This window comes from Candidatus Protochlamydia phocaeensis (assembly GCF_001545115.1).
Classification (GTDB): domain Bacteria; phylum Chlamydiota; class Chlamydiia; order Chlamydiales; family Parachlamydiaceae; genus Protochlamydia_A; species Protochlamydia_A phocaeensis.
The window spans coordinates 230,686-316,127 of sequence record NZ_FCNU01000022.1 but is presented as its reverse complement, the minus strand read 5'-3'; the positions used below and the strand labels follow the sequence as shown (position 1 = coordinate 316,127).

56 protein-coding genes, 1 rRNA gene and 1 pseudogene (1 of these 58 running past the window's edge) are annotated in these 85,442 nt (G+C 40.2%); 27 read left to right on the top strand and 31 right to left on the bottom strand.

The window, feature by feature from the left end; all coding sequences use genetic code 11:
- The first annotated feature begins 58 nt into the window (after positions 1-58).
- Positions 59-173 (top strand): 5S ribosomal RNA (gene rrf, locus BN3769_RS08715).
- A 495-nt stretch (positions 174-668) separates the two neighbouring features.
- Here rrf and BN3769_RS08710 read toward each other — a convergent pair.
- Complete coding sequence (locus BN3769_RS08710; RefSeq protein ID WP_068469628.1) at positions 669-2,096, bottom strand: leucine-rich repeat domain-containing protein; 1,428 nt, start codon at positions 2,094-2,096, stop codon at positions 669-671.
- Positions 2,097-2,337: 241 nt separating this feature from the next.
- Here BN3769_RS08710 and BN3769_RS08705 point away from each other — a divergent pair, with 241 nt between their 5' ends.
- Positions 2,338-3,384 (top strand): alpha/beta hydrolase family protein, encoded by a 1,047-nt coding sequence (locus tag BN3769_RS08705; RefSeq protein ID WP_068469626.1) that lies wholly within the window; start codon positions 2,338-2,340, stop codon positions 3,382-3,384.
- An 87-nt stretch (positions 3,385-3,471) separates the two neighbouring features.
- Here the strand turns inward: BN3769_RS08705 and BN3769_RS08700 are convergent, their stop codons facing one another.
- The 9 genes from BN3769_RS08700 to BN3769_RS08655 all read right to left on the bottom strand — a co-directional run bounded on the left by BN3769_RS08700 (position 3,472) and on the right by BN3769_RS08655 (position 18,483).
- On the bottom strand, positions 3,472-5,394 hold the full coding sequence (locus BN3769_RS08700) for a leucine-rich repeat domain-containing protein (protein WP_068469624.1): 1,923 nt from the start codon (positions 5,392-5,394) through the stop codon (positions 3,472-3,474).
- A 447-nt stretch (positions 5,395-5,841) separates the two neighbouring features.
- Positions 5,842-7,461, bottom strand: a complete 1,620-nt coding sequence (locus BN3769_RS08695; protein ID WP_068469622.1) for a leucine-rich repeat domain-containing protein — start codon at positions 7,459-7,461, stop codon at positions 5,842-5,844.
- 461 nt (positions 7,462-7,922) lie between these two features.
- Positions 7,923-8,846 (bottom strand): leucine-rich repeat domain-containing protein, encoded by a 924-nt coding sequence (locus tag BN3769_RS08690; protein WP_068469619.1) that lies wholly within the window; start codon positions 8,844-8,846, stop codon positions 7,923-7,925.
- Positions 8,847-9,323: 477 nt separating this feature from the next.
- On the bottom strand, positions 9,324-10,940 hold the full coding sequence (locus BN3769_RS08685; RefSeq protein WP_068469617.1) for a leucine-rich repeat domain-containing protein: 1,617 nt from the start codon (positions 10,938-10,940) through the stop codon (positions 9,324-9,326).
- Positions 10,941-11,285: 345 nt separating this feature from the next.
- Complete coding sequence (locus tag BN3769_RS08680) at positions 11,286-13,061, bottom strand: leucine-rich repeat domain-containing protein (protein ID WP_068469615.1); 1,776 nt, start codon at positions 13,059-13,061, stop codon at positions 11,286-11,288.
- 539 nt (positions 13,062-13,600) lie between these two features.
- Positions 13,601-15,223 carry a leucine-rich repeat domain-containing protein gene (locus BN3769_RS08675; RefSeq protein ID WP_068469613.1) on the bottom strand — a complete coding sequence of 541 codons (1,623 nt, stop codon included), beginning with the start codon at positions 15,221-15,223 and terminating at the stop codon, positions 13,601-13,603.
- Between the two features lie 87 nt (positions 15,224-15,310).
- Positions 15,311-16,228: a hypothetical protein gene (locus BN3769_RS08670; RefSeq protein WP_068469611.1), complete on the bottom strand. Its 918-nt coding sequence runs from the start codon at positions 16,226-16,228 to the stop codon at positions 15,311-15,313.
- Positions 16,229-16,895: 667 nt separating this feature from the next.
- Positions 16,896-18,128 (bottom strand): leucine-rich repeat domain-containing protein, encoded by a 1,233-nt coding sequence (locus BN3769_RS08660; protein WP_068469607.1) that lies wholly within the window; start codon positions 18,126-18,128, stop codon positions 16,896-16,898.
- Between the two features lie 163 nt (positions 18,129-18,291).
- Positions 18,292-18,483, bottom strand: coding sequence for a hypothetical protein (locus BN3769_RS08655; protein ID WP_068469605.1), 192 nt, complete (start codon positions 18,481-18,483; stop codon positions 18,292-18,294).
- Between the two features lie 205 nt (positions 18,484-18,688).
- Here BN3769_RS08655 and BN3769_RS08650 point away from each other — a divergent pair, with 205 nt between their 5' ends.
- Positions 18,689-19,942: a C45 family autoproteolytic acyltransferase/hydrolase gene (locus tag BN3769_RS08650; protein WP_068469603.1), complete on the top strand. Its 1,254-nt coding sequence runs from the start codon at positions 18,689-18,691 to the stop codon at positions 19,940-19,942.
- A gap of 85 nt (positions 19,943-20,027) precedes the next feature.
- Positions 20,028-20,252: a DUF3185 family protein gene (locus BN3769_RS08645; protein ID WP_068469601.1), complete on the top strand. Its 225-nt coding sequence runs from the start codon at positions 20,028-20,030 to the stop codon at positions 20,250-20,252.
- 215 nt (positions 20,253-20,467) lie between these two features.
- On the opposite strand, the gene BN3769_RS08640 is transcribed toward BN3769_RS08645, so the two are convergent.
- Positions 20,468-20,953 (bottom strand): SET domain-containing protein, encoded by a 486-nt coding sequence (locus BN3769_RS08640; RefSeq protein WP_068469599.1) that lies wholly within the window; start codon positions 20,951-20,953, stop codon positions 20,468-20,470.
- A gap of 917 nt (positions 20,954-21,870) precedes the next feature.
- Between BN3769_RS08640 and abc-f the strand changes: the two genes are divergently transcribed.
- Both abc-f and BN3769_RS08630 read left to right on the top strand, forming a co-directional pair.
- Positions 21,871-23,829, top strand: a complete 1,959-nt coding sequence (gene abc-f / locus BN3769_RS08635) for a ribosomal protection-like ABC-F family protein (RefSeq protein ID WP_068469598.1) — start codon at positions 21,871-21,873, stop codon at positions 23,827-23,829.
- Positions 23,811-25,040, top strand: coding sequence for a BaiN/RdsA family NAD(P)/FAD-dependent oxidoreductase (locus BN3769_RS08630; protein ID WP_068469595.1), 1,230 nt, complete (start codon positions 23,811-23,813; stop codon positions 25,038-25,040). The genes abc-f and BN3769_RS08630 overlap by 19 nt, the downstream gene beginning before the upstream one ends.
- A gap of 13 nt (positions 25,041-25,053) precedes the next feature.
- Here the strand turns inward: BN3769_RS08630 and BN3769_RS08625 are convergent, their stop codons facing one another.
- Positions 25,054-26,007: an esterase/lipase family protein gene (locus BN3769_RS08625; protein WP_068469594.1), complete on the bottom strand. Its 954-nt coding sequence runs from the start codon at positions 26,005-26,007 to the stop codon at positions 25,054-25,056.
- An 899-nt stretch (positions 26,008-26,906) separates the two neighbouring features.
- Between BN3769_RS08625 and BN3769_RS08620 the strand changes: the two genes are divergently transcribed.
- Complete coding sequence (locus BN3769_RS08620) at positions 26,907-28,289, top strand: MATE family efflux transporter (protein WP_068469592.1); 1,383 nt, start codon at positions 26,907-26,909, stop codon at positions 28,287-28,289.
- Between the two features lie 67 nt (positions 28,290-28,356).
- Here BN3769_RS08620 and BN3769_RS08615 read toward each other — a convergent pair whose 3' ends face one another.
- On the bottom strand, positions 28,357-28,701 hold the full coding sequence (locus BN3769_RS08615) for a TMEM14 family protein (RefSeq protein ID WP_068469590.1): 345 nt from the start codon (positions 28,699-28,701) through the stop codon (positions 28,357-28,359).
- A gap of 242 nt (positions 28,702-28,943) precedes the next feature.
- On the opposite strand from BN3769_RS08615, the gene BN3769_RS08610 reads away from it, so the two are divergent.
- The 3 genes from BN3769_RS08610 (at position 28,944) to BN3769_RS14740 (ending at position 31,178) form a co-directional block, all read left to right on the top strand.
- Positions 28,944-29,381, top strand: a complete 438-nt coding sequence (locus BN3769_RS08610; RefSeq protein ID WP_068469587.1) for a globin domain-containing protein — start codon at positions 28,944-28,946, stop codon at positions 29,379-29,381.
- Positions 29,382-29,386: 5 nt separating this feature from the next.
- Positions 29,387-30,307, top strand: a complete 921-nt coding sequence (locus BN3769_RS08605; protein WP_068469585.1) for an AEC family transporter — start codon at positions 29,387-29,389, stop codon at positions 30,305-30,307.
- Between the two features lie 382 nt (positions 30,308-30,689).
- Positions 30,690-31,178: a hypothetical protein gene (locus BN3769_RS14740; protein ID WP_154017866.1), complete on the top strand. Its 489-nt coding sequence runs from the start codon at positions 30,690-30,692 to the stop codon at positions 31,176-31,178.
- Between the two features lie 164 nt (positions 31,179-31,342).
- Here BN3769_RS14740 and BN3769_RS08585 read toward each other — a convergent pair whose 3' ends face one another.
- Complete coding sequence (locus BN3769_RS08585; protein ID WP_068469578.1) at positions 31,343-32,188, bottom strand: mechanosensitive ion channel family protein; 846 nt, start codon at positions 32,186-32,188, stop codon at positions 31,343-31,345.
- A 182-nt stretch (positions 32,189-32,370) separates the two neighbouring features.
- Here BN3769_RS08585 and BN3769_RS08580 point away from each other — a divergent pair, with 182 nt between their 5' ends.
- Both BN3769_RS08580 and BN3769_RS08575 read left to right on the top strand, forming a co-directional pair.
- On the top strand, positions 32,371-33,000 hold the full coding sequence (locus BN3769_RS08580) for a DUF4019 domain-containing protein (protein WP_068469576.1): 630 nt from the start codon (positions 32,371-32,373) through the stop codon (positions 32,998-33,000).
- Positions 33,001-33,304: 304 nt separating this feature from the next.
- Positions 33,305-35,563 (top strand): Tex family protein, encoded by a 2,259-nt coding sequence (locus tag BN3769_RS08575; protein WP_068469574.1) that lies wholly within the window; start codon positions 33,305-33,307, stop codon positions 35,561-35,563.
- 196 nt (positions 35,564-35,759) lie between these two features.
- Here the strand turns inward: BN3769_RS08575 and BN3769_RS08570 are convergent, their stop codons facing one another.
- Positions 35,760-37,079, bottom strand: a complete 1,320-nt coding sequence (locus BN3769_RS08570; protein WP_068469572.1) for a DUF6081 family protein — start codon at positions 37,077-37,079, stop codon at positions 35,760-35,762.
- A gap of 357 nt (positions 37,080-37,436) precedes the next feature.
- On the opposite strand from BN3769_RS08570, the gene BN3769_RS08565 reads away from it, so the two are divergent.
- A complete protein-coding gene (locus BN3769_RS08565) occupies positions 37,437-38,483 on the top strand; it encodes a Fic family protein (protein WP_068469570.1) in 1,047 nt (348 codons plus the stop codon).
- Between the two features lie 414 nt (positions 38,484-38,897).
- Positions 38,898-39,086, top strand: a complete 189-nt coding sequence (locus tag BN3769_RS08560) for a hypothetical protein (RefSeq protein ID WP_068469567.1) — start codon at positions 38,898-38,900, stop codon at positions 39,084-39,086.
- A gap of 112 nt (positions 39,087-39,198) precedes the next feature.
- Here BN3769_RS08560 and BN3769_RS08555 read toward each other — a convergent pair whose 3' ends face one another.
- Entirely contained in the window at positions 39,199-40,917 is a 1,719-nt protein-coding gene (locus tag BN3769_RS08555; RefSeq protein ID WP_068469565.1) for a hypothetical protein, read from the bottom strand.
- 201 nt (positions 40,918-41,118) lie between these two features.
- Between BN3769_RS08555 and BN3769_RS08550 the strand changes: the two genes are divergently transcribed.
- The 4 genes from BN3769_RS08550 (at position 41,119) to BN3769_RS08535 (ending at position 46,695) form a co-directional block, all read left to right on the top strand.
- The gene (locus BN3769_RS08550; protein ID WP_068469563.1) at positions 41,119-42,891 is read left to right on the top strand and encodes a protease-like activity factor CPAF; all 1,773 of its coding nucleotides are present in this window, start codon (positions 41,119-41,121) and stop codon (positions 42,889-42,891) included.
- 46 nt (positions 42,892-42,937) lie between these two features.
- Positions 42,938-44,944 carry a monovalent cation:proton antiporter family protein gene (locus BN3769_RS08545; protein ID WP_068469561.1) on the top strand — a complete coding sequence of 669 codons (2,007 nt, stop codon included), beginning with the start codon at positions 42,938-42,940 and terminating at the stop codon, positions 44,942-44,944.
- A gap of 17 nt (positions 44,945-44,961) precedes the next feature.
- Positions 44,962-45,903: a cation diffusion facilitator family transporter gene (locus tag BN3769_RS08540; RefSeq protein WP_068469559.1), complete on the top strand. Its 942-nt coding sequence runs from the start codon at positions 44,962-44,964 to the stop codon at positions 45,901-45,903.
- Between the two features lie 90 nt (positions 45,904-45,993).
- Positions 45,994-46,695: a hypothetical protein gene (locus BN3769_RS08535; protein ID WP_068469557.1), complete on the top strand. Its 702-nt coding sequence runs from the start codon at positions 45,994-45,996 to the stop codon at positions 46,693-46,695.
- Positions 46,696-46,884: 189 nt separating this feature from the next.
- On the opposite strand, the gene BN3769_RS08530 is transcribed toward BN3769_RS08535, so the two are convergent.
- Positions 46,885-47,364: a nuclear transport factor 2 family protein gene (locus BN3769_RS08530; protein ID WP_068469555.1), complete on the bottom strand. Its 480-nt coding sequence runs from the start codon at positions 47,362-47,364 to the stop codon at positions 46,885-46,887.
- 233 nt (positions 47,365-47,597) lie between these two features.
- Between BN3769_RS08530 and BN3769_RS08525 the strand changes: the two genes are divergently transcribed.
- Complete coding sequence (locus BN3769_RS08525) at positions 47,598-48,128, top strand: DUF2937 family protein (protein ID WP_068469554.1); 531 nt, start codon at positions 47,598-47,600, stop codon at positions 48,126-48,128.
- Positions 48,097-48,636, top strand: coding sequence for a DUF2878 domain-containing protein (locus tag BN3769_RS08520; protein WP_068469552.1), 540 nt, complete (start codon positions 48,097-48,099; stop codon positions 48,634-48,636). Before BN3769_RS08525 ends, BN3769_RS08520 begins: the two co-directional genes overlap by 32 nt.
- A 70-nt stretch (positions 48,637-48,706) precedes the next feature.
- Here the strand turns inward: BN3769_RS08520 and BN3769_RS08515 are convergent, their stop codons facing one another.
- The 4 genes from BN3769_RS08515 to BN3769_RS08500 form a co-directional block, all read right to left on the bottom strand.
- Positions 48,707-50,371 (bottom strand): hypothetical protein, encoded by a 1,665-nt coding sequence (locus BN3769_RS08515; protein ID WP_068469550.1) that lies wholly within the window; start codon positions 50,369-50,371, stop codon positions 48,707-48,709.
- Positions 50,372-50,657: 286 nt separating this feature from the next.
- Complete coding sequence (locus BN3769_RS08510) at positions 50,658-52,403, bottom strand: fibronectin type III domain-containing protein (RefSeq protein ID WP_068469548.1); 1,746 nt, start codon at positions 52,401-52,403, stop codon at positions 50,658-50,660.
- 90 nt (positions 52,404-52,493) lie between these two features.
- Positions 52,494-55,205, bottom strand: coding sequence for a hypothetical protein (locus tag BN3769_RS08505; RefSeq protein ID WP_154017865.1), 2,712 nt, complete (start codon positions 55,203-55,205; stop codon positions 52,494-52,496).
- 129 nt (positions 55,206-55,334) lie between these two features.
- Positions 55,335-55,520 (bottom strand): hypothetical protein, encoded by a 186-nt coding sequence (locus BN3769_RS08500; protein ID WP_068469545.1) that lies wholly within the window; start codon positions 55,518-55,520, stop codon positions 55,335-55,337.
- A 94-nt stretch (positions 55,521-55,614) separates the two neighbouring features.
- Between BN3769_RS08500 and BN3769_RS08495 the strand changes: the two genes are divergently transcribed.
- Together BN3769_RS08495 and BN3769_RS08490 are read left to right on the top strand one after the other, a co-directional pair.
- Positions 55,615-56,481, top strand: coding sequence for a c-type cytochrome (locus tag BN3769_RS08495; protein ID WP_068469543.1), 867 nt, complete (start codon positions 55,615-55,617; stop codon positions 56,479-56,481).
- A gap of 30 nt (positions 56,482-56,511) precedes the next feature.
- Positions 56,512-57,009, top strand: coding sequence for a DoxX family protein (locus BN3769_RS08490; RefSeq protein WP_068469540.1), 498 nt, complete (start codon positions 56,512-56,514; stop codon positions 57,007-57,009).
- Between the two features lie 30 nt (positions 57,010-57,039).
- Here the strand turns inward: BN3769_RS08490 and BN3769_RS08485 are convergent, their stop codons facing one another.
- The 3 genes from BN3769_RS08485 to mgtE form a co-directional block, all read right to left on the bottom strand.
- On the bottom strand, positions 57,040-58,161 hold the full coding sequence (locus BN3769_RS08485) for a hypothetical protein (protein WP_068469539.1): 1,122 nt from the start codon (positions 58,159-58,161) through the stop codon (positions 57,040-57,042).
- Positions 58,162-58,176: 15 nt separating this feature from the next.
- Positions 58,177-59,622, bottom strand: coding sequence for an MBOAT family O-acyltransferase (locus BN3769_RS08480; protein ID WP_068469536.1), 1,446 nt, complete (start codon positions 59,620-59,622; stop codon positions 58,177-58,179).
- A 205-nt stretch (positions 59,623-59,827) separates the two neighbouring features.
- A complete protein-coding gene (gene mgtE, locus BN3769_RS08475) occupies positions 59,828-61,195 on the bottom strand; it encodes a magnesium transporter (RefSeq protein ID WP_228840660.1) in 1,368 nt (455 codons plus the stop codon).
- Positions 61,196-61,338: 143 nt separating this feature from the next.
- Here mgtE and BN3769_RS08470 point away from each other — a divergent pair, with 143 nt between their 5' ends.
- Positions 61,339-63,168 carry a glycosyltransferase family 2 protein gene (locus BN3769_RS08470; RefSeq protein WP_068469532.1) on the top strand — a complete coding sequence of 610 codons (1,830 nt, stop codon included), beginning with the start codon at positions 61,339-61,341 and terminating at the stop codon, positions 63,166-63,168.
- A 224-nt stretch (positions 63,169-63,392) separates the two neighbouring features.
- Here the strand turns inward: BN3769_RS08470 and BN3769_RS08465 are convergent, their stop codons facing one another.
- The 5 genes and pseudogenes from BN3769_RS08465 to BN3769_RS08445 all read right to left on the bottom strand — a co-directional run bounded on the left by BN3769_RS08465 (position 63,393) and on the right by BN3769_RS08445 (position 70,378).
- Positions 63,393-63,782 carry a VOC family protein gene (locus BN3769_RS08465; protein ID WP_068469531.1) on the bottom strand — a complete coding sequence of 130 codons (390 nt, stop codon included), beginning with the start codon at positions 63,780-63,782 and terminating at the stop codon, positions 63,393-63,395.
- Positions 63,783-63,895: 113 nt separating this feature from the next.
- A pseudogene (mgtA, locus tag BN3769_RS08460) lies at positions 63,896-66,425 on the bottom strand (magnesium-translocating P-type ATPase).
- A gap of 234 nt (positions 66,426-66,659) precedes the next feature.
- Complete coding sequence (locus tag BN3769_RS08455) at positions 66,660-67,964, bottom strand: hypothetical protein (RefSeq protein ID WP_068469529.1); 1,305 nt, start codon at positions 67,962-67,964, stop codon at positions 66,660-66,662.
- A 37-nt stretch (positions 67,965-68,001) separates the two neighbouring features.
- Positions 68,002-68,919, bottom strand: a complete 918-nt coding sequence (locus tag BN3769_RS08450; protein WP_068469527.1) for a hypothetical protein — start codon at positions 68,917-68,919, stop codon at positions 68,002-68,004.
- Between the two features lie 115 nt (positions 68,920-69,034).
- Positions 69,035-70,378, bottom strand: a complete 1,344-nt coding sequence (locus BN3769_RS08445; protein WP_068469525.1) for a glycosyltransferase — start codon at positions 70,376-70,378, stop codon at positions 69,035-69,037.
- Between the two features lie 673 nt (positions 70,379-71,051).
- On the opposite strand from BN3769_RS08445, the gene BN3769_RS08435 reads away from it, so the two are divergent.
- Positions 71,052-74,090: a coiled-coil domain-containing protein gene (locus BN3769_RS08435; RefSeq protein WP_068469520.1), complete on the top strand. Its 3,039-nt coding sequence runs from the start codon at positions 71,052-71,054 to the stop codon at positions 74,088-74,090.
- Between the two features lie 55 nt (positions 74,091-74,145).
- Here BN3769_RS08435 and BN3769_RS08430 read toward each other — a convergent pair whose 3' ends face one another.
- On the bottom strand, positions 74,146-76,026 hold the full coding sequence (locus BN3769_RS08430) for a hypothetical protein (RefSeq protein WP_068469518.1): 1,881 nt from the start codon (positions 76,024-76,026) through the stop codon (positions 74,146-74,148).
- A gap of 229 nt (positions 76,027-76,255) precedes the next feature.
- On the opposite strand from BN3769_RS08430, the gene BN3769_RS08425 reads away from it, so the two are divergent.
- Positions 76,256-78,187 carry a gamma-glutamyl-gamma-aminobutyrate hydrolase family protein gene (locus tag BN3769_RS08425; protein WP_079989487.1) on the top strand — a complete coding sequence of 644 codons (1,932 nt, stop codon included), beginning with the start codon at positions 76,256-76,258 and terminating at the stop codon, positions 78,185-78,187.
- Between the two features lie 137 nt (positions 78,188-78,324).
- Positions 78,325-82,881 (top strand): gamma-glutamyl-gamma-aminobutyrate hydrolase family protein, encoded by a 4,557-nt coding sequence (locus BN3769_RS08420; protein ID WP_068469513.1) that lies wholly within the window; start codon positions 78,325-78,327, stop codon positions 82,879-82,881.
- Positions 82,882-82,924: 43 nt separating this feature from the next.
- Here BN3769_RS08420 and BN3769_RS08415 read toward each other — a convergent pair whose 3' ends face one another.
- Positions 82,925-84,142, bottom strand: coding sequence for an Hpt domain-containing protein (locus BN3769_RS08415; protein WP_068469511.1), 1,218 nt, complete (start codon positions 84,140-84,142; stop codon positions 82,925-82,927).
- 286 nt (positions 84,143-84,428) lie between these two features.
- On the opposite strand from BN3769_RS08415, the gene BN3769_RS08410 reads away from it, so the two are divergent.
- Positions 84,429-85,442, top strand: partial view of a PAS domain S-box protein gene (locus tag BN3769_RS08410; protein ID WP_068469509.1) — the start only. Its footprint extends 3,597 nt past the window's final position; 1,014 of the gene's 4,611 nt are visible here — the first part of the coding sequence; its start codon is at positions 84,429-84,431; the stop codon falls past the right edge of the window.

The window sequence follows — 85,442 nt, the reverse complement described above, 5'->3', positions numbered from 1 at the left end:
CAAGCGCTGATTTTTACACGTGAATTAACGAGATTTACGATTCATTTAAACTTTTTCGCTTGGTGGCATTAGAGAAAGGGAAATACCTGATCCCATCCCGAACTCAGAAGTCAAGCCTTTCATCGCCGATGGTACTGCACACAAGAGTGTGGGAGAGTAGGTCGCCGCCAAGCTTTTCTTTCATGGCCTTAAAGCATCCGCTTTAAGGCCTTTTTTTTGCCAGCAACCGATTTGCAATTTTCTTGGTTTTTAGCCTTTAAATTTTTTGATTTGCAATTTTCCTGGCCTTCCCGTTCTTGCCCCTGCAACCGCTCAGAGAAAAAGACTGGGCACTCAATTCCTTAAAAATCCCTTCTCTTTTTTCTCTGCGTTTTATGTGATAACCGAAGCGAGAGGGATACAGCTTTTCTCCCTATTTTATCTTTAAATCTGTTGCGATCAATCTCTTCGCAGCCAATTAAAAATCTGAGTTTGGAGTTTTTTTACCCTGTGGGCTGACGGGAAAGCTCATGCAGATGAAAAATGGCAAGACGGTCCCTATTTTTTAATATTGACTGCTTGCCATTTGTTCATCTTCAAGGCTTTGAGGTACTCGAAAGAGTAAAAAAATCTAAACTTAGGTTAATAATCCTCATTTAAGAGCGGTTATCCTACAGGTACTGTTAGAATTAAATCGAAATTTTAAGATGAGGAAATACGCTTTGAAGATCTTGTGGAATAGCGCATGGTAAGTTGAAAAGGTGAAGGACTTCCAATTGCGCGAGATTTAATTCTTCTAGGCTTTTAAACTGCGTAGAGGAAAGATCCAGGATTTTTAGATTAGGACAATTGATGTTAAGCTTAACAAATTCAGATGCACCAAGTGCTTGGCAGTAATTGAGAATAAGTGTTTGCAAGTTCAGTAATTTCAACTCATCCAACCTGTCAATTTTAGTGCCCCATAGACTCAGGATTTTAAGCTGCGGGCACAACACCTTGATTTTAAGAAACTCGTCTGCGAGAAGGTCTTCGCATCCTTTAAGATGTAATTCTTCTAAGTGCCTTAAATGCAATCCATCCAAGCTATCGATCCTGGTATAGGTAAGATCCAGCTTTCTCAGATTTGGACATAAATCTTGAAGTTTTAAAAATTCTTTGGCAGGAAGATCATAAGCCCCAAATAAGACTAGCTCTTCTAAGCGTACTAAATGCAATCCATCTAGACTGGTGAGCGTTGTATAGGCAAGAACAAGCTTTCTTAGATGCGGACAGAGCTCTTGAATCTTCAAAAATTCTTCAGCGGGAATCTCTTGATCTTTATATAAATTCAATTCTTCAAGCCTAGACAAGGACAAGCCACTCAAGCTAGAAATATGGGTGAATGCCAGATCAAGTTTTTTAAGATTAGGACAATTGGTTTTAAGCTTAAGAAATTGTTCTGAAGGAAGTCCTGTGCAATTTTCCAAGGTTAATTCTTCTAAAAAAAGAAGCGTTATTCCATCTAAATTATTAATAGAAGTTTTTCTGAGATTAAGTTTTTTAAGATTAGGGCACTTTTCTTTGAGTTTAAGAAATTCTTCTGCCGGAAGGTTGGAGCAATCTTCCAAAGTTAATTCTTCTAGATGAGGGAGATTTAATCCAATCAAACCAGCAATTTTCGTCTTTGAAAGATTAAGCTTTTTAAGATTGGGACACTTTTCGCTGAGTATATAAAATTCTGCAGCAGGAAGTTCCGTACATCCTTTAAGATTTAATTCTTCAAGAGCGGATAAGGGGAGTCCTTCCAAGCTTGTTAAAGATAAATCGGACAGATCAAGCGTTTTCAGCTTGGGAAAAGCTGTGACAAAGAGAGTCAAAAGTTCTGCATAACCGAGTTCAGCCTTATGAATTAACCTCACAGGAGGAAGGCTGGAGATGAAATTATTGGAAAAATAACCTAATAAGTTAGGATCTTTGTTCTTGCTTTCCAATATTTTTGAGCAAATTTGGCTGCTTGTTTGAGGATCGACTACGTATTGTTTAAGCATTTGCAGTTGCTGTTCATCTTCGGAATTTATTTTCTCGGGAAGCTGATCAATAAAAGCTGTTAAGGCTTGCTCGCGTAAAGTTGGGATCATGATTTATCCTTATTTATTATGAATTAAAAGATTAATTTTATAAGTGGAGGTGATTTTATACTTGTTTTGTGTTTTAAAACGCTTTGTTTTTAAGTAAATTTTTAATTTTATAAAAATGAATGTAAACAAAAATAAATGGGTTTAATGATTAAAATCAATGTTGACTTTTTAAGATTTTATCTATTTTATTTAAAGATTCAAAAATATATAATTACCATCCTTGATTTAACAAACGGGTTTTATGAATAGCATCGTTCCTTCTTCTATCACTTATTTGGCTCCTTTACCGTTAGGATATAAAAAGCCCGAAAAGCCAAATTATTCTTTTGCAAGTATTCCTCGCCTATTATTTGATGGTCCCATTCACAATCTTTGCAAAAAATGCCTTTTTTCTGCTTCAGATAGTCCAGAATGGGAAAATAAGAGAAAGAAATTGATCACGCAGTTTCAGGCAGAAAGAGTGCGGTTAACCTCTCCTGACGGAAGTGTATTAGATGGTATGTTTTTTCCTTCTGATAGTCAAAACGAAGAACTAGCAGAAAAAGCGTTATTATTTGCTCCAGGAGCGAATGGGTATTATGAAGACGGTTTTTCTTCATATTTAGTTTCCCTTATTAAAAATAAATTAGGGCCGATTAATATTCTCATTGTCAATTATCCTGTTCTTGCCGGTAGAGGGGATGTCAACATGGAATCCATGAAATTGACAGTTTATACAGCTTGCTGCTTTTTGACGGAAGAGAAGGGAATACTTCCGCATCATATGATTGTTTATGGCCAGTCCTTGGGTGGAATTGCAGCGACTAGAGGCGCTAAATTATTTCAAGATCAAATTTCTGGATCCGGGCTGCATCTTATTACAGAGAGATCTTTTTTGGATTTGCCAACTGTTTCCAAAGGATTTTTGGGAGGGGTATCAGGATCCTTTGCCAAAATGATATTGGAATATGATCAGTGGAAAGTCAATGACGTAGAAGAGGCGTTTAAAAGCCTTAAGGGCCATAAACTGATTGTCTATTCGGAATATGACGGAGTTGTCTTGAGCATGTATTCGATGGCTAAAAAACTCCCTCTGAATTCATTGAAAGGCAGTATAGCGGTTTTGCGCATGGAGGGAAAAAAGACCCAAGCAAAAGAGCATTGGAGAAGATTTTCTAGCAAAGAAGAAGAGGCTTTGATTCAGGAAATGGGTATGATGTTAAATTTGTCTTCTAAGAGAAAAAGAGAACATCCTCTCGTGCGCAGAATTGGCTCAGTAGCTAGTGATGTGTTGAAGATCGATAATTAGCTATGCTGATTTAGCAGGCTAGCTTGTAAGCAGCCTGCTAATTTATTTGAACTTCATGTTAATTTTAAATTGTTAACGTTTGCACATTTATGCCCACACAGCCATTTGCGGATGTTGTTGCTTAAAATAATTTAGAACAGAGGGATGGGTACCTGCTACATTAAGCTTTTTAAGATTCGGGCATTTAGTTTTAAGTTTGTAAAATTCATTTGTTGGTAGGTCTTTACAACGATCCAAATTTAACTCTTCCAGATAAGGTAAATCCAACCCATCTAAGTTGGTAATTTCATTGTCACTCAAATGCAATTTTTTAAGGTTGGGGCATTTAGTTTTAAGCTTGAGAAATTCTTCCGCTGGCAGGTTTTGGCAACCTCTTAAACTTAATTCTTCTAGATAAGGCAAATCCAAGCCATCTAAGCTGCTAATCTTATTATCACTCAAATTTAGTTTTTTAAGGTTGGGGCATTTAGTTTTAAGCTTGAGAAATTCTTCCGCTGCCAGATTTTCACAAGTAATTAAATTTAACTCTTCTAGATAAGGCAAATCTAAGCCATCTAAGCTAGCAATCTTATTATTCCATAAAGTAAGTTTATTGAGGTTGGGGCATTTAGTTTTAAACTTGAGAAATTCTTCTTTTGCTAGGTTGAAGCAAAAATTTAAATTTAATTCTTCAAGCCGAGTCAATTTCAATCCATCTAAGCTAGCAATCTGAGTATTTTCCACAGAAAGTTTTTTAAGAGAGGGGCATTGATTTTGGAGTTTGAGAAATTCTGTTGGAGACAGGGGGCAATTCACTAAATCTAACTCTTCGAGAAGCGGCAAAGCCACCCCATCTAAGCTGGCAATCTGCGTGCTAATCAAATTAAGCTTTTTGAGATGGGGATACTTATCTTTAAGCTTGAGAAATTCTTCTGCCGGTAAGTTTCGACAATGATTTAAATTTAACTCTTCGAGAAGAGGCAAATTCAGCCTTTCCAGACTCGCAATATTCGTATTTTGTAAATTAAGCTTTTTGAGATGTGGGCATTTAGCTTCGAGTTTGACAAATTCCTCTTTTGGCAGGCTGATGCAATTCACTAAATTTAACTCTTCGAGAAAAGGCAAATTCAGCCCTTCCAAGCTGGCAATTTGAGTATTTTGTAAATTAAGCTTTTTGAGATGCGAGCATTTAGCTTCGAGTTTGACAAATTCCTCTTTTGGCAGGCTGATGCAATTTCCTAAATCCAATTCTTCAAGAAGAGGCAATTCCAGCCCTTCCAAGCTGGTAAACCGAGTATTTTGTAAATTAAGCTTTTTGAGATGCGGACATTTAGCTTTAAGCTTGAGAAATTCCTCTGTTGACAGGCTGATGCAATTTCCTAAATCCAACTCTTCAAGAAGAGGCAATTCCAACCCTTCCAAGCTTGCGATATCCGTACTATTCAAATTAAGCTTTTTGAGATGGGGATATTTAGTTTTGAACTTGAAAAATTCATCTAACGGTAAGCTTCGACAACCTTTTAAATTTAACTCTTCGAGCTGAGGCAAGTCTAAATTATCTAAACTGGCAATATCCGTGCTGGTCAAATTAAGCTTTTTGAGATGGGGATATTTATCCTGAGTAAGGGGTAAGGAATTTTCCGAGAAAGATTGACATCCTTGAAAGTTTAATTCCTCTAAATTGGATAAATTCAATTCATCTAGGCTAGTGAGTTGTTGTGCGGAGAAATCAAGTGCTTTTAGGTTCGGAAAGGCTTGTAAAAGGATTTTAGTGATTTTAACGCAATCGAGAGTGCCCTTATGCAGTTTTTTTAAAGGAGGAATGTGCGAAAGGTAATTGTTGGAAAAATAGGATAATAATCGCAGGTCTTTTTTCTGCTCAATAATCTGTAAACAAATGTGGGCGCTTAGCTGAGAATCGATAAAAAAGTGCGTGAGAAAATGTAATTGCGTTTTATCTGCTGGGGTCAATTCTGTTGGAAGCTGATCAATAAAAACTCTAAGCGCCGAGTCTTGCAAACTTAATACCATGATTTATCCTTGATTTGATTATCATTCTCATTTTGATAAGGCTTTTCCTCTTGCTTACAAAGCTCCTAAGAGTAGCTTAATGCATTTAGAGATAGCCTAAATAAATAGTTTCAAAGGTTTTTTAAATTAACAATTCCATGTTAAATAAGATTTTAATGTGCAAAGTTATTTTTTTTTATTAATCTGTTGATTATTTCAAAAAAAATAATTGAGTGGGATTGAGTTTGATTAATTTATTTATAGTTTGTTAGTTCGTTGAATGAGTTTTTGTTTAAGTGTTGTAAATAAAATAAATCGTTATAGCTATCTTGAGTGTTGCTATCTAAATTATTTAGTATTAAGGGATGAAAACTCTTTACATGAAGCTTTTTAAGATTCGGTTATTTATTTCTAAGCTTGAGAAATCCTTCTGCAAGCGTTTATTACAACGGTCTAAATTTAGTTCTTTTAGATAAGACAATTCCACCTCATTAAACTGACCATATTCGCGTCATGTAAATTAAGCATTTTGAGACGGGGGCATTTATCTTGGACCTTGAGAAATTCATCTGCAGGCAAGTTTTCGCAACAGTTTAAATCTAACTCTTCGAGCTTAGGTAAATCCAACCTCTCTAAGCTGGCAATATTCGTATTTCGCAAATTCAGTTTTTTGAGATGAGGGCATTTAGCTTTGAGCTTGAGAAATTCTTCTGCTGGTAGGTTTTTACAATAGCCTACATTTAACTCTTCCAGATAAGGTAAATCCACCCCATCTAAGCAGGCAATATTTGTGCCATATAAATTAAGCTTTTTGAGATGGGGAAATTGATCTTTGAGCTTGAGAAATTCATGAGGTAGCAGGTTTTTACAATCGGTTAAATCTAACTCTTCGAGCTTAGGCAAATCCATTCCATCTAAGCTGACAATTAAATTGTAACCCAAATTCAGTTTTTTAAGATGAGGGCATTTAGTTTTAAGCTTGAGAAATTCTTCTGCTAGCAAGACTCTACAACCGATTAAATCTAACTCTTCGAGCTTAGGCAAATCCAATCCCTCTAAGCTGGCAATATTCGTACCTCGCAAATTCAGTTTTTTAAGATGAGGGCATTTAGCTTTGAGCTTGAGAAATTCATTTTGGGGCATGGTGCAATTCACTAAATCTAACTCTTCGAGCTTAGGCAAATCCAATCCCTCTAAGCTGGCAATATTCGTACCTAGCAAATTTAGTTTTTTAAGATGGGGGCATTTATCTTTGAGCTTGAGAAAATCCTCTTTTGGCAGGTTGATGCAATTTCCTAAATCCAATTCTTCAAGAAGAGGTAAATCCAGTCTTTCCAAACTGGTAAACCGAGTATTTTGTAAATTAAGCTTTTTGAGATGCGGACATTTAGCTTTAAGCTTGAGAAATTCCTCTGTTGACAGGCTGATGCAATTTCCTAAATCCAACTCTTCAAGAAGAGGCAATTCCAACCCTTCCAAGCTTGCGATATCCGTACTATTCAAATTAAGCTTTTTGAGATGGGGATATTTAGTTTTGAACTTGAAAAATTCATCTAACGGTAAGCTTCGACAACCTTTTAAATTTAACTCTTCGAGCTGAGGCAAGTCTAAATTATCTAAACTGGCAATATCCGTGCTGGTCAAATTAAGCTTTTTGAGATGGGAATATTTATCCTGAGTAAGGGGTAAGGAATTTTCCGAGAAAGATTGACATCCTTGAAAGTTTAATTCCTCTAAATTGGATAAATTCAATTCATCCAAGTTAGGGAGTTGTTGTGCGGAGAAATCAAGTGCTTTTAGGTGCGGAAAGGCTTGTAAAAGGATTTTAGTGATTTTAACGCAATCGAGAGTGCCCTTATGCAGTTTTTTTAAAGGAGGAATGTGCGAAAGGTAATTGTTGGAAAAATAGGATAATAATCGCAGGTCTTTTTTCTGCTCAATAATCTGTAAACAAATGTGGGCGCTTAGCTGAGAATCGATAAAAAAGTGCGTGAGAAAATGTAATTGCGTTTCATCTGCTGGGGTCAATTCTGTTGGAAGCTGATCAATTAAAACTCTAAGCGCCGAGTCTTGCAAACTTAATACCATGATTTATCCTTAATTTGGGTTATCATCCTCATTCTTGATAAGGCCTTTCTTCTTGCTTGCAAAGCTCCTAAGAGTAGCTTAATGCATTAGAGATAGCGCAACTAAATGGCTTTAAAGGCTTTTTTTAATTAACAATCTTTTATGATAAATAAGATTGTAAGTGGGGAGTTGTTTTATTTTTAATTAAATTGTTTTTTTTAGTTTTAATTAATTATTTCAGGAGGGGTAATTTAAATCAAGTTAGATCGGTTTGTTTATAGTTTATGAAGTTTAACGGGTTTGCTTGAGTATTGGGTCAACAAAGAGTGTTTCACTAAACGCTTGATGAAAGATATAAGAATTTTAAAGATCGTTTTAGAATAGATTCAAGGTCAGTAGCTATCTCCATGGATTTAGCAGGCAAGCTTATAGGCTGTCTACTAAGCTAGATGTGAATTTTAGGACATTAAAAATTGCTGTATTTAACGCCATATACTTGCCGTGGGAGATTTTTGCTTAAAACCTAGAGAAGAGCCAAACAAATTAAGCTTTTTGAGATAGGGATACTTAGTTTTAAGCTTGAGAAATTCCTCTTTTGGCAGGCTTGTGCAAAAGCTTAAATCTAACTCTTCGAGAAAGCATCCTATCCCATCTAAGCAAGTGATATGTGTGCCTTGCAAATTCAGTTTTTTAAGATGAGGGCATTTAGCTTGAAGTTTGAGAAATTCTTTTGGTGGCAGGTCTTGGCAAAAGCTTAAATTTAACTCTTCTAAATAAGGTAAATCCAATCCATCTAAGTCGGTAATTTTATTATCACTCACATTAAGCTTTTTGAGATGCGGGCATTTAGTTTTGAGCTTGAGAAATTCCTCTTTTGGCAGGCTGATGCAATTTCCTAAATCCAATTCTTCAAGAAGAGGTAAATCCAGTCTTTCCAAACAGGTAATATCTGTGCCATTCAAATTAAGCTTTTTGAGATGGGGATATTTATCCTGAGTAAGGTGTAAGGGATTTTCCGAGAAAGATTGACATCCTTGAAAGTTTAACTCCTCTAAATGAGATAAATTCAATTCATCCAAGTTTGGGAGTTGTTGGGCAGAGAAATCAAGTGCTTTTAGGTTCGGAAAGGCTTGTAAAAGGATTTTAGTGATTTTAACGCAATCGAGAGTGCCCTTATGCAGTTTTTTTAAAGGAGGAATGCGCGAAAGGGTGTTGTTGGAAAAATAGGGCAATAACTTGATGTCTTTTTTCTGCTCAATAATCTGTAAACAAATGTGGGTGCTTAGTTGAGAATCGATAAAAAAGTGCGCGAGGAAGTGTAATTGCGTTTCATCTTCTGCCGTCAATTCTGTTGGAAGCTGATCAATAAAAACTTTAAGTGCCGAATCTTGCAAACTTAATACCATGATTTATCCTTAATTTGGGTTATCATCCTCATTCTTGATAAAAGCCTTTCCTCTTGCTTGCAAAGCTCTTAAGAGTAGCTTGATGCATTTAGAGATAGCGTAACTAAATGGCTTCAAAGACTTTTTTTTAATTAACAATCTTGTAATTAAATAATCTTTAATTCAATTTTTTTATTTTAGTAATTATTTCAAAAAAAATAATTTAAATCAAGTTCGATCAATTTATTTATGGTGTGTTAGTTTAATGGACGAGTTTTTATTTGAGTGTTGTGAATAAAAAGAATTTCGCTAAATAAAGTGGTGATTAATGGGAGATATAAGAATTTTAATAATCGTTTAAAAACTGTAAAGGTTTTACAATTTAAAATCTAACTAAGGATGCTAATTTAGCAGGCTAGCCTATAGGCAGCCTGCTAAGTTTTTTGAATTTTATTTCATTTTTAATTTATTAATATTTAGATATTTATATCCACATAGCTATCTTTGGATGTCGTTGTCTAAATCATTTAGTATGGAGGGATGAAAATTCTTCACATCAAGCTTTTTAAGATTTGGGCATTGCTCTTGAATTTTGATAAATTCTTCTACCGATAGGCTTGTGCAATCCCCTAAATCTAACTCTTCGAGAAAGGGAAATTCCAAGCCCTTTAAGCTGGTAATTTTTATATCTCCCAAATTAAGTTTCTTAAGACTGGGACATTTAGTTTTAAGCTTGAGGAATTCATCTGCAAGCAGTTTTTTACAACGGTCTAAATTTAGTTCTTCTAGATAAGGCAATTCCAACCCATCTAAACTAGCAATCTGCGTGCCAAACAAATCAAGCTTTTTCAGATAGGGGAATTTAGCTTTGAGCTTGAGAAATTCTTCTGGTGGTAAGTTTATGCAATTTCCCAAATCTAACTCTTCAAGAAGGGGGAATGCCAATCCCTCTAAGTTGCTAATATTATTATGCCACAAATGAAGCTTTTTGAGAGTCGGGCATTTAAGCTTGAGGAATTCATCTGCAAGCAGTTTGTTACAACGGTCTAAATTTAGCTCTTTTAGATAAGGCAATTCCAACCCCTCTAAGCTAGTAATTTGAGTATTTGGCAAGTGAAGCTTTTTAAGATGGGGGAATTTATCTTTGAGCGTGAGAAATTCAACGGGTGGTAAGCGTGTACAATCCCCTAAATCTAACTCTTCGAGAAGGGGGAATTCCGCTCCCTCTAAGCTGGAAATATTATTATTCCACAAACTGAGTTTTTTGAGATTCGGGCATTTAAGTTTGAGAAATTCTTCTGCTGGCAAGTTTTTACAATAGCCTACATTTAATTCTTCAAGCTGAGTCAATTCCAATCCATCTAAGCAGGCGAGCTGAGTATTTTGTAAATTAAGTTTTTTGAGATGGGGGCATTTAGCTTTAAGCTTGAGAAATTCTTCTGCAGGTAGATTGGAACAAAAGTTTAAATTTAATTCTTCAAGCTGAGTCAATTCCAATCCATCTAAGCAGGCGAGCTGAGTATTTTGTAAATTAAGCTTTTTGAGATGGGGGCATTTAGCTTTAAGCTTGAGAAATTCTTCTGGAGGTAAGCTTTTACAATGATCTAAATTCAACTCTTCGAGCATAGGCAAATCCATTCCATCTAAGCTGGCAATATTCGAGCCATTCAAGCTAAGCTTTTTCAGATGGGGATATTTATCTTGAGTGAGGTGTAAGGGATTTTCCGAGAAAGATTGGCATCCTTGAAAGTTTAATTCCTCTAAATGAGATAAATTCAATTCATCCAAGTTAGGGAGTTGCTGGGCAGAGAAATCAAGTGCTTTTAGGTGCGGAAAGGCTTCTAAAAGGATTTTAGTGATGTCCAAGCAATTGAGAGCGCCCTTATGCAATTGTTTTAAAGGGGGAATGTGCGAAAGGGTGTTGTTGGAAAAATAGGGCAATAACTTGAGGTCTTTTTTCTGCTCAATAATCTGTAAACAAATGTGGGCGCTTAGCTGAGAATCGATAAAAAAGTGCGTGAGGAAGTGTAATTGCGTTTCATCTTCTTGGGTCAATTCTGTTGGAAGCAGATCAATAAAAACTTTAAGTGCCGAGTCTTGCAAACTTAATACCATGATTTATCCTTGTTAAAGATCGTTTAAGAGCTGTAAAGGCTTTTGCAATTTAAAACATAACGAATAACGCTAAGAAACTGCCAACGAATTTATAATAGTCTAAATTTGAGCTCTTTTTCCTTTAAGATTGTTCTTAAAAAAAGGGTTTTAGCATTATCTTCAACACTGCCTTAAGCTGCGGCACTTGCATGGCTTATTTAGTCTAGTAGGCCTTTTTTATTTATCCTATTCAAAACTGTTTAATATGCCTTTAAAAGGCGGTCCGAATGAGGAAGAAAATAATTTTAAATATAGACAATTGACAATTCGACGATAGCTTTAAGTCGTTCGAAAACAATTTGTATATTATGTCCACACAATCATCTGGGGATGTTTTTGCTTAAAAGACTCTAAAGAAGTCGCAAAATTAACCTTCTCTGTATAAAGCTTTTTAAGATTGGGACATTTGAGATAGAGAAGGGCATCCACTGATAAGTTTTGGCAACGGTTTAAAGTTAATTCTTCGAGATGGGAAAATTCCAAACTATCTAAGCTAGCAATCTGAGTACCGGCCAAATCTAGCTTTTTGAGATTTGGGCATTTAGCTTTAAGCTTGAGAAATTCTTCTGGAGGTAAGCTTTTACAATGATCTAAATTCAACTCTTCGAGCATAGGCAAATCCATTTCATCTAAGCTGGCAATACGAGTAGACCACAAGCTAAGTTTTTTGAGATTTGGGCATTTAGCTTTGAGCGTGAGAAATTCTTCTGCTGGCAGGTTGTGGCACCGGCTTAAAGTTAACTCTTCGAGTTGAGGTAAATCCAACCCATCTAAGCTGGCAATCTGCGTGCTAATCAAATTAAGCTTTTTCAGATGGGGATACTTAGTTTTAAGCTTGAGAAATTCTTCTGGGAGTAAGTTTATGCAATTTCCTAAGTCTAATTCTTCGAGCTGAGGGAAGTCCAATCCATCTAAGCTAGCAATCTTTGTGTCTTCCAAAGAAAGTTTTTTGAGATTTGGGCATTTAAGCTTGAGAAATTCTTCTGGGAGTAAGTCTGAGCAATTTCCTAAGTCTAACTCTTCGAGTTGAGGTAAATCCAACCCATCTAAGCTAGCAATAGTTGTATTATTGAAATTAAGCTTTTTGAGATGTGGGCATTGATCTTTAAGCTTGAGAAATTCATGAGGTGGCAGGTTGAGACAATAGTTTAAATTTAATTCTTCAAGTTGAGTCAACTCCACCCCATCTAAGCTGGTAATACTAGTAGACCACAAATTAAGCTTTTTGAGATTAGGATACTTATCTTTAAACTTGAGAAATTCATGAGGTGACAAGTTTTGACAATCATTTAAATTTAATTCTTCGAGAAGAGGCAATTCCAGCCCTTCCAAGCTGGCAATCTGCGTGCCAAACAAATCAAGCTTTTTGAGGTTGGGACATTGATCTTTAAGCTTGAGAAATTCCTCTACAGGCAAGCTATAGCAAAGATTTAAATTCAATTCTTCAAGTTGAGTCAATTCCAATCCATTTAAGCTAGCAATCTTAGTGTCTTCCAAAGAAAGCTTTTTGAGATGTGGGCATTGATCTTTAAGCTTGAGAAATGCTTCTGCAGGCAGGTCTCGGCACCGGCTTATATCTAACTCTTCAAGAAGAGGCAAATTCACCCCCTCTAAGCTGGTAATATCCGAGCCATTCAAGCTAAGCTTTTTAAGATGGGGATATTTATCTTGAGTGAGGTGTAAGGGATTTTCCGAGAAAGATTGACATCCTTGAAAGTTTAACTCCTCTAAATGAGATAAATTCAATTCATCCAAGTTAGGGAGTTGCTGGGCAGAGAAATCAAGTGCTTTTAGGTTCGGAAAGGCTTCTAAAAGGATTTTAGTGATGTCCAAGCAATCGAGAGCGCCCTTATGCAATTGTTTTAAAGGGGGAATGATCGAAAGGGTGTTGTTGGAAAAATAGGGCAATAACTTGAGGTCTTTTTTCTGCTCAATAATCTGTAAACAAATGTGGGTGCTTAGCTGAGAATCGATAAAAAAGTGCGTGAGGAAGTGTAATTGCGTTTCGTCTTCTGCCGTCAATTCTGTTGGAAGCAGACCTATAAAAGCGTTAAGAGATAAGTTTTGCAAACTTGCTACCATGATTTATCCTTGCTTTGGGTTATCATCCTCATTCTTGATAAGGCCTTTCCTCTTGCTTACAAGTCTCCTAAGAGTCGCTTAATGCATTTAGAAATAGCGCAACTAAATGGCTTTAAAGGCTTTTAATAAACAATCTTCTGATAAAATAAGATTTTAATATGGAAGTTGTTTTGCTTTATTAAATTCTATTGATTATTTCAAAAAAAATAATTCAGATCAAGTTGGATTAATTTGTTTATGGTTTGTTAATTTGTTGAATGATTTTTGTTTTAGTATTGTAAATAAAAATAATTTCGCTAAAGAGGGTAATGCTTAATGGGAGGTATAAGAATTTTATAGATCGTTTAAGATTTATAAAGGTTTTTGCAATTTGAAATCTAACTAATGACGCTGATTTAGGCTAGCCTATAGGCAGCCTGCTAAGTTGTTTGAATTTTATGTCGATTTTAATTTATTAATATTTATATGCTTATATTCGCATAGCTATCTTGGTGTTGCTGTCTAAATCATTTAGTATTGAGGGAGAAAAACTATTCATATCAAGGTTTTTTAAGGTTGGGGCATTTAGTTTTAAGCTTGAGAAATTCTTCTGCAGTCAGGTTTTGGCATCGGCTTATCTCTAACTCTTCAAGAAGAGGCAATTCCAATCCCTCTAAACTGGCAATCTGTGTGCCAAACAAATCAAGCTTTTTAAGATGGGGGAATTTATCTTTGAGTTTGAGAAATTCAGCGGGTGGTAAGCGTCTGCAATCCCCTAAATTTAATTCTTCGAGAAAGGGGAATTCCAGCCCCTCTAAGCTGGCAATCTGCGTGCCAAACAAATCAAGCTTTTTGAGATTCGGACATTTAAGCTTGAGAATTTCTTCTAACCAGAAGTTATCGCTTAAATTTAACTCTTCCAGATAAGGTAAATCCAATCCCTCTAAGCTGGCAATATACGTGCCGGTCAAATGAAGCTTTTTGAGATTAGGGCATTGAAGCGTGAGAAATTCTTCTGGGAGTAAGTTTATGCAATTTCCTAAGTTTAATTCTTCGAGCTGAGGGAAGTCCAATCCATCTAAGCTAGCAATTTTTGTGTTTTTCAAAGAAAGCTTTTTCAGATGGGGGAATTTGTCTTTGAGCGTGAGAAATTCAGCGGGTGGTAAGCGTCTGCAATCCCCTAAATTTAATTCTTCGAGAAAGGGGAATTCCAGCCCCTCTAAGCTGGCAATCTGCGTGCCAAACAAATCAAGCTTTTTGAGATTAGGGCATTGAAGCGTGAGAAATTCTTCTGGGAGTAAGTTTATGCAATTTCCTAAGTTTAATTCTTCGAGCTGAGGGAAGTCCAATCCATCTAAGCTAGCAATTTTTGTGTTTTTCAAAGAAAGCTTTTTCAGATGGGGGAATTTGTCTTTGAGCGTGAGAAATTCAGCGGGTGGTAAGCGTCTGCAATCCCCTAAATTTAATTCTTCGAGAAAGGGGAATTCCAGCCCCTCTAAGCTGGCAATCTGCGTGCCAAACAAATCAAGCTTTTTGAGATTAGGGTATTGAAGCGTGAGAAATTCATCTGCAAGCAGTTCGTTACAATAATCTAAATTTAATTCTTCGAGAAGAGGCAAATCCAGCCCATCTAAGCTGGCAATCAGCGTGCCATTCAAATTGAGTTTTTTAAGATGAGGGAATTTATCTTTGAGTTTAAGAAATTCTTCTGCTGGCAGTTTTCTGCAATAGCTTAAATCTAACTCTTCAAGAAGGGGGAAATCCAAATTATCTAAGTTGGCAATATCAGTATCAGAAAGATTAAGCTTTTTGAGATTGAAGCCCTTATTATGACCGGCTAAATTTAATTGACCTAAGCTTGTTAGTTTTTGTTCGGAGAAATCAAGTGCTTTTAGGTTCGGAAAGGCTTCTAAAAGGATTTTAGTGATGTCCAAGCAATCGAGAGCGCCCTTATGCAATTGTTTTAAAGGGGGAATGATCGAAAGGGTGTTGTTGGAAAAATAGGATAATAATCGCAGGTCTTTTTTCTGCTCAATAATCTGTAAACAAATGTGGGTGCTTAGCTGAGAATCGATAAAAAAGTGCGTGAGGAAGTGTAATTGCGTTTCGTCTTCTGGGGTCAATTCTGTTGGAAGCAGACCTATAAAAGCGTTAAGAGATAAGTCTTGCAAACTTGCTATCATGATTTATCCTTTTATAAATTCACAGCCCACGCTATATAAAGCTTGTATGGGTACATAGATGCCTTCCGGATAACGCAATAAATGGCTTCAAAGGCTCACTTCCTTTTTAGATCGATAATGTTCGATGGCAAACAATGCACCTTTGACAACCAGAGGAATGGCGACCATTGTGATTGCTGCAACAATCGGATGAATGTTTCCAACTTGCCATAAATGAACGAAATCGTGGCCGATGCTCGGTTTAGCCATCCAAAGAGCAGAAAGTGCATAAGTGACATGCTGAAAGACACTTGTAATGGCTGTACAAAGAAAATAGTGAGACAGTTCAGGGTGGCTGTCTTTTAAATAATGGGCTAATCCAATATGTGTCGCCGCTGCCAATATGGCTGCTCCGGGTCCGGCAGCTGTTACGAATAGGCGAGCGTTTTTTTCGCCTAAAAAGTTGCCCAGTTTTGTAAGAGGAGTAATGAAAAATCTGGTCACTCCGCCTTCTAGAGGAAAAATTTCTATTGTAGGGCGAGCCTTCTGATAGACAGCAGCAGCGGCCAAGGCATGTCCGGCTTCATGGATCAATACATCCCGATTTGTGCTATCTAAAATGCTAAAAGTAATGGGGCACATAAATTGACAAAATTTAATCCCCATTTTCACAGACTCGCGCTCTTCCTCTTGAGCGGAAGGCGATTGATTTAGTTGATGTAATTGATAAGTCAAAAGACCAGAAAAAGTGCGGAAAATCGTATTCAGCGCAACAATCGAAACAGCGACAATAATTAAAGTAGGAATAGCGGGCGTAGCGACAAATAAGCAAGTGACGCCTGTAATGGCTAGACTGATTGCTAATTCCTTTAAACTGTTTAAGGCTATAGTTGTAATAATGGACTTAATGACGTCTTGATTTGTCAAAGAAGAGGATGTCTTCTGAACTGGAGTAAAAGGAACAGAAAGACCTTTATTTTCTGGCATGAAAGGATAAGGCAATCTATCGATTAATACAGAAGTCATAAAGTGTATTATCTTTTGGTGAATTAAATTAATTAATAAATTAACTAATTTTAATTTAATTTTTAAATTAAATCAATTATTTAATTTGGAAAGCTCTTTGATAACCTTAAGGGAGTCCCTAACTCTAGACTGAACGTTTTTTGTGCAACGGTTGCACAACTCAAGCTGCTTATTTTAATGAACAAGCTATTTCAATCGGATGAATATTAATTTGATATAAAATATCCGGGTATTTCTGAGCGCTTTTTCCAAGCATAGCTCTAAAGATAAGTCTTTTAGGAGGTCTTCTCCATTTAGGATCATCATTAAAATAAAGCGGCTTATCTTGATAGACTAAAGCTATCGAAGAGCTTAACCGGATTCCATTTCCTTCTAGAAAAGACCGCACAGTTAGCCTTATAGCCCTTCTTAATATTTCCTAAGAATAAAGATACATTTGCAATTGTTTTTCGCTGGACAACTCCCAAAAACCAATGTCTAGAGCTCTGACTCTTTCAAATAATTTTTTATTGCAAAATTCTGGACGTTATAAATTTAAAAATGCTATAAAAGTAATTAGTAAGCTCATAGTTAACTCCTTTTTTAGTAGGTCTTTACAACTCTATTATAAAGGAAACTATGAGCTTTTTTCTTTTAATTTTTTTTCTAAGGGAAAACGTTCAGTCTATCAGTCTAGAGGAAGGTCTTCACAATCGCTTAAATCTAACTCTTCGAGATAGGGGAAGTTCAAGCTATCAATCTTAGTCCATGTCAAATTGAGTTTTTTGAGATTTGGAGATTTATCTTTGAGCTTGAGAAATTCTCCTGCTGGCAGGTTTTTGCACCGGCTTAAAGTTAATTCTTTGACATGGTGGAAGTTCAAGCTATCCAAGCTATCAATCTTAGTCCATGTCAAATTGAGTTTTTTGAGATTTGGACATTTATCTTTGAGCTTGAGAAATTCTCCTGCTGGCAGATCTGGCAGATTTTTAAACCAACTTAACTCTTCAAGAAGAGGCAAATCCAACCCATCTAAGCTAGCAATAGTAGAGGAACGAATAAGTTTTTTGAGATTGGGACATTTAGCTTTGAACTTGAGAGATGCATCTGCTGGCAGGTTGTAGCACCGGCTTATATCTAACTCTTCGAGATGGGGGAAGTTCAAGCTATCCAAGCTATCAATCTTAGTCCATGTCAAATTGAGTTTTTTGAGATTTGGACATTTATCTTTGAGCTTGAGAAATTCTTCTGTTGGCAGATCGTAACAACAGCTTAAATCTAACTCTTCGAGTTGAGGTAAATCCAACCCATCTAAGCCGGCAATACGAGTGCTGGCCAAATTGAGTTTTTTGAGATGGGGGAATTTATCCTTGAGTTTGAGAAATTCTTCTGCAGGCAGGTTTTGGCACCGGCTTATATCTAACTCTTCAAGAAGAGGCAAATCCAACCCATCTAAGCTGGTAATATCCGTGTCGGTCAAATGAAGCTTTTTGAGATGGGGGCATTGATCTTGAGTAAGGCGTAATGGATTTGCAGAGAAAGATTGACATCCTTGAAAGTTTAACTCCTCTAAATGAGATAAATTCAATTCATTCAGGTTAGTTATTTGCTGTTCAGAGAAATCAAGTGCTTTTAGATTCGGAAAAGCTTCTAAAAGGATTTTAGTGACTTCAACGCAATTGAAAGTGCCTTTATACAGCATTTTAAGAGGCGGAATTTTTGAAAGGTAATTGTTTTTTAAATAAGGCAATAGCCTCAAATTTTTTTTCTGTTCGAAAATCTTTAAGCAAATTTGGGTGCATATAGGGCCAATCGAGCATTGTGAAAGTTTTTCCAACTGTGGCTTATTTTCCAACGTCACTTCTCTGGAAAGTTGCTCCATCAGTACGTTAAGAGATTGTTCTCGCAAACTTAATATCATATCTCCTCTTTTTTTAAGATGGTTTTTGTTGTAATAAATTTAATTCAACTGTTGGGTGAATTGTTTTAATTTAGTTCGGTTTCTGATGTGTTTTAAAATTAATTTGTTTGATTTTTTATCAATGATGTTAAATTAACTTATAAATGCAAATCAATTAAATTTTCTATCCCTTACAGGGATTTTTTAAAGATTGTTTAAGGGCTATGACGGCTTCTTCGAGATTACTTCTCTCTTGGTCTGTCAACAATTCGTTTGCCAGGCAATTCTCTAAGCTTTGAATGGCTTTCTTAAGCTTTTTGGGCGAATCCGGTTGAGAAGGCTGTTTTTTCTTAGTTGCTTCACTTGGACTATCCATTTGACCTCATTCTTATAACAGGATTCGGATGTTTGCCTGCATTTGCATTTACAAAATTTATATCACGTCTATCTTGTAGGAAATCACTTTATTCTTTTTTTTAAGAAGATAAGTCGATATAGTATTCATTCTGTTAATTAAGTTGGTTTTTATTTAAAAATTTCCAGAATAAATTTATGGAATATTAATTTCAGAGGAACTGACCATGAAAAAATTATTTATTCTTCTTCTATTTATTTGTCAGGCCTTTTCGTTACAAGGAGCAATTCTATCCATGGAAGGAGACGGATATTTAGAAGAGAGAGAAGGACAGCGCATTTTGCATCTCAAAGGCTCTCCTTACGACATGGGTTATCAGCATGGCAGCCTGCTTAAAGCGGATGTGACAGAAAATATTCAGCGTTTTATTGACGAAAGGATTTTAACGCAGTCGATGCAAGAGCCCATTAAAAGCTTTTTAACTCGCCTTCCGAGCATTTTGCCTTACGTTCCCGCTCGTCTTTTAGAAGAGCTGCGAGGGGTGGCGGATGGGGCAGGCGTGCCTTATGAAAAGGTAATTCTTTTGAATGTTTTTCCCGAAATGTTTCATTGCACGGGATTAACGGTATCAGGACAAGCGACGCTTCAAAAGGAGCTTTATCATGTTCGCGTTTTAGATTATGGGGCTGGAAAAGGGCTTCAAAATTCGGCGGTTTTGATCGTTGCTGAACCGGAGAGAGGGATTCCTTTTCTAAATGTGTCTTATGCCGGCTTTATTGGATGCATCACAGGGATGAATGCAGAAAAAATTGCCATCGGTGAAATCGGGGGAAAGGGCTATGGCCAATGGGATGGTTTACCCATGGCGTTTCTCTTACGCACTTTGCTGGAGCGCGCCTCCTCTCTCGAGGAGATAAGAAAAATTTTAGCTGAAACGCCGCGGACATGCGAATATTTTTACGTCTTTTCCGATGGCAAAAATAGCCAATCGCTTGGTGTCTACGCTACTCCTCAGCAATTGCACTTTATAGAACCGGGCTCTTCCTATTCCTTATTTGATCTTTCTTCTGTTCTGCCAGCTCATCCCGATGTTTATAAAGTAGAAAAAGCCGTTTTTAATCAGTTATTCGTTGAGTCGTCTCTTTTTCAAACCGTTCTTTACCAAGATGCTCAAAAGGAAAAGATTTTTGGGTTGATTCATCATCAATTGCCCGATTGCGTAATTCTGACAGGTTTTACCCGTCCTTATCGCTATCCTATTTTGATCGAACGGTTGCAAGCGCGTTATGGTAGTATTCAAGTTTCGGATTTACAGGACATGATTAAGGCGCCAGTGGCGTGCCCGACAAATTTACATAACGCCATTTTTGCCCCGGGTTCATTAGAAGTGTGGATCGCCCATGCCGGACCAAATGAGGAATTGGCTTGCGATCAGCCTTACCATCACTTCTCTCTTTCGGATTTGTTAATGCAAAAGTGAAGTCTTGCTCCTCTTATTCATAGCCAGGATTGACAAGCCCTGGCTTCTCAATTAGTATGCGGCTATGAATAAAGAGGAGATAGCAATGAGTATATTTAGCTTAATCGGCTTGCTGATTTTAATAGTGGGAGTTTTTTTAATTGGATTTGGCGTTCGTGCAACGCAAACGGTGACCAATAAAGTGGTGCAAGGCTTTACCGGGCGCTATACGCGGAATACGATGTGGTATTTAATTGGAGGGGCTCTTTTAATTATTGTTGGAGGAATTCTGATTTATTCCGGTTGGCACGCTCCAATTCTCCCTCGATAATATAAAGAAGACGCTTCGATTAAATTTCTTTGATAAAACCTTTCCTCTGCGCGCGCTGTGCCTTCTTTGGTTTATTATTTTAACTAATGCTTAAGGCTTTTTTTAGCTTAATAAACCACAGACGGCACAGCGCACGCAGAGGAAGAGGTTAAATCTTTCTCATTAAATCGGTTTCGATTGAAGAATGCGCTCTAGCTAAGCTTTTAAAGCTTCCGCTAGCATGAGCAAGCATTTAATTGCTCATATTCATGCGTTGGCTGCTCATGATAAATATGGTAGCGTTTGCATAAATCATCTAACCACTCTGAATGATCGTAGGTGTGATAGTTTTCCGTTAATTCTTCTCCTTTTTTGATATCTCGCAAAGCAACGGAATATTGCCAAGAAATATCGGAAGGGAAATGGGAAGGGCCGGCTAGATTAGGCGTTTCAGAGTGGTTGACAAAGCGTCCGTTGTCTAAACAAAAGACAAGACCGTTGAGACGGGATTGATAGTAGCTATACGTTAAATAGTACTGGATCACTTGCTTTTCTGTTTTGTGATAGCTATGTAATAGCTTCTCAAATTGCTGCTGAGTAAACACCATGCAAGTTTCTGGTGTATAGTGCCAAACGATATCTCCTTGCTTGATGTCTTGGTCTGCAAAGAGACCAACCCCTGCGATGGGACTGTTTTTTACACTTGTCTTAACTAGTAACATATAAACCTCCTAACGAATGCTGTTATCTTTTTCTGTTTTAAATTTCAAAACGGAAAATCAGGTTACATAACGGCATTTATCAAATCAATTGGATTATGAAAAATATTGAGGGGATTTCAAAAGCCTTTCAGGATAAAGGGAAAAGCCACTTTTTTTTGTTTCTCTCAACCCGGAAAAAATGAAATCAAAAGAAGAAAAAGGCGTCGGTAATCCCTAATTCACATGAGGTTTATCTTGAAAGGAATTCCTAGCGTTTGCAAAACGTCTTCCTGAATATAAAGCCCCTTTAATAGAGACCTCATCCACGAGCTTTTTGCATAAGCATGATGCGATAAGTTCTCAAGAGTGTCCACTTCGGTGAATCCATCGAAGACCACAGGCCCAATTGATCTTGAAATGGTTGATAGGTTGCCGAACGGTTCCGTTTAAGCGCAAATAAGAAGCGCAGGAGAGCGGTAGCATGCAGAGAAAAATAAGGGCATGTGACAGAGCAAAAGGACCTCGGAGAAAGGGAATTATTTATTTTTTAAATCCAATTTCATGAGAACAATCTCCAATAAAATGGCGCATAAAATAAAAGTAAGGAGAGGTAAATAAGGAGATGGCATACATCAATCCTTTTGCAAAGCCTAGAGACATCCGCTGAATTGCTGAGAAATAAGGAAGGGACATTTCCTTTACTAGGTGCTTCCGTATTTTGGAGAGCAGAGCCCCGAATCCGGCCTTCTGACTCAAAGAATGTCTCTTAATCCCTTCACCCTATCTTATCAAAATAGCCTTTATAGGCCTATCTCGATTAACGAGTAATTGTCAAAGGTATTAGTTATAATTTTAATTATGGTTTTATTGCTATTTTAATTAATATAACTTAAAATATTTGGTGGAATGAACTTTCAAATTAAACTAATTTGGTCAATATGATTGCAGTTAATCAACTATCCATGCGTTTTGGAGCAAAAATCCTATTTAAGAATGTTAACTTGCAATTCAATCCTGGTAACCGGTACGGATTGGTCGGAGCGAATGGATGCGGGAAATCGACATTTATTAAAATTTTGACGGGAGAATTGACGCCCGAATCAGGCGAGCTCCACTTACCTCAGCAGCTATCAATCGGTTCTTTAAAGCAAGATCATTATTTATATGAAAATGAATTGGTCATCGATGTTGTTTTGAGGGGAAAAAAGCTCCTGTGGGAAGCATTGGAAGGGAAAAAGCTGTTGTTGCAGAAAAATGAAAATTTTTCCGATAAAGATTGTGAAGCGCTGGTCAGGTTGGAAAAAATCATTCATGACCAAGATGGATATGCGGCAGAGGCTGAAGCGGCCAAATTGCTAGAAGGCTTAGGGATTCGAGAATCTGCTCATCGTCAACCGCTCCATCTACTTTCAGGCGGATACAAATTACGCGTTCTTCTTGCGCAAGTGTTCTTTGGGCAGCCGGACATTTTGGTGTTGGACGAGCCGACCAACCACTTAGACCTCTTTTCCATCAAATGGTTGGAAAACTACTTAAAAAATTTCCCCGGCACGCTTGTGATGACTTCGCATGATCGGGATTTCCTCAATGGCGTTTGTACCCATATCGCCGATGTCGATTACGGAACGATTAAAATTTATAAGGGAAATTATGAAGGCTTTCTAGAACAAAAATTGCAAGAGCGCGAACAAAAAGAGGCTTTGCTTTCCAAGCATGATCGGCGGCGGGAAGAGCTGCAGGGATTTATCGATCGATTTAAAGCTAAGGCCAGCAAGGCGCGGCAAGCCCAGTCCAAAGCTCGCCTTGTTGAGCAGTTGGAAGAGCAAATGGACGCAATTGATCTGACGCCTAGTTCCCGGCTTTATCCGACCTTGCGTTTTGAGCCAGTGCGCGCTTCCGGAGCGACTGTTCTAACAGTTAAGCAGCTGTCTAAGTCATATGGGCCTAAAAAGGTTTTAGAAAAGGTTTCTTTTGAGATCGAGCGAGGAGACCGCTTAGCGATTATTGGACCCAATGGAATTGGCAAATCGACCTTGCTGGAAATTCTCACTAACCACAGCCAAGCCGATGAAGGGGAATTCGCCTGGGGCTTTGCTGCCCAGGTCGCTTATTTCCCTCAGGATCATGGGCGTGAAGTACAGGGAACCGTCAATTTATTGGATTGGCTAGGACGATTCGATCAAACCAAAACGCAAGAACAGCTGCGCGAGATCTTGGCGCGCGTTCTTTTCTCCGGAGATACAGTTAAGCAAGCTGTGAGCACGTTGAGCGGAGGGGAGACGGCACGTTTAATCTTAGCTAAAATGATGCTGCAAAAACCCAATGTATTGGTCTTTGACGAACCGACCAACCATTTAGACCTAGAAGCAATTGAAGAGTTGACGGAAGCCCTTCAGAATTATGACGGAACAACAGTTTTTGTCAGCCACAACCGCTATTTTGTCTCTCATATTGCCAATCGAATTCTAGAAATTACGCATCAAGGAGTGAAGGATTTCAAATGTACGTATTCCGAATACCTAGATAAGCTGGAAAAAGACCATTTGTCTTCCGATATTGCTTTGAGTCAACGTTATGCCCATGAAGAGAACAGATCCACGCCATCCGTTTCTTCTTATCAGGATCAGAAGCGCTTAAAAAGTCTAAAAGCGCAGCTGAAAAAGAAAGTCCTGCAGGCCGAAGAGGAATGCCACCAAATCGAACAGAAAATCAAAAAAATAGAGCAATTAATGGCGTCCGATGGCTTTTATCAGAAAGCTTCGCTAGACGACCAACAGCAAGCGGCCAAGCAAAAAGTCGAGCTGGAAGAGCAATTGATGGTTGCCATGGAAAAATGGGAAGAGGCAAGCCTGAGCTTGCAGCAAAGCGAAGAGGATGTATGCCAACCAAAGAATTGACCCATGTCATTGTGGGGGGCGGAGCAGCAGGCTTCTTTGGAGCCATTGCTTGTGCGCAATTTTATCCATCCCACCGCGTGATTTTAATAGAAAAAACACGCCAGCCTTTAGCTAAGGTGCGCATTTCCGGTGGCGGGCGCTGCAATGTTACCCATGGGTGCTTTGATCCTGCGCTATTGGTGAAAAATTACCCGCGAGGAGGCCCGGAATTGCGAGGGCCTTTCAGCCGTTTTCAACCCAAAGATACGATCCAATGGTTTGAGAGCCGCGGCGTGCAGCTGAAGACAGAAGAAGACGGCAGAATGTTTCCAACTACTGATAGTTCTGAAACCATTATTGCTTGCTTGCAGGCGGAGGCCCGCCGGCTGGGCGTACAAATCCGCTTGGAATGCGGCGTGCAGCAGATCGATCGCCTGGAAGAGGGGTTTCGGTTGACGCTTAGCAATGAAGAGGAATTGACATGCGACCGGATATTGATTGCGACCGGCAGCTCTTCCAAAATGTATCCTTTGTTAGAGAAGCTGGGCCATACGATTGTGCCGCTTGTCCCTTCTTTATTTACTTTCAATCTTCCTCAATCGCCCTTAACCGATCTAGCAGGTGTTTCCGTTCCCCTTGCACAAGTCAAGCTTACAAAGCTGGGATTTGAGCAGACGGGCCCTTTGCTCATCACTCATTGGGGCTTAAGCGGACCCGCTGTTCTTAAGCTGTCGGCTTGGGCAGCCCGCGAGTTGCATGCATTAGATTATCAAACGGATGTGGTTATCAACTGGCTTCCTCAATTGACCGAGGAGGCGCTTCGCCAAGCTCTATCACAACATAAACAGGCCAATCCTGCCAAACAGATAGGGTCGGAAGCGCCTGTCAATCTACCCAAACAGCTATGGAAAAGGCTCGTTCAACTCGCGGGAATTGAGCAAGAGCTTCGCTGGTCTACTTTGTCCAATAAACACACGCAAGCTCTGATCAATCAACTGCGTGCCTCAACTTTTCATATCCAAGGCAAGACAACATACAAGCAAGAATTTGTCACTTGCGGCGGAGTGGCGTTGGAAGAGGTTAACTTTAAAACCATGGAAAGCCGCCGCTGCCCGCATCTATTTTTTGCAGGAGAAGTCCTCAATATCGATGGCATTACAGGAGGATTCAATTTCCAGAATGCCTGGACAACCAGCTGGATAGCAGGGCAGTCGATGGGGATATCGGCATAATTCAATACACCCTCTAAGCTCTCAGCCAATTAAGGACATCTTGATGAGCTGCAGGAATAATCGTCTGATGGGTTTGCCCGTTGTACAATTGATAGGTATCTAAATGGCCGCTGCCTTCTTCTTGGAGAAGGGGGAGCGATCCATAGGCTTGCCATAATTTTTCATCATCGACCGTGGCACAGAAAAAATGGCGGACTGAAATGCCGGCTTGCTGCCAAGTGAGCTGCTTATTCCGCCATTGCTGTAAAAGACGCTGCGCCGAAAGACTTTCCCATTTTAGATCCTCGGCTATACGCGGATGAAGTCCCAAGAAAGGGAGCACACGCCATTTAGCGGCTTGATCAATTAAGGGCGTTCCATAATGGACGCCTGCAATTGAAACCACATTGAGACGCCGCCCTTGTAGATCCTCCGGCGTCAGCTGATTTTCTAAATAAGAGACAATCCTTCCCCCATTAGACACGCCGATTAAGTGAATAGGCTGCCCGGGAAATTTGGCGGCATAATGTCTGATCATTTCAACAAAAGGCTCCGCCGCCGTTTCCAAAGAGCAATTTCCCCTTTCCGGTACATGAGGCGCGATGCAATGAGCTTCTGGGTTGTCTTGTTGGAGGCGGTTGAGATAAGGGGCCCAGCATAATGGAGTCCCTCTTAAACCATGAATAAATAAAAAAAGCCCCGCGCTTGTTTGTGCATTCTGCCAAGGAAACTGGTCGGCGGAATAGGACCAAAAATTGTTCGTTATATGGGGGGTTAGAAGAATGACTTTACGTTTTTGATATAAGCTTAAAAAATAATAAGGATATTTCATGAGATCCATTAGCTGGGATAAGCAAGCGTGGACAATATCGATCATGCATTTCCATAAAGGACGTTGATCTTGAATGCGCATTAAAGGCAAATGCTCATGAGGAGAATAAGAAAGATAAGGTGCTTCAATGGAAGAAGAATAGCTGACTGCGTTCATTTTCAAGGTCCTTTTTGCTTGGTATTCAAATAATGATAGTCAAAATTTCAATGAATAAATTTAGAAGGAAAAGACTTGAACCTAAGTCATTAGCAATTTGAGTACAAGCTCATTTTAATTTAGATATATAACATATTTAAATGGATATATTTTCCTGCCTTCAAATTCTCTATAAGGGCTTCCCTTTCAGTCTTGCCTTGATTTACGCTTCCAGGAAAATGCAAGCAGTTTACCGTATAAGAAGCCTGATACATCTCTCCATTCTTTGCCTTATAGCGAACAGGGTAAAAGGGAGATGCGGATCCAGGTAGGCGTGTTGTTTTTTAAACGTAAGCCGAAGAAGGATATCCTTTTAAAGCTCTATCAATAATTTCAATTGTAGATTAGTGGAGGAGGGAAGAGAGAGGAACATGCATCTTTTGCAATAGGTGAAGATGCGTTTACGCGCTGCAGGCAGTGAAATTTAACAAAAGCCGAAATTGTATAGAAACAAATCGCAGAATCCAGGAAAAGAAAGGGATTTCGCCGAAGAAGAAAGAGGTATTTAGAACGGGTATATTATAAAATTTGTTAAGTAATTTCGACGTTTAGGGGTTATTAAAAGAAATGACTTAATCATTTTGGGGCTATTTTATTTAAAATCAATAGGGGTTCTTTCTTATGTCAACAAATCCATTTGACAAAGTGGGTTGACAATTTGTCAGAAATTTTTCTAAGATGGGGAAAAGTTCAAAAATACCCATCCAGCTCGAGGTGTGAAGAAGTCTTTCCACTTCTTATTTATAAAATATCAAGAAAGAGCGTTTAATCGCGAATCTCCCGCCTTCATAAGATGAAGTAGCGAAAAACAAAATTTATCTTTTTTATTATAAGCTGTCAGCGCCTACATAGAGGTGATCATGCTGCCGCAATCAACATGTATTGGTCAAAAAAAATTGACTCCTTATCCGCAAGGATCTGTAAGAGAGCTCTGGCAAATTTCCTTTCCTCTTATGATTTCCCTCATGTCCGTGAGCCTCATGCTTTTTTTGGATCGTCTATTTTTGTCTCGTTATTCTATAGATGCCCTTAATGCCTCTGCCAATGCGGGAATATTAACCCAGCTTATGCAGTTTTGGTGCTTATCGACCGTCAGCATTGCGGAAGTGTTTGTGGGGCGTTATAATGGAGCGGGCCGTTTGGAAAAGCTCGGTCAACCTGTTTGGCAGATGGTGTGGCTGTCTATTGCCAGTTTTCTCTGGTTTATTCCCATCGGCCTGTGGGCCGGTCCCTATTTCTTTCATAATGATCCCTATTATTCTTTAGAGAGTGCTTATTTTAAGTATTTAATGTGTTTTGGGCCTATGGCGGCTTTGTCAGCCGCTTTATCGGCTTTTTATATTGGAAGGGGAAAAGTTAAATTTGTGACGTGGGTGATGGGGCTTTCCAATCTCGTCAATGTTGTCTTGGATTGGATTTTGATTTTTGGGTGGGAGCCTTTTATTCCCTCTTTAGGGATTATGGGGGCCGCCCTCGCTACGGGCGTTGCTCAAACGACTCAAGTTCTTATTTTTGGATGTGATTTTTTGCGGGCTTCCAACCGATCTTTGTATGGCACAAACCGTTGGAAATTAAATAAACGGCTTTTCCGCAAATGCTTAAGCATTGGCATTCCCAATGCCATTGCGCATACTTTGGAGCTATTGGCATGGGTTTTCATTTTCCATTTAATGACTAAATTGGGATCCGACTACATCACGGTTGTCTCGGTCTCGCAAAGTATTTTTTTTCTTTTTACTTTTATGACGGAAGGCGTTTCTAAAGGGGCGACAGCCATAGCGGCTAATATGATTGGATCACAGCAGCATGAATTGGTGTGGAAACTGTTAAAGTCCGGGCTGAAACTTTATTCGATCGTCTTTCTGCTGCTAGGTATTTTCCTGGCTTGGAATCCTGATCCCTTGATCAGTTTATTTTTAGGCCAAGAGGCGGTCATTAGCCCTGCCACGAGAGAAACTTTGCATGCGGCTTGCTTTTGGGTATGGTTATTCTTTTTATTTGATGGAATTAATTGGTTGTTAATTGGTCTGCTGACGGCCGCTGGAGATACGCGTTTTATCATGAAGGTGGGGGGCGCTGGGCCTTGGCTTGTTGCTTTGCTGCCCATCTATTTCTTTGTTTTTAAATGGGGAGCGCCGGCAAATATCACATGGATGCTGATCGCTCTTTATGGCATTGCTTCGAGCATCATTTATTTGTGGCGTTTTCGAAGCGAGAAATGGAAAGTGATTGTCTTAGCCTAAAGCCATTAAAAGGGATTTAACAGGCTTTGAAGATACGAATGAAGTTCAAAGCCTTTCTTAGGCAGTTTTAAGAAATCTTCTTAGAGCACGCACACGTGACTTGTTTTCGGTTTGCAAATAAGTAAGCTAAGACTACGCCTGTTATAATAAACATCATTCCCGCTGGCATAAATTTAAAGGCCAGCGAAAAGCGATAGCCAAAAAAAGCGAGGACAAAGAACAAGACGGCTAAAGAGGCATAATAGGCCGTGGCATATCCTTTTTTGATCCCATAGCCGCATCCGGCTAAAATAATAGCGATAAGCGTTGAAGCAATTAAGGAAGGCAGACTATTGGCCGTTTGATAGCCGATGATTCCTCCAACAAGAACAATCATCGCATATATCCAAACGACATAAGATTTTTTTTGCATGGCTGTACCGGGGGTGAAAAATACAGTATACGTTTAGCATATTTCTTTGAAAGCTCTCAAGTGAATTTTATTTTTATCTTTACGGAAGATTTGCGAAGGATAAGTTCAATAATGAGGTGTAAAAGAAAAAAATACTTTTTTGAATATTGGAAAATAGGCTCAGATGATGCTCTCGATCACTAAGGACTGGACAAATTGTATGGCTTATGCTAAAGTAAGAGTCTGTTTTCACGGAAAATATCATGTCAGAAGAACAGCGGTTCTATGTTCCGCAAGGCGGCCCTCCTCAGCAGGGGATCAATCCAGATCCTCGCATTTATGCCCAAATGGGCGAAGATAACATTTATAAAATGTTAGAAGATTTTTATTTAGAGCTTGAAAAATCTTCTATTCGTTCTCTTTTTCCTCCAGATATGGTTGCAGCCTCGCAGCGCTCTGCTGCCTTTTTTGTTTATATTCTCGGAGGCCCTCCTCTCTATCAACAGCAATATGGAAGCCCTCGCATGCGCCAGCGGCATTTGTCTTTTGCTATCGATGAAAACGCCAGACAAGTCTGGCTAGAGTGTTTTAAAGCGATCCTTCGGGATGCGGATAAAAAATATCACTTTCCCATGGAATATATGGATGGCTTTTGGCGTTTCTTAGAGCAATTCTCTGCTTGGATGGTCAATACCAAATAAATACTATGCCTTTCTTTATTACGCTAAGTATAAAGCTTATCCCACTTTATTTAAACATTCTCTTGGGATATATCGCCGGCAAAAAGCTTCAGGCGAACCAAGACACGATTGCGACGTTGATGTTTTACATTATCAGTCCTCTTATTATTTTTAATGGCGTGCTCAATACGCAATTAGATATGCGAATTATGACGCTGCCCATTTTGACCTTTGTGATCTCCTGTTCCTTATGCCTCGTTTTTTATCGTTTTTCCCGCAGGATCTGGTCCGATTCTTCCAAAAATATTATGGCTTTCAGTGCGGGTTCCGGAGCGACAGGATATTTTGGCGTTCCTCTTGCCATGATGATTTTTAATCCGCAGATAGAGGGGGTGTATATCATGGCCCTTTTAGGCGTCACGCTTTATGATAACTCTCTTGGTTATTATATCAGTGCTAAAGGCAGTTATACCCCTAAAGAGTGCTTTTACAAAATTCTGCGGCTGCCGACATTATATGCTTTTATGCTTGGCCTGGCTTTCAACCTTTGCCAATTTTCAATGCCCGATATTTATCTAGAGTTTATTGGCCATATCAAAGGGGTTTATGTTGTTATGGGAATGATGATCATTGGACTTGGCTTGGCGGGGTTAACGCACTTTAAATTGGACGTTAAATTTGTTGGAATGACCTTTCTTGCCAAGTTTTTGGTTTGGCCGCTTCTCGTCTTGCTCATCATTGCCCTTGATAAGAGCTTCTTCGGTATTTATGATCCCATTATTCATCAGGTTTTGATCTTACTTTCGATTGTTCCCCTAGCGGTCAATACTGTCATTATGGCGACTTTGGTGAAATGTCATCCGGAAAAAGCGGCGGCGACTGTTTTGCTCAGCACTCTTTTCGCTCTCTTTTATGTTCCTGTCATGACAAGTTTATTTATTAAATAAAAAATTTTATAAATAGAGTTTTTAGATTCAAAATCCGGTTAAAAATAAATTCCACTCGAGATAGAGATCACAAATTGGTTTCCCACGGCTCCTGCTGTTAAAAAAAAGCAGCGGACAAAAAAGCCTGCCACTCTTTTTTCTCTTCACAGCTACGTTTTTATAAAGCAGAAGTCTAGATATCGCAGGTTCAAATAGGAATTTGTTGGCCAGTCGATAAGCCAATTCTTTTATAGAGAGGCGATTATAAATTTTGATGTTCTTCTCCGTTTTCAAAAAAAAATAATCTAAAAAAAAATTGAATTTTTGTTTGTTTCGGACTAGAGTGGGGAAGGGAACAAAGGTTTCCATTAACACTATAATTATTAATTATAAGGAGGATACCATGTCTTGTCATTGTCACGGTCAATCCGGTGGATGTGGAACACATGGTCATAGCTGCCATAGCATGCAAGGCGGAAGCTGTTCTTGCGGGTCTTGTAAAGGCAGTTGCTCTTGTCAAAGCTGTGGATGCGCAGGCGGCCACGGAAGTTGCGGATGCCAGCAGCATTCGTGCGGTGGCGGAGGATGTAAAGAACATGCTCACAAACTTCTTTGTATTGCGGATTTAGCTTGGATGGAAGTGCTTAAAGAAAAAATGAAAGAGCATATTCGTGCAAATGATCACCACATAGATGAATTGGCGAAAGTCGTTTGCGAAGTCAATCGGGAAAGATGGCAGAATAAAATGTCAGAAGAGCATTGCAGTCAATGCTACGAAGACAAATTGAAAAAAATGATCGGCGAGCAATGCCATGTAGGGAAGCAGCAAGGACAATCAGGCGGTAGCTACCAGCAAGAAAATAAAGGAAACGGAAAAAGTCCGGGATTCTAAAATCTGCTCCCCTTGTTAATGAATGCCGCTTGCTTATGAATTCAATCCTTTCCAAGGAAACTGAAATCGATCAGCAGGCTGCACATCTAAATTAAATCACCGAATGGCTATCTTCTTTTTTTCTCATTTCGGTGATTTAATTTCACATCCTTTGCAATAAGTGTTTAGCCTTTGGAAAAGCGCTCTTTCTTCAAAGAGCCTTCTAGCAAGTGCCTATAATCTGACATAAGGGCTGCGTGCTCTGCTGGATTTTTTTCTTTCACCCATACACATAACTGATAGTCAAGTTTATCTTCACTGGCATTTAGGAGATAAACCGCAGGATCCGGACGAAGGGGAGGTAAAACCGTTTGTTCTTTTTGCCGAGCTTTCTCTAAAAGATTTTTTATTGGAATGTCCGGGTTGCTGTTGGGAGCAAGAGAAAAAGGAAGGCAAAGGCAGCGATAAGGAGTGGCAGGGGTCCAAATTAAACTGAGGCGATTATTAATTAAAGCGGAATTGGGAACAAAAATCAGCGCACCCTCGGCTGTTTTTAATTGAGTTGTGCGGAAATTAATGTCTTGAATTTCCCCTTTTACGCCTCCTTCTAATTCAACAAAATCTCCAATTTGCAGCTGATTTTCAAAAAGAAGAATGATTCCGGAGAAAAAATTGTTGAAGATCGCCTGCATCCCGAACCCTAATCCAATGCCTAAGGCTCCTGCCAGTAAGGCTAAAGTAGAAAAGTCAAATCCAATTGTTGATAGAGCAAATAATACGCCTAATCCAATAATAGAGTAATAGACTAATCTCCCGAGACGGTATAAGAGCGAACGCTGCGAAGACAGGCGTTTTTCGCCAGCCGCCGTAATTAGATTTAAAGCAAACTTGGCTAACCAAATAGCAAGCAGAATAAAAATAATAAAACGTACTAAACTTAAAGGCGTTATGGAGATTTGATTATAAGTCCAAAGAGTGGAGTGAAGCCACTTAGTGGCATAGGTATAAGTCTGTTTTAAAATCGTTTCCAATGTAAGCCCCTTGTGGGTTTCTTAAGACTGCTAAATAACTGTTCTTTAACATCCCTCAAGGAAAACATATCTCAAAGACTCTTTCAAAGAGAATAAAGATTTACGCAAAAGGTCAATTCTTTCTTAAAAAAAAATCTTGTTTATGCCATGAAGAAGATAATTCCACTTAAAGAGAGGATAGAATGAATAAATATTTACATGGAATATTATGGAGTTTTGGAATTGGGTCTAATTGCTTAACGTTTTCTCTGCCTGCTGTAGAAGCAGCAGATTCGTCATCTCAATCCATTCCTAAGGTTCCCGTGACGGTCCAAACAGCCCCTAATCAGAATAAAGAAGAGAATTCTAATGAAAAGAAGCTGGCGTCAAACGGGACTGCTGTTCAAGTGGTGACAACTCCGGCTACCTCGTCCTCTAAAGAAGCGGCAAAAGAAACGGCTAAGGATGAGCAAAATCCATGGGCAGCTTGGATGATAGAGGGGGGCCAAGCGGCTAAAGATTATGTGGATGATTTAGACAAAGGGCGTTATGCCGAAGCCTGGACGAAAGGAGATCCTATATTTCAGCGCACAATTACGCAGCAAGAATGGGTAACGGCCTTGAACCTAGCAAGAAAGCGCTTAGGAAACGTTCATTCCCGTATTCTAAAAGATCAAAGGCCTGCAATGGATCCCCATGGACTCCCTAAAGGTCCTTATATGGTTGTGGAGTACGATACCTCTTTTGAGCGCGCCCCTAATTCAGGAGAGCTATTAACCTTGCGCTTGGGAACGGACGGCAAATGGCACGTCTTGACTTATCAAGTGAATTAAAAACCAATTTCAAAATTATTATTAACCTCTTTCAAGAATAAAAGGCTTCTTTAATCTTGAAAGAGGGCTATTTAATGACAAATCGCTTGATTTTCTCTTCTTTTTACTTAAAAATGATCCCTTCTTATTAATTGCGCATGCTCCGCAGCAAAGAATGTGAATTTAGCGGTCGCCTGATTGCTAAATTTTGTCATTCTGGCTTCACGTTATTAACTCGGGTTATTAATCATCCGCCCACTATGACAAAACGTTTAAGAGTAAGGGATGCGCAGGGCAAAACAGCAACAAATTAGATGAGGTAATAATGGACGAGACGCCTGGATTATTTATCGCTCAAGTCGCAAATGAATTGTCTTTGGCTAATTCCTCTGTGCAAGCTGTGATTCAACTGTTAGAAAGCGGAAATACCATTCCGTTTATTGCCCGCTATCGCAAGGAAGCCACGGGAAATTTAGATGAAGTGCAAATTAAGGCCATTCAAGAACGCTATACTTATCTGCAAGAATTAGAAGACAGGCGGCAAGTGATTTTAGCTTCCATTGAAGCACAAGGCAAATTGACTGAATCGTTGAGAGAGCAGATTTTAGCATGCACAGTGAAGACGGCTTTAGAAGACCTTTATTTGCCTTATAAGCCGAAGCGCCGTACCCGGGCAATGATTGCAAAAGAAAAGGGACTGGAGCCATTGGCCGATCTTATTTTATCTCAGCCTATGACAGGGACGCCCGAACAAGCCGCTTTGGCCTATCTTAATCCGGAAAAGGGCGTGGATGATACGGACGCAGCTTTAGCTGGAGCAAGAGATATTCTGGCAGAAAGAATTGCTGAAGATGCCGTCGTGCGTACTTGTGTACGCGACGCCTTTGCTGCAGAGGGCATTGTTGTTTCAAAAGTCCGCCCGGAAGTAAAAGGACCGACAAAATTCGAGCAGTATTATGATTTTAAAGAAAAAGTCAGGACTATTCCTTCACATCGCTATCTAGCCATCCGTAGAGGGGAGCGGGAAGACGTATTGGATTTTTCCATTGAAGTTGAAGAAGAGCCTCTTTTACGCCAAATCGGCCAATTGATGAGAGTCATCCCTTCTTCACCTTTTGCTTCTCAGCTTTTACAAGCGATTGAAGATGCCTTTAAGCGGTTGCTTTATCCTTCTGTAGAAACGGATGTCCGCCTCGATTTAAAACTTGCCTCGGATCGAGCCGCGGTAGAAATTTTTGCCAATAATTTGCGCCATCTCCTTCTCGCTTCTCCTCTAGGAGGGCGTGCTGTCATCGGAATCGATCCAGGTTTAAGAACAGGCTGCAAATGCGCAGCAGTTGATGAGACGGGAAGATACTTGAGCACGATTACCATTTATCCATCCCAAGGAGAAAATGCTCATCTTCAAGCGGAACGCGACTTATTGAAATTTATTCGAACTTTCCAGCCTTATGCCATTGGAATTGGAAACGGGACTGCCGGACGCGAGACGGAAATGTTTGTTCGGCAATTATTAAAAAAAGAAAGTTTAAATGGGATTATTATTGTTGCTGTCAATGAAGCAGGCGCCAGCGTCTATAGCGCTTCGGATATTGCTCGCGAAGAGTTTCCGGACTTGGACCTGACTATCCGAGGAGCGATATCCATTGCAAGGCGCTTGCAAGACCCATTGGCCGAGCTTGTCAAAATTGATCCCAAATCCATTGGCGTCGGACAGTACCAACATGATGTTCATCAACCTCTCTTGCTCGATCAACTCAATCACGTCGTTGAAAGCTGCGTAAACCACGTCGGCGTAGATTTAAATACGGCCAGCGCATCTTTACTGTCTTATGTTTCCGGCATCGGACCTTCTCTAGCCCAAAAAATTATCAAGCACAGGGAATCGAAAGGGGCTTTTAGCAATCGAAAACAATTGCGCGACGTGACGGGATTCGGGGCAAAAACGTTCGAGCAAGCGGCAGGATTTTTGCGTATTCGCAATGGCGAGCATCCCCTCGATGCCTCGGCCGTGCATCCGGAACGCTATGAAGTGGTCGAACAAATGGCAGCGGATTTAGGCGTTCCTCTTGTAAATTTAGTCAATAACCCTTCCCTTGCCTCTAATATTGATCTCAAACGCTATGTCAATTCAACAGTGGGTGAATTGACGCTGCAAGATATCGTTCAAGAATTAAAAAAACCGGGGCGTGATCCACGGGCAGTTTTCGAGCCCCCTTGCTTCCGTGAAGATATCTTGTCCATTCAAGACCTTAAACCAGGTTTGCAATTGGAAGGAATTGTCACAAATGTAACGGCTTTTGGAGCATTTGTAGACATTGGTGTTCATCAGGATGGGCTCATCCATCTATCCGAGCTCTCCCACCAATATATCAAGCATCCGAGCGAGGCTGTCAAAACAGGGGATAAAATTAAAGTTGAAGTTTTGCTGGTAGATTTGGATCGCAAGCGCATCGCTTTAACGGCCCGCATAGGGCAGAAGCGTTCTTCGGAAGCACAGTTAACTTCGACCAAGCCAAATACAAATAAATCCACTGGCAAACCAATAAAAAGCTTTCAAAATAATCCCTTCGCTTCCCTCTAGAAAGAATGGATTAAAGCCCTTGGCCGTAAAGGCCGGGGCTTTAAAGGAAAAACAAAAACATTATCAGACCCGGTTGAGAAGGTTTTCTTTTTTTTATTAAATATTATCAGACGTTGATAGGGTGGGATTTAAAATACGGATGTTAGAAGGGCCTCTTAAATGAACCCTAAGGCTGCATTTAAGAGGCGAGAGGCGATTAGTCTCTTGGGCAATGATTGATCGTGATGCGATAATCAAATAAACGCAAGATACCTCCTTGTCCCCACAAACGGTACTGAGAAGGGATTGTTGGAAGATACTGGGACGTTGCTACGTCGAGCGGAGCGTCGATTGTAAAAGTGGCAGGCAGTCCGATTGCTTGTGGATTGCTATAGAAAGGGGTCAGGCCTGCGCGGTATTCATTAGAGCCTAAGCGAACAAGTCCTTGGCTAAGTAAGTCAAGAACATTATTTGGCCGATAGGCGTCTAATAAGGTGAAAAGCGCTAGACCGGATTGAATAGCCACTGGGCTGAGGCTTTGGTCAAAGCCGCCGTGATCCAAAATTTTAAAGCGATCGGGATTGGTTAAAGGAATTTTTCTGCCGCTTCTAGTGTATAAGAAGGCATTTTCTTCCGTTAAGCGATGTCCGATCTGAGTAATTTGAAACACTGGTCGGCCATCTAATTTCCATGTTACAGTTCCTGCCAAGCGGTTATAGCAGGTTTGAAAGCGATGAAGATCGTTCAAACGATCTTTTCCATGGCGTTTTCCTACCGGAATCGTATAGGTATAAGCCGCATATAGTCCGAACGTGCTTTCCGCGCCAGGCAATCTTTCGACTAACGCATAAATCACGTCATTGGTCACCATCCAATCAAATGTGGTCAAAACATCAGGCGCCAAAGAAACAAATCCGATAGTTGAAAGACGGCAATCTTCATTGGGATTTGTGACCGCCAATCCAAAGGGATTGTTCTCCACATTTGTCTGTAAACCGGATCCTACCCATTCTGAGCAAAGTTCACTGCCGTCTGTTGGAGCGTCAATTAAATAGGAATAAGCCAGAAATTTGATGTGATCGAAAGGGGAGCCATCAGGCACAGGTCCTGGTGTTCCAATGGGGGGAATGGTCAAGGTATAGAACAAACCGTTAGCTGGCGTAATTTGAATGCCGGATAAGCCTAAAGGTCCTTCAACAGGCAAAACGGAACAAGAAAAGTCATTGCCGTTAAAAGAGGTAACAAAATCCGCTGTTACGCCAAGCAAGCTTCGGTCATTTAGACCAATGCGGCATTGAGATAAATTGGCTTTGAATACCAACTGTTCACATCGGTTGCGCCTTTGCCTTAAAAGAGTCTCTAGGTCCATAGAGTCTAAGGTTTCATTTAGCTCGTTTTGAATTCCTTGGCATGCAGCTTCTGTGATAGGGCTATTCTTTAGCTCTGAATCAACAAGTTCAGTAGAAGCACTCAAGCTAGTGAATAAGAATGCTCCTGCCAGCTGCATGAAAAATGAATGAAAATACTTTGAAGTCATTACGCCTCCTTTGTTGGGTTTTTTTAATTCTTTTGCTTATTTCTCGTCTTAACTAGTTCAAGAAGGGTGTTCCTTCTTAAATTTCAGAAATTTGAAAACTTGTTCGTGAGGGAGTTCCTCTTTTAAATTAGGCTTTCCAGAGCTCAGCTTAGCAAGCTGAATATAAAATTCAAAAATAATAATAAAAATTTTAAATATATCTGCTAATATTATCAGACGTTTGGGGGGATTTCTTTGTCTTTTTAGAGTTCGGGCAGTTTTCGATTGTAATCTTTGTTTTATGAATTAAAGTATTGATAAAGAAATAAGGTAACCCTAATATAAATAGGGTAAAAACAAACAGAAATTACCCTATTTATGCATTCTTTAACTCAATTCTATCTCAATCAATTACGTTTCTCTGAAGAACATTTGTCTACTTTGCGCACAATTGGAGAGTATAGGGGAAAGCAGGTGCTTTACTTTAAGCAAGCGCCCGAAATCCTTAAAAATCTTCAGCAGGTAGCTGTTATTGAATCTAGCGAGTCGTCTAATCGCTTAGAGGGAATTACGGCACCCCATAGTCGCATTGCTGATTTAGTCATCAAAAATAGTTCGCCTATTGATCGCTCAGAGCAGGAAATAGCAGGGTATAGAGACGCCTTAAATCTCATTCATCAATCAGGCGTACATATGCGTTTTTCCCTCAACGTCATTTTGCAGTTGCATTCTTGGCTTTATCGCTATCTTCCTCATCAAGGAGGACAATGGAAGTTAACGGATAATCAAATATTGGAAATCCATCCCGATGGGCGCAAGCGCATCCGCTTTACTCCCACCACGGCTTTTGAAACACCTCAGGCAATGGAGGAGTTGGTCCGCCGTTATGACGCAAGCATTCAGGCTTGGGGAAAAGAACCTTTAATTATTCTGCCTTTAACAATTTTGGATTTTCTCTGCATCCATCCTTTCAGCGATGGCAATGGACGGACTGCACGGCTTCTCACTTTGCTTCTTCTTTACCACTTCGATTATCAAGTTGGGCGTTACATTAGTCTCGAGCGCATATTTGAAGAATCTAAGGATAGTTATTATCAGACGTTGGAGCGTAGTTCGAAAGGGTGGCATGAAGGGGAGCATGATGTCATGCCTTGGATGACGTACTTTTGGGGCGTTTTATTGCGGGCTTATGGAGAGTTTGAAGCGCGAGTCGGGACGTTAAAGACTGGGCAGGGGAGTAAAAATGCGTATATTCGACAGACGGTAGAGAGCATGATCGGTCCATTTGCTATTTCAGATATTGAACGGGCTTGTCCAGCTGTTAGTCGGGATACTATTCGCCTGGTTTTAAGACAACTGCGAGATGAAAGCGTCATTATTCCGCAAGGGAAAGGAAGAGGGGCCAAATGGATAGTAAACCGATAAAATTCCCATTCGCAAGGATGAGCTGGATTTTCTTTCGTTGAAAGCTCTGCGCTAGAGGCTTTGTCATAGAGGCCTGCGCGAAGAAACCATTCACATGCAGCTACAACCGTATCCAAGACATTAAAGCATTCCAAGAATTGAAAACAGCCCTTCCTTTCCCTTCCAAATGGAAATCTTTCTATGCATTGATTATCAGACGCATGTGTGGGATTAGGTGGGATTTTATTATCAGACGTTATTTGCTGTCAAAATTTTAAGTTTATTTTTATTTTCCTGAAAAAGAAATTAATAATAAAATAACCCAAAAGGGAGGCTTATCATTCAGATATCCCATTTCTTCCCATATAAATAGTCCACTAGGCAAGTAGATATATAGATTTGCTTTTGAACCACCAATTTTATTAAATCGCTTATATGAGCATTCCAACACTTTTATTTTTTATTGCCATGTATATTTATGGTTTTTGCCTTATGATCTGGGCCATCTTTTTTGACAAGCATCCGACTAAAACGACTGTAAATGCCTCTATTTTTGGCCTTATAGTCCTGACCTGCACGCTGTTTTATTTCTTTTACGTCTTAATAACCATCGGCATTCTTTAAGAGAATTATGTGAGTTCTTTTCCTAGAAACGATAGGGGAGAGCGGACAAATTAACTCAATATTATCCGCTATAGGCGATCAGGAGTTTTTAAGAGCGCTTTTAAACTTCAATTCACCATTCCAAATCTTGCAAATTAATAATCGCTTTAAAGCGCATCTGTTCAGCCACAATCGAATCAAAGGGCAGATGGGGCTGCTGAATGAATTCTTGATAAGATAGGCTTTGATTCGATCCCATTAGTGAAGAGGTTTGCTTAACCCATAATCGCGTCGTTTTTATCATTTGAAGAGCTAAGTTGTATAGAATTTGCGCCTTACTGCTTTTGCTCTTCAAAGTAAAAGAGGAGAGAAAATAATCATAAACATAGACAAGATCTTTATTCGCTTGCTGCCTGAGTTTAATGTCTGTCTGGGATTTAGCGTGCGAGATAATCGCATTGGTCAAACATTCAATTGTATACTCTTCTAAACGTGTCTGGGGTAAATATTTCTGATATAAATTAAGTAGAACTTTCTGTTGTGCGGAATAGCCTTTTAATATGTCCCGATATAGATGAAACAAGGTCGTGGCTTTAATTTTCTCCACTGCTGCATAATAATAGTGAATATTTTGGGTTATCTTTATTCCGTGGCAGGAAAGCCAATTTTTACATGTTACAGGCCTATAACCTATTTTCTCATACCAAGAGGTTCCGCAACGCAAATAGCGCAACTTCAATTTGCGCATTTGTTTTTCTGGTAAGTCTACTTCAATTTTGGCCGCATCCCATAAATAAGATTTTTCGGGAGAGAGATAGTCTTGAAGCGGGGTGAAAAAAATATCTTTAAATTCCGTTCCGCTTAAATGACCTTCAATAGACTGAATATGAACAAGTTCTGCAATTTCCCCTTCTTTATCAATGCGGCAAACAAAAACAGGCGTTTTTAAGTCTTCATCTCGTTCATCAAAACCTTTTAGGAAGTAATACTTTTTTGTTTTAAATGCTTCGATATCTAAGCTGCTATCTGTATAATCGAAGTCGTGCTTGCTTTCTATTTCCACTAGGCTTTCGTCCAATGCATTAGAATCATATTTATCTTCTGTAAGAAAAAGGTTTAAGTAGAAAGAGTTTTTCTCCGGAAAAGAAAATTCAATCCACGTTTGCCACCATCTTTTGGGGCCTGCTTTAATTTGTAAGTTTTCTACAAATGTCATTCCTTCCTTTAGCCTCTGCATACGGTCTTCAAAATCAACCGAAGGATTGGACAGCGAATTGGTAAACTCACTAATAGATTGAACTAGTACATTTTCTGAAATATCGAGAAAATGACGTAAAGGTTTGATAATTTCCTGTTCGGCTCTTTGAGTAGAAGGAGATAGGCCAATGGGAGAGGGATAGTTAAAATAATGGATAATCCCTTCTTTGGAAATTCTAAAGCGGGCAAAAGGCATGATTTGATTTTTATATTCAGCTGTCAAATAAATAAAATCATATTTTTTTAAATAAAGACTAATAGGAAGATTGTCCTCTTTGATAATCAGGGGATCGCATTCATTTCTAACAAACTGAAAATAAAAAGCGGAAATCTCGTATATTTTTGAATCTAAAATTTGAAGGCGGGCTTGCAAAGTGTAGGAATTCCTGCAAGGATTTAACTCAGTCAGCCTTTCCTCTAATTTTAAGAGGCGCTCCTGCAAGGTCCAATCGGGGTTCTGCAAAGCTCCCAGTTCTTTTTGAAAGACGCTCTCAATCAGGCAAGGAATTTCTTGACTATTTGAGAGAAGGGAAAAAAGAGAGGAAGGGTGAAGAGAAAATAAATCTTGAGAACTAAAATGAGGAAAATAAGACATATTATTTCTTGTTTTTAATTTATTGAGTATTTATTTATATTAATTTTGTGTTGATTTTAAATAAATAAAAAACAATAAATTGTTTCGAGATTAATATTTAATCTTTCATTTTCTGGCTATCTGTAATAGAAAAATTTTTCTTTTTTTTAAATTTATGAATAATCATGATAATTGCCGCTAAATATTTATGAGGGGAGGAGTATGAAACAAATTTTAAAAAAATCTTTTTTAGCGTTTTGTTTTTGGCAGGTAATGGTAAGCGGTTTGGAAGCGGATTCTTTAGAGAATGAAAGAAAAGCGCATATGATTGCAGATCTTAAGACGATTAAGCATACCTTTGAGATTGGATATGCGCCTGCCGACTGGAAAAAAGAATATGCTAATTGGGATTTGAATCAAGAATTTGAAAAAGCCAAGCAGCTTGTCTTGGACACCTCTCCTCTAAGTGCAAAAGATTTTCAAGTGATTGTAAGAGATTTTTTAGCAAGCATGCATGACTATCATGTGGATGTCTTGTTTTACTCAACAGAGTCTGCCATGCTGCCGTTTACTGTTAAAGGCGCCAATGGTCGCTATTTTATTGATTGGATTGATAAAGCCAAGTTAAATCCTAAATTTTACACTATTCAAGCCGGTGATGAACTTCTTGAGTTTGATGGACGTCCTATTGCGGATGTGATTGCCGACTTAAAGGCGCATGGAAATAAAAAATCAAATGCACTAACCGATCAGGCCTTTGCGGAGATGACTTTGACTAATCGGCAAGGCTTTGTTGGAGATCGTGTTCCGAAGGGCTCGACCTATATAACCATCCGTTCTCTAGCAACTGGAAATTTGCATACTTACCAATTAATGTGGAAATATAATCCAGAAATAATCAAGAGTCCTTTTGATTTTATCCCCTCTTCCCATTTTGCGATGCCAAATATTAAATCGATCAAGATGCCAAAATTGGAAATGATGAGTCCTCTTCATCGGGAATATGTTAAGCGGGGGGGCAGCGAACGCGACGGGGATCTGGGCGGACGCAAGAGTTTTATTCCCCCTTTAGGACCTGTTCTATGGTCTTATGAAGAATCCAAAAAGAATGAAAAGCAGGAGGGTGGGGAAGAAGATTCGGACTTCTCTAATGTTGAAACAATATCTTGGCATGCCTATATCTATGAAAATGCGCAAAAGCAGCGCATTGGGTATATTCGCATTCCCCACTATTTGGGAGAAGAAGAAGACTTCGAACAATTTGGTAAAATCATGGAGTTTTTTCAAGAGCATACGGAAGCCTTGGTCATCGATCAAGTCTATAACATCGGCGGTTATGTCAGCTTCCTCTATGATTTAGCCTCCACGCTTTCTCCTACCCCTTTAAAAACCTCTAAACATCGACTCAAAATTACTCAAAGCGATGTCTTATCCGCTTATGTGTATTTGGGAATTATTGATAGCTATGTCTCTGCATTGGAAATGGATACCATGGGGTTAGAAGGGACTGAAATTGACTATCAAAAGCTTCTCTTTTTTAAAGAATTTTTCCAATTTACCATTGACGAATGGAGTATAGGCCGTCTTTTTACAAACCCTATTCACTTAGAAGGAGTGGACTGGATCAATCCTCATCCTCGCTATCAATATACTAAGCCTATTTTGATGCTGATCAATGAAATGGATTTTTCCGGCGGGGACTTCATGCCGGCGATTTTGCAGGACAACAAGCGGGCTACTTTATTTGGAACGCGTACGGCCGGAGCCGGGGGCTATGTTCTGCAGAGTCATTTTATAAATGATAATGGAATAGCTACTTTCTCCTATACAGGTTCACTGGCCGAAAGGGTAAATGCCCAGAAAATTGAGAATTTGGGAGTCTCTCCAGATATTGAGTATCGATTGACGGAAGAGGATTTGCAATATGGTTATCAAAGATATGTTTCTGCAGTCAATGAAGCTATTCAAAGCCTTCTGCAGCAAGCGAATCCTTAAAGTAAAAGAATAAATTAACAAGAGGCGTGGCAAGGGGTAGTCAATCATGGAACTTTTCCTTTTTAAAGATATATTAATCATCTTCGCGATATCCATTGTGGTTTTATTAATTGGCTATCGCTTGCACATTCCTCCTGTAGTCGGATTTCTCATTACGGGATTATTGGCCGGTCCCCATGGACTGGGGCTTGTAGGAGAATCCGGCGACGTGGAAATGCTGGCGCAAATTGGTATCGTCCTTTTGCTATTTGGCATAGGCATGGAGTTCTCGATCAAAAAACTTGTGCAGATCAAGCGCCTCTTTTTACTAGGCGGCTCTCTGCAGGTGGGGTTGACCGTCCTATTTAGTTTTCTTATTGCTAAAGCTGTCGGTAGGCCTTTTGGAGAAGCCGTTTTTCTGGGATTTTTGCTTTCCATGAGCAGCACGGCCATTGTTCTGCGTTTATTGGAGCAAAAAGGAGAATCTTCTAGTCCGCATGGACGGCTCTCCATTTCCGTTCTAATTTTTCAAGACATGGTTGCCATTCCGATGATTCTTTTTACCCCCATTTTAGGAGGCGGTGGAAAGCAAGAATTTGACATATCCCTATTTTGGCAATTAATCACCGGCCTCATCATTTTACTGACAGTGTTTATCAGCGCTCAGCGTCTTGTTCCACGCCTGCTATTTTTGGTTGCGCGTACGCGGAATAAAGAGCTATTTTTATTGAGCGTTTTTACTTTGTGTTTTGGAGTCGCATGGCTGACTTCTAGCATGGGGCTTTCTTTGACAATTGGCGCCTTCCTTGCCGGACTAATCATTTCGGAGTCGGAATATAGCAATGAAGCGATTAGCAATATTTTCCCTTTTCAAGCTCTTTTTATCAGCTTTTTCTTTGTTTCTATCGGAATGCTGCTTGATCTCCGTTTCGTTATTCAACAGCCTTTTACGATTATCATGCTGGCGATCGGCATTATCTGCCTAAAAGCATTTGCTGCTGCATTGACCACTTTGATTTTGGGAATGCCTATCCGCACAGCCGTTATGGCGGGAATTGCTTTAAGCCAAATTGGAGAGTTCTCGTTTGTGCTTGCAAAAACAGGCATTCCGTATGGGCTGGGAACAGAATATGAGTATCAACTTTTTCTGGCGGCATCCTTATTGACATTGGCAGTCAGTCCTGTGCTAATTAATGCTTCTCCGCGATTGGCCAATCTCATTTGCCGTCTGCCTTTGCCAGAGAGGTTATTAACTGGTTTGCAAAATAATCAAGGCGAATCAAAAGATAGCTTGCAAAATCACATTCTCATCATTGGATTCGGCATAAGCGGAAAAAACTTGGCTCGTTCCTCTAAGCTGGCGGGCATTCCTTATGCCATTCTTGAAATGAATCCGGATACGGTAAGAGAACAAAAACGCAATGGAGAGCCCATTCACTTTGGCGATGCGTCGCATCTTTCTGTTTTGGAGCATTTAAATGTTCAAGAAGCGAAAGCTATTGCCGTGCTTGTCAATGATCCGATTGCCGCTCGACAGATTGTTAAAATTGCCCGAGAGGCTAATCCTTCCATTTACATCATCGTTCGTACACGTTATGTCCAAGAGATGGCGTTGATGAATAAGCTTGGGGCTGATGAGGCGATTCCGGATGAATTCGGCTCCTCCGTTGAGATCTTTTCTCGCGTCTTGCGCCAGTATCATGTTCCGGATGAAGAAATCAATAAACTCATCTCTGATATTCGAGCAGACGGCTATGAACTGTTGCGCAATCAAAATCCTGTCTCTACCAAGCTATCGGAGATCAAGCTCAACCTATCTAATGTGGAAATTGCATCTTTTCGCTTACATGCAAGTTCGCCGCTTGTGGGCAAGCCTTTATCGGAGTCCCAGCTTCGCCAAAATTTTGGAATGACAGTCTTGTTGATCAGGCGGGATAATTCAGTTTTATCTAATCCGGGTCCGAGTATCAAATTCTGCGCTAATGATATCGTCGTCGTCGTGGGCGAAAAAGTCTCTCTTAAACAGGCGGGCGGGCTATTCGGACAGCTTGAACAAGCTGCGCCTATCACTTAAAGGAATAATCAGAAGCTATGTCTAAGTTTCCTAAGCCTGTCTCTTTGCCGACTGATGTTTATGTGACAAGGGAAAAGCGGCACAAGCAAATTGTTGATTCTGCCAAACTTGGCATCAAAATTCGCTTGGCCATTATTATTTTTGAACTTATAGGGGTTGCCCTTATTCAAAGTTCCTCTCTTTTTTTGGATGCGATTGCAAGCTTGATGGATGTCATTTCCACTCTATTTTTAGTGGTATGTGTAAAATTGGCCCAACGCCCCCCTGATCAAGACCATCCCTTTGGCCATGGCCGCTATGAGCCATTAGGCGGCCTTTTGCTAGGACTGCTGCTTGTTGTGATCGGCGGAGTCATGTTTGTGCAGCAGCTTTTTGGAACCTTCCAAGAAGGGGGCGAGAGATTTATCCATCCGCTAGCTTGGATTTTTCCCGTGGTAGCCATGGTATTATTAGAAGTCTGCTATCGGCTTGTCATGCGGACGGCAAAAAAACAACATAGCCCAGCCTTGGCGGCGGATGCCATTCATTATCGCATTGATGGCTTGACAAGCTTGTTTGCAACCATCGCTCTTGTTGTAGCCGCTTATTTTCCTTCTTGGAGTGTGGCAATTGACCATACAGGCGCTCTTTTAATCTCCGTATTTATGATCATTATCGGTCTTTTTGCCTCGCGCGAGAATTTCCACCAGTTAATGGACCGCGTGCCCGATACAGAATTTTTCGAACGCGTAAAAAAAGCCGCTTTACAAGTCAAAGGCGTACTGGGGACAGAGAAAATTCGCATTCAATTGTATGGGCCGGACGCGCATGTTGATATCGATGTAGAAGTCAACCCAAGCATGTCCGTCAATATCGCCCATCAAATCAGCCAACAGGTACGGGCGTCTATTCAAAAAGCCTGGCCGGCTGTTCGAGACGTTACTGTGCATATTGAGCCTTATTATGCAGGGGATCACTAGAACCGCTAAGCGCATAATGTAAATCCTAATTGATTAATTTTATTGAATTAGGCATGAATGAAGATCTTTTTGATAGTGGGATAGGAATGCATGACTATTCATTCGCCGTCTTTAATGGATTCTTTTAATCCAAATTTTGATCCATCGGATTTGATCCTTGAACCCCCTCGTTCATCTTCTCAAAATACTAGTCAATTAGAAGAAGATGAATCATGGGTGGTTGTGCCGTCAACTCCTCCAAAAGCAATACAAGACATACAAACCGGGCAACTCTCCGGTGCATATACTCAATACCTCGTTTCAAAAAAATGGTTGCAAACAGATAAAATCGTGCATCAAAATATCGCTCTTTTGCTGAGTAATCTTTCTCATTGTACCCAAGGTTCTTGTCAATGCGCAGCATGCAAAGAAATGTTCCAAAAGGGGTTTTCATTTTGCATGTATCTAAATGAAGAAGGATATATGCAAGCTTTAGGAGGCCAACATGTTTCCCTTCTTTGGTTTGATAAATCCAAGCAAAATGATTATGACGCTTTAATGAAATGTAAACGTTTAGAATTAAAGATTCTAGCATCTAATTGGGATCCTCAGAAAGGGGATGCTTTCTTGCCAATAGATCCTTCAATGGCTATATCGAATCAGAATGTTTTACCGCCTGATTGGAAACAGATGTACTTGAAGAGGCTTAATGACCAAGCTCGACAATGTTGGGAACGGACGAAAGAGAAAAAAATAAAAAGAGGAGCGAGTAATTATTGGCTTCAAATGTGGTACTATGAAATAACAGGATAGAAAACAATTTAAGCTTGGATAAAAAGTCTCATAAGTAGACAACCATCAGATTCAAAAGATCCCCTACTCTTTCGCTCAACACAACTCTAGCAAACTTGCCAGGCCTATAAAGAGAACTCTTTTTACAGAGTTCTCTTTTTTATTAAATCTAACAATCAATTCCATCAAGCAAAACTGCAGAGAAGGCATTTAACGAAAAGGAACGTACGAGTGGCTGACTATCCTCCAGGAATAGCCATATTTTTTCCATACAGTAATAGAAGGACCGCTTGTTAAACCGCTTCCTACGGCAACAAAATCATAGGAAAAAATTAAAGTATTTTGAAAACGAGTGGCAACTGGGTTATCGATCACAAAACTAATCAGTGTAGAATTGGCAAGGCCTGTTATCTGTTGTTCCCTGGTATAAGCGCCCGAAATATTGAGGCCTTGAAAAATGGGGGCCAGTTTTTTAGAAAATCTATCGATGTCCCGGTTTTGCACGGCTGTCCAAAATTGCGTTTCTAACAAGAAGCCTAATTCTACATCGTCATCGGAATGGTGCCGGTGAAATCCCTCGGCATTTACAGGCATATTAACACTTATAGCCGATAAAGCAAATAGGCCGGCAAAGAGGCCTAGCTTGCCAGCCCGGTTTAGTTTTTGCTTAGCTAATTTGATTAAATTCATGGTTGTCTCCTTGATAATCCATACGTTTGTCTTTAGATAAGACTGTTAAATAAAATTTAGAAATTTATCTGAAGTTTGATTTACGATAAATAAATTCTTTGAAGGGACAAGGCAGAAGCTTAAAAAAGCCAGCCTATTGCCATTTTTAGAAAATCTTCATCTCTCATATATCCTTTTAAAATCAAGTTAGATAGAATTCAGGCTCATCAAGCAATCGGATAGGAGCGGAGCGAATGAGGTTTTTGCGCTTTTTAGATGCTTTACTTGATCGGCTGTTTGTCGTTTTAGGAGCTTTTGCAGGCAGTCAAATTCCCGAGTTTATGCAGCAATATACTCAGCGTCTTGCTGGACATGTCGAAGAGCTTCGTCATCTTTTGGATGGATTGCGTCAGATAGCCCTTCATTCGAACAAAAGCTTGGAGCAATACATTCAAAAATTTTCAGCCAGCCCAGATCCAGATTTTGCGCGGCAAGGGGAGTTCATGCAGACAATGCTTCAGCGTTGGGAAGAGCTCAATCAAGCCTTATTGAACTTGGTTCAAAGCCCTATGTGGGAACGGCCTTATGTGTTTATGCGAGACCTCAATTATCCCATCGCTAAAGCAACTTTGCATGCCTTTCAGCCTGGCCTTAATTTAACGATAGAAGGATTGTGCTATACGGGAATTGGATTACTAATCGGGTTTGGTCTCTATAAAGCTCTATCAACTCTTTTTGCTTTAGGATATACGCGTGTCACCTCGCTTTTTAAACAGAACGCTTAATACCGGCCTTTTTTATTTTGCTTGGGTGCTTTGTTTGCAGGAGGCTGCTTCAGGGGGCATTTTATATGGGCTTCTGACTATTTTTCTGATTATTGTTTATCATCTTTACCGTTCGTCTTATCGCAAAGCGGATAGCTTGTTGCTCCTGTTTGTCGTACTGATCGGTCCTTTATCCGACAGCATTTATAAGCAAACAGGCTTGATCCATTATCATGCCCCTTTCCATTCTATTGCTTGGCTTCCACCTTTGTGGATTTTTTTGCTCTGGGGGTTGTTTGCCGTCAACATCAATCTTTTCTCTTGGCTGAAAAAAAAATGGGTGTTGGCGACTGTATTAGGCGCGGTAGGAGGGCCTGCCAGTTATCTTTCAGCCGAGCGTTTAGGCACCGCCAGTTTGCTTAAGCCTATGCCATTTTCTTTACTGATTATCGGAGGTGTTTGGGCTGTTTTTTTCCCAAGCTTGGTGTGGCTAAACGAGCGCTTTAAGGACTGGTTTAAAGGGAAATAAATAAAAGAGGTTTCTTAAAACCTTTAGCCGGTTCCAAGAAACCTCTTAAGCGCTTGCAAATCAGGTTTGATTAGACGTTTGTGATCGGCTTCTCTCCTGGCTGCTTATCGGTTGGTTTTTTACTGCTCGAGAACCAAGAGAAAATTCCTCCGCTACTTTTTGCCTCATCTTTTTTAGCTTCCGAAGTCTTTTCTGTAGGAGGGGAAGAAGGGAGAGGCTCATCTTTTTTAGGAAATTCCCATTCTTTTCTCTGTTCTATGCTGCTCTCGGCTTTGTCTAAATGATCCTGCATTCCTTCTAAGTGTTGATCTAAAGCGTTAATGTGAAGCGCATAGGAGGCGATCGCCTTTTCGAGTGCTTCAATGCTATCTCTAAAAATCTTATCGATATTTTCTGCCTTCTCTTCTTGCAAGCTCATTAAATTTTTGCTAGCGCTTAAAAAGAGGGCGAATCTAGCTGCATTGTCTTGCAATTTCAATTCCGTTTGTGTTTGAGCGACAATCTCTTCTTTGGCTATAACCACTTTGGATACGTACTCGGCAATCTGTTTAACAGCTCCACCGAATGGAGTGAAATCGTATTTTATATTGGTCTTCTGGTTTGCCGATGCCTCTTTGCTCTCTTCTAAACCAAAAGTTATTTTGCGTTCTTCGAGCAATTCTCCAATTCTCTTCATGCGATTTTCGATAAGACGTATTCTTTCCTCTATTTCGGCTTTCTCAAAGAGATGCGTCCCTAAAGTTTTTGTAGTAGAAAGCTTTCTTTCACGTTTGATAGATTCTTCCAGATTCTTCAACCTATCTGTAAATTCGCGCTTCGAACTCTCATATGCTTTTTTTAAGTCTTCAAATTGGGCGGCCTGGGTGGTGTAAGAATTGGCAGCCTCCTCTTGAGTCTTCTGAAACCTAGAAGAACGCGAACTGCTTTCTTTGCCTTTTTGTACTAAGAGCGTTTCTTGAATAGCTAATACCTCCTCTTTGAATTTGACCCATTTTTCCGACATGGCCTTAGCTTTTAAATAAACGGGGAATGACTCTTCAGAAAAACCAGGAGCACTCACATCGGACACTGGTGTTTTCTCATCAACGCTTAATGAAGATTGACGAGATTTCAAGCTTTTGCTTGCTTGGTCTAGACGATGATCGGGACCGAATAGATCATCTTGTCCCAAATAGCTGCGTCTAAAACGATTGTCACTGCCTTTATACAATTGAATCAGCAATTCTTTTTTGAATTCACAGTCTGCACTTGCTTTCTCACATTCGCTTCTTCTCTCTAAAATCCCAGGCTGAATTTTCTCTATAAATGCTTGATGATAAGTTGTATAAGTTGTGTCATCTTTTTCTCTTCGTCTCTTATATTTTTCAACTTTCTCAGCGGAACTAGGTAAATAAGGCTTATCTCTTAAATACTGACCGTTTTTTTGCTCCAATTCGCTGCTAAACGTACTGATGGCATCAAAATCACCCTTTAAATGTTTCTCAAAATCCTCACACGTCTTAGGTGATAAATCTTTTACTCTTTCCTTTAAATTTTGGGTCGTCAATACTTTTTCTTTTTTCTTAGACTGTTCCGTGGAGAGAACTTGCTCTACAGCAACCGTTGTTCTTCCTTCAGAGCTTTCGGGATTTCCTTTATTTTTTGCCTTTCTTGAATTGCTTGGAGGATTGCTTGGAAGATTGCCTTGAGTATTGGTGACAACACTGGCATAGCTTGCATTTGTAACGAGGCTCATGAGCACACTCCTTCTTTAGAAAAATTAATAGAACAAAACTTCTTATTGGCTGATTTGCGACTGTCGAGATGCTAAAAGAAGCCCGCAGAAAAACATCTTTCACCCATTCCCGCAAATTGTATATTTTTATTTACTAAAAAAATGCTTTTTTGTAAGCGATTTTTTTTCAAAATTAAAGAAAAATTCAACTTGGTTAAATTTAAGAAGATGCATTAAAAATATTTTTTATATTCTGTTTATAAAATAAATTCCGTGCAAATTTTTGCTTATTCTTCTTTTTCATTGTCTATGGAAGGGGTTTGCTTAAGAGAAGGCTCTGCCAATAAGTTTGCATGTCTGCTGAGAAAAAAGGAATCAGCCGCTCATACTTAATCGGTTGAAGATGGTGGTGCTCTGTATCAATGAAGGCAATCTTACCATTTCTCGTAAAAGGGATATTATCAATAAAGACCGAATCGATTAATCCTTCCTCTGTCAAAATGGTATATAAAGCATCCAGGATAGGCTTTGTTATCCATGTCTTGAAGGCCTTTTCATTTTCTTGCGGATTAAGAATATGCATATCCTCGACGATTAAGATGAAATTTTTGCGTTGATGGTTGCCATCAGCGGGAGGAGATGGATCGGCGGGAAGGGGATAAATCCACTTTTGCGGCACAACAAAATGTTTATATCCATGGCGATTGAGGCAAGCCTGAATGGACTGGGCTCCAGCAATGCGGCACAACCAATTGGCCCATTCGCAAAGAGGCGGCTGCGTATCTAAGTAAGCTTTTACAAGATAGCCTTTTAATTGATTATGTTTTCCCACCACAATGTTGGTCGGCTGGCGGAGCTTGGCCTTGCCAAATCCCGCTTTTTCAAAGGCCTGAGGCGATTGAGTGGCGCGGACTGTTTTAAAGATGCGATCGAGCTTGTCTTTCAAAGGATGGTTGATGGGCAGAAAATAAGGTTCAAGCGCTTGCCAAAGCTCTGCGGGTACAAAAGGATTAGAGGGATAGCCTGCCGGTTGTGCTTTTCCTGCTTTGCGCAGCAAGGCAAACCAATCAAGGGCAAGACTGCTTGTCGAATAGCGTGAAGGAAGCTGTTGCCGATAAAGCAAGCTTTGTTCCTCTTTGGAAGGCTGCAAAAGCGTGCGAGGCTGGACAAGACAAGCATCATAAACATGAATGAGGGGAGACGGAACGGACAGCCGTCCTTCTTCTCTAACAATAATCCGGTAAAAGGCTTGGCTTCCATCGACAACCAAAAAAGGTTCGGAAGTAATGGCAACTAAGTTGCAATTAGGCTCTTCTTCTATGACTTTCCCTTGATAGAGGGCATTGATTTGCCTATCGGTAAAAATATCGGGGATAAAGTCCTTCGCATTAGAAGCAAAAATTAAATAATCGACAGGTTCTTTTGAAGGAGCTTCCCATAAAAGCATATAGGCAGAGGGACCTTGCTTGATCAAGCAAACCTGTTCAATGGCCTGCGGTTTATAGACTTGAAAAGGATAAGGACTAGACCAGGCGCTCTGTTCTGTACGCACGCGAAAATAATAGGGTTGTCCGGGATTTAAAAACGTATAGGCTAAATTAGATAGAATAACAGACGTAGAAAAAGGAGCGATTTGATTGAGAGACGGGCAAATAGTCTCAAAGGCAGGATTGTCGGCAATTTGCCACCACATATAAGTAGGTGCGGGCCCTGAAGCATTCAGAGAGAAAACAGGAGGGCAAGCGTCAAACGGGGCCGAAAAAGAAGAGAGAGAAACCTGGCAAGCTACGTCCTCTTTCCAGCTCGTGGGAAACTCCAACTTTTGAGGCAAGGCTTCCTCTTCGTTCCTTTGCATACGAGCAAACGCTTCCCACGCATGGGTAAAGTTGTGTTCTTCTTGTATTTCTCCTGATTTGACCCGCAAAGCCAAAAAGGGATCGTCTAGGAGATCCTCAAGCGTAGCTGGAGTGCGATTGTCCAAATGAAGATAGGGAGAGGCAAATGCACAGGCGGCATACAGGCATGCCGATAAAAGAAAAGATAGCTTTTTCATTCTCATGACTTGACAAAACGGGACATATAGACAAGAAAAAGAGGCAGGCTGTAAAACCAGCCTCTTTTTGAACGCTTAGGCCTTGTTGGGCTATTTTTGAGGCTGCTGAGCCTGTTTGGGGCCACCGTTGCGAACGAGGCGTTCCAAATGTTTTTGCATATCGCTTGATAGATAGTTTCCAAGCTTATGCCAAGGAATCGGCCATCGGTGATGATCTTCTGTATCAATGAAGGCTATTTTCCCATCCTTGCAGAAAGGAATATTAAAGGCATAGACAGAATCAGAAAGCCCCACTTCATTTATCAAAATGTAGATGGCATCGAGCAACTGAGTCGTCATCTTATGCTTATATGCTTTGTCGTTCTTCTTGTTCTCTAAAATCCGCATATTTTCTGCCACTAAAATAAAATTCTTGCGCAGGTAGCGAGAGTTATTAGGGGGAGACGGATGTTCGGGAAGAGGATACAGCCATTTATTGGGAACTTTGAACATCGATTTATAGCCGTGGCTGGCAATGCTTGCCTTAACGGCGCGCGCGCCTTCAATCCGTCCGATCAATTTTTGCCAATCAGCCTTGATCATCACATCTGTATCGGGAAATGCCTTGATGAAGAAATGATTGAGCTCAGGATGGGAAGAGGCCATGATATGGCTCTTTCTACCCGGGCGGTAGCGTTTAAAACCAGCCTTTTTAAAGCTTTCCGGATCCTTGGTGACCCGTGTTGCAGAGAACATGCGGTCAAGCTTGGGCTTAATGGGGTGATTTTCCGGAAGAAAATATGCGCTGGCTTTATTCCACACGCTTTGTGTCACATGGGGATTATAAGTATAGGCTCTAATTTGGGTTAAAGCATCGATGAATGGTGTTTCAGCCCGGATCAAAGACGAATAGAATGCCAGTAAGCTATTCTCAAACGAGGCGTTATCCGGCTTAACATGCGGAAGGGCTGTCTCTGTCCAGGGATAGCTAGCTGGAATCAGCACGCGCTTGGCAACTTGATGGCCTTCTTCAGTCTCTACAATCTGCAAGACATTTCGGGGTTGAATCAAGTCCTGGTCATAAACGCGAATTAAAGAAGACGGCACAGAAAATTGGCCATGCTGTTTGGCCACAATGCGATAATATGCCAATGATCCATCTACATAGAACTTGGGCTCTTTGGTAATCGCAATGAGATTATCATTGATTTCCTCTTCGGCAACCTTCCCATCTACAAGTTCGTTTACTTGCTTATCAGAGTAAATGCTTGGAATGAAATCCAGGGAATTGGAACCAAAAATGAGATATTCAATGGAACCGTCGTTTTCTTCCGCTTCTCGTTCCCAATTAATTTCGTAGCAATTATCTTCTACTTTCTCAAATTCGACAAAACCGACAGGATCGGGCTTGTTGACAGCAAAAGCGAAGGGGGCGGACCAATCGCTCCATACCTCGTTGCCATATCCCCTTACGCGGAAATAATAGGTTTCCCCGGCATTAAAAAATGTCTCTGAAATTGCCGGAAGCGTAATTTCTGCGGAGAAGGGAACAACTTGCTCGAAATTAAAAGGCACGAACTTAAATTCTTCATCAGAAGAAATTTGCCACCAAATTTTCTCGGCAGGAGAGTCCGGATTTTGAGCCAGCAAGAAGCAAGGAGAGCTGAAATCGAATAGGCCCGTGTCATTGGCTACCTGTACAGAGGGATAGAGAAAGCCTTCTACAGTCTCATCTATTTCATACGTTAATTTGATTTGCGAGTCATTCTCTTCGCCCAATTCGATCGTATTGGCTTCCCCTGTTAAAGCAGGGAATAATCTCCAGGAGCATTTACTTGTGACAACAACGCTTCCTTCCGGACGACTGCTTGCTTCAATTGTTACACTAAACAGATGGCTATCCTGGAAAGCATAGGATGCACCTGGTTGCAAGGTCACATTTTGCTCTTTAAGCATAAGAGGAGAAGAGCTCTCATTGCGGATGCTTGCAAGAGGAAAAGGGGACGTGTATTGCCAGGCAAGGGAAAAATCCCGCTGATCGCAATGGACGTGATGGTCGACTTCGCGCTCATAATCTTTTAAAGTTGAACGCGTAGCAGGCGTATAGTAAACAAGCTTTTCTTGCGGATAAAGTGTGAATCCCTTGGCTTTAGTTTGAGCCTCTCTTTCTTGAGTGTCAACAGCTTGTTCATTTAAACAAGAGTTAATCACATCAAAATGAGCAAATTCTTCCCAGGCTTGTTGAAAATTCAGGGCTGCTGCTTTGCGCTCTGTTTTTGTGCGCAAGGCTAAAAAAGGATCGTCAATAAGTTCCTCAGTCGAGACCGCTGTTCGATTGTCCAAAGCCAGATAAAGCTTTCCCGAAGCCGGATCTAAATACGTCCAATCGTCTTGGCAGCAAAAATCATATGCCTCTTTTCCCTGGACGCCAGCTGAGCGTGTTCCAATTCCCAATTGATGGCAAAGCCGAACAAAATGAGAGGCATATTCCTCTTTAGAGCAACCGCCAATAAAATTGAGAAGGGTCAATGGATCGCTTGTTGAGGGGGTCTTTTCCTCAATCTGAATCAGGGATTGGCTCCAAATTTGATAAAGGGCGAGAAGGGGGTGTTCTTCCTTTGCAATGCATTCGGCCAACCTTTCTAATGTATAGATAGGGGCATGATTAAGGATTGGCAAGCAATCTTTAACAATTTTATCCCCTTGATTTTCAATTAAAATTTTTTGGCAATAAAAGGGGCGCTCGGATAAGGCCTTTTCCAAATTTTTTCGCAGGCCTAAAGAAGAATTCAAATGCCATTCCGTTTGCGTCATTTGATCCAAAACACACTCTAGGGACTTAGCTTCTATAGAGGATAGACCGGTCCCAACACATGAAAGAAGAAGTAATGTCTTATGAATGAATTTCACAAAATAGACCCTTACGTTAAAGGTTAATAAATAGCAGGCTGGTTACCTGGTAAATACGCGGGCAAGCCAGCTTAAGGCAATAAAAGAAATCAGAACCAGCAAAGCGCTGAGAACAGCGGCCGAAATGCTGCTGAAAAATTCCTGAGTATCGCCATAAAAGAGTAAGAAACCGAAAATAAGTACGGCCAAGGAAGCAATATATCCTGTTAGCATGAGTAATCGTCCCATTGTTTTGCTCCTAAAAAAGGGGTGATGTTAAATCTTTCTTGCCATTTTCTGCAAAAAAGTTTTAATAATTCAATCAAACCTATAAGTGAATCTCATGCGCACATATTTATCGCTTGCTTTAGCTAGCCTCTTATTTTTCACTCTTCTCTTTGCTCTGGCAAAGACAAGAAAACCGTCCGAGCCTCCTTTAGAAGGATGCTATGACAAATGCGCCTTTAAACATGAATTCGTCCTTGCTCAGGCGAATACAATATACGGCTTTAGTCTTCTTGATCCAGAACAAGCCCCCCCTGACATTCGCGACAGTGTCATGAGAGGCTACCGTCTTATCATGAACACGCCTTTTTATGCACCAAATTATGCACACGATCAGCTTTCTTGTACGAATTGCCATTTTGTCGGAGGGGATACGCTGGGGGGACGAAATAATGGCATTTCTTTAGTCGGAGTCACGACGGAATACCCAAGCTACTCAAAAAGAGATGGTAAAGTCATCACCTTGGCGGATCGCATTAATAATTGCTTTCAGCGAAGCATGAATGGAAATCCTTTGCCCAAAGATTCGCAAGAAATGCACGACATTTTGACTTATTTGCATTGGATCTCCAAAGAAGTCGAACACTTGAAGGATATTCCTTGGCTTGGCCTCCAATTTTTGAAAAGCAAGCATAATCCCGATCCTAAGAAGGGCGAAGAGCTTTATCATCACTATTGCGCCTCTTGCCATCGTCAGGATGGAGACGGGGGAGGAATGCTCATTGAAGAGGATGGCAAGACCATTCCGCCTTTGTGGGGATCTAATTCATTTAATGATGGAGCCGGCATGAATCGCTTAGACATGCTAGCGTCTTTTATTTATTGGAATATGCCCTACCAAAATTCCGTTTTAACAGAAGAGCAGGCTTTGGATATTGCCTCATTTATTCGCAAACAACCGCGCGACCATTTTGAAAAGAAGTAACAATACGAAATAGAAATAAAGGACAGGCATATGCTAGAATCGTTGACCAGAGCTTATCAATATTTGATTTTCTTTGGGAATCTGTTGAAATCGCCCATTTTGCTTCTTTGCCGCCTATACTGGGGATGGCATTTTTTATTGGCTGGATGGGAGAAATTAGAAAATATCGACTATTTTATCCAATTCCTTGGTCAATATCATTTTCCTTTCCATCACTTTTTTGCCTATCTTGTTGGATATACGGAGTTTTTAGGCGGTCTATGCCTGTTTATAGGTTTTGCTTCGCGTTTGGCCGCCATCCCATTGATCATTACTATGCTAACAGCCTATGTAACGGTCCATAAGGACGCCTTCCATGCCCTTTTATCTTCTCCAAGCCTTTTTGTAGCGGAAGCGCCTTTTAATTTTTTACTCACAGCTTTAATTGTTCTGGCTTTTGGTCCCGGACGATTTTCCATAGATTTTATATTTGAAAGATGGCTGTTTCAACGCGCACAGGCCATTCCTAAGCATCAGCATTTACGCTAGAGTTATCCCTCTTGGCGTGAGGAAAATGTCCTACAATTGGCTGATGACGGGAGGCGCTGTCTTCAGCCATCTTACGCGATCTTGCTTGATTTGTTCCAACACGGCATCGACCGTTTCATTTGTTAAAAGATAACCGAAATCCGCCGGATCCGCAGAGAATCCGATTATTTTTTGCAAAATAAGGTTTCCAACAAAAGGTCTAAAGTGGCTGCATTCATAGTAAAGGGGAGAGGCAGTCGCTTCTAACGCTTGGGTCGTCACGCAATTAAAACCTGAAAAATCCCAGATGGGATGAATCGCGCTTAGCTTTCGCTTTAATTCTTCCAAAACTGGCCATAATTCCTTGCGATATAAACTTTCCCAATAAATGGCTTTAGATGGGCAGAAAAAAACCTTAAGAGCAATGCCTTTCTCTTGGCATTGCTGGACCATTTGCTTAAATAGCTGAATTTTATTTTCGCCCAGCGAAAAGCGGTAATAGAAATCTGTATTTTCAAAGATCATTTTGACATAGGCTAAATCGCCTTTGACTAAATATTCATTGTTAGGGCTATCAATGACGGCAGGGTTATAAAGGCCATTCGGTAAAAAATAAGGCAGGGCTTGTCCGTTTAAATTTTCGCGGATCGTATCAAAACTGCTTCGCAGAGCTGTCTTACTCATTAAAATGGAGAGGCTGTTTTTCCATTCAAACGTTCCATTTTTCAAACGTGCTTCCGAAAAATCCTTTTGCGGGCGCTTATTTTTTCCAAAAGCAAAAAGATCGAGGCCAACCACAACGACTTTTAAGTGAGGCTGGTGATGAAGGGCATGCTCAAAGTAATGATAGATCTCTTCCATGCTTGCGCCTGCAAATCCGGCATTGTAGGCCTTCAATCCCGTCATACGGCTAAAATCAGCGGGATCCAATCCAGCCATCAGGCGCGAGGATCCCAAAAAGATCGCTTCCGGTTTTTGCCTTGTAATTTCCAAGGCTTGATGCAGCCTTTGCTGTTTTTCCCAAGCAATTTTAACTGTATTCCATTTATGGCGAGGAGATTGAAAATAATCAAAAGGATCAATCATCCAATTTAGGAAAGCGAGCAAGAGAATGGGAATGCCGGAAACGGCTAGAAAAAGGAAAACAAAACGACGGTAGGGATTGGATTTCACGAGCTTTTCAACCTATTAAAATTGATAATATAAAAATTCGGCCAAATCATCCAATTGCAAGAACGTCCATAAAAAAAGCAGTCCGCAAGGAATGGCCCATCTTAATGGCCTTTGCTTGAAGCGTTGCTGCCAATAATTTGAATTGGGAAGAAAAAGCACAGCTGCTCCGAGCCCAGCAAGAAGCAATAGATCATAGAAGCGGAAATTCGACTCCCGCAATTGCATAAATACAACGCCGTAAGGCTTTAAAAAAGCCAAGACAGATTCATATCCGGGCGGTAAAACGAGGCCATGCAGACCGCTCATTCCGGCTAAGATATTGAAGGCTGTTGAAAGATCGGGCGAGCGGAAAATGACCCAAGCGACGATGACGGCTAACAGCGTTAGCGTGCGTGCCAGCCAATTGGACATGGAAAGGTTAAAATGGCGCCATAAATGATTGATCACTAAAAAAGTCCCATGGCATGCGCCCCATAGGATAAATGTCCATCCAGCCCCATGCCAAATTCCTCCTAACAGCATCGTAATAAATAAGTTGCGCCATTTGACTAATTGTCCTTTGCGATTCCCTCCAAGAGAAATATATAAATAATCCCTTAAGAAGCTTGAAAGCGTGATATGCCAGCGCCGCCAAAAGTCAATTAATGAATCGGCCTGATAGGGAGAATTAAAGTTGATAGGCAGGCGCAAGTTGAATAATAATCCCAATCCCACTGCCATGTCCGAATAGCCGGAAAAATCGAAATACAGCTGCAAGGTATAGGAAAACGCGCCAAACCAGGCTTGGATGAAGGGAATATCGCCCATGGGATAGTCAAAAATGGGCTTCACAAAGCCGGATAAATGATCGGCGATCAGCACTTTCTTGCTCATCCCAATGACAAATAGAAAGCATCCCTGCGCAATATTGGACCAAGAGACGACGTACATTCTCAATTGATTAAATTGCTTGAGCATATCTTTGTGGTGCAAGATTGGGCCGGCGATGAGATGGGGAAAGATCGTGACAAAAAGGCCATAGGAAATCATGTCGCAAGGTTCTGTCTTTCCTTGATAGGCGTCGACCAGATAAGCAATCTGCGTAAAGGTGAAAAAAGAAATGCCCAACGGAAGAATGACTTCAATAAAGGAGGCTTGTCCGAGGACAGCGCTTAAGAAAAAGTTATAGTACTTAAAGTAAAATAACAAGGCTAAATCGGCTATGATGCCAAAAATGAGAAGAGCTTTTTTTTGATCCAAGCCTTGTACCCGCAACATCCAAGAGCCGCAGGCATAGTTAAAAAGGATGGATCCCAAAAGAAGGGGCAAAAAACGCACATCCCAATAGGCATAAAAAAATAAAGAGCTGATGAGGAGCCATGCGCGCGCGCCTTGTATCAATCGCAAGCGGGCAAGACTAAAAAAACCCGTTAAGACTGCCGGAAGATAGAGCAATAAAAAAGAATAAGAATTAAATAGCATAAAGGCCTAAGATGAACTGATTTTTTTAGAGAGCGGGATTGTAGCGAAAGGCAAAACTATTTGCATTAAAATTTTAATAAGGAAGTTTTCATTAAAACTCAAATTGGAATGACATAGATAAGAAAAATGTTTACCGGATTAAACAAAGCGCACATGAGTGGCAGCTGCCGAGCGCTTCCTAGAATAAATCTTAGAGTTAATGCCTCTAAAGTAAAGTGCCTTTCATGATGAAAGAGGCGATAAAGAAATAGATAATCAAGCCTGTGACGTCGACTAACGTGGCGACAAAAGGAGCCGATGAAGAAGCCGGATCGCATTTGAACTTTTTCAAAATTAACGGAAGCATCGCACCCGATAGCGTTCCCCATAGAACAACGCCTATTAAGGCAAAACAAACAGTGAAAGCCACTAGCAGCCAATGCGGACCATAAAGGGGAGTAAAGACGCTCCAAAGAGTAATTCTTAAAAAGCCAATCGCCCCAAGAAGCGACCCCAGAAAAAGACCTGAAAAAATCTCTCTTCTCATAATTTTCCACCAGTCTTTTACCGTGACTTCTCCCAGCGCTAGAGCTCGAATGATTAAGGTCGAGGCTTGAGAGCCGGAATTGCCTCCGCTTGAGATAATGAGGGGAACAAATAGGGCAAGAACCACAGCTTTGGCAATTTCATCTTGGAAATATCCCATGGCTGTTGCCGTCAGCATTTCCCCTAAAAATAAAAGAACAAGCCATCCCGCTCTTTTTTGCATAAGCTCTAAAAAGGGAACTTGCATATACGGGTCCTCAAGCGCTTCGCTTCCCCCCACTCTTTGAAAATCTTCGGTATCTTCTTCATTAATGAGATGTAAGACATCATCTATTGTGACAATGCCGAGCAAAAAACCTTGTTTGTCAATGACAGGAAGAGCAATGCGATCATTTCTCAGAAAGACTTTAATGGCCTCTTCATCGTCATCATAAGCCGACAAAGAGACAAATTTTCGATCAGAGATGTCTTTCACTTGTTTATTTAAAGGGGCAAATAAAAATTCTCTAATCCGGATATCATCGATCAGCTTTCCCTCATCATCAACAATATAAACGATGTTGATCGTTTCGCTGTCATGTCCAAATTCGCGAATATAGTCGAGGACTTTTTGAACCGTCCAATCCATCTTTACGGCGATATAATCGGTTGTCATCAACCGTCCAACGCTGTTCTCTGGATAGCCAAGCAGTTTTAAGGCTAGCGCCCGTTCTTCAATGGGAAGCAGTTTCAACAGCTCGCTTATTGAAGCTGACGGGAGTTCCTCTAAAAAGGCCGTTCGATCATCGGGAGCCATCTCTTTTAAAATGTGAGCCGCTCCTTCGGGCTTTAAGGCCTGAATAATGGCCTTTTGCGTATTAAAGGGAAGAAATTCAAATGTTCTCACGGCGATATCAGGCGGCAGCTCGTTAAACAGGCGCTTTTGCTCTTCAAAAGAAGAGCGATCGATCAAGCTAGCGACCTCTTCCGGCTGCAACGTCTTTATCCCATTTAACACATTTTGCTTAAAATCTTGATAATCAATTCTTTCTAAGTCATTGGCCGCCATATTATCCCTCATGGATTAAAAACATCATACAAATTAAAAGGAATCTCTCAAGAATTTAATCATTTAGATAAGAAGGAAAGTTTTGCAAACCCATGCTAATTTCGACTATGATAAATTCATTTAACATTAAAAATTGAAATTTTATGAAATTGATCCATCAATCTCAACGTGTCTATCAATTGCTTAAAAACTGCGTTAAGCCCGCTTTCTCTTATCTTAAGCAGGGCTATCAGGCCAGGCTCTTGAAAGCGCACTGTCTGCAATTTGCCAAACATCTTTTCCGCCATATCCACTCTTTTGGGACAGCTCTGGATAAAGACTACCGCGATTTAGGAGACTTGCGCGGGCCTCGCATGCAAAAACTAAAGAGTTTAACAGCCGGCCTGCATGCCCTTTTGCCTGCTGACAAGCATTTTTCCTATTCTATTTTAATCTGTCTTTCCTCTCAGCCCCATCCTGAGCGTTTTCGAAAATCTCTGTTATCCGCTTTAGAGCAAACAGCTCCGCACCTCGATGTTTTAATAGGCTATGGGCAAGGTCAGCCTTCAAAAGACATTGAGCACACTGTAGAGGACTGTCGTCGAGCCTTTCCAGAGCGTTTGAGAACATTCCCTTATTCCACCGTTCACCAGCATGAGATTTTAAATGCCTTGGCACAAGAAGCCAACGGGCATTATCTCTTCATCTTAGATTTTGAAGATTGGATTCGGCCGGATTTTTTATTTCGCTGCGAACAGTTGCTTAGGCTTGTCAAAGACAAGGGGTTTTCTTGCATTTATACGGACGAATATGAAATTAATGACAGCGATCATCCGATTCCCGGAAAACAAATTCAAAAACCTCATCAATTAGTCTTCCCTTATCTTTTTACAAATGTTATTCAAAAAAGCTTATTGATCCCACGCCACTTATGGGCGCTTGCGGGAGGAATTAAGCCAGTTCGCCTAGAAGACCGGTTATGGGATCTCTGTTTGCGCTTAGACCTGGCAGGGGCGTATTTCCATCATTTGCCTTTTTGCTTATATGCCCGTCGGGCTGGTCACTATTATCCGCCTGTAAAAAATCCCATTTCTTTTTTAGAGCAATTAAACGCGTACTCCAAGTCAAAAGAATTGCAATGGGACTGGACTGAAGGCTATCTGCCGGATAGTTACCGTGCGATTCCAACGCTTGCCTCTCATCCGGATGTACACGTGATTATTCCTTTTAAAAATCAAAAGGAATTAACCCTAAAGACTGTAAGGAGCCTTCTTAAACAGCGGGGCGTGCAAGTCAAAATAACGGCTGTCGATAACGCCAGCCAGGATACTTCTATTGGCGAAGAGATTCGCCAACTAGGTGGGGAAGTGCTTTTGGTTTCAGAGCCATTTAATTTTTCCAGACTTAACAATTTGGCTATCGAGCGTACGCAAGTTGCACAAGACTGCCCATATGTTCTTTTTATCAATAACGATGTCGAATTGGAACCGGATGCTTTGCACGAGATGTGCCGTTGGATTGATCAGCCTCGCATTGGCTTGGTCGGCTGTCGGCTGCATTATCCTAATGGATTATTGCAGCACGGGGGAATAGATCTCAAGCGCGATGCGCCGGCCCATCAAATGATATGGAATCACTCCGAGAAGATGGCTTCTGCCGATAGGCAGCGTTTGACAAAGATCATTCGCATCGCTGATGCCGTCACAGCCGCGTGCGCTTTAATGAAAAAGGACTTTTTTGTGGAAATCGGCGGATTCGACGAAATCTGGTATCCCATTGCTTATAGCGATACGAACTTGGCCGTCAAGATTCAAGCGAAGGGGAGGTTGTGCCTTTATACTCCTTATGCGTCAGGCGTTCACCATGAAAGCATTTCTCGGCAGTATGAAAATATCGAGGATGTTGAGATGTCTAATTGGTTGCATGAGCAGTATTTAGCTCAGCATCTGTCTGAAAAAATAACAAATGACGTCTATCAAGCATCGCAATTTTAATTTATCTTAGCAGAATAAGCAATCGGGGGGTGGAAGCAATAAGCTTTCACCCGCAAACCTGACAAATTTCCCTTTACTCATTGATTAGATGCGATTTAACGGCTAAGCATTAGAGTTTAACACCCATTTGCTTAATCGCTTCAATTCCCCCTGTATTAAATAATCTATGTTCGGAATTGATTGCTAAGGCTATTACAAATCCCATAAACCTTTATTAACTCAGGTTATTCATCCATACTGGTGCAAATTTCAATAAGCACACCATTGAGATCGCGAACATAGGCGATCGTTTGTCCCCATGGCATATCGGTAGGTGATTTAACTTTTTCTGCGCCTGCTTGAATAGCGCGAGTAAAAGAATGAGAGACGTCTGCTGTCACAAAAGCGATTTCAAAGCCGGCTGCAGGCTCTTCTTTGCGATTTATTCGAAAAGAGACGCCATTTGTTTGTCCCAAAAGCTCAGAGGCAAAAGCCAAACGTGTCTGGCCAGTCTCCAATTCCCCATATTGAAGGCTTTCATGGATAAATCGCCGCTTGATTCCAAAGGCTTTCTCGTAAAAAGTTAATGCTTCTTCAACATCTGGAACATAAATGATGGTATAACCGAATTGCATAGCTGGCCTTATTTTAATCTGAGTTTGGAGTTTATTCCAAACTCAGGTCATTTTAAAATAATCAAAATTTTTTGATCCATTCAAGTCCAAATGGGGTTAAAATTCAAGCTGAATTAAAGCCAGTAATTAAAGCGCCTAATAAACCAAACCTTGACAAGCTGGGTGAAGACGCAATAAGAAAGTAAAATAGCGATCAGCCAGTAAAAATAGTTTCCAGGAAGGGATGAGAGGCCAATGCCATGGCCGACATAAGAATAAGGAATATAGATTCCCATAGCCATTACAGCCAGCGTCGTCAACAATAAGGGCAGAGAAGCCATGCTTTGAAAGAAGGGAATTTGCCGGGTTCGGATCATATGGACGATCAATGTTTGCGATAATAAGCCTTCAACAAACCATCCGGACTGAAACAAGGCTTGCCTCTCAATTGTATTTGCGCCAAAAACAAACCACATCAAGGCAAACGTCATATAATCAAAAATGGAGCTAATCGGTCCAATAAAAAGCATGAATTTTGCGATTCCTTTGGGATCCCATTTTCGCGGCTGCAAGAGAAAGTCCCGGTCTACATTGTCTAAGGGAATGGCTGTTTGAGAAAAATCATACAATAGGTTTTGCGTCAGGAGCTGAACAGGCAACATAGGCAAGAAGGGCAGAAGTGCGCTCGCTCCCAGCACGCTGAAGATGTTGCCGAAATTCGAACTGGTTGCCATTTTGATATATTTAATAATATTGCCAAACGTGCGCCGCCCTTCTAATACGCCATCACTTAAAAACAATAAGCTTTTTTCGAGCATAATGATATCTGCCGATTCTTTGGCGATATCGACTCCAGTATCCACAGAAATGCCAATATCCGCTTCCCGAAGGGAAGGCGCATCATTGATTCCATCCCCCAAATACCCAACGGTGTGTTCATTTGATTTAAGAGCGGCGATAACCCGCGTTTTTTGGAGGGGATTCAGCTTGGCAAAAATAGTTGTTTTCTCAACGGCTTTCTTCAAGTCTTCTTCGTTCATTTTATCTATGTCTTGGCCTATTAAAGAGCCTTCAATGGGCAAATGGACCCATCTGCAAATTTTCTGTGTAACCAATTCATTGTCGCCTGTTAGGACCTTGATTTGCACGTTGTACTCTTTGAGAAGGGATAGAGCCTGCGTAGTGGAATGCTTGGGAGGATCCAGAAATGCTAAATAGCCCATAAAAATGAGGTCTTTTTCCTCATCCGCACGGTATTCTTTTTTGCCTGCGTTTGGAATCTCTTTATAGCCAATCGCAACAACGCGTAGCCCGTCTTCATTTAAATCATCTTGCAGAGCCTTCAATTTGTTTTTGATTTCTTCCGTCAAAGGAGAAAGGCTTCCATTAAGCTTGACTTGCTGACAAACGGATATCGTGTCTTCGAACGCTCCTTTGCAAATGAGCAGATGCTGATGCGAATTTTGCTCAACAATGACCGACATGCGGCGGCGATTAAAATCAAAAGGAATTTCGTCTATCTTGCGATAAGTCTGATCAAGCTGGAGATCTTTTTTCAAATTTTGATGATCCAAAATAGCAATATCTAAAAGATTTTTCAATCCTGTCTGATAGAAACTATTTAAATAACCATATTTGAGCACCTCCTCATTTTCCTCTCCCTCGGCATTCAAGTATTTTTCAAGAATAATACGGTCTTGCGTAAGGATTCCTGTTTTATCGGTGCATAAAATATCCATCGCCCCAAAATTTTGAATGGCATTCAATCGCTTGACAATCACTTTATGGCGGGACATATTAAGCGCTCCTCGCGCTAAATTAGCCGTGACGATCATGGGAACATCTCTGGCGTTAGACCGACAGCCACAGAAAGGGAAAATAGAAAGGCTTCAAACCAATTTCCTTTGGCAAATCCATTGATCAAAAAGACAATCGGAACCAGGACGCACATTTTAGAATGTTGGTTCCCATAAAGCACAAATTTGGCATTTCAAGCGGATTGGACGCCTGTTCACTCCCGCGCAGAGATTCATCTTTTTCGACAGGCAGGGACTCCCCGGTGAGCGCTCCTTGGCTGACATATAAGTCTTTTGCGGAAATTAAGCGGACATCGGCAGGAACAAGGTCGCCGGCACAAAGGTGAATTATGTCCCCAGGAACCAGAAATTTGATATCTATTTCATGTAATGACGGGTCCTTTTCTCCGTCTTTCCATCGCTTGACAGTGGCTTTTACGCTAACTAATTTCTTTAATTTATCGTCAGCAAGATTAGAGCGGTATTCCTGAATAAAACGCATAAGCACGCTCAATACCACCATGAAAGTGATGATGATCACCGCATCGCCTTCACCGAGAAACAAAGAAAGGGCGCCTAAGAAAATAAGCAATAGAACAAAGGGATTTTTTAAATTGCTCAGCAGCAAGGCATACCAAGTGGGAGGCTTTTCATGGGCAATTTCATTGTGGCCGAATTTGCGTAGCTTTTCTCTAATCGTTTTTTGATTAAGCCCCTTTTCTGATGTGTTCAATTCCTCAAGCACTTCAGGTAAAGGCTTGCGCGAATAAGCAAGCAGAGAGCTAGAAATTTGTTGGTCGGCCCTCTGCGGATTAGGCGATTTAGAGAAATGGCTGGATAAGGCTTTTTTTTTGTCTTGAAATGTCATGGTTCCTTGAACCCAAATCGATTGAAAGGGTTAGCAAAGCCGCCTTGCAAAAAAATAATAAATTTTATTTAAAATATGTATTAACAGGTAGATAGACTTTAATACAATCTAGAAGAATAAAAGAACCAACAAAACCGCTTAATCCACTAATTTTAAATACCTTAAATGCGCTTTAAAATCCCTTAGCAGGGGATTAAAGCCACTAATGACCTATATTTGAGGTTATTGTAGGTGTTAATACACCCTCTTAGCGGCCGAGATAAAGCGTTCGATGCGCGACGCGTGACTCGTGCGGTTATGAATAAGCAAAGGAGGAGCCAATAGCAGTGCTCCCACTTCTTGATTACTCAAAAGTTGTTTTTGAACTAGCCAAAGGACCATTAAAGAGGGGCCGCGGTCCATCCCTTGTTTGCAGGTTATGTTCATAGAAGCAGGATGCCATTTTTGGACAAGATGGTCTAAAATGGCTAAATAGGTCAATTCAATGAAATCTTGCCGTTCTTGCCGATTGAGGCTTGCTTGATTGCTAAAATAAAGGGAGTGAACGGCATCGAGCATCTGCCATAAGTCTTCTCTCCAGGCCTTTCGTTCGAGATGTTTCGACCAAAAAAAAGAACCTTTTTTAGCCAGCATTTGCTTGAGAAAGGCTTCCTTGAAAGAATGGCTCTCCCATTCTTCAGGATAATCAGGCTTGCTTTGCCAGTAGAAGGGGGAATTTTTATCCAAAGTAATCACAAAAGCATGCGGAACTTGCTCTTCCAAGTCTTCTATGGCATGCGAGGATGATCCTTCCATTCCCTTGCGCTTCATCAAATTGACATAGAGATGGCTAGGTTGAAGCTGAAGAAAAAGAAGAAACTCAGGGTATACGGAAGGGGATTGCCACCAAAAGAAACGCGAAGGTCGATCGCAGGGATGGCCTAAACGGATGAGCTGCGTGCTTGGCTTACTCATGAGAGAAGGAAGATTGCCTTGAAAAAATTGATCTTCGACAGGTGATTCATGTTGAAGGCTGCTAAATTGCGGATTCAGACGCAAATCTTTTTGAGCGGCTCGAAGAAAAGTAAAGATATCGTCTGTTGGAGGAGGGACAAAAACATATAAGAAGCGATGCATACCTGCTCTCAGATCTGCTTGCAGGTAAATCCAGCGGACAAGATCTTGCACCAATTGTTCTGCCTGCTTATCCTGAGCCTGAGTCTTTTTTGAAAGCATTAAAGACGCAAGATGACGCAATTGAGAAACAAAACGCTCGTGGAAAGCGCGCCGCTCTGAAGCAGTTTCTAGCGAGCTTTCTAGGTTTGTTAGCAGAAGTTGAACGCTTGAATTAAATGAGGTAGAAGGGGCTTGCTTAACTTGACTATATAGCGGATGGTGGTAGATAAAAGCTTTAAGCTGTTGAGCATAATTAGAGTAAATATCAGAAGAGAAAACGCGGCTGCATTCTTCGGTTGGATGAACCGGTGGCGTGCGAAGGAAAGCCCAGGCCCCACAAGAAAGAGCGAAAAGAAACAGAAACAGAAACCAAAAGCGCTTCATTGGCACTTTTCCTCTTTTGCGTTGAAAGAAAACATACTCAGTCTTCTTTTGAATTCATATCTATAGAACGCAATCGTTCTTCAATTTCTTGAGAGAGCTGGTCCTCATAACGAGGATAATGCCGATGCAGCCACGCTTTTACTTTTAAGGCTATTTTTCCCAGGTCTTCTTTGTAAAAAGCGGGATGCGTCATACGCTCATCCCTCACCATCTTTCCTACATCTAAATGAATGAGATGGTCGCCCACACAGCCAATGTTATGCATTACTCCATGATCGATGTCATAAATGCCTTTTTTGTATTCAGAAAGATAAAGATCGAACAATTGTTGAATGCGCTTTTGGGCCGTTGCAAGATCTCCCTGATCAAGCAGGCGAGAGAGGGCTTCGCTTAGCATATCTCCCTTTTCTTGAATAACATAACTGGTTTTTTCAAGATCAATTGACCGCGTAAAGCCCCATTTGTCAGTTAAAGATACGCGCTGTTCTATAGGCGATGGATTTAATTGTATGAAAACTAACCCGCTTTCTTGGCGATGATTTTCATAAGCAAGCTTATGGCCGCTGAAGGCTAAAAAAAGCTTTTGCTCTCTTTTAGCTTGGTGCTTTTGGCGGTAAGAATGAAATAAAGAATCAGGAAGCAAGTGCACAAATAAAGAAGGACGAAAACGCCTAAATTTGAATAACTTTAGGACATAGCGATGATCTTCGCTTACAAAAACGATCGATTGGCCACCTTCGCCCAGATAGCTAAAAGGTTGATTTAGAATCGCGTTGAGCTTGGCCTGGCTGGCATTGTCTAAAGCCGTGACTGCCCATTCAGACCGATAGGATTGCGCGGAAGTCAGGTGAACGGGGCGCAGATCGTCAGTAAGGAAAAGAAAAAGGCCTGTTAGCATAAGGCCGGTTGCCAAGGCCCCTAATAGCCAAAATCGTCTTGTCTGCTTGCTTTCCATATTTTTGCTAGTTAATACGCCCTCAAATCAGGCTATTATGGGGCTTAAGAGCCCCTAAGAGTTAATTGAAGAAGTATTATGTTTAAATAGTGGATTGAAGTAAATAATAATTAAATCACACTCCAGCCTTTTTATTGGAAACTAAAGAGAGACGTTTGGCTAGCTTATTGAATAATAATTGAAAGCTGCGTTGAAGCCCTTTTTCTTTGACTTCGGCAGTGACAAAATTAGTTAAAGTTTGAAAATCGTGGAAGCTGAAAGAGGAAGTAGGTTGAGAGGTAAACTCAGCAATCATGCGGTGAAGGGGACGAACGACTGTTTCCCAATGGAATTGAGGGGCTAATTGTTGATGGTTTGATTTGATTTGGTTAAGTTTTGCGGGATGATCGATCAAATCGACAATTGCATTTGCAAGCGCCTTTTCATCCTGGTAGGGGACAACACGCCCTAATTGGTGCTGATCGATCAATTCAGCAAACGAATCTCCGGTCGTCGCTAAAATGGGAATTTGCGCCCAGATATAATCGAGCATGCGCGTGCGAAAGGAATAGCGAGTTTCTAAATGATCAAAGTGAGTGGAAACGCCAACTGCGGCATCTAAAAGGCTGTTATGCCGCTCTTCGTAAGGCACCCATCCCATATTAAAAAAAACGCTTTTATCGATAAGCTCTAACTCTTTCGCCAATTGGATGGCATCTCGGCACATAGCCATGTCAGGCACGGTTGGATCGGGGTTTTTGATTCCCATAAAGACTAATTTGACATCTGAACGTTGCTGGCTCAAGAGCTTGATTGCCCGGATTAAGGTTAACGGATCAAACCAATTCCAAATTCCGCCTCCCCACAGCAAAATCTTATCGTCAGATTGAAAACCATATTTCTCGCGAAGACCCGGCCCATTTTTGACGGGAGAAGAGGAGGAAAGCCCAAAAGGAACGACATCAATCAGATTTCGCAAGCTATTATCGCTGTCATATAACTTGGGGTGAATGCGTTTTTGCCCTAATAAGAATCCCATCCATAAATCCCGCTGTTTTTCGCTAGCGCAAATAATGCCGTCTGCCATTTTAAAGTTAAAAATCAAATGGTTAATGGCAGAGAGCTGGCGTTTTTGCCGGATGGCAGCAGGAGAATGCTTAAAAAGTTCTAATAGCTCAAGCGGTAAAGGATCGTAGGCATCAATGATGACTTTTATTCCATAGCGCTTGGCTGCTAAAGCCATTGAAATGGTTAGCCCTTGAGCAATCATTACATGCGCAGATTTCAAGTGCTGTCTAACAGCAGGGTCATGCTTGGCAAGCAAGGAAAATCCCTGTCCGTCTATATCCGCTTGAGTAGGCGTAATGAGAATGACCTCATGCGAAGAAGATAAAGCCTTGGCAAATTCCCAGCAGCGAATAGCCGGACCTGCCATGGATTTGCCTACTACGTTGGCTGTGTAAATTAGAATCTTTGCCATAGATAACCTATTTTAAAAGAGAGGTAAAATAGTCTTCTCTTATTTTTTTGCCAATCCAATTCAGGAAAAAATAGCGTTGAATCCGGACTATTGGCTAATTGACGATACACCCTAAATTGATCATTTGAAATGGCTAATAAAATGAGAGAGGGAATATCGCTTCTCATTTTGTAATAGGCCACATTTCCATAGCCATTGAATTGATCTTTATTATATTGAACAGTGGGGTAATAGGCCAGATTTGGAAAGGGAGAATATACCGAATTTGCGGAATATTCAGTCCAAGAAGTCCAATCTTGCCCATAGACCTAATTTGCTACTATAAAATGTATTTTTTATAGATCATAAATTTTATAAATCAGTGAAATTTTAAAAAATTATAGAACAGTTCATAAACTGCTAATGGTTTAAATTGTAATCCTTAGCTTCCAACAAGCAAAAGTTTTGAATTAATTTAAGCTATTCAGATTTACTTAAGAAAGCCATTATTGTATTTACAAGCAATCAACCTTAAATGGTTGATTTTAAATCGTGTGTATGTCTAATTCAGAAGATTAAAATAAATTCTAAATTTAACAAATTAGTTTTCTTTTTACGTCTCTTTATCTTGATAACTATTAATGAGTAAGTTTACTATTGCTCAAAATCAAAAAAATAATGATTAGGTATAGATATGTCTATTTCTTCTATTAATTTAAGTCCGTTAGAAAATTTTAGTTGTACACTAAAAATGACGGAAGTCTTTGCTTCTTTAAATCAAAGCAATTATTTGGTGCTAGGAAAGATGGGGTCTCGCGTGGCTGGTGTCGTTATCCTTCCTCTTGCCTCACTGGCAGATGCTTTTATTCATGTCAGCCTATGCGGAGTTAAAATAGTCACAGGGACGCTTGTTTCTCCCTATAATTTCTTTGCGTCCAAATTTTTCCCAACTTACACCGTCTCTAGAGAATGGGAATTATCTTCCATGCTGATCCATTTGGCCCGCGTAGTGGAATGTGTCTTTACGACAGTTATTGTTCCCTTTATTTGCTTATTTGATCCCGCCCGTGCTTACCAATTTATGAGCCATCGCTATAAGGCGCAAGAAACGAGAAATCAATCGCAAGAGCAAGCGTTAACAGAAGAAATCGATCAATTACAAGAGCGGATAGAAAGATTAGAAAGCAAACTGCAAAATACGCTTAAGGAGCTTGAGCAAACAATAGCAGCTAATCAAGAAATAGAAGAGTTGCGACAAAATCGATCCGTTTTAGAAGGACGTATATCCGAGCAGACTTCAGAAATTCAGCAGAAAGAAGCTGCCCTTCAAAGTATCGAAAACCAAAAAGAGCAGTTACAGAGAGATATTGATTCAGAAAAGCGCCGCCTGATTGAGCACTATGAGTCTCGTTTAATCGAGATACAAGCAGAATGGGAAAATAGAAAGGAGAAAATTGAAGAAGGAGCCCGCATCCCCCTCCAACAGCAGATAGAGAAGTTAAGTCAACAAATCCAGTTGTTGAATGGAAAGAACGCCTCTTTAATGAAGGAATCGGAAAAGGCCAAGCAATTGAATTTCGCTATTTCCGAACTTCAGATCCAATTCGATGCTTTGCAAAAACAAATTGTAAGGGAAAACAAGGGCAATCTGCATCTGACAAAGCAATTGAGCGGGAAAGAGCTAGAGATTCTGGAATTAAAGGAAAAAATTGAAAATTCGATTCAATTGCTAAATTGCTTAGAACAGCAGATGCATGAAAATGCTGAGAGGATAAGAGCTCTCACTTCATCAAATCAAAGTCTTGTTGAAAAGCAAAAGAAGCTTGAAGATCTCCTTCAAGAACGGGAAAGTTATGCTAAGCAGAAAGAAGAAGAAGCCTTTCTTTCTAAACAAGAACTTGATGGCACGCAAAAAAATAATGAAGAATTAAGAAGGCATTTAACGGCACAGCTTGAAGGAATCAAGCAAATTAAAGAAAAACTGGAACAAACAGAAGAGGAGTTGAAGCAAGCAAAGCAGAAAGATGAGGCTTCGCAATCAGAAATTCAACTCAAAAATAGCTGCGTTTCTTCACTTGAAGAGCAAGTTAGTCAACTGACTAAAGAACTTGAGAAAAATAAAGAGGGAGTTGTGGCAGTTGTAAAAGAAATCCAAAGCTTTAAAAAGGAAGCCGAAGACCAAGCCTTACAACTCTTACAAGTCCAACAATGCTTGAGCGAGGCCGAGTCGACATTCCTTAAAAAAGAAGAGGGGTATAAACAAAGGATTGAAGAGGAAAGGAAAAAGGGACAATTAGAACTGGCTGGCCGGATTAAACTGGAAGAGCAAATAGTTACCTTAACATCTACGCAAGAAGTCTTGGAAAACTCTCTTCTTTCTCAAGAAGAAATCACCAAGATGGCCATTGAAAGAGCAGAAAAAGTGCAGCAAGAGCTTGACCGCTTGAACAAAATTGAAGAAGAGAATGCGGCTTTGCGGGAAAGAATAAGGCAGCTGGAAGAAAGTGCGGGATTATTGAAACCTTTTTCTTCTTTTACCGAGATGGGCCCTCCGGAACAAAGCACTCCTGTGAGAGACTCAGGTATGGAATCGTTCCTCGGATTTGAATCGCCTCAATTTTCGTTGACCCTAGAGACGCCTATTATTGATTCTTCAATAGATCATGAGAGGAATGGCTTCGATTTAGAAATGCTGGGCAGTCTTATAGATCTCGATTTGCTCAGCGCCAGCATCCATCAAGATAAGAAAGAAGAGGAAAGCCCCGGAAGTAAAATCATTGAAGAGGCTTCAAACCTTCTAGATGAAACAGATCAATTGCTGCCCCCTCCAGTCCTGCTAACGCCGCCCTCTGTATCACCTATTCGGCCAGTTCCTGCTCAGGCCTTGTTACATGAAATTGAAAATTTTTCTCTAGGTAAAAAGCTAAAACCTGTGATCTCTTTGCGGACGAAGCACGCGAGAATGCTGAATATGTTTGGCCCTCAGCTCTCTTATCTTTCCACTACTGTACAGGAAATTCTCGAAGGGTTTATGGCCATCAAAGAGAATCTTGATAAGGCTCCTGCTACGATTTCTACCCCGCTAAAAGAGAGCACACTGGATTCGGATGAAGAGGATGACCTCCTATCAGATCTTGATTCAGATGACGAAGACGCTAGCAAGAATAGAAGCTGGGGAGTCCCTCCCAGCATGTCAAAATCCCAACTTGGCATGTGCGAAAGCTTAATTGTTGCGCAGGGAGGATCCGTCAACGCCGATAACATTGATTATATTATTAATTACTTCACCTATTTTCATGAAAGAATTGAAGAAAGGAAAAAGGAGACTGTTCGAAAGAGGGATCACAGTATCGATGAGCATAGCGTATATATTTCCATTAAAAACAAAGAAGCGGAAGAGAAAAAGCTTGAGCTATACAAAGGAAAGCTTCTAGATAAAGTTAAGATAGGCGAGGGCTGGGATATTGAAGAAATCATGAAAGAATTTGGCCTTGTCCAGCAGAAATCGATCATCAATATTTTTGAACAGAGGAATCGCGAGCTGGTTCACGACGCCTTTAAAAATTATGAAGATTTTATTTTTAAATATAATCAATTGATTAAGACAATTCAAAACATGAAGGACGGACAGCCCATTTATGATTCGCAATTGTTCAAAAATGTTTGTACAATTTTGTGGGCAATGGGAACCGAAATGGATAAGATTAGAAGGAAAAAAGAAAAGACTCTCTAAAAAAAGCAAAGGCCAACGCCGCAAAGACGTTGGCCTTTTGACTCTTTAAGTCATTCTAAGCAAAAATCGGTGTAGAATATTTATAAATATCGCTGAATTCCGCTTTTCTTTCTTCTGAATATTTTTGCTGCTCTTCTTTTTGAGGCGGCAAAATACTCATGCTGGGCTGCCCTGTATATTGGTGGACAACGGTTGATTTCTGGTTAAGCTGCCAATTGATGAAAATAGAAGAGTGTTGAATATCCGAGGCTTCTTCATCAAATAGACTTCCTACTAGTCGCTTAAAGCCTTCTAAATTTTCTTTTTCCTCTAATTCCGCCTTAACGGAATTATCCGCTTGATTGCGTTTAATTGGAGAGCCTATATGGCCACCTAAGCTTAGGGCCAACAAATTCTTTAAAAGAGCGCCAAATTTAGTCGGAACAAACCAGACAATCTTCCCTAACACGTCAAATGCCTTTTTGACAGCTGTAGGAACACGTTTATCTATTGCAGCATTTAATTTATTCACTCTATTCTTTAAAGAATGGATCGGCTTGCCGGGTAAATCAGGCAAAGCCCTGTAAAGCATCGCATCGAGAGGCATGCGAAGATTTAAATTAACGCCTGCCATGCCTAATACGTTTGTTCCCAACTTCATGCAGTTTTGCTTTAAAATATTGAAGCGAATCGTATTTTCCCGATAGCCATTCAATTGGTCTAAAATATTCTGAGCTTGCTCGGAAGAGACCGGAATGCTTGTTGTGATCCGTCCTTCATGGGGACGAAATTCTTCATAGTCCATAATGGTGGGCTGTCCATTGATGGTCCCTAAGAATTTGTTCAATCCCGTGTTATATTTATCTTCCGTAAGGGTCGAACCAAAGCCCGTCGAATAGACATTTCCGTCTTTAGTAATGATGCGAATCCCGCAATGAACGGGAACTTGAGCATTCAGGTTTTTTAGCCACCCTTTCTCGGACATAGGTCTGGGATGAGAAAAGACTTGAATAACGGCATCTTTAGGGAAAGAGGCTTCCCGGCCTTTCTGCTCGTCTGCTTCGAAAGAACCGGCATGCTCTAATAAGCGGGCCATTTCCTGCTCGGACAACTTTGCAACGGGCTTCAAATGGATATTTTGTACCGGATAATCGGGCTGATGAGCAACTTCATGGTGATAGAAACGATCGACAGGCACTAGCCCTTCATGAAAATAGTTCCATCTTTCATTAGGATTGGCCTTGCTGGCCAAGGCCCCTTCTTTCTTATCCCAGTCAAATTCTTCTTTAATCTGCTTAACGGGAACCCATTGACCTTGCTTCTTTATTGATAAGTAAGCATGCCCTTCGGCATCTTTACTCACTTTCAGCTCATGATCGACCGGACCCGACTCTGTGGTATTTTGATAGCCGACAATCGAATAAATCAAACGGGTCTTCACTAAAAATTCTATATCTTCTGGACAGGTATGCGCTAAATCGGTGTCCAGCTTGATCCCCAATAGCTTAGCTTTTAATTGCGTTTCCTTGATAACTTGATCGACAATATGGCAAGCTTCAGAATTAGGATCCAAATGCTTTTTAAATTCTTCCAACTTTCCAAGCTGTTTTTTATTTTTTACACATTCATTAGATAAATCATTTAGTATTTGCTGATAGTCTTCTTTCTTTTCTGCTGAATTAATACATTTAAAAAGTCTATCAACAATACCAGCATTAATATGTAATTTCTTTCCTACTTTCTTATAAATTAGCTCAATATTAGATTCACTAAGATTTTTAGTAGGAGCGGCAGAAACAGCTTTTAGGATATCATAAATTTTATAGTTTTTTTTACCTGCTAAAGAATTAATAACTCTTCCCAGAAAGGATAAATGACCTTTATTGTTATCAACACAAACATTGTTTTTATTGTCAACATAAAACAAATGACTTAAAACTTCTGTTTTAATACCCATACTAAAACCTACCAAGCTTGTTTATTTAATAATTATATCATACTTTTTTATATTTAAAATTAAATAAATAGAATATTAATATATTATAAATTTTATTCTTAAAAAATATTTAATTTTTTATTAACACAATTTAAATACTTCATTTGTTATAATGTAATTATAAAATATAATATCAAATTTTAAATATAAATAGAATAAATTTTAACTTACTTATTTAAATTGGTAATTTATGGGTATTCATTCAATAGCAACGAATTTCATGCAGAGTTTGAATAAAATCGAGTATGATCAATTAAAAGCTGGCGTGCACTCTTTAAACCAAGAAGAAAAAAAATTTATTCTCCTTTGTTCAAATATTGCTAAAAATAAATTATCACCTACTCATCAGTCGACTTCTGATTTTCAGACACTTTCGGAGCGTCTCTTTAAAAAAATAGAGAAACAAAGCAAGACAGATGTAAAATCCTCTCATATCTTCAAAAAGATTTTCAAGAAAATTTTGAATTTTACAGGACTAAGAGTTAGTTCTACTAAAGTAATAGTGGCTATTAAAGGAAAACCACTTACGCAACATTCTCTTAAAAAAGTTTTAGGTGAATTAAAAAAATATAAAGAGTCTCATCCAAATGAGCAAATTAACTTTACTGATTTTTTAAAAGCACGCGGTTATTCGAATCGAATTAATCATTTAAATTTGTACATAGATAAACTCACTATAAATGAACAATTAAGCGTAAGCAAGGCTCCGGCTTGGGGAACAGATCTATTTAACAATGTTAATTTTGAAAATATTTGTTTTGAAAGCTGCAATATAGAAAGTATTTGTTTTGATAAATCTGTTTTTAAAAATTGTCAGTTTAATAATTGTAGTTTAGAAAGAGCTTCTTTTTCTAGTTGTGAATTAAAGAATGTACATTTTTACAAATCCAATTTAGAAGACAGTAGTTTTAATCACTCCACTAGTCAAGGACTCTCTTTCGATCAAAGCAAATTAAACTATGCAAGTTTTTACCAGAATACTTTATCGGCCGCTAGCTGGACATCCTGCCATATGGAGGGAGCGAATTTTTTGGGAGCTAAAGTACACGCTGGGAAGCTGATCAATTGCCAGCTAGAGAATTGCCTGTTATTTGAAGCTCAAAAAGACTTTACCATTCAAGGGAAATCCGAACCACGCGTGACCAAACCTATCATTGGTTTGCCATGGTCTAATGACAAACCTGGAATGACGGCTAATCGAGTCTATATCAACCTAAAAAAGCAAGGCTCCCTTCCAATACGCGTGCACTATAACCCGCCAAAAATTGACCTAACGGTCTTGGATACGGAAGTCAAGGCTTTAATAGAGGCGGATCTTAAAAAAAAGGATAGCCTAAGCATTCCTTCTTCCATGTTGGAAATGGTCAAAAAACATCCCGATAAGCATCCAGCCTTAAGTCTTTTAAGGGAGGAAGCCAAATTGATCTCCTCTCACGTGGACGCGCTATTGTTACCCGGCGGAAATGATATTCAACCAGAGTTTTATGGTGAAAAGGCAGAGCCTAAAACAGTAACCGATGCCGATTACCGCCGCAGCATGCTGGAATTCGGCTTGTTAGATGAAGCACGCACCCGCGGTGTTCCTGTCATGGGCATTTGCCGAGGCTCTCAAATGGCCAATATCTTTTATGGGGGCAAAATTAGGCAAGACGTAGAAGGACAGATGTTCTGCGTACAGTCTTATTCTACGGAACCGGTCAAAAAAGGGGAGGCAACCGGCCTCATTCGTTCTGTTGTCAAAGATGGATCTATAAACGGCTATAGCGCTCACCACCAAGCAAATACGAATATTCCAGACCAGCATTTTGATACGGTCATTACCTATAATGGCATACCAAAAGCATTTGAAGGTAAACGAGGCGCTCCACTGGTTAATCTCCAGTTTCATCCTGAATTTAAAGGAGATGATTCGACATTTCTGACTTTGCTCTTTGGACTACGCTTAAGTAAAACCAACGATAATTTTTTTGATACTTTTATCGACTCGGCAGACGTCTATAGAAAAAAAAGGTCTGTCAATGCGGCCATTAAGGCAGTTGCTTCCACTGAAATGAGTAAAAAGAAAAGAGTCGTTTCTACAGAGCCGAACCCAATTCGAAAGAAAAAATATAAAATAAAGTAATTAAATTATTAAATATTTAGTTTTTTAAAAAATATCTAATTTTTAACTGTCTCTTAATTAAATTTTAATGTTTTATATTTATAAAAAAAGAAAACTTATTTTATAATTATAAACAAACAATTTACCCACTGGTTATTATGAGCGATGTAAATTCTGTTTCCATTAAATCCTTTATCGATGAAATTAATGTTTATAATTTAGAATCAAACTTATCTAAATTAAACAGCTCTGATAAAGAATTTATTGCTTTATGTACAGATATTATTAAATCCAACTTTCAAAAAGTACCCAGTGGATTTACGCTTAATAATGAAGAATTCAATGCGTTAACCAAATCTATTATTTATAAATTATTGGATTTTAAAGATGGTTCAACGCATTCGAAAGTGAATGAGAAAGCCAAGGATCTTTTTAAGGGATCTATTTCCAACTCCGAAGTCTTAGCTAAAGTGAAAGAAGCGACGAGCAATACCGAGGAATTTACACACCTCTTACAAGCGCTTAAAGAATTTAAAGGAAACCATCCTGGCCAAAGAGTGGATTTTGCGGAATTCTTACATCAGCAAGGATGGCCTTCTACTGATTTGAGTAACATCAATTTCAGACAGCTGAGCCTCTTTTTGACGCCTATTTCGAAGGCTGGAACGCCTCCTTACTGGGGAACGGATTTATTTAAGAATGTGGATTTTAAAAACATTCATTTTAAAGATTGCGACTTAGAATACTTAAATTTTTCCGGCTCGACGTTTGAAGGATGTTCCTTTGAAAATTGTAATTTAAAGAACGCGGTTTTATGTGAAACAATCTTTAGGAATACGTCCTTTAATAACGCCTACTTGCAAGATGCCCTTTTTGATGGCAGCGAATTGAGGGATGTCCGTTTTGGATCCGCGCAGTTAGAATATGCCAATTTTTATGATTGCCGTTTAGAAGGCGTTGACTTTCAATCTTGCGAAATGACAGGAACGAATTTCTTTGAAGCCCAAGTGGACGAAGGGAAAAGCTGCCGTCTGACCGATTGCGATTTGACCAATTGCTTATTGTTTGAAGCCAAAAAGCATTTTGCGATTAGCGGAGGCACACCGCATATCGTGACCAAGCCTGTGGTTGTTCTGCCTTGGAATAACCATAAACCCGGTTTGATGGCTACGCGTACCAACCGTTCGCTCAAGCATGCGGATAGTATTCCTGTTAAGTTTCATTACTTTCCCTCCAAGATTGATACGACTCTCTTAGGGGATCAGGTTAAAGAACAAATGGAATATATTAAAAACCATCCCGAAGAAGAAAAATTAAGCATTCCGGAAGCGATTTTGCGAAGAACTATGGCGACTGAAGAGAGCCGCATAGATAATTCTGAAATTTATAAGCTTGTTTCCCATGCCGCCAAATTGGCTAAAGCGACAGATGCCATGATGCTGCCTGGAGGCAGCGACATTGAGCCTGAGTTTTATGGTCAGGAGAAAGCTAAGGAAACCGTTACAGATCCCGACTATCGTAGAAGCCTTTTTGAATTTGCTTTGATTAGAGAAGCTAGAGAGAAAGGCCTTCCTTTAATGGGAATTTGCCGAGGCTCTCAATTAGGCAATATTTTTTATGGCGGAACCCTGCAACAGCATATCGAAGGCCATAAATTCAAAATTCAAGCCTTTCAATTCCTACCTGTAGAAGAGGGGCAGGCGAAGGGAATTATACGAGGACTTGCCAAAAAGGGTAAATTGGAAGGGTACTCAGAGCACCATCAAGCCATCGATCAAATTGGCGAAGGCCTAGAAAAAGTTGCTGTTTTTCAGAGAAAAATAGAGACGACCCAAAACGGCAAAAAAATTGTTACCATGCAAGAGACGACTAAAGCGCTAGAAGGCAAAAAGGGAGCGCCTCTGATCTTGACTCAATTCCATCCCGAATACTTTGCAGATTCCGAGCCCAATAAAGACTCTGCCAATTTTGCTTTTTCTAGTGAAAATAAAGCTTTTATGTCCGCTTTTACCGGAGAGGCAGCGAGGCATAGACAGAAGCAGATCGTAGGAGAAGACGTTAAACAATTCGCAGCTGAAGGGAAAAAATTGCGAGTGACTCCCGCACCCACTCCTATTGAACCTCAAAAGCAGAAATCTGTTAAAGTAGAACCCGAGCCTGTTCTGACTTTTGCTCAAAAAATTCAAAATTTTGCCTCTAAAGTTTTAAATTCTATTAAATCTTTTTTCTCATCTATTTCGCAAACGTTTGCGAGCTGGGGCTCAAAAAAAGCAAAAGCGGTAAAGAGTGCTACGACGTCGCCCTCTTCTCCAATCAGTTCTGTGAATGACATAGCTGTGCCTGTTATAAAAAATACCATCGATGCGCATGCCCTCTTAGAGGGCAAAGAAGAAATTGCTCCTTCGCAATTTGCCTGGCATCTTAACTTGGGCCTATTAAGAAGCGCCTACAATGATACGAAAGATCCAAAAGTTAAAAGGCAAATTGAATTCTTGATCAATAATTATTTGGATAAATCCGCTCCCATGCGGTCAAAAGCTACAAAAGAATTGGTAAAAGATTTTGAGGGCAATTATCAAGCGCATCCGCAGTCCGACTATTTATATTATCGAACTGAATTTCTCAAAAAATTGGAATTGACCGCTCCTTTTAATAAAGATTTAGCCCTTGCAGATAAAAGTCCTTTAATCCTTACAGATACGGACGAGTTAGACCACTTATTCCCAATCAGCTTTCATGTCATGAATGAACAAGCAGGGGAAAAAGAATGGGGGCAAGCAATGGCCCAAGTGCTTGCTAAGCATTTTGATAAAAATGGCATAAAAAAGGGATTGGAAGGCACTCTGCATGGCGGAATCTTATTTGATTTAACGTCTCAGCTAGCTGCAAATATCCGCACAAATGGCTCGCAAGAAAAAGAGGAGCAATTTGTCCAGCAGTTAAATGAATTTAAAGAAAAACTCAATATGGCAATCGATGAAGCCGTTGACCGCCTAGCTGATCAATACCCCGAGTTAAGAGAGGATGAAGAGGCGAGGAATAAGGTGAAAGCCTATCTTAAAAAGAACATAACCGCTTTGTCTCGCTTGAAAGTAAATGAAAATATGGGCGGAATAAAAGTTCTTCCACTCTTCACCGATAAATTAGATGGGAAAACATTAGAGAAAGATCACGAAGAGTTTGTCGAATTTCTTAACCACACGGGAACCATTTTAGGCGCCGTCAATATGCGCAGATATGTCATGAATGCGCATGAATCTCGCCCCGATATTCATTATGCCGTACAAGGCGATAACGCGCTTTACTTTAAGAAAAAAACGGATTTGGCAGATATGGCGCTCATGAAGCGGCTTACAAAAAAGTTTGCTTCAAGCGAATTGATGAAGGAGAATCCTCATTTAGCCATTCTGGGGCAATCAACCATGCAACTAGTAAATGGGATGATGGCTCAAATCAGCGAAGATAAATGGCGCACCCTCAATGCCGATCACGCCACAAGGAAGATTATTCAGACGACTCTTTATCAGCTCAAAGAGCGCTTGGCTATGGCGGAATTCCAGATGAATGACTTTCCAAAATTTGCCCAAGAGATTGAATTGGCTCATGCGGAAATGGCGACCTTGCTTGAGCTCTTTCGTCCCTATGAAGAAAAAGATTTTCCTAAAATTTTTAAAGAGCAATTAAAGGCGATTGTTCCGGAAAATCTTCAGGCCTCTGTCCAAACCGGCGTAGGTAAAACAGCTGTCAACCTCTTTGCAGGTATGAATGCCGCTCTCTTAAAGCAGAATCCCGAGGCTGTCAGATGCTATAGTAAAGGGCTTTATTATGAACAAGCCTTTACAATGGGGCATGACTATACATTTGAAGAAATGATGAAAGATGAGACCGTTAAAGCGGTTGACTTCTATGCTTGTCAGACCAATCCAAACATTGAAATTGGTGCGACTCATCATCACTATGAAAAAGTGGACATCGCAAGCGATATCCAGCAAATTCTAGAAAAAAACAGAAAATCGGCGGCAAAAGTGCCTTTGACCGTTGCGGTTGATTGCACAATCGAATACCTCAAATCGGAAGAAGTCAAAGCCTTGCTAGCGAAATTTCAAGAAGAGATCAAAGCTGGGGAATTAAACCTTGTATTCTTCCATAGCGGGCAAAAATTTGATATGCTAGGGATGGACAATTACTACGGCTCGCCCTTTTTCATGGTCAATAACGGCTCCTCTCAGTGGACGCCATTTAATGGTTTATTAAGAAATCCGGTCCATAAGACGGATCCTCTCAGCCAGCAGTGGTTTTGCCTATCAAATCAATATGCAGCCGATACAATAGACCAGTACCGCAAACAAATTTTTGACAACACAAAAGATCTGATCAAAAAAATCCCTCAGCGTTTACAGCCTACTCAACCAGGCACTCAAAAGGTTTGGGTAAGCACGTTTGATGATAAAATTGAACCTAGCTTTATCGACATCAAGTTTGTAGGTAAGGGGCACCGCGCAAAAGCAAAAGACATGATCAAGAAGTTTTACCAAAAATGCGATGAACATGACGTTAAAGCCTTTAGAAGGCCAAGCTTTGGATTTTATCATCCCAATATCACCTTGCTGGATACCGAGTCCGATGTCACAAGCCTCCGCATTAATCCGGGCTTGAATCCTAAAGAGACCGCTGTCCTTGTTGAATATCTGGAAGAGCTTGCCAAAAGTTTATAATTAAGTTTATTCTAGCAAGGCCTGATGACAAATGAATGGATCATCAGGCCTTTTTTATTGCTGCATTAATGGCTTCTAAAACATCCCTTATATTTTCTTCCGTCAAGTTAGGCTTAAAAATATAATCAATTTCAGCTCCGATTGCTTTCATCCAATTGTCAATCGTATTTTGTTTGAGAATAATCCCAAATTGTCTTGGAGGATATTTCGCTTCTTTTCTGACCTGCTCAATGAGTTGATAACCATTTATTTTTCCTTTAGCATAGCTTTCCTCGGCAATTAAGCAGAAATAGTGAATATCTTCCGTTTTTAGCCGTTCCAAAACCTTATCTGGATTAGGTTCCACTTCCGTTTTAATAAACATTTCCATGCATTTTTTCTTAAAAAGATAAAGGATGGCGGATCCTTGAATAGCAAGAATCACGGCTTGGCTTGCTTCAGCGCTCTTTGCTGAAGATAAAAGGGGAGGCTTAACCGAAGAGGGACTGCTATCCGCGTCTAATGTTTCGCTTGTTAAGGCAGGCTTTGCGTCCTTGTCTTCTTTTGGAATCACATGCTGAAAATAAAGCCTTAAATCAATGAGGAACTGCTGAAGGTAGCAAATTAAATCCTCCGGTATTTTATCCTTTTTTTCTTGCGCCAGAAAGGCTTGAACACGTTCTTCGCATTTCCTGCAAATTCGACTCGTTTCCAAATAGCCGTAAGTCCCTGCACTTCCCGTTATTTTATGCACTTCCAAGCGCAACTCGCTTAAAGGATCAATATGCGAGGGATCATTTCGAATTGTCTTAAATAGAGCCTCTAAGCTTTGAAATTTAGGATAAAGAGATGCGCGGTATTTATTTTGAAGAGCTGGCGGCAAAGTCTTGCGAATGTCTTCGTTTTTTCCCGCGCTGTGATCCATATCAAAGTTGCTTATTAATCCGACTAGATAGGAATAAGAAGGGAAAGGAGGCAAAATATACTCTATTTTGTCGTTCTGTTTTAAGGCCTGATAATCCTCTAATTGATCAAAAACTGGCGATAAAAGAGCGATAAATAGATTTTTTTTTGATTCAGCTCGTATCCATTGAATAAAGGCTAAGTACTCTTTAGCATAGGTTTCTCGAATAATAATGCCTTGATAGTCTTCTTGTTCAATCTTTCTTTTAGCTTCTTCTTCCTGATTGACTTTATCTAACAAAATATGGGCAGACTGACAGATTTTATCTAAAGAATTAATAAGGTTGGTCGAATTATCCAGTAAAAGCAGATGTGTCATAGAAACTCTTCATTTTCTTTTTCAGATACTTTATTACCGATTGTTTAAAATTTTGCTATCTCACCAATAAAGTATCTCTTGAGTCTAGAGCGTATTTCTAAATGGCTATTGACGTTATTCGCGTATTTATCCCATGAGAAAAAGGCATAGATTAAAATGTTTATTTGAAATGCTTCCCCAAAAAAGATATATAGATTACATAGAGATATTTAGAAAGTCTTTAAGAAGCTATCTTAAAATCGCTAAGAGAGTGCGTGTTTGCAAAGGCTAACGATAAAATTCAATTATGAAATTTGACAAATATTCAAGAGTCACTCGAGCGATCGCGCTGGTAACAGGGTTTATCTCCCTGGCGATCTCGTTAATTCACTTGATCAGCTGGCATATCCATTATTATCCCGTTTTAGAGATAGGCGCTGATCTTCCTCCCATCCAATATAATACGGCCCTTTTACTGGCTTTATCTAGCCTTGCGCTTATTTATGATATTTTGATTTCGAATCACTTCTCCTTAAGCCGCTGGCTGGGATTCATAATAGGGGGCTGGGGCCTGCTAACCTTAATTGAATATGTAGGAAAAATTGATTTAGGGATCGATGAGCTCTTTTTCAAATCCTATATTGTTAGCCCATCTTATTATCCTGGACGCATGTCTCCCTTAACAGCCCTTGCCTTTATCTTTATCGGATCGGCTTTCTCATTCTTATCTCATCAGCGTATCAATCCAACTCGCAGTACACTTGCCTTTATTTTTACTATTCTTGTTTTTGCAGTTGGATTCTTTGGTCTGTTTAACTACTTCATTTCTATTCAAACCACATTAGGGATTAGCCATGCAACAGCTATGGCTCTATTGACGGGGATTACCTTAATTCTTCTTTCAATTGGAATTTTATCTAGAATCTTATATTTCAATCACATTCACCATATTGATATTTCTTACCTGTATCCTTTTTTAGTTTCTATTGGCGTTTTTCTTTTTTGTCTTTTGGAAATCTGGGGCGTTTGGCATGGCCAAGCTCAATCCCTTCACCGAGATATTAAAGAAAAAGCTCGGGAAATCCGCGCCAATCTTTCATTTGAACTGGAAGAAAAAGGATTTCTTCTTGTTAGGATGGTTAGGCGGACTGAATTAAGGCCGATTTCTATAAATTCTACTGAATGGGAACAAGATGCCCTTTTTTTAATGGAAAATGTTCACGATCTGAAGCAAATTGCCTGGCTGGATTCCGATTTCCATGTACAAAATTTCATCCCAAAGCAAGCCCAATTAGTTGACTTTTCTAATTTGTTTTCAGAT

Excerpts from the sequence above, each read along its gene's own strand:
- BN3769_RS08710 (WP_068469628.1), bottom strand. The coding sequence starts at position 2,096 with ATGATCCCAACTTTACGCGAGCAAGCCTTAACAGCTTTTATTGATCAG.
- BN3769_RS08705 (WP_068469626.1), top strand. The coding sequence starts at position 2,338 with ATGAATAGCATCGTTCCTTCTTCTATCACTTATTTGGCTCCTTTACCG.
- BN3769_RS08700 (WP_068469624.1), bottom strand. The coding sequence starts at position 5,394 with ATGGTATTAAGTTTGCAAGACTCGGCGCTTAGAGTTTTTATTGATCAG.
- BN3769_RS08695 (WP_068469622.1), bottom strand. The coding sequence starts at position 7,461 with ATGGTATTAAGTTTGCAAGACTCGGCGCTTAGAGTTTTAATTGATCAG.
- BN3769_RS08690 (WP_068469619.1), bottom strand. The coding sequence starts at position 8,846 with ATGGTATTAAGTTTGCAAGATTCGGCACTTAAAGTTTTTATTGATCAG.
- BN3769_RS08685 (WP_068469617.1), bottom strand. The coding sequence starts at position 10,940 with ATGGTATTAAGTTTGCAAGACTCGGCACTTAAAGTTTTTATTGATCTG.
- BN3769_RS08680 (WP_068469615.1), bottom strand. The coding sequence starts at position 13,061 with ATGGTAGCAAGTTTGCAAAACTTATCTCTTAACGCTTTTATAGGTCTG.
- BN3769_RS08675 (WP_068469613.1), bottom strand. The coding sequence starts at position 15,223 with ATGATAGCAAGTTTGCAAGACTTATCTCTTAACGCTTTTATAGGTCTG.
- BN3769_RS08670 (WP_068469611.1), bottom strand. The coding sequence starts at position 16,228 with ATGACTTCTGTATTAATCGATAGATTGCCTTATCCTTTCATGCCAGAA.
- BN3769_RS08660 (WP_068469607.1), bottom strand. The coding sequence starts at position 18,128 with ATGATATTAAGTTTGCGAGAACAATCTCTTAACGTACTGATGGAGCAA.
- BN3769_RS08655 (WP_068469605.1), bottom strand. The coding sequence starts at position 18,483 with ATGGATAGTCCAAGTGAAGCAACTAAGAAAAAACAGCCTTCTCAACCG.
- BN3769_RS08650 (WP_068469603.1), top strand. The coding sequence starts at position 18,689 with ATGAAAAAATTATTTATTCTTCTTCTATTTATTTGTCAGGCCTTTTCG.
- BN3769_RS08645 (WP_068469601.1), top strand. The coding sequence starts at position 20,028 with ATGAGTATATTTAGCTTAATCGGCTTGCTGATTTTAATAGTGGGAGTT.
- BN3769_RS08640 (WP_068469599.1), bottom strand. The coding sequence starts at position 20,953 with ATGTTACTAGTTAAGACAAGTGTAAAAAACAGTCCCATCGCAGGGGTT.
- abc-f (WP_068469598.1), top strand. The coding sequence starts at position 21,871 with ATGATTGCAGTTAATCAACTATCCATGCGTTTTGGAGCAAAAATCCTA.
- BN3769_RS08630 (WP_068469595.1), top strand. The coding sequence starts at position 23,811 with ATGCCAACCAAAGAATTGACCCATGTCATTGTGGGGGGCGGAGCAGCA.
- BN3769_RS08625 (WP_068469594.1), bottom strand. The coding sequence starts at position 26,007 with ATGAACGCAGTCAGCTATTCTTCTTCCATTGAAGCACCTTATCTTTCT.
- BN3769_RS08620 (WP_068469592.1), top strand. The coding sequence starts at position 26,907 with ATGCTGCCGCAATCAACATGTATTGGTCAAAAAAAATTGACTCCTTAT.
- BN3769_RS08615 (WP_068469590.1), bottom strand. The coding sequence starts at position 28,701 with ATGCAAAAAAAATCTTATGTCGTTTGGATATATGCGATGATTGTTCTT.
- BN3769_RS08610 (WP_068469587.1), top strand. The coding sequence starts at position 28,944 with ATGTCAGAAGAACAGCGGTTCTATGTTCCGCAAGGCGGCCCTCCTCAG.
- BN3769_RS08605 (WP_068469585.1), top strand. The coding sequence starts at position 29,387 with ATGCCTTTCTTTATTACGCTAAGTATAAAGCTTATCCCACTTTATTTA.
- BN3769_RS14740 (WP_154017866.1), top strand. The coding sequence starts at position 30,690 with ATGTCTTGTCATTGTCACGGTCAATCCGGTGGATGTGGAACACATGGT.
- BN3769_RS08580 (WP_068469576.1), top strand. The coding sequence starts at position 32,371 with ATGAATAAATATTTACATGGAATATTATGGAGTTTTGGAATTGGGTCT.
- BN3769_RS08575 (WP_068469574.1), top strand. The coding sequence starts at position 33,305 with ATGGACGAGACGCCTGGATTATTTATCGCTCAAGTCGCAAATGAATTG.
- BN3769_RS08570 (WP_068469572.1), bottom strand. The coding sequence starts at position 37,079 with ATGACTTCAAAGTATTTTCATTCATTTTTCATGCAGCTGGCAGGAGCA.
- BN3769_RS08565 (WP_068469570.1), top strand. The coding sequence starts at position 37,437 with ATGCATTCTTTAACTCAATTCTATCTCAATCAATTACGTTTCTCTGAA.
- BN3769_RS08560 (WP_068469567.1), top strand. The coding sequence starts at position 38,898 with ATGAGCATTCCAACACTTTTATTTTTTATTGCCATGTATATTTATGGT.
- BN3769_RS08555 (WP_068469565.1), bottom strand. The coding sequence starts at position 40,917 with ATGTCTTATTTTCCTCATTTTAGTTCTCAAGATTTATTTTCTCTTCAC.
- BN3769_RS08550 (WP_068469563.1), top strand. The coding sequence starts at position 41,119 with ATGAAACAAATTTTAAAAAAATCTTTTTTAGCGTTTTGTTTTTGGCAG.
- BN3769_RS08545 (WP_068469561.1), top strand. The coding sequence starts at position 42,938 with ATGGAACTTTTCCTTTTTAAAGATATATTAATCATCTTCGCGATATCC.
- BN3769_RS08540 (WP_068469559.1), top strand. The coding sequence starts at position 44,962 with ATGTCTAAGTTTCCTAAGCCTGTCTCTTTGCCGACTGATGTTTATGTG.
- BN3769_RS08535 (WP_068469557.1), top strand. The coding sequence starts at position 45,994 with ATGACTATTCATTCGCCGTCTTTAATGGATTCTTTTAATCCAAATTTT.
- BN3769_RS08530 (WP_068469555.1), bottom strand. The coding sequence starts at position 47,364 with ATGAATTTAATCAAATTAGCTAAGCAAAAACTAAACCGGGCTGGCAAG.
- BN3769_RS08525 (WP_068469554.1), top strand. The coding sequence starts at position 47,598 with ATGAGGTTTTTGCGCTTTTTAGATGCTTTACTTGATCGGCTGTTTGTC.
- BN3769_RS08515 (WP_068469550.1), bottom strand. The coding sequence starts at position 50,371 with ATGAGCCTCGTTACAAATGCAAGCTATGCCAGTGTTGTCACCAATACT.
- BN3769_RS08510 (WP_068469548.1), bottom strand. The coding sequence starts at position 52,403 with ATGAAAAAGCTATCTTTTCTTTTATCGGCATGCCTGTATGCCGCCTGT.
- BN3769_RS08500 (WP_068469545.1), bottom strand. The coding sequence starts at position 55,520 with ATGGGACGATTACTCATGCTAACAGGATATATTGCTTCCTTGGCCGTA.
- BN3769_RS08495 (WP_068469543.1), top strand. The coding sequence starts at position 55,615 with ATGCGCACATATTTATCGCTTGCTTTAGCTAGCCTCTTATTTTTCACT.
- BN3769_RS08490 (WP_068469540.1), top strand. The coding sequence starts at position 56,512 with ATGCTAGAATCGTTGACCAGAGCTTATCAATATTTGATTTTCTTTGGG.
- BN3769_RS08480 (WP_068469536.1), bottom strand. The coding sequence starts at position 59,622 with ATGCTATTTAATTCTTATTCTTTTTTATTGCTCTATCTTCCGGCAGTC.
- mgtE (WP_228840660.1), bottom strand. The coding sequence starts at position 61,195 with ATGGCGGCCAATGACTTAGAAAGAATTGATTATCAAGATTTTAAGCAA.
- BN3769_RS08470 (WP_068469532.1), top strand. The coding sequence starts at position 61,339 with ATGAAATTGATCCATCAATCTCAACGTGTCTATCAATTGCTTAAAAAC.
- BN3769_RS08465 (WP_068469531.1), bottom strand. The coding sequence starts at position 63,782 with ATGCAATTCGGTTATACCATCATTTATGTTCCAGATGTTGAAGAAGCA.
- BN3769_RS08455 (WP_068469529.1), bottom strand. The coding sequence starts at position 67,964 with ATGAAGCGCTTTTGGTTTCTGTTTCTGTTTCTTTTCGCTCTTTCTTGT.
- BN3769_RS08450 (WP_068469527.1), bottom strand. The coding sequence starts at position 68,919 with ATGGAAAGCAAGCAGACAAGACGATTTTGGCTATTAGGGGCCTTGGCA.
- BN3769_RS08445 (WP_068469525.1), bottom strand. The coding sequence starts at position 70,378 with ATGGCAAAGATTCTAATTTACACAGCCAACGTAGTAGGCAAATCCATG.
- BN3769_RS08435 (WP_068469520.1), top strand. The coding sequence starts at position 71,052 with ATGTCTATTTCTTCTATTAATTTAAGTCCGTTAGAAAATTTTAGTTGT.
- BN3769_RS08430 (WP_068469518.1), bottom strand. The coding sequence starts at position 76,026 with ATGGGTATTAAAACAGAAGTTTTAAGTCATTTGTTTTATGTTGACAAT.
- BN3769_RS08425 (WP_079989487.1), top strand. The coding sequence starts at position 76,256 with ATGGGTATTCATTCAATAGCAACGAATTTCATGCAGAGTTTGAATAAA.
- BN3769_RS08420 (WP_068469513.1), top strand. The coding sequence starts at position 78,325 with ATGAGCGATGTAAATTCTGTTTCCATTAAATCCTTTATCGATGAAATT.
- BN3769_RS08415 (WP_068469511.1), bottom strand. The coding sequence starts at position 84,142 with ATGACACATCTGCTTTTACTGGATAATTCGACCAACCTTATTAATTCT.